Source organism: Duganella sp. OV510, assembly GCF_900100205.1.
Taxonomy (GTDB): domain Bacteria; phylum Pseudomonadota; class Gammaproteobacteria; order Burkholderiales; family Burkholderiaceae_D; genus Rugamonas.
The window spans coordinates 565,646-680,988 of the sequence record NZ_FNEQ01000001.1 but is presented as its reverse complement, the minus strand read 5'-3'; the positions used below and the strand labels follow the sequence as shown (position 1 = coordinate 680,988).

The 115,343-nt window shown below is 62.4% G+C and carries 95 protein-coding genes and 1 tRNA gene (2 of these 96 running past the window's edge); 57 read left to right on the top strand and 39 right to left on the bottom strand.

Annotated features, from left to right (window positions below; all coding sequences use genetic code 11):
* Positions 1–629, bottom strand: the 5' portion of a protein-coding gene (gene asd / locus BLS51_RS03115; RefSeq protein ID WP_090178435.1) for an archaetidylserine decarboxylase. 217 nt of this gene lie to the left of the window's left edge; 629 of the gene's 846 nt are visible here — the first part of the coding sequence; its start codon is at positions 627–629; the stop codon falls past the left edge of the window.
* A 118-nt stretch (positions 630–747) separates the two neighbouring features.
* Here asd and BLS51_RS03110 point away from each other — a divergent pair, with 118 nt between their 5' ends.
* The 3 genes from BLS51_RS03110 (at position 748) to BLS51_RS03100 (ending at position 2,872) form a co-directional block, all read left to right on the top strand.
* Entirely contained in the window at positions 748–1,662 is a 915-nt protein-coding gene (locus BLS51_RS03110; protein WP_090178438.1) for a LysR family transcriptional regulator, read from the top strand.
* A gap of 182 nt (positions 1,663–1,844) precedes the next feature.
* Positions 1,845–2,135, top strand: coding sequence for an H-NS histone family protein (locus tag BLS51_RS03105; RefSeq protein WP_090178441.1), 291 nt, complete (start codon positions 1,845–1,847; stop codon positions 2,133–2,135).
* A gap of 122 nt (positions 2,136–2,257) precedes the next feature.
* Entirely contained in the window at positions 2,258–2,872 is a 615-nt protein-coding gene (locus BLS51_RS03100) for an LON peptidase substrate-binding domain-containing protein (RefSeq protein ID WP_090178444.1), read from the top strand.
* On the opposite strand, the gene BLS51_RS03095 is transcribed toward BLS51_RS03100, so the two are convergent.
* From BLS51_RS03095 to trpS, 3 genes are all read right to left on the bottom strand, one after another.
* Positions 2,869–3,828 carry a DMT family transporter gene (locus tag BLS51_RS03095; protein ID WP_090178447.1) on the bottom strand — a complete coding sequence of 320 codons (960 nt, stop codon included), beginning with the start codon at positions 3,826–3,828 and terminating at the stop codon, positions 2,869–2,871. The genes BLS51_RS03100 and BLS51_RS03095 overlap by 4 nt on opposite strands.
* Before the next feature lie 106 nt (positions 3,829–3,934).
* Positions 3,935–4,225 carry a DUF1294 domain-containing protein gene (locus tag BLS51_RS03090; protein WP_090178449.1) on the bottom strand — a complete coding sequence of 97 codons (291 nt, stop codon included), beginning with the start codon at positions 4,223–4,225 and terminating at the stop codon, positions 3,935–3,937.
* A gap of 11 nt (positions 4,226–4,236) precedes the next feature.
* Positions 4,237–5,283, bottom strand: coding sequence for a tryptophan--tRNA ligase (gene trpS / locus BLS51_RS03085; RefSeq protein WP_090178452.1), 1,047 nt, complete (start codon positions 5,281–5,283; stop codon positions 4,237–4,239).
* Positions 5,284–5,638: 355 nt separating this feature from the next.
* On the opposite strand from trpS, the gene BLS51_RS03080 reads away from it, so the two are divergent.
* On the top strand, positions 5,639–7,543 hold the full coding sequence (locus BLS51_RS03080) for a CocE/NonD family hydrolase (RefSeq protein ID WP_090178456.1): 1,905 nt from the start codon (positions 5,639–5,641) through the stop codon (positions 7,541–7,543).
* On the opposite strand, the gene BLS51_RS03075 is transcribed toward BLS51_RS03080, so the two are convergent.
* Together BLS51_RS03075 and BLS51_RS03070 are read right to left on the bottom strand one after the other, a co-directional pair.
* Positions 7,544–7,786, bottom strand: a complete 243-nt coding sequence (locus BLS51_RS03075) for a helix-turn-helix domain-containing protein (RefSeq protein ID WP_090178460.1) — start codon at positions 7,784–7,786, stop codon at positions 7,544–7,546.
* A complete protein-coding gene (locus tag BLS51_RS03070) occupies positions 7,786–8,307 on the bottom strand; it encodes a DUF2975 domain-containing protein (protein ID WP_090178464.1) in 522 nt (173 codons plus the stop codon). Before BLS51_RS03070 ends, BLS51_RS03075 begins: the two co-directional genes overlap by 1 nt.
* A gap of 76 nt (positions 8,308–8,383) precedes the next feature.
* On the opposite strand from BLS51_RS03070, the gene BLS51_RS03065 reads away from it, so the two are divergent.
* Positions 8,384–9,223, top strand: coding sequence for an alpha/beta hydrolase (locus BLS51_RS03065; protein ID WP_090178467.1), 840 nt, complete (start codon positions 8,384–8,386; stop codon positions 9,221–9,223).
* 2 nt (positions 9,224–9,225) lie between these two features.
* Here BLS51_RS03065 and BLS51_RS03060 read toward each other — a convergent pair whose 3' ends face one another.
* From BLS51_RS03060 to BLS51_RS03050, 3 genes are read right to left on the bottom strand one after another with little or no spacing between them, the layout of a single operon-like run.
* Complete coding sequence (locus BLS51_RS03060; RefSeq protein ID WP_090178471.1) at positions 9,226–10,029, bottom strand: substrate-binding periplasmic protein; 804 nt, start codon at positions 10,027–10,029, stop codon at positions 9,226–9,228.
* Positions 10,026–11,255: a TCR/Tet family MFS transporter gene (locus tag BLS51_RS03055; RefSeq protein ID WP_090178474.1), complete on the bottom strand. Its 1,230-nt coding sequence runs from the start codon at positions 11,253–11,255 to the stop codon at positions 10,026–10,028. Before BLS51_RS03055 ends, BLS51_RS03060 begins: the two co-directional genes overlap by 4 nt.
* Positions 11,256–11,270: 15 nt before the next feature.
* Complete coding sequence (locus BLS51_RS03050) at positions 11,271–11,930, bottom strand: HD domain-containing protein (RefSeq protein ID WP_090178478.1); 660 nt, start codon at positions 11,928–11,930, stop codon at positions 11,271–11,273.
* Between the two features lie 199 nt (positions 11,931–12,129).
* Here BLS51_RS03050 and BLS51_RS03045 point away from each other — a divergent pair, with 199 nt between their 5' ends.
* Complete coding sequence (locus BLS51_RS03045) at positions 12,130–12,624, top strand: chemotaxis protein CheW (RefSeq protein WP_090178482.1); 495 nt, start codon at positions 12,130–12,132, stop codon at positions 12,622–12,624.
* Between the two features lie 90 nt (positions 12,625–12,714).
* Positions 12,715–14,313 carry a methyl-accepting chemotaxis protein gene (locus BLS51_RS03040; protein WP_373994312.1) on the top strand — a complete coding sequence of 533 codons (1,599 nt, stop codon included), beginning with the start codon at positions 12,715–12,717 and terminating at the stop codon, positions 14,311–14,313.
* On the opposite strand, the gene BLS51_RS03035 is transcribed toward BLS51_RS03040, so the two are convergent.
* The 3 genes from BLS51_RS03035 to BLS51_RS03020 all read right to left on the bottom strand — a co-directional run bounded on the left by BLS51_RS03035 (position 14,310) and on the right by BLS51_RS03020 (position 16,101).
* A complete protein-coding gene (locus BLS51_RS03035; RefSeq protein ID WP_090178490.1) occupies positions 14,310–14,972 on the bottom strand; it encodes a ribonuclease HI family protein in 663 nt (220 codons plus the stop codon). The two genes, BLS51_RS03040 and BLS51_RS03035, sit on opposite strands and share 4 nt — an antisense overlap.
* A complete protein-coding gene (locus tag BLS51_RS30555) occupies positions 14,972–15,721 on the bottom strand; it encodes a YXWGXW repeat-containing protein (protein ID WP_307188137.1) in 750 nt (249 codons plus the stop codon). The genes BLS51_RS03035 and BLS51_RS30555 overlap by 1 nt, the downstream gene beginning before the upstream one ends.
* A gap of 155 nt (positions 15,722–15,876) precedes the next feature.
* Positions 15,877–16,101, bottom strand: a complete 225-nt coding sequence (locus BLS51_RS03020) for a hypothetical protein (protein WP_090178493.1) — start codon at positions 16,099–16,101, stop codon at positions 15,877–15,879.
* 180 nt (positions 16,102–16,281) lie between these two features.
* Between BLS51_RS03020 and BLS51_RS03015 the strand changes: the two genes are divergently transcribed.
* From BLS51_RS03015 to BLS51_RS02975, 9 genes are all read left to right on the top strand, one after another.
* Positions 16,282–19,755: a penicillin-binding transpeptidase domain-containing protein gene (locus BLS51_RS03015; protein ID WP_090178495.1), complete on the top strand. Its 3,474-nt coding sequence runs from the start codon at positions 16,282–16,284 to the stop codon at positions 19,753–19,755.
* 81 nt (positions 19,756–19,836) lie between these two features.
* Complete coding sequence (locus tag BLS51_RS03010) at positions 19,837–21,147, top strand: hypothetical protein (protein WP_090178497.1); 1,311 nt, start codon at positions 19,837–19,839, stop codon at positions 21,145–21,147.
* Between the two features lie 11 nt (positions 21,148–21,158).
* Complete coding sequence (locus BLS51_RS03005; protein WP_307188136.1) at positions 21,159–21,737, top strand: hypothetical protein; 579 nt, start codon at positions 21,159–21,161, stop codon at positions 21,735–21,737.
* 3 nt (positions 21,738–21,740) lie between these two features.
* Positions 21,741–22,841: a hypothetical protein gene (locus BLS51_RS03000; RefSeq protein WP_090178503.1), complete on the top strand. Its 1,101-nt coding sequence runs from the start codon at positions 21,741–21,743 to the stop codon at positions 22,839–22,841.
* Positions 22,838–23,848, top strand: a complete 1,011-nt coding sequence (locus BLS51_RS02995; protein ID WP_090178506.1) for a hypothetical protein — start codon at positions 22,838–22,840, stop codon at positions 23,846–23,848. Before BLS51_RS03000 ends, BLS51_RS02995 begins: the two co-directional genes overlap by 4 nt.
* Positions 23,849–23,936: 88 nt before the next feature.
* The gene (locus BLS51_RS02990; protein ID WP_090178510.1) at positions 23,937–26,123 is read left to right on the top strand and encodes an SPFH domain-containing protein; all 2,187 of its coding nucleotides are present in this window, start codon (positions 23,937–23,939) and stop codon (positions 26,121–26,123) included.
* Between the two features lie 14 nt (positions 26,124–26,137).
* Positions 26,138–28,429: an SUMF1/EgtB/PvdO family nonheme iron enzyme gene (locus BLS51_RS02985; RefSeq protein ID WP_090178514.1), complete on the top strand. Its 2,292-nt coding sequence runs from the start codon at positions 26,138–26,140 to the stop codon at positions 28,427–28,429.
* A 36-nt stretch (positions 28,430–28,465) separates the two neighbouring features.
* Positions 28,466–28,810, top strand: a complete 345-nt coding sequence (locus BLS51_RS02980; protein WP_090178518.1) for a zinc ribbon domain-containing protein YjdM — start codon at positions 28,466–28,468, stop codon at positions 28,808–28,810.
* Positions 28,807–29,493: a YjjG family noncanonical pyrimidine nucleotidase gene (locus BLS51_RS02975; protein WP_090178521.1), complete on the top strand. Its 687-nt coding sequence runs from the start codon at positions 28,807–28,809 to the stop codon at positions 29,491–29,493. The genes BLS51_RS02980 and BLS51_RS02975 overlap by 4 nt, the downstream gene beginning before the upstream one ends.
* Here the strand turns inward: BLS51_RS02975 and BLS51_RS02970 are convergent.
* Positions 29,474–30,115: a GNAT family N-acetyltransferase gene (locus tag BLS51_RS02970; RefSeq protein WP_090178524.1), complete on the bottom strand. Its 642-nt coding sequence runs from the start codon at positions 30,113–30,115 to the stop codon at positions 29,474–29,476. The two genes, BLS51_RS02975 and BLS51_RS02970, sit on opposite strands and share 20 nt — an antisense overlap.
* 38 nt (positions 30,116–30,153) lie before the next feature.
* On the opposite strand from BLS51_RS02970, the gene BLS51_RS02965 reads away from it, so the two are divergent.
* The 4 genes from BLS51_RS02965 (at position 30,154) to BLS51_RS02950 (ending at position 33,104) form a co-directional block, all read left to right on the top strand.
* Entirely contained in the window at positions 30,154–31,014 is an 861-nt protein-coding gene (locus BLS51_RS02965; RefSeq protein ID WP_139168636.1) for a hypothetical protein, read from the top strand.
* Positions 31,015–31,731 (top strand): hypothetical protein, encoded by a 717-nt coding sequence (locus BLS51_RS02960; protein ID WP_139168635.1) that lies wholly within the window; start codon positions 31,015–31,017, stop codon positions 31,729–31,731.
* An 87-nt stretch (positions 31,732–31,818) separates the two neighbouring features.
* Positions 31,819–32,217, top strand: a complete 399-nt coding sequence (locus tag BLS51_RS02955; RefSeq protein WP_090178535.1) for an OsmC family protein — start codon at positions 31,819–31,821, stop codon at positions 32,215–32,217.
* 5 nt (positions 32,218–32,222) lie between these two features.
* A complete protein-coding gene (locus BLS51_RS02950) occupies positions 32,223–33,104 on the top strand; it encodes a pirin family protein (RefSeq protein ID WP_090178539.1) in 882 nt (293 codons plus the stop codon).
* 7 nt (positions 33,105–33,111) lie between these two features.
* On the opposite strand, the gene BLS51_RS02945 is transcribed toward BLS51_RS02950, so the two are convergent.
* From BLS51_RS02945 to BLS51_RS02910, 8 genes are all read right to left on the bottom strand, one after another.
* Positions 33,112–34,638, bottom strand: coding sequence for an FHA domain-containing protein (locus BLS51_RS02945; RefSeq protein ID WP_090178542.1), 1,527 nt, complete (start codon positions 34,636–34,638; stop codon positions 33,112–33,114).
* A 94-nt stretch (positions 34,639–34,732) separates the two neighbouring features.
* Entirely contained in the window at positions 34,733–35,812 is a 1,080-nt protein-coding gene (locus BLS51_RS02940) for a PP2C family protein-serine/threonine phosphatase (protein ID WP_307188135.1), read from the bottom strand.
* Entirely contained in the window at positions 35,809–36,288 is a 480-nt protein-coding gene (locus BLS51_RS02935) for an SH3 domain-containing protein (RefSeq protein WP_090178549.1), read from the bottom strand. The genes BLS51_RS02940 and BLS51_RS02935 overlap by 4 nt, the downstream gene beginning before the upstream one ends.
* Before the next feature lie 6 nt (positions 36,289–36,294).
* Positions 36,295–37,818: a hypothetical protein gene (locus BLS51_RS02930; protein WP_090178555.1), complete on the bottom strand. Its 1,524-nt coding sequence runs from the start codon at positions 37,816–37,818 to the stop codon at positions 36,295–36,297.
* Between the two features lie 3 nt (positions 37,819–37,821).
* A complete protein-coding gene (locus tag BLS51_RS02925; RefSeq protein ID WP_229207401.1) occupies positions 37,822–40,353 on the bottom strand; it encodes an FtsW/RodA/SpoVE family cell cycle protein in 2,532 nt (843 codons plus the stop codon).
* The gene (locus tag BLS51_RS02920) at positions 40,350–41,387 is read right to left on the bottom strand and encodes a serine/threonine-protein kinase (protein WP_090178560.1); all 1,038 of its coding nucleotides are present in this window, start codon (positions 41,385–41,387) and stop codon (positions 40,350–40,352) included. Before BLS51_RS02920 ends, BLS51_RS02925 begins: the two co-directional genes overlap by 4 nt.
* 98 nt (positions 41,388–41,485) lie before the next feature.
* Positions 41,486–41,908 carry a glycine zipper domain-containing protein gene (locus BLS51_RS02915; RefSeq protein ID WP_090178564.1) on the bottom strand — a complete coding sequence of 141 codons (423 nt, stop codon included), beginning with the start codon at positions 41,906–41,908 and terminating at the stop codon, positions 41,486–41,488.
* 146 nt (positions 41,909–42,054) lie between these two features.
* Positions 42,055–42,585 (bottom strand): GNAT family N-acetyltransferase, encoded by a 531-nt coding sequence (locus tag BLS51_RS02910; protein ID WP_090178568.1) that lies wholly within the window; start codon positions 42,583–42,585, stop codon positions 42,055–42,057.
* A 124-nt stretch (positions 42,586–42,709) separates the two neighbouring features.
* Here BLS51_RS02910 and BLS51_RS02905 point away from each other — a divergent pair, with 124 nt between their 5' ends.
* From BLS51_RS02905 to BLS51_RS02890, 4 genes are read left to right on the top strand one after another with little or no spacing between them, the layout of a single operon-like run.
* Positions 42,710–44,137, top strand: a complete 1,428-nt coding sequence (locus tag BLS51_RS02905) for a M20/M25/M40 family metallo-hydrolase (RefSeq protein ID WP_090178572.1) — start codon at positions 42,710–42,712, stop codon at positions 44,135–44,137.
* 46 nt (positions 44,138–44,183) lie between these two features.
* Positions 44,184–44,579 (top strand): hypothetical protein, encoded by a 396-nt coding sequence (locus tag BLS51_RS02900; RefSeq protein ID WP_090178576.1) that lies wholly within the window; start codon positions 44,184–44,186, stop codon positions 44,577–44,579.
* 57 nt (positions 44,580–44,636) lie between these two features.
* A complete protein-coding gene (locus BLS51_RS02895; RefSeq protein ID WP_090178581.1) occupies positions 44,637–46,019 on the top strand; it encodes a TolC family protein in 1,383 nt (460 codons plus the stop codon).
* Positions 46,016–47,386, top strand: coding sequence for a multicopper oxidase family protein (locus tag BLS51_RS02890; RefSeq protein WP_090178585.1), 1,371 nt, complete (start codon positions 46,016–46,018; stop codon positions 47,384–47,386). Before BLS51_RS02895 ends, BLS51_RS02890 begins: the two co-directional genes overlap by 4 nt.
* Here the strand turns inward: BLS51_RS02890 and BLS51_RS02885 are convergent.
* Positions 47,383–48,015 carry a hypothetical protein gene (locus BLS51_RS02885; protein ID WP_090178588.1) on the bottom strand — a complete coding sequence of 211 codons (633 nt, stop codon included), beginning with the start codon at positions 48,013–48,015 and terminating at the stop codon, positions 47,383–47,385. The two genes, BLS51_RS02890 and BLS51_RS02885, sit on opposite strands and share 4 nt — an antisense overlap.
* 44 nt (positions 48,016–48,059) lie before the next feature.
* Here BLS51_RS02885 and BLS51_RS02880 point away from each other — a divergent pair, with 44 nt between their 5' ends.
* A complete protein-coding gene (locus tag BLS51_RS02880) occupies positions 48,060–49,325 on the top strand; it encodes a voltage-gated chloride channel family protein (protein ID WP_217636406.1) in 1,266 nt (421 codons plus the stop codon).
* Here BLS51_RS02880 and BLS51_RS02875 read toward each other — a convergent pair.
* Positions 49,317–50,186, bottom strand: a complete 870-nt coding sequence (locus BLS51_RS02875; RefSeq protein ID WP_090178594.1) for a DUF72 domain-containing protein — start codon at positions 50,184–50,186, stop codon at positions 49,317–49,319. The two genes, BLS51_RS02880 and BLS51_RS02875, sit on opposite strands and share 9 nt — an antisense overlap.
* A 39-nt stretch (positions 50,187–50,225) precedes the next feature.
* Positions 50,226–51,866 (bottom strand): mechanosensitive ion channel family protein, encoded by a 1,641-nt coding sequence (locus tag BLS51_RS02870; RefSeq protein ID WP_090178598.1) that lies wholly within the window; start codon positions 51,864–51,866, stop codon positions 50,226–50,228.
* Positions 51,867–51,967: 101 nt separating this feature from the next.
* Between BLS51_RS02870 and BLS51_RS02865 the strand changes: the two genes are divergently transcribed.
* The 8 genes from BLS51_RS02865 to BLS51_RS29180 all read left to right on the top strand — a co-directional run bounded on the left by BLS51_RS02865 (position 51,968) and on the right by BLS51_RS29180 (position 60,738).
* Positions 51,968–52,052 (top strand) — tRNA-Leu (locus tag BLS51_RS02865).
* 149 nt (positions 52,053–52,201) lie between these two features.
* Entirely contained in the window at positions 52,202–53,005 is an 804-nt protein-coding gene (locus tag BLS51_RS02860; RefSeq protein WP_090178601.1) for a MipA/OmpV family protein, read from the top strand.
* A gap of 36 nt (positions 53,006–53,041) precedes the next feature.
* Positions 53,042–53,740: a response regulator transcription factor gene (locus BLS51_RS02855; protein ID WP_090180688.1), complete on the top strand. Its 699-nt coding sequence runs from the start codon at positions 53,042–53,044 to the stop codon at positions 53,738–53,740.
* The gene (locus BLS51_RS02850; RefSeq protein ID WP_090178604.1) at positions 53,733–55,028 is read left to right on the top strand and encodes a sensor histidine kinase; all 1,296 of its coding nucleotides are present in this window, start codon (positions 53,733–53,735) and stop codon (positions 55,026–55,028) included. Before BLS51_RS02855 ends, BLS51_RS02850 begins: the two co-directional genes overlap by 8 nt.
* 4 nt (positions 55,029–55,032) lie before the next feature.
* Complete coding sequence (locus BLS51_RS02845; protein WP_090178608.1) at positions 55,033–56,349, top strand: efflux transporter outer membrane subunit; 1,317 nt, start codon at positions 55,033–55,035, stop codon at positions 56,347–56,349.
* Entirely contained in the window at positions 56,346–57,446 is a 1,101-nt protein-coding gene (locus BLS51_RS02840; protein WP_090178611.1) for an efflux RND transporter periplasmic adaptor subunit, read from the top strand. Before BLS51_RS02845 ends, BLS51_RS02840 begins: the two co-directional genes overlap by 4 nt.
* A gap of 2 nt (positions 57,447–57,448) precedes the next feature.
* On the top strand, positions 57,449–60,562 hold the full coding sequence (locus BLS51_RS02835; RefSeq protein ID WP_175472501.1) for an efflux RND transporter permease subunit: 3,114 nt from the start codon (positions 57,449–57,451) through the stop codon (positions 60,560–60,562).
* On the top strand, positions 60,559–60,738 hold the full coding sequence (locus BLS51_RS29180; RefSeq protein WP_139168634.1) for a hypothetical protein: 180 nt from the start codon (positions 60,559–60,561) through the stop codon (positions 60,736–60,738). The genes BLS51_RS02835 and BLS51_RS29180 overlap by 4 nt, the downstream gene beginning before the upstream one ends.
* A 39-nt stretch (positions 60,739–60,777) precedes the next feature.
* On the opposite strand, the gene BLS51_RS02830 is transcribed toward BLS51_RS29180, so the two are convergent.
* Positions 60,778–61,791, bottom strand: a complete 1,014-nt coding sequence (locus BLS51_RS02830) for a helix-turn-helix transcriptional regulator (protein ID WP_175472500.1) — start codon at positions 61,789–61,791, stop codon at positions 60,778–60,780.
* A gap of 96 nt (positions 61,792–61,887) precedes the next feature.
* On the opposite strand from BLS51_RS02830, the gene BLS51_RS02825 reads away from it, so the two are divergent.
* Together BLS51_RS02825 and fes are read left to right on the top strand one after the other, a co-directional pair.
* The gene (locus BLS51_RS02825) at positions 61,888–63,891 is read left to right on the top strand and encodes a TonB-dependent receptor domain-containing protein (protein WP_229207402.1); all 2,004 of its coding nucleotides are present in this window, start codon (positions 61,888–61,890) and stop codon (positions 63,889–63,891) included.
* Positions 63,891–65,561 (top strand): enterochelin esterase, encoded by a 1,671-nt coding sequence (gene fes, locus BLS51_RS02820; RefSeq protein ID WP_229207403.1) that lies wholly within the window; start codon positions 63,891–63,893, stop codon positions 65,559–65,561. Before BLS51_RS02825 ends, fes begins: the two co-directional genes overlap by 1 nt.
* Here fes and BLS51_RS02815 read toward each other — a convergent pair.
* Positions 65,558–65,848, bottom strand: a complete 291-nt coding sequence (locus tag BLS51_RS02815) for a hypothetical protein (RefSeq protein WP_090178628.1) — start codon at positions 65,846–65,848, stop codon at positions 65,558–65,560. The two genes, fes and BLS51_RS02815, sit on opposite strands and share 4 nt — an antisense overlap.
* 65 nt (positions 65,849–65,913) lie before the next feature.
* On the bottom strand, positions 65,914–66,594 hold the full coding sequence (locus BLS51_RS30095; RefSeq protein WP_090178633.1) for a PEP-CTERM sorting domain-containing protein: 681 nt from the start codon (positions 66,592–66,594) through the stop codon (positions 65,914–65,916).
* A 302-nt stretch (positions 66,595–66,896) separates the two neighbouring features.
* Between BLS51_RS30095 and BLS51_RS02805 the strand changes: the two genes are divergently transcribed.
* Together BLS51_RS02805 and BLS51_RS02800 are read left to right on the top strand one after the other, a co-directional pair.
* Entirely contained in the window at positions 66,897–67,739 is an 843-nt protein-coding gene (locus BLS51_RS02805) for a hypothetical protein (protein WP_090178636.1), read from the top strand.
* Between the two features lie 15 nt (positions 67,740–67,754).
* Complete coding sequence (locus BLS51_RS02800; protein ID WP_090178642.1) at positions 67,755–69,971, top strand: acylase; 2,217 nt, start codon at positions 67,755–67,757, stop codon at positions 69,969–69,971.
* Positions 69,972–69,974: 3 nt separating this feature from the next.
* Here BLS51_RS02800 and BLS51_RS02795 read toward each other — a convergent pair whose 3' ends face one another.
* Complete coding sequence (locus BLS51_RS02795; protein WP_229207404.1) at positions 69,975–70,970, bottom strand: AraC family transcriptional regulator; 996 nt, start codon at positions 70,968–70,970, stop codon at positions 69,975–69,977.
* A gap of 143 nt (positions 70,971–71,113) precedes the next feature.
* On the opposite strand from BLS51_RS02795, the gene fabF reads away from it, so the two are divergent.
* Positions 71,114–72,355, top strand: a complete 1,242-nt coding sequence (fabF, locus tag BLS51_RS02790) for a beta-ketoacyl-ACP synthase II (RefSeq protein ID WP_090178653.1) — start codon at positions 71,114–71,116, stop codon at positions 72,353–72,355.
* On the opposite strand, the gene BLS51_RS02785 is transcribed toward fabF, so the two are convergent.
* Genes BLS51_RS02785 through BLS51_RS02775 form a run of 3 tightly spaced genes read right to left on the bottom strand, consistent with a single transcriptional unit; the run spans position 72,356 to position 75,296 of the window.
* Entirely contained in the window at positions 72,356–72,742 is a 387-nt protein-coding gene (locus BLS51_RS02785) for an HNH endonuclease family protein (RefSeq protein ID WP_217636408.1), read from the bottom strand. It lies immediately after the preceding gene.
* A gap of 17 nt (positions 72,743–72,759) precedes the next feature.
* The gene (locus BLS51_RS02780; protein WP_090180703.1) at positions 72,760–73,935 is read right to left on the bottom strand and encodes a trans-sulfuration enzyme family protein; all 1,176 of its coding nucleotides are present in this window, start codon (positions 73,933–73,935) and stop codon (positions 72,760–72,762) included.
* Positions 73,929–75,296, bottom strand: coding sequence for a pyridoxal-phosphate dependent enzyme (locus BLS51_RS02775; protein WP_090178656.1), 1,368 nt, complete (start codon positions 75,294–75,296; stop codon positions 73,929–73,931). Before BLS51_RS02775 ends, BLS51_RS02780 begins: the two co-directional genes overlap by 7 nt.
* A gap of 68 nt (positions 75,297–75,364) precedes the next feature.
* Between BLS51_RS02775 and BLS51_RS02770 the strand changes: the two genes are divergently transcribed.
* The 4 genes from BLS51_RS02770 to BLS51_RS02755 are packed head-to-tail and all read left to right on the top strand — an operon-like array spanning position 75,365 to position 78,562.
* The gene (locus BLS51_RS02770) at positions 75,365–75,925 is read left to right on the top strand and encodes a thymidine kinase (protein WP_090178659.1); all 561 of its coding nucleotides are present in this window, start codon (positions 75,365–75,367) and stop codon (positions 75,923–75,925) included.
* Between the two features lie 9 nt (positions 75,926–75,934).
* Positions 75,935–76,864, top strand: a complete 930-nt coding sequence (locus BLS51_RS02765; RefSeq protein ID WP_090178662.1) for an alpha/beta fold hydrolase — start codon at positions 75,935–75,937, stop codon at positions 76,862–76,864.
* Positions 76,865–76,901: 37 nt separating this feature from the next.
* Positions 76,902–78,071 carry a dienelactone hydrolase family protein gene (locus BLS51_RS02760; RefSeq protein WP_090178665.1) on the top strand — a complete coding sequence of 390 codons (1,170 nt, stop codon included), beginning with the start codon at positions 76,902–76,904 and terminating at the stop codon, positions 78,069–78,071.
* Between the two features lie 20 nt (positions 78,072–78,091).
* Positions 78,092–78,562 (top strand): DUF4844 domain-containing protein, encoded by a 471-nt coding sequence (locus tag BLS51_RS02755; RefSeq protein ID WP_217636409.1) that lies wholly within the window; start codon positions 78,092–78,094, stop codon positions 78,560–78,562.
* Here BLS51_RS02755 and BLS51_RS02750 read toward each other — a convergent pair.
* Both BLS51_RS02750 and BLS51_RS02745 read right to left on the bottom strand, forming a co-directional pair.
* Positions 78,559–80,712, bottom strand: coding sequence for a hybrid sensor histidine kinase/response regulator (locus BLS51_RS02750; RefSeq protein ID WP_229207405.1), 2,154 nt, complete (start codon positions 80,710–80,712; stop codon positions 78,559–78,561). The genes BLS51_RS02755 and BLS51_RS02750 overlap by 4 nt on opposite strands.
* A gap of 129 nt (positions 80,713–80,841) precedes the next feature.
* The gene (locus BLS51_RS02745; RefSeq protein ID WP_090178676.1) at positions 80,842–82,203 is read right to left on the bottom strand and encodes an MFS transporter; all 1,362 of its coding nucleotides are present in this window, start codon (positions 82,201–82,203) and stop codon (positions 80,842–80,844) included.
* Positions 82,204–82,459: 256 nt separating this feature from the next.
* Between BLS51_RS02745 and BLS51_RS02740 the strand changes: the two genes are divergently transcribed.
* Entirely contained in the window at positions 82,460–84,691 is a 2,232-nt protein-coding gene (locus tag BLS51_RS02740) for an NADP-dependent isocitrate dehydrogenase (RefSeq protein WP_090180708.1), read from the top strand.
* A gap of 55 nt (positions 84,692–84,746) precedes the next feature.
* Here BLS51_RS02740 and BLS51_RS02735 read toward each other — a convergent pair whose 3' ends face one another.
* Positions 84,747–85,367: a hydrolase gene (locus BLS51_RS02735; RefSeq protein ID WP_090178679.1), complete on the bottom strand. Its 621-nt coding sequence runs from the start codon at positions 85,365–85,367 to the stop codon at positions 84,747–84,749.
* A gap of 136 nt (positions 85,368–85,503) precedes the next feature.
* Between BLS51_RS02735 and BLS51_RS02730 the strand changes: the two genes are divergently transcribed.
* The gene (locus BLS51_RS02730; RefSeq protein WP_090178684.1) at positions 85,504–86,061 is read left to right on the top strand and encodes a hypothetical protein; all 558 of its coding nucleotides are present in this window, start codon (positions 85,504–85,506) and stop codon (positions 86,059–86,061) included.
* Here BLS51_RS02730 and BLS51_RS02725 read toward each other — a convergent pair.
* Positions 86,004–87,596: a DUF5605 domain-containing protein gene (locus tag BLS51_RS02725; RefSeq protein ID WP_217636410.1), complete on the bottom strand. Its 1,593-nt coding sequence runs from the start codon at positions 87,594–87,596 to the stop codon at positions 86,004–86,006. The two genes, BLS51_RS02730 and BLS51_RS02725, sit on opposite strands and share 58 nt — an antisense overlap.
* 62 nt (positions 87,597–87,658) lie before the next feature.
* On the opposite strand from BLS51_RS02725, the gene pelA reads away from it, so the two are divergent.
* The 3 genes from pelA to BLS51_RS02710 all read left to right on the top strand — a co-directional run bounded on the left by pelA (position 87,659) and on the right by BLS51_RS02710 (position 93,266).
* A complete protein-coding gene (pelA, locus tag BLS51_RS02720) occupies positions 87,659–88,891 on the top strand; it encodes a pectate lyase (RefSeq protein WP_217638341.1) in 1,233 nt (410 codons plus the stop codon).
* A gap of 18 nt (positions 88,892–88,909) precedes the next feature.
* A complete protein-coding gene (locus BLS51_RS02715) occupies positions 88,910–90,190 on the top strand; it encodes a DUF1593 domain-containing protein (RefSeq protein ID WP_090178687.1) in 1,281 nt (426 codons plus the stop codon).
* Between the two features lie 163 nt (positions 90,191–90,353).
* Positions 90,354–93,266, top strand: coding sequence for a TonB-dependent receptor domain-containing protein (locus BLS51_RS02710; protein ID WP_090178692.1), 2,913 nt, complete (start codon positions 90,354–90,356; stop codon positions 93,264–93,266).
* Between the two features lie 61 nt (positions 93,267–93,327).
* Here the strand turns inward: BLS51_RS02710 and BLS51_RS02705 are convergent, their stop codons facing one another.
* On the bottom strand, positions 93,328–94,194 hold the full coding sequence (locus BLS51_RS02705; RefSeq protein WP_090178697.1) for a DeoR/GlpR family DNA-binding transcription regulator: 867 nt from the start codon (positions 94,192–94,194) through the stop codon (positions 93,328–93,330).
* 249 nt (positions 94,195–94,443) lie between these two features.
* On the opposite strand from BLS51_RS02705, the gene BLS51_RS02700 reads away from it, so the two are divergent.
* Positions 94,444–96,543, top strand: coding sequence for a bifunctional rhamnulose-1-phosphate aldolase/short-chain dehydrogenase (locus tag BLS51_RS02700; RefSeq protein ID WP_090178701.1), 2,100 nt, complete (start codon positions 94,444–94,446; stop codon positions 96,541–96,543).
* A 21-nt stretch (positions 96,544–96,564) separates the two neighbouring features.
* Complete coding sequence (gene rhaI, locus BLS51_RS02695; RefSeq protein ID WP_090178705.1) at positions 96,565–97,860, top strand: L-rhamnose catabolism isomerase; 1,296 nt, start codon at positions 96,565–96,567, stop codon at positions 97,858–97,860.
* 42 nt (positions 97,861–97,902) lie between these two features.
* On the opposite strand, the gene BLS51_RS02690 is transcribed toward rhaI, so the two are convergent.
* Positions 97,903–99,201: a glycoside hydrolase family 28 protein gene (locus tag BLS51_RS02690; protein ID WP_090178708.1), complete on the bottom strand. Its 1,299-nt coding sequence runs from the start codon at positions 99,199–99,201 to the stop codon at positions 97,903–97,905.
* A 239-nt stretch (positions 99,202–99,440) separates the two neighbouring features.
* On the opposite strand from BLS51_RS02690, the gene BLS51_RS02685 reads away from it, so the two are divergent.
* Genes BLS51_RS02685 through BLS51_RS02675 form a run of 3 tightly spaced genes read left to right on the top strand, consistent with a single transcriptional unit; the run spans position 99,441 to position 104,817 of the window.
* Positions 99,441–102,203, top strand: coding sequence for a glycosyl hydrolase (locus BLS51_RS02685; protein WP_090178711.1), 2,763 nt, complete (start codon positions 99,441–99,443; stop codon positions 102,201–102,203).
* Positions 102,200–103,390 (top strand): glycoside hydrolase family 88/105 protein, encoded by a 1,191-nt coding sequence (locus tag BLS51_RS02680; protein ID WP_090178715.1) that lies wholly within the window; start codon positions 102,200–102,202, stop codon positions 103,388–103,390. The genes BLS51_RS02685 and BLS51_RS02680 overlap by 4 nt, the downstream gene beginning before the upstream one ends.
* A complete protein-coding gene (locus tag BLS51_RS02675) occupies positions 103,387–104,817 on the top strand; it encodes a glycoside hydrolase family 28 protein (protein WP_229207407.1) in 1,431 nt (476 codons plus the stop codon). The genes BLS51_RS02680 and BLS51_RS02675 overlap by 4 nt, the downstream gene beginning before the upstream one ends.
* Positions 104,818–104,864: 47 nt before the next feature.
* Here BLS51_RS02675 and BLS51_RS02670 read toward each other — a convergent pair whose 3' ends face one another.
* Positions 104,865–106,277 carry a glycoside hydrolase family 88/105 protein gene (locus BLS51_RS02670; protein ID WP_229207408.1) on the bottom strand — a complete coding sequence of 471 codons (1,413 nt, stop codon included), beginning with the start codon at positions 106,275–106,277 and terminating at the stop codon, positions 104,865–104,867.
* 241 nt (positions 106,278–106,518) lie between these two features.
* On the opposite strand from BLS51_RS02670, the gene BLS51_RS02665 reads away from it, so the two are divergent.
* The gene (locus BLS51_RS02665; RefSeq protein ID WP_090178720.1) at positions 106,519–109,509 is read left to right on the top strand and encodes a TonB-dependent receptor; all 2,991 of its coding nucleotides are present in this window, start codon (positions 106,519–106,521) and stop codon (positions 109,507–109,509) included.
* 57 nt (positions 109,510–109,566) lie between these two features.
* Entirely contained in the window at positions 109,567–110,535 is a 969-nt protein-coding gene (locus BLS51_RS02660; protein ID WP_090178724.1) for a DUF4351 domain-containing protein, read from the top strand.
* Here BLS51_RS02660 and BLS51_RS02655 read toward each other — a convergent pair.
* Positions 110,525–111,859 carry a TolB-like translocation protein gene (locus BLS51_RS02655; protein ID WP_090178728.1) on the bottom strand — a complete coding sequence of 445 codons (1,335 nt, stop codon included), beginning with the start codon at positions 111,857–111,859 and terminating at the stop codon, positions 110,525–110,527. The genes BLS51_RS02660 and BLS51_RS02655 overlap by 11 nt on opposite strands.
* Positions 111,860–112,047: 188 nt before the next feature.
* On the opposite strand from BLS51_RS02655, the gene BLS51_RS02650 reads away from it, so the two are divergent.
* The 3 genes from BLS51_RS02650 to BLS51_RS02640 all read left to right on the top strand — a co-directional run.
* Positions 112,048–112,635 (top strand): RNA polymerase sigma factor, encoded by a 588-nt coding sequence (locus BLS51_RS02650; protein ID WP_229207409.1) that lies wholly within the window; start codon positions 112,048–112,050, stop codon positions 112,633–112,635.
* A complete protein-coding gene (locus BLS51_RS02645; RefSeq protein WP_090178737.1) occupies positions 112,632–113,594 on the top strand; it encodes a FecR family protein in 963 nt (320 codons plus the stop codon). The genes BLS51_RS02650 and BLS51_RS02645 overlap by 4 nt, the downstream gene beginning before the upstream one ends.
* 77 nt (positions 113,595–113,671) lie before the next feature.
* Positions 113,672–115,343: the 5' portion of a TonB-dependent receptor gene (locus tag BLS51_RS02640; RefSeq protein WP_175472499.1), read on the top strand. Its footprint extends 695 nt past the window's final position; only the first 1,672 of its 2,367 coding nucleotides appear in the window; its start codon is at positions 113,672–113,674; the stop codon falls past the right edge of the window.

Sequence of the window (115,343 nt, the reverse complement as noted above, 5' to 3'; positions counted from 1 at the left end):
ACGGTGGCCATGCTGCCGACAATGGTGGCGCCCACCAGCGTCATGATGAACGGGCCGTGGGCGGTGTCGAACACGCAGACCACGCGCTCGTTACGGGCGAACAGGCCGGGGATGCCGCGCGCGGTGGTGGGATTCACCGAGAACAGCTCGCCCGGCACATAGATCATGCGGGTCAGTTTGCCGTCGATCGGCATATGAATGCGGTGGTAGTCGCGCGGGCTCAGGTAAAGATTGGCGAAGCTGCCGTGCTGGAATTGCGCTGCCAGCTGGGCGTCGCCGCCGACCAGCGCGGTGGTGCTGAATTTGTGGCCCTTGGCCTGGAAAATCTGATCGTCCTCAATATCGCCGAATTGGCTGATGCGGCCATCCACCGGGCAGATATACGCGGCATCGGCCAGCGGACGGGCGTCCGGGCGCAGCGCGCGGGTAAAGAATTCATTAAATGTCTTGTAATTGGCGATATTCGGATCGAGCGCTTCGTCCATATTGACGTTATACCTGCCGACAAACCAGCGGATCAGGCGAGTCGTGTACGCGCCACCCTTGGCGCCGGCGATGCGGCCGGCGAGATTGGTCAGCGCTCCCTTGGGAAGCAGATATTGCGGCAAAACAGCAAGGCGATCGGACACGATAGCTAATCCATGCGAATGAATGATCGCGCATTATAACGTTGCCGTGCGCACCTCGGCGCAGTTGATGGAGAGTGATATGATTTTCCCGTAAATTCTTTTCACTGGGGAATATCTTGTGAAGATACCGAAAAGCACATTGGAACAGTGGCAAGTCTTGCAGGCGATCGTCGAATGCGGCGGTTATGCGCAGGCGGCCGAGGCTTTGCATCGTAGCCAGTCTTCGGTCAGTTATATGGTGGCCAAGCTGCAGGAGCAATTGGGCGTGGAACTGCTGGAAATCGACGGCCGCCGTGCCCGGCTGACCAAAAATGGCCAGGCGCTGCTGAGCAAGGCGCGCGAATTGCTGGGCGATGCCTTCCAGCTGGAGCAACTGGCGGGCAGCCTGGCGGACGGCTGGGAGCCACAGGTCAGCATTGCGGTCGACAGCCTGTTCCCGGTCGAATTGCTGGTGCAGGTGCTGCGCGATTTCGAGCCGTGGGCGCGGCATACGCGACTCAATCTGGAGGAGACGGTGTTGTCCGGCTCGGAGGATGCGCTGTTGGAAAAGCGCGTGGATATTGCCATCGTCAGCCGCATACCCTCCGGTTTTCTCGGCGACGCGCTGATGGATATTGAATTCGTCGCGGTCGCCCATCCCTGTCATCCGCTGCATGCGCTGGGGCGCGAATTGGAGATCGACGATTTAAGCCGTCATCTGCATATCGTGGTGCGCGATTCCGGCACCTTGAATCCCCGCGATCATGGTTGGCTGAATAGCAATCAGCGCTGGAGCGTCACCAGCCCGCATACCCGGCTTGAAATGATTTGTAATGGAATCGGGTTTGGCTGGCTGGCCGAACACAAGATTCAAAAACAATTGGAACAGGGTTTGCTTCAGCCTTTGCCATTGCGTGTGGGCCAACGGCGCAAACTGTCCTTGTCGCTGGTGGTGGCTAATCCGGAATTAGCCGGCCCGGCCACCTGCCGCTTGGCCAATTTAATCCGCAAGGTCGTGAAGGAGGGGATACAACTGCGCACGCTTTGTGAATGAGGGTGCATATATATTCTCTTGCAAACAGTTGTGGAAAATCTCCATTTTTATCGCTATATTGGTATTTATCAGGATATATCTGGAATATCCCTGTGAAGTTATGGTAAATTGCGCCTATCAAATCTCACACATTGTCACTTGTGGTTTTTTAAAATCTGACCCATCGATAAGAAGGAAATAAGATGACGACTTACCAGGAATACAAAGCCAAGATCGCTGAGCTGGAAAATCTGGCGGAAACTGCCCGCAAAGATGAAATCGCACAGGCGAAAGAGAAAGTCGCCACCATCATGCGCGAATATGGCCTGACCGTTGCCGATCTGGGCGGCGCAGTCAAAGCCAAGACCTCCAAGCCACGCGCACCAGTACCAACCAAATACCGCGATGACGCCACCGGTCAAACCTGGACCGGCCGCGGCCGCGCACCAAAATGGCTGGAAGGCAAGAACAAAGATGATTATCTGATTAAGTAATCATCCGGTAATAATCTGGCGAGGCGGGTTTATATCGGATAAACCTGCTGCCGGTCTTGTTGATTCAAACGTTTTTCATTTGGTGCAAGCCAGAGCGCCACATTTCGTGAGATGATTGCGAAATGCCATCTATTCCCCTTTTTCCGCTGAAAACCATCCTGTTTCCTGACGGGCATTTGCCGTTACAGGTGTTTGAAGTGCGCTATCTGGATCTGGTCAAGCGCTGCATTGCCAAGGGTGAAGAATTCGGCGTCGTCTCGCTGCTTGATGGGAGCGAGTTGCGCGTGCCGGACCAGCATGAAACCCTGTCCGGCTGCGGCACCATGGCGCGGATCCTCGACTGGAGCGCTCCGCTGCCGGGCCTGCTGCAAATCTCCTGCATCGGCACCACGCGTTTCCAGGTCAAGTCGGCCGAGCAGCTGAAGCATGGCTTGTGGATGGCTGATGTGGACGAGGTGGCGGAAGACATGGTGGTGCCCATCCCGAGCGAACAGCAGGACGTGGCCAACGCCCTGGGCGCGCTGATCCGCTCGCTGCAGAAGAAACAGATTTCCACCGCCAATATGTCGCTGGCGCCGCCATATCGATTGGACGAAGCCGGCTGGGTGGCCAACCGCTGGTGCGAGTTGCTGCGGCTGGACCTGGAAGAAAAGCAGCGCCTGCTGCTGCAGGAAAATCCCGTGCTGCGCCTGGAACTGGTGCAGGACGTCCTCAGCGAGAACGGCCTGCTCGATTAATCGGCGTGCGCCTTGCCGGGATCTTCCAGCGCGTGGATGCGCACCGACCACATCACGCCTGCCACCAGCAGCACCATCGCGGCAATTTCCAGCGTGCGCGGCAACTGCTGCTTGTAGATAAAGCCGTACAGCAGCGCGAACAGCGTTTCAAACAGGATCAACTGGCCGGCCAAGGTCAGCGGCACCTTGCGGCTGGCCACATTCCACAAATGATTGCCGATGGCCGAAGCGCCCAGTGCAATCACGCCGTTGACGATCCAGAACAAGGTCCAGTCGCGGCCGCTGGCGACCGCCGCCGCACCGGTGACGTCGCCATGGAAGACGGCCAGGGCGACCACCGAAATCACCAGGGCGATCAGGCCGCTCGACACGCCGTACAGTGCCGACCATTCGCCGCTGCTGAAATGCGGATTGCGCTTCAGGTAGCGGGTGTTGTCGACCGAGTACCAGGTCCAGCACGCCAGCGCGCCGGCCGCGCACAGCACGCCGAACAGCTTGGCGTTCAGCGGCATGCCATTGCCGACATCATGCGTGAAGACATCGATATTGATGCAGGCGATGCCGGCGGCGACCAGCAGCAGCGGCAGCGTCAGTTGCCGCAGCGGTATCGAGCCGTGATCCTTCTGTCCCATCAGCGTGACCGAAATCGGCAGCACGCCGATAATCAGCGAGGTGGCTGCGACGCCGGCAAACTTGACGCCCAGCGCGAGCAGCATGTAGTAGACGATGTTGCCTGCCAGCGCGTGCTTGACCATGGCAATAATGTCGCTGCGGTCGAGCCGGCGCAGCAGCGGCGGCAGGCGGGTGGACATCAGCGCGGCGGCGATCAGGCCGTAGGCGACGTAACGGCCACAGGCCATTTCAAGCGGCGTGAACGCACGCAGGAATTCCGGCACAATAAACACCATGCCCCACAGGGCTCCCGCCAGCAAACCGCACAACACGCCATTCCACATCGCACACTCTTTCCAAAGCACAAAACAAATAAACCCTAGCGTGTTGCATATCTGCGTGAAGACAGCAGCAGCGCCGTCAAGCCGCTGGAGCTGTCGTCACACTGGGTCATGGAGGATTTGCCAGAGACGTATCCATCTGGCTTATAGCGCCGACCAGCAGCGCCACATTCACCAGCACGGTGAGCCAGAACTTCAGCAGGAAGCTGGTCTTGCTGGACTTGTGGCGCAGCATGCGCTGCGCCAGCAGCGCGCCCGGCCAGCCGCAGAACAATCCCAGCAACAGCAGCGTGCGTTCTGAAATGCGCTGGCGACGCTCGATGGCGGCGGACTTGTCGAGCGCGTAGGCGATGAAACAGGCCACGCTGGCGACGCCGTAGAACGACGCCAGCCATAGCAAGGTCAGCGCGATCAGAAGTAGCTCAGGCCGAGGGCGGCCTTGACTTCATCGGCGGTTTTGGCTGCCACCTCGCGCGCCTGCATCGTGCCTTCCTTCAGCAGCTGCATGATGTAGCCTTTGTCTTTTTCCAGCTCCTCGCGGCGCGCGCGGATCGGCGCCAGCAGTTCCTGCAACACCACTTCCAGGCGTTTCTTGACGATGGAGTCGCCCAGGCCGCCGCGCACGTAGTGGGCTTTCATTTCTTCCAGCTTGTCCTTTTCAGGATCGAAGGCGTCCAGGTAGATGAAGGCGACGTTGCCTTCCAGGTGGCCAGGATCTTCGACGCGCAGGTGCAGCGGGTCGGTGTAGACTTTTTTGACGGCGGCGGTGATTTCAGCGGCGCTGGCGCCCAGGTTGATGGTGTTGCCCAGCGATTTGCTCATCTTGGCCTTGCCATCGATGCCCGGCAGGCGGCCGATGTCCGGCACCAGGGCCTTGCACTCGACCAGGATGTCCTGGTTGACGATGCGGTTGAAGCGGCGCACGATTTCGTTGGTCTGCTCGATCATCGGAATCTGGTCTTCGCCGACCGGCACCAGCGTGGCCTTGAAGGCCGAGATGTCGGCCGCCTGCGAGGCCGGGTAGGTCAGGAAACCGGCCGGGATGTCGCGCTCGAAGCCGCGCAGGGCGATCTCGGTCTTCACGGTCGGATTGCGCTCCAGGCGGGCAACGGTGACCATGTTCAGGTAGTAGAAGGTCAGCTCGGCCAGTTCAGGAATCTGCGACTGGATCAGGATGGTCGACTTGGCCGGGTCGATGCCGACCGCCAGGTAGTCCAGCGCCACTTCGACCACGTTGCGGTGCACCTTGTTGGTGTCGTCCATATTGTCGGTCAGGGCCTGGGAGTCGGCCAGCATGATGAACTGCTTGAACTGGTGCTGGTAATCCACGCGGTTGCGCAGGCTGCCGACGTAGTGGCCCAGGTGCAGTGGACCGGTCGGACGGTCGCCGGTCAGAATGATTTGCGGGCCTTTCGGTGCGGTGGAGACGGCTTCGGTGCTTGGTTCAGGCAGACTCATCAGGGTTCCTTTACGTTGCCCGAGTCTGGCGCGTGGATGTAAAAACGCCACCAGACTAGGGCGGCGTTGATAAAAATATCACATCACTATGGGTGTACAGTGGCCGCGCTCGCTAGGAGCGGCGCCAATACGTGCGGGTGTGAAGCGGGGCATAAAAAATCATGGCCGTATGGTTGCAGGTCATGGCCTGTCTGTCAAGGCTGCTGCGCAGCCGCAAAGCGTTGGCGCGGTGGTGGAACTATGCTTGAGGCCCGGTAGGCTTGCTGGTCGCGCAATCCGGCCTCATTGCCGTACTCTTTAAGCTGCTGCATTAGTGGTATATTGCTTCATTGGAAATCTTTCTTCTGGAGCCGTCATGCGTTTTACCGCTGTTGCAGCGCTGCTTGCCTTGTCTTTCCCTGTCTTTGCGCAAACGCCAGCGATGGCGCCGGACATTCCCGCCAAATTCGACACCATCATTCCCAACGCAGACTACGTCAAACGCGAAGTCATGATACCGATGCGTGACGGCGTCAAGCTGCTCACGGTGATCCTGATCCCGCAAGGCGCCAACAAAGCGCCGATCGTCCTGACCCGCACGCCGTACAACGCCAGCGGCCGCGCCAGCCGCAACATCAGCCCGAGTGTGCTGGCCACCGCCGGCCAGGGCGACGAAACCATGCTGGGCGAGGGCTATATCCGCGTCTTCCAGGATGTGCGCGGCAAATACGGCTCCGAAGGCGACTACGTGATGACCCGCCCACTGATCGGCCCACTGAACAACACCCGCAACGACCACGCCACAGACGCCTGGGATACCATCGACTGGCTGGTTAAAAATATCCCGGAAACCAACGGCAAGGTCGGCATGATAGGCTCGTCCTACGAAGGCTTCACCGTGCTGATGGCGCTGACCAATCCGCATCCGGCGCTGAAGGCCGCCGTGCCTATGAGCCCGATGGTCGACGGCTGGCGCGGCGACGACTGGTTCCACAACGGCGCTTTCCGCATGCCCAACCTGAGCTACATCGCCAGCCAGACCGCCGCCAAAGGCAGCGGCAAACAGCTGGCCACCGGCGTCTACGACGATTACGAGGGCGTGCTGCGCGCCGGCTCGGCCGGCAGCTACGCCGCCCAGTTCGGCCTGGATAAACTCAACTTCACCAGGAAGCTGTTCGAGCATCCCGCCTACGACAGCTACTGGCAGCACCAGGCGCTGGACAAGATCCTCGCCAGGCGCGAACTGAAAGTGCCGACCATGACCGTGGTGGGTTACTGGGACCAGGAAGACATCTACGGTGCCTATGCCGTCTACAAGGCGCTGGAGCCGAAGGACAAGGACAACAACAAAAACTACCTGGTGGTGGGCCCATGGCGCCACAGTGGCGTCAACTACGAAGGCTCGACGCTGGGCGCGCTCAAATTCACCGGCGACACCGCGCTGGAATTCCGCCGCGACTTCATGCAGCCTTTCCTCGATCAATACCTGAAGGATGGCGCGCCAGCTGCCGACACGCCGCCAGTGCTGTTCTACCAGACCGGCGTCAATCGCTGGCAGAAGCTGCCGCAATGGCCGCTGGCCTGCGCCGACGACTGCGCCACGCCACTCAAGCCGATCTACTTGCAGGACGGCTTCAAGCTGGGCTTCGAGGCGCCGAAGGACGGTGCCGCTTACGACGAATACGTTTCCGATCCAGCCAAGCCGGTGCCGTTCGTGCCGCGTCCCGTGCGCATGGGCGACCGCACTGTATGGCAACCATGGCTGGTGTCCGACCAGCGCCGCGTTTCCGACCGCACCGACGTGCTAACCTATGTGACCGAGCCGCTGAAAGCGCGCGTGCAGATCGCCGGCGCGCCGATGGTCAACCTGTTCGCCTCCACCACCGGCACCGACGCCGACTGGGTGGTCAAGCTGATCGACGTCTATCCGGACGAAGTGCCATCGCAGCCGGAAATGGGCGGTTATCAGCTGGGCATTTCGATGGATATTTTCCGTGGCCGCTACCGCAACAGCCTGGAAACGCCGTCGCCGATCCCGGCCAACACGGTGGAGCGCTACCGCTTCGCGCTGCCGAACACCAACCACGTATTCCTGCCCGGCCACCGCATCATGGTGCAAGTGCAATCGAGCTGGTTCCCGCTGTACGACCGCAATCCGCAGACCTATGTGCCAAACATCTTCTACGCCCAGCCTTCGGATTATCAGAAGGCTACGCTGAAGGTCTACCACGCTGGCGAACAGCGCAGCGCGATCGAACTGCCGGTGGTCGAAGCGAAGTAACTACAGCGTCGCTTCCGCCTCGCCGCCATCGACATCCTGGTCCGCTGTGCGCTCCAGGATGTCGCCAGGCTGGCATTCGAGGCGTTCGCAGATTTTCTCCAGCGTGGCAAAGCGTATGCCCTTGACCTTGCCGGATTTGAGCAGCGACAGGTTCTGCTCGGTGATGCCCACATACGCAGCCAGCTCGCGCGATTTGACCTTGCGCTTGGCCAGCATCAGGTCGAGATTGATAACGATGGCCATCAGATGAAGGCCTCGTTCTCGGCTGCCAGCCGGCTGCCTTCCTGCATCAGGCGCGTGACCAGGTAAAACAGGCTGCACACCAGCAGCAGTATCAACTGCTCCGAACGGACCCCGGCCGACATATGGCGCTCGCCGCCGGCCAGCAGCCAGAAGGCAAGGGCACGCAGCGGCGGCTCGGCGATCGTCAGCAACGTCGAAGCCAGCGTGGCGCCGGCAAACGCGCGCAGATGGCCGATGGACTGCGGCGTGAACAAATCACGGCGACGGAAGTTCAACAACAACCGGTCCAGCCGCCACAAACCATATGCCAACACCAGCAAGGGCACGGCGGCCAGTGTCGCGCCGATTGCGCGCTGCTGGGCGGACATTGCCAATCTGGCCGCGCTGCTGACACCTTCGCCGGTAATTTCAATACTCACGATGCCGATATCCGGCGTGAAGCTGGTCCAGGCAAAAAAGAAAAAGGTCGCCTGGACGACAACGCATAGCCACAGAAAGATGCGGATCAGAGAAATTTTCATGCTTATGAATTTATCGTTTTACAGTAAGTTTTTGCTGTTGTATATTGAATTGTACATTTAAAAACGGGAGCTGGGCATGAAAAGCATGTGGTTTGCGGTAGCTGTGGTGCTGTGTTTGTCGGGCTGTGCAGTGCAGGTGGGGGAGCGCAATGTGCTGCGCGCAGACCGGGCGGAAGATCCGCCGCGCACCCGGCATCTCGACCAGGCCAGTGCACCGGCCTGGAAACTGGATGTGCAGGCATTGCCGGTGAATGGTGCGGAATTGCGTGGTGTCGTCGCCAGCCGCCCTGGCAATGCGCTGACTGTGCTTTACTTTGGCGGTAATGCCTTTCATCTCGACGAACATGGCGCCAAGGTGCTGGACGCTGTTGCGCCGTGCGGCGCCGATGTCACCATCTTTGATTATCGCGGTTATGGCCGCAGCAAAGGGGAGCCGAGCATCGCCGCGCTGAAGCAGGACGCGCTGCGGATATTCGACGACGTCAACGCCAGGCGTCCAGGAAGGGTGGTCTTGCATGGCCAGTCGCTTGGCAGCTTTGTGGCGGCTTACGTGGCGCAGCAGCGCCCCGCCGCACGTGGCCTGATCCTCGAATCGACCACCACCAACGCGCGCGACTGGGCCAACGCCATGCTGCCGTGGTATGCATGGCCGTTCGTACGCTTGCAGGTCAGTCCCGAATTGCAGGACATCGACAATGTGGCTGCGGTGTCGGCGTATGCCGGGCCGGCGCTGGTGCTGGAAGGCGAGGAGGATGGCGTGACGCCGCCGCGTCTGGCGCGCCAGGTGTACGCGGCGCTGCCGTCCACCGCCAAGCAGATGGTGCTGGCGCCAGGCGCCGGCCACAACGATGTGCTGTCGTCTACGGTCGTGCAGCCGGCATATTGCCGGTTCATCGGCCAGTTGGCGGCACTTTAGCGCTAAGGGCGCGGGCGTACGCTGTCGGTCAGCACGTCCGCGCGGAAATAGCGCAGGTAGCCTTCCATGATCTGGTTGGATTTGCCGGCCTTTTCCAGCGCCTCGCGCAGGATGGCCTGGTCTTCCGGCTTGAGTGCATTGGACAGGTAGGCGCCGCTCTGTATCCACGGCAGTTCCGGAATCGCCTCGGCCTTCAGCTTTTCCTGCAAGCCGTGCACGCGCGACTCGCGGCGGATCGCGCCGGCCATCAGCGTCGGTCCCATGATGGTGACGTCGGCCGAGCCGGCGTGCAGCAGGCGCGCGACCGCAAGCACGTCGACTTCGACGAACAGGCGGCCCTGCTTTTGCAGTTCGGTGGTCAGCGTGGTGTAATGCTCGCCGTAGTCGAAGCCGCGCACCACAGCCACGCGCAACTCCTTGCGGGACAGCAGGTCCTGCGCGCTGGTGATGGGCGCGCGGCCATTGTTCACTGAAATCAGCATCGCGCGATGATTAATCATCGGGATAAAGGTGCCTGACTGGTCGCGACCCGGCGTGCGCGACGCCGGCGCCAGCACGTCCGCTTTGCCGGTGTTGAACAGCGCCACCTGGCGCGCGCGCGGCACCACCGAGAAGACGATGTTGCAGCCGGTTTTGGCGCCTATGCTGCGCAGGACGTCCGGATAAATCCCTTTTACCTGCTCGCCATCGATCATCACGCTGGCGCCGTTGGACGACACCGGCGCCGCGATATCGCGCGAGCAGGTGGCGCCGGCATGTGCTGCGACGACGGCAAGACAGGCCGCCATCAGCACGCGCGGCGTCATGCCGGCACCTCATGCTTGCGGAAGTAGTTGCGCGCGACGAGGATGGCCACCGCCTGCATGATGGCGCACAGGTAGAAGGTGCTGCCCACGCGCCAGTCGTCGGATGCCAGGTGGCTGACTTCACCCAGAATCGCGGAGCCCAGCAGCGGCATGATGATCACGCCCACGCTGCTGATCGATTGCAGGGAGCCCATCAACTCGCCCTGTTCATTGGACGGCGTGCTCTTGGAGACGATGCTTTGCAACGCCGGTCCGATGGCAAACGACAGCACATTGCAGACAATTAGCACATACATCATCCAGCCTTGCGTCGCCAGGCCATACAGCAGGTAGGTGATGGCGCCCGAGACCAAACCCAGCACCGATAGCCGCACCTCGCCGAAGCGCTTGATCAATATGCCGAGCAGGCCGGCCTGCACCACGGCCGCCGTCAGGCCGACGCAGAACAGCGCAGCGCCATTCTGGCCGGGCGTCCAGTTGAAGCGGAAGGTGGTGTACAACACCCAGGTGGTTTGCAGCATCATCGCTGCCAGCGTCACCAGCGTGTAGGTGACGATCAGGCCACGGATGTCGGTACGGCGCGCCAGCTTGCCGATTGCCGCCAATGGATTCAGTTTGGATAATGTGAACGGCGCGCGGCGCGATGCCGGCAGCGACTCCGGCACGACGAAATAGCCGTAGACGAAATTGGCGGCCGACAGCGCACCGGCGACATAGAACGGCAGGTGCAGGTCGACGGTGCCCAGCAAGCCACCCAGCATCGGCCCGCAGATGAAGCCCAGGCCAAAGGCGGCGCCGATCTTGCCAAAGCTTTTGGCGCGGTTCTCCGGCGTCGAGATATCCGACGCATAGGCCGACGCCACCGACATGCTGGCCGACGACATGCCGCCGATCACCCGGCCGAGGAACAGCCAGGCCAGGTTGGGCGCCCATGCGGTGGTGAGGAAGTTGATGCACATGCCGGCCATGGAGTACAGCAGCACCGGGCGGCGGCCGATACGGTCGCTGATCGCGCCCAGCATCGGCATGAACAGGAATTGCATCAGGCCGAAGACAGCGCCCATCATGCCGTACCAATAGGCCTGGCCTTCACGCGTGCCGGTGAACTCGCCCACCAGCACCGGCAGCACCGGCACAATCAGGCCAATGCCCAGCATGTCGATGAAAACGCTGATCAGTACAAAATTCAGATTGCCCTGCGGTGCTGCAGAATCAGTTGTGCTCATGGGTGCTCGGGAAGGTTACGGCGTGGCCGGGCTGGCGGCCCATTCGGCGATGAAGTTGTCGCGGAAGGCGATCAGCTCCTGCATGCGGGCTTCGCCCAGCCGGCGGCCGGCGGCGGTCTGCATCTTGCCGGGCAGGGTGGCCAGCTTGGTGTCGATGTGGTCCAGCGCATAGGCCTTGTCATTCAGGTCGCGGTGCAGCGCCATCGGATCGTCCGGGTGCGCCAGCGCCGAATCCATGCGGCCGGCGGTATAGAACAGGCGCGCCAGGCCGACCGCGCCCAGCGCGTCGAGGCGGTCGGCGTCCTGCACGATCTTGGCTTCGATGGTCTCCGGGCGAATGCCGGCGGAAAAACTGTGGCTTTCGATGGCGTGGGCGACGGCCGCCAGCTTGTTCGGCGGGAAGTCCAGTTCGGCCAGCTGGCGGCTGGCCAGCAGCGCCGCCTTGCGCGAGGCCAAATGGCGTTCGGGATCGTTCTTGGACAGGTTGACCAGGTCGTGCAGGTAGCAACCGGCCAGCACCACCAGCGCGTCGGCCTCGGGATAGTCGTCCAGCAGCAGGCTGGCGTTGCGCCAGACGCGGTGCAAATGGTTGGTGTCATGGGCGCCATCCGTGCCCTGCGCAGCGGCGGCAAGGGCGACCAGGCGCGGGTGCCAGCCAGTAAGCAAGCTATTCATCTGTCTCCCTGAAAATCGGCGGTTTGTGGCAAATCATACATGCTAGTAGTGGCCTTGTGCAGAGGCAAAAGGATGATTTAATGGTCAATCTGGTAATTGCAATAAGTTTATTTTGTTGCCCGAGCGCATTTAACTGGTGCTATGCATCTTGACTTGAGGTAACATTACGGTCAGTCACTTTAGCAATGAAGGAAAACCTATGTCCAACGTAAGCGAACTCAACGCCTCGGCAAATACCGCTGGCGAGTACCTGGCCTTTACCCTGGGTCAGGAAGAGTATGGCATCGACATCCAGAAAGTCAGCGAGATCCGCAGCTACGAAACGCCGACGCGCATCGCCAACGCCCCGGGATTCGTCAAGGGCGTGGTCAACCTGCGCGGCATCATCGTGCCGATCGTCGACATGCGCATCAAGTTCAACCTGGGCGCGCCAACCTATGACCAGTTCACCGTCGTCATCATCCTGAACATCGGCCACCGCGTGGTCGGCATGGTGGTGGACCGCGTGTCGGACGTGACCACGCTGGCGCCGGAGCAGATCAAGCCAGCACCGGAAATCGGCTCGGCGCTGAACACCGACCACATTGTCGGCCTGGGCACGATTGAAGAGCGCATGCTGATCCTGGTCGACATCGACAAGCTGATGTCCAGCGCCGATATGGGGCTGATCGAGAGCACGGCGCTGGCGGCATAAGCGCCAGCCACCATCACAACGGGCAAGACCCGATGCTGATGCCGTAGTTTTGTTTTTGGTTTACTCTGAGAGGTAGGTGCAAGAATGAATATGTTGGCGAATATCAGTATCGGAAAACGCCTGGCGTTGGGCTTCACAATCATCCTGGCGTTTGCGATGCTGATTACCGGCATCGGCGTATGGCGTCTGCAAGGCGTGGCCTCGGCCACCAGCGAAATGATGCAGGTGCCACTGGCCAAGGAGCGCATGATCTCCGACTGGTCGGGCAAGATCGATAGCGGCATCCGCCGCACCACCGCGATCGCACGCAGCAGCGATCCGTCGCTCGGCACCTACTTCGCCGAAGAGTCCAAGGCCTCGTCGGCCGCTTCCTCGGAACTGCAGAAGAAAATCGAAGGCCTGATCACCGACGCCGACGAGAAGGAACTGTTCACCCGCATCGGCGCGCAGCGTAAAGTGTACCTGTCTTCGCGCGACCAGATCAACAAGCTGAAGACCGCCGGCGAACTGGATGAAGCCACGAAGATTTTTGAAACCGTTTTCCGGCCTGGCACCGCCAAGTATCAGGAACTGATCGTCGAACTGCTGAAAATGCAGCGTGCGAAGATCGACGCCAGCGCCGCCCACATCGACGATGTCGCCACCAGCAGCCGTCACCTGCTGTTCGTGCTGGCCGCGCTGGTGCTGGTGTTCGGCCTGACCAGCGCCTGGCTGCTGACCACCGGCATCGTCCGTCCGCTGCAGCAAGCGGTGACGGCCGCGCGCCGCGTCGCCAGCGGCGACCTGACCGGCCATATCGACGACAGCGCCAAGGACGAAACCGGCCAGCTGCTGTCGGCGCTGAAGGAAATGAACGCCAGCCTGCTGAACATCGTTACCGAAGTACGTGTCGGCACTGATCACATTACCACCTCGTCGACCGAAATCGCCCAGGGTAATCAGGATCTGTCGCGCCGCACCGAGCAACAGGCGGGCGCGCTGGAGGAAACCGCGTCGTCGATGGAAGAACTGACGTCCACCGTCAAGCACAATGCCGACAACGCCCGCCAGGCCAACCAGCTGGCCGCATCGGCGGCGCAGGTTGCTGTCAAGGGCGGCGCCGTGGTGGCGGAAGTGGTGGGCACGATGGATTCGATCAACCAGTCGTCCAGCAAGATTGTCGACATCATTTCGGTGATTGACGGTATCGCCTTCCAGACCAACATCCTGGCGCTGAATGCCGCCGTTGAAGCGGCGCGCGCCGGTGAGCAAGGCCGTGGCTTCGCGGTGGTGGCGTCGGAAGTGCGCAACCTGGCGCAGCGTTCCGCCTCGGCTGCCAAGGAAATCAAGGCGCTGATCGGCGACTCGGTCGAGAAGGTCAACCAGGGCAGCAAGCTGGTGGCCGATGCCGGCACCACGATGGACGAAATCGTCGCCAGCGTGCACAAAGTCAGCGACATGATTTCGGAAATCACCGCCGCCAGCAGCGAGCAAAGCGCCGGCATCAACGAAGTCAATCACGCGATCGGTTCGATGGACGCGGTGACGCAGCAGAACGCCGCGCTGGTCGAACAGGCTGCAGCCGCTGCGGAATCGATGCAGCAGCAGGCCGCCGCGCTGGCACAGGCGGTGAGTGTCTTCAAGGTGGATGGCACGCCGCGCCTGCAACACGCACGCACCACGCGCTCGCCGCTGCAGATCGCCCGTTAATCCGGCTGGCCGATCGCCTGTTGCGACAGGCGGTCGGCGTCGCCATTGCGGTGACGCGGCACCCAGCGCAGGTTCACGGCGCCCAGTGCCGCCATCAGCGCCATCACGCGCGCACGATGTTCTTCCAGTCCCTTGGCGCCACGCGCCGCGTACAGATTCACATCATTGATGACTACCTGGCTGTCGCCATGCACGGCCAGTTCGGTTGCGCCCATTTCCCGTGCTGCTTCCAGTAGCGCCGTCAGGGCCAGGTATTCCGCTTCGCTGCTGTTGCCATGCCCGGCGCGGCGGCTGATTTCCACGCGCTGGCCATCCGGCCCGCAGAGCAGCGCGCCGATGCCGATCCGGCCGGGATTCGGGTGGGCCGAACCATCGAACCAGCCACGCCAAGCGGCCGTTGCTTGCATGCCGGCCTTGCGCTGCGCCAGCTTGTGCGCGGCGTCGGCTTGCCGGCCGGCGCGGCGCTCTTCGTCGCGCTGGCGCAGCGCCTGGCGTTCGGCCAGCAGTTGCGCCAGTCCCAGCGCGCCAGCCGCCAGGGACAGTACCTGCAACAGCGCCTGTGCTTCGCTGACTTGCGTGCGTGCCGCCAACCGGCGCGCGGCCACGCGCTCGCCCTTGAAGGCGGCCGTGGCCAGCATTTCAAACTCGGAGTTGTCCATTAATCGCGGCGGCGGTTGTCAGGATGGTGGTCGTAGCGGTTCGGGACGCCGTCGCCATCGCGGTCGCGGTCATAGCGGTTGGGGACACCGTCGTGGTCGCGGTCTCCGCGTCCACGGTTGTCGCCGCGATGGTCGCCACGGTTGTCGTGACGGTCGTAGCGGTTCGGGATGCCGTCATGATCGCGGTCGCCGTTCGGGCCACGGTTCCAGCGTGCTTCCTGGCGATACCAGTGACCGTCACGCTGCTCCCAGCGCGGCTGCTGGTAGACATAGCCTGGACGCGACGCGATCCAGTTGCCGCCTACCCATTCGTGACGATTGCCGCGCCAGTCCCAATAGCCGGGCGACCAGACATAGCCTGAACGTGGCGCGGGAATGCGTTCATAACGCGGTGCTGGCGGAGCAACGGTAATGTAGTCCACCCGGGTCGGGCCGCCGCTGACGATCCAGCCGCCAGGGGCAAAGCGCCAACTGCCGCCGTCACGTACCCATTCCGCCTGGCGCCAGTAATTGCCTGGCCGTTCGCGTTCCCAGTGGCCGCCAGCCCAGTTGTGGCGGTGGCCATCCCAGTTCCAGTAGCCTGGTGCCCAGACGTAGCCACGGCGCGGTGCAGGGATGCTTTCAAAGCGTGGAGGTGGCGGTGCGTTGCCGATCACGATGCTGACGCCGACCTGCGCGGACGCAGTGGCGGGTACAAAAGCTGCCGCGCTCAGTGCGAGCAGGGCGGTGGCGAAAATTGGCTTGATCACGATGGAATCCTCCGTTCTTTTATGTGCGCTTGCTGCTGTCTTGGCACTGCGCATGAACGAACTATATCAAGCGATTTTCGTCGTGGTGCTGAATGATGCAACTTTTTACATATGACACAAAGCTGTTCAAATCCAATGTGCGCCGGCGCACGGATTCAGATTTTGTTGGCTTTGTCCGCTTCAGCGGCCATGACGATGGCGCGTTCTTCCAGTACCGATTGCAGCTTCTGTTCAGGCGTCAGACGCTTGGCGCTGACCACCACCGTTTGCATGGCTGGATCTTGCGTGATCGCGGTGTGGCTGGTCAGGGCGTAGGCGGCGCCGCAGGTCAGGGCTGCGCTGATGACGAACAGGGCTTCAAAGTTTTTCAGGACGTTCATTTTGTGCTCCTTTGCTTGGTGATTGAGTTTCGATGTAGTCACTGTAACCAAAGGCGACGCAAGCTGCGCGGGGATTGCGACGGGATGCGTTTTCTGCGGACCGAAATGCATTCTGGCGCGATGGGAGGGCGGTTTTCCCCGTCCCCCGGCTAAAGAGTGCAAACCAATAGCGAGGGGTATATGCCGCACTTCATCCGCACCATATTGCAAGCCTGGGCCGAGCGGCGCCGCACCCGCCGTCGCCGCGCCAACCTGCACGCCGGACAGCGCGGTCCCGCTGTCAGGCTGGTGTCCTCGCGCCGCGAACCCGCTGGCACAACCACCGCCACCGCCACCGCCACCGCCGCCACCGCCACCGCCACCGCCACCGCCGCCACCGCCACCGCCACCGCCACCGCCGCCCCAGACAATGCCGCCGGCCCAGCCGCCAGAGGCGGCACGCTCCGCTCGCGCGATGAACATGCCCGGCAAGATGGCCGTTCCGCTGGCGCGGTCGGTCCGCGCACGTCGCGCGTCGCCTGGATCACGGCGGTAGGCGTAGTCCTGGCGGCGGGCGGCGGCGCGCTGATCGCCGGCCACGCGCGCCATTTGGCCGCCACCACCGCCAGTACGCCACAGTCGGCTGCCAACATCCGCGCCGCCAACGCCTACCAATCCGTGCTGCCGGGTATCAGCTTCCGCGTGCCAGCCGAAACCGGCATCAGCGCCAGCCTGCATCCGGGCGGCGTCTTGCTGATCGCTTCCGGCCTGCAAGCCGCACCGCCAGTCCGTGTGGATCTGTGCAGCCAGCTGCGCAGCCCTACCGACACGCGCCTGCTGCCGCTGCGTATCGGCTACCGCTTCGACGACGTCAAGCGCTGGGTGAAGCGCAACGAAGAAGCCAACGTGCAGATTTCTCTGCGCAACGTCCTGCTGGTAGCAGACCGCAACAACGGCGCCGACGCCATGCCCGAAGTACAGATTGAAGGCATGGCCAGGGGCGATTTCAGCGATCCGCTGAGCGAACCGCTGCAACTCAGCTGGCACGCACGCCAGGGCGATGCCCGCTGGCTCAGCGATGCCAGCTTCGGCCAGATCGAGCAGGGCAGTAGCGGCCAGGTCGCTTTGCGCCAGCAAGGCTGGCTGCTGTGGGGCGCGAACGCCGCATTGCGCATCGAACGCCGCAGCAACGCCATGTGCCCGCAGGCTGGTGAGCTGGTCGTACAGATTTACCGCCCCGCCGCGCCGTCGGCCACGCGTGCGCCGGCCGGCCAGGTCGCCGCACTGGTCACCGCGTTCCCGGCACGCGGCCGCGCAGTCAACGCCTATCTCGCTGCTGGCGACTACCAGGTTCCCGCAGGCGCAGCTGGCGCACTGGAAGACCAGGCCCTGTTCGAACAACTGCAAGCACAAGGACTGATGCGCCTCAACCCTAGCGGCGCCATCGACATCGCTCCGCGCGATCTGCCGCAGTGGCAAGCTGCACATGCCAGCGAGCGCGCTGCGGAACTGGGAAACTGGAAGCAGGTCCAGCCAGGTCCCGCCACGCAGAAACTCTTCAAGCGCCTGTATTACCAGGCCGACGGTGCTTATGTTCGCCAGCAGATCGACATCTACAACAGCGAGCGTCGCCTGCTGGCATGGCGCATCAAAGGTCCAGCCGACCTGCCGCTGGACTGGAGCGCCACCACCGCCGACAACGCAGGCAACGGCAACGCGCCAGTGATCATCGCCACTACCAGCCAGATGCCGGTAGCCGCATCGCGCCTGTTTGCATCGCTGCCACAAGGCTGGCAGCCTTGGACACGTATCGCCCGCTGGCCGCAGGCCACAGAGATCATGGGAGGTCGCCCCAACGTGCGCCTGACGCTCAACCTGCCGCGCGCAGCCAACGGCGGCGAAATACTGCACATGCTGGTCGCAGGGAGGGTGGCAGCGGCCGGCATCAATGGCGCCAGCGCCCAGCTGACGCCCGCATGTACCGGCCGCGCCTGCGCCAATAGCAGCGACGTTCAGCAAATTACGCTGACGCTGCAAGCCGGCGTTCGCACTATCCGCCTGGATTTGCAGCCACTGGACTTCAACACGCCGGAAGACCAGAAATACCGCCACCTGCGCGTCGTCGGCGGCCACCTGATCTGGCAGCCGCTCGCGCAAAGCGACAACGTCAGCGCGCGCCGCAACATGCCATCGGCAGTCCAGCTGCAAGACCGCAATGGCACCACCCTGTGGACGGACGGCGCACCTAGCGAATCCGCTACGGAAGCCGGCCTTGCACCGCTGCTGGGCATCAGCAGCGAACACGCCAACAGCGTCACCGGCATGCTGGCCCGTTTGCCCGCCCCCGCCGGCACAGTCAACGCCGTGCTGACGCTCGACCTGCCACTGCAAGCACTGAGCCAACGGGTGCTGGACTGCGTCGCCATGCACCGTGGCCGCTGGCAGGACGGTCGCTGCACCGGCAGCCAGCCCGCACCTGAAGGCCGTCACGCTGGCATGGTCATTCTTGACACCGAAACCGGCGACATCCTCGCAGCGACAGGCGCCGGCGCGGGCGACGTCAACGCCGCCAACTGGGCCGAGGTGCGCGATTTCGACCGCACCAGCCCCGCGCGCAGCCCACTGCGCCTGCCGGCCTTGCAACACGATGGCGGCGCGCACCAGAGCCCCGGCTCGACCTTTAAAGTCATCAGCGCGCTGGGCCTCGAACTGGCGGCGCAAAATGATCAGCAGATCGATGCGCTGCTAAGCGGGATGCCACTCCCCGCCATCAATCGCCTGGCGGCGCAGCGTGGTTACGGCTTCCAGACCGACGCCGCCAGCTACCCGATGAATCCGCGCCTGGCGCATATCACCAACTACCGCGAACAAAGCCTGGATCGCCGCGCGCAGGAGGGGCGTCTCGGACTGGCGCAAGCGCTGACCTACAGCCTGAATACCTGGTTTGCCTGGTCCAGCGAACTGAGTGACCGTAGCCTGTTCGGCCGTCCTGATGGCGGCGCACCGGATGTGCAGGCGCTGGACGCCGATGCGCTGGATAGCGTGCGGCCCATTGTCGCTGCCGCACGCCGATTGGGCTTCGAGCAAACACTGCGCCTTGACGGCGGATTGCTGCCGGCTGACTTCAACTGGCGCACCTGGGACGCGCTGCAAGCCACGCCTGCGCGCATCGATCCTATCCACACCCGCCACGAACTGCGCCAGATGGCGATCGGCCTGCGTATGCAGGTGACGCCGCTGCAAATGGCGCTGGCGTCGGCGGCGGTTGGCCAGGGCAGGGTGGTGGCGCCACGCATGCTGCTGTCGCTGGACGGCGCCAGCGCCGGCGTGCCGACCGCGCCACCGCTGGGCATCCGCCTGGACCGGATCAAGGCCGGCATGAAAGGCGTGGTCGATGTCGGCACCGGTGCGGGCGCTTTTCGTGGCGCCTCGCTGGCTGCTGTGCGTGCGGGCCTGTACGGCAAAACAGGCACTGCGCCCAGTGGCGAGGACACCGCGACCGTCTGGTTCACCGGATGGCTGGAACCGGGCAGCTTGCCCGGCCAGCGTCACCGGCTGGCGATGGCGGCCTTTGTCAGCCACTCCGACGCCACTGGCGGCGAGCATGCGGCGCCGGTGATTGCCGCGATTCTGTCCACGCTGGCCGCGCAGAACGGTGAACAGAAGGGGAAATAGCCTTGTAAACGGGATAATGCGAACCTGTTTTTTGTGGCATGCTTGAAAAGCCTTTTGACTTCATTTTTTATACAGGACTTTATGCGCTTGCCAGGAACCCGGTATCAGGAGCACGGCTGGGAACAAGTGCGCAAGCTGCTGGGGCTTTGCTCGTTGCAGGCATTCCGGCAGATTGATATGCACCAGGTGCTCGAACCCGAGCGGCATGCGGCCCTGCTCGACGCTTATACCGATGCGGTAGCCGCCGCCTTGCGCGCCAATGCCCGCAGCGCGCGCGGTGAGGCCGAGGGCAACAGCTATGGCGAAAGCGTGTACGAGTTGTCGCTAGGGCTGCTGTATGAGCTGCAGGCGCAAACCGCCTACTGGACGGCGTTTGTCGCCGCCATGGCCAGCGAACATGCGCGCAGCGGGGATTTCTGGCGCGATCCTGCCGCCGAGGGCGTGCTGCGCAAAAAAGTCAATGATATGTATGCGACCTTGCGCGACAAGGTTGACGCGGACAACTACATCATCGCCTCCGGGCGCGATTGCTCACCCAATAAAATCTACACCTACCGCATGCTGGACACCGCCTATCGGGAAATCTCCGGCCTGTTTGTGGCTTGGGAGCAGAACGCCGCGCAGGTCGGCGCGATCCTCGGAAGGCCGCTGGCCGGCACGCCAATCGAGGTGCGGCAAATGAAATCCATCAGTGCCTGCAAGGCGGAGTGGATTATCCGCTGGAGCGAGTCACTGGAGCAATTTGCCGGTTCGCCCGGGCCATTGCACACCCGGTCCAAGCGCTTCGCCAGCCTGAAAAATAGTCCGGACAAGATCGCGGCGCTGCTGGCGGAGATTGGCGATTACGAGGAACTGTCGGCCAATATGGATAGTACCGAAGAGTGGCAATCGGATGCTGGCGAGGCCGCGTTGTGGCTGGAGGACTACTGGCGCGTGCTGGGCGAGTCGGAGCAGGCGGAGGCCAGCGGCCAGGCGCCGGACGATGACTGCATTCTGTCCGCGCCGGAGGCGGACGAAGCGGCCGACGTCGCCGACGATGACATTGAGGAGACCGGCCCGTTTGCCAGTGACGAGCAACTGGCCGCCGAACAAGTCCGCGCCGAAGACCTTTCCCTGCCCCTCCGCTATCTGGAAATGGCGCGGTCCGCGCAGGAAGCCGGCAGCTGGACGGTGCGCATGTTGCACGACGAATCGCTGCCGATCCGCCTGGCCGTGTACCAAAAACTGCTGGGCGCTGCGGATGATACTTATCCCGACGCCTGGCTGGACCCGGCCACCGGCGAGCTGCCAACGCTACAGCAACTGGCGGCGCTGGACCAGATTTCGATGCCGACGCTGCGCAAGCGCCGTAATGAAGCGATCGCCAGGCTGCAAGCAGCCGGCACGCGATGAAGGAGAATAATTTGAACTTGCCACATGATGATCTGGATGCACGGCTGCGCGAGCGCCTGTTGCTGTCGCGTCCCGTACCGGGAGACCGCCTGATGCTGGCCGACGCCACGCTGTCGGCAGCGCTGGACGGCACGCGCGCGCTGACGCCAAACGAGCGCCAGGCCTTGTCGGCATCGCCGCTGACGTTGCGTCGCTTCCGGCAGCTCTCATTGGAGCGCCACGCGGCCGCTCAGCCACGGGCCGCCAACGATCCGGTATGGACGGGCAGCAGCGGTATGCTGCGCGCCGCCTCCACCGCCGAGGCGCTGGAGGCCCTGGTCACTGATGATGGTTATTGGACGCTGAACTTCCTGCCGCAGGATGGCGGTTGGCAGGTGATTCTCAGCCTGTCCACCGAAGCGCCGTTTGCCGAGCGCGTACTGCGCGAACAGCCGCAGTTGCGCGTGATCGACGGCGGCGGCGCCATTGTGCTGCAAGGCCGGCTGGACGCGGACGGCGAATGCGAGCGTGTTTGGCCGTTCGCCACCGCGCCCGGATCGCATTTTCAACTGTATGGAGCCGGCTTTGCCGTCGAGCCGGTGGCGCCGTAGACGATGAGATTATTCAGCCGCCGCCGCAAACAAGCCACTGACACCAACGGCTTGGGCGCCACCCTGATCGCGCTGCGGCTCGATGATGGCGACCTTGCGCCCGCGCAGAGTGCGGTGGTGATATTCAACGCGGCAGGCCATGCGCGGCGCGCGGCGGTGGGCAAAGTCTCGTGCGAGCAGGGCGAGATGGCGTTCTGTTTTCATCCAGGTCCTTACACGGTGGACCTGGTGCCGTTTGCGGCGGCGCCAGAATGGGGCCTGCGGCTGCGGTTTGTCGTGGACGCGGCAAATCCGCGCGTGTCGCAACAACGGTTTGATTTATATCTCTACAGCGAAACGGCGGGAAGGCTGGAGCTGCCAGACTTTGCGGTGGCGGCCCAGATGGCGCTGCAAGCGGAACTGGCCCAGGGCGCACTTGATCTGCCGCCGTGCACGTCGCTCGACGAATGGCATGCCTTCCGCGCCGGCCTGAATCAGCTGATGTACATGCGCTATGGCGTGACGGTAGACGATTGCGTGCCAGTGGACTTGGGCGATGAAATCGACTACGCCACAGTCCTCCAGGCCCGAGCCGCTCAAGCCGCCGAAGCCGAACGCGCGGCCATCCCGGCCGACACCGCCGGCACTGCAGCGAGTCCCGTCGCCACGCCGACCGGCCTCGCCACCTGCCTGCCTGTGGGGCAGATGAGCGTGGCCGAGCAGGATGCGCGCGCCTTACGCCGCCTGTTCCTCGAACTGCCGGCCTTGAGCCGCGAACTACGCCTGCTTGCGCTGCCTGAAGGCCTGGACATTTTCCAGCAACAGCAGTCCGTGCTGCTGCGCCTCGGCATGGCGGCACTGAACGTCAATACCATGCCATCTCTGGCCTGGGCCGCGCCAGACCAGCCACTGCCAGCAGCTGACCAAACCCTGCGCAGCGCGCAAACGCAAATCGCCCAAACCGCGCTTGACGAAGCCTGGCCGCTGCTTGCCCGCCTTCAACTGGCAAGCCCGGAACAGTGGCTGTTGCTGCTGGAAGAAGCGGACCGCATCTGCACCAACCTGGAAACCGGCTTGTCATTGCGCCGCACCACCTACGTCCCGCGCACGGAGCCATCGCTATGACCACCATCTCAGTCAGCGCCGTGCCAGCCAACGCCGAATGCCGCAGCGTGCTGGCCGATGGCCGCATACTCACCATCACCGCCAGCCGGCGTCCACGCGCCAATCGCGCCGACGTCAAATGCACGGCGCCAAACGCTCCATCGATTGCCGAACGCATGCAGCAAGTCGTCCGCCTCGCGCGCCACACCGAAGCGCGGTTCGACAGCCGTGACCAGGTGATGCTAAGCATGGACATCGCCCCAGCCGCCGATGAACGCGACTGGGAACTGGCCGCCGTACTGGCGGACCGCATGGTGCGCGGCCTTCAGCCAATCCAGCCAACCATCGCACAAGGCAGTTCCGACGCCTGGCATCTTGGCCGCGTCGACGGCACCGTGCAGGTAGGCGAGGGCGCAGCACCAGTTGATGCGGTGCGCATCACGCATCTTGGCGCGCTGATCGGCCACGCCGACATGTCGGCCGCTGTCTCCACGGTGCGCACCTGGTTCCCGCTGCACAGCGGTGGCATCAACGATACCCTAGGCTGGCTCGAAGTCAGCGTCTTTCCGCTTGAAGCGGCAGCGCGCAGCGAGGAAGACAGCATCACCGCGCCTGGCCTGGAACTGACCGCACAGCAGGAAGTCAAACAGACGTTGAACGCCGCGCGCCACTTCGATGGCAAGGCCCTGGGGCGCTGGCGCACTGTGGTCCGCTTCGGCCAGCCACGCTTTCAGGGTGGCTCCTACCAGCTGGCACTGGTGATGGCCGATCGCCTGGCGCGGGGGCGGGAATTCGTACCGCGCGGCCGTATCATCGCCACCGGCTGCTCCAGCGCATGGCATGCTGGCCGGGTCGACACCGTGGATGGCCGCGAATCGAAGCTGGAATTGATATTCAATCAAGTAAATCATGGCGATCGCGTGCTGCTGCCAAAGGACTGGCAGGACTGCCTGCCGCCCGGATTCGCGGCCGGATTGCGCCAAAAAGGCGCGACGCTGGCCTGTATCGACAAGATTGGCATGATTTAAACTGTGCGCAAGAAGAAATCGGGCTTGCCCTGCTAAAATCGGCAGATCGAAGGGCGGCGCGGAAGATGAATCGTAGAAGGAGTCTGACATGTTCCAAATGTTTGGTTTTGGCGGCGTCAAATGCCCGCGGTGCGAGCACAAAAACGGCGACCAGTCGGGCTATTGCAAGCACTGCGGCCTGACGCTGGGCGCGCCGCGCAGCGAACCGGTATTGCGCGACAACCGCTGGATCCCCGGCGATAATGAGCTGGCCGTTTACTTCGGCGTCAGCACGCTGTCCGGCATCTTCACCAAGACCTTGCGCGTGCCGGCAACCACGCGCGCCTACATCCTGCAAGCCGACAAGGCCACTGAAGTGCCGCAGGGTGAATACGAAATCGAAGGATTCTTCACCCGTCTGAATCACCTGCTGCGTAACCAGAACGCCGAAATCCTCATCACCCGCACCTTGCCGCTGCCGGTGGAATTCGCGTTCGACGACCTGCACACGGCGGAGCATCTGAAAGTTTCGGCCAGCTTCACGGTTGCCATCCGTATCGAAAGCGTACCGGCTTTTGCGCAGCACTTCATGACGGTGCCGGGTGTGGTCAACACCGCGCATCTGCACGAACTGCTGCAACCATCGGTGCGCCAGTTGGTCGCCGAATTTGTCGGCAGCCGCTCGATCCGCGAAATGGCTGGCAATGGCGATCTGCGGCTGCAACTGAACGAACGCCTGCAAGCAGCCCTCAAGCTGCGCCTGGCCACCTACGGGCTGGCGGTTGACGGTGTGGACACCGTCGCGCTGCGCCACGATAAATTTGACCATAACCGCGCGCGCATCGGCTCCTTGTGGCTGGTGGCCGATGAGCGCCACGTGCAGCTGGAACATACCAAACAGCTGGACCAGATTTATAGCGACGAGGAATGGCAGGCCATCGCCCGCGACGAGCAGAAGATGCATTCGGACTTCCGCCGCGCGGAGCTGCGCCAGGACGCCAGTGTCAACAAGGCCGAGCTGACGCTGAAAGAAGCTGAGCGTGTGCAAGCCTTGCGCGCGCGCGAAGTGGAGCTGTACAGCCGCGTGATGGATTCCAAGACTCGCAAGGTCGCCATCGACAAAGGTGCTGGCACCGTGCTGGCAGACCTGGAACACGAGCTTTCGAAGAATAAATCGCACCGCCAGGGCGAGCAGGCCGATTGGGATCATGTGCGCCAATTGGCCCAGATCCGCATGCGCACAGAGCTGGAAGTGCTACAGCAGACCGCCGCCGAGCAGCGCCAGATCGCACAGCAACGCCTGTCGCATCAGCTGCGCCAGCAGGCGATCGAAAACCAGATCGCGCAGGCCTTGTTGATCGAAGACGAATCGCACAAGCGCGCCGAACTGGCTGCGCTGCGCCAGCGCGAGAAGGACGAAAAGGCGCGCGAGTTGCAAATCGAGTCGGAAGCCCACGCCGCCCGCATCCAGGGCATGACGATAGCGAATGCTGCGCGCCGCCGTGAAGCTGAGCGTGTGCAGGAGTGGGAAGATCAGCTGGCACTGGCCCGGCAGCGCGAACTGCTGCGCGGCGATGCGGTCAAGGACGCCACGAACGCGGTGCAGGTGGCGGAGATCAATCAGAAGATTGAGGATCTCAAGCGCACCGGCGCGCAAGCCGATGCGGTAGCACAGTATGAAAAGCTGCTGCGCACCATCGAGGCGGATGGCATGCACGCGCGCCAGACTCAGGCCAACGCCAAGCAGGCCATGCTGGACCAATTGGCGATCGACGAACAGCGCCTGGTGCTGAAACAGCGCGAGCAGGAAGCCGCATGGCAGCACGAGCTGCGAAAATTCGAACAGGAACGCGCGGCCGCTTTCACCAACCAGCAGTCGCAGCAGGATCACGAAATCCGCCGCATGGAAACCATGAACCGCATGAGTGACATGGCGATTGCTGCCGTGGCCGCGCCGTCCAATGTGGAAGCGGTGGCGCAGATCATGAAGCTGCAAATCCAGGGGGGCATGACTGCTGAACAGATACAGGCATTGTCGCAGGTGGTGGCGGCCGAGCAGGGCGTCACGCCGGTGGAGGCCGCACGCATGGCGTATGAGCGCGTGCTCGAAGAGCGTGCGCACCGCGATGCGGAGCTGGATAAAGACAGGCGCCATCAGGTTGACCTGATTAACGTGGCCAAGGCGGCAGCGCCGGCGACAGTGGTGGTGCAGCATCGCTGCGCCAACGGCCACCCGGTGCCGCCAGGTCGGGAGCATGACAAGTTTTGTGCCGAATGCGGCGCACCGCTGCAGTAACTTATCGGGTAAAGATGCAAACAGCAAGAGACAAGATCCGCGAACTGCGGGCCTTACATGATGACGGTTTGTTGAGTCTCCAAGAGTTCGACCGTCGCAAGAACGCCATCCTGGATGCGGAGTACGCGCCACCAGGAGGCCTGGCCGCACCTGCGCAACTGCCGCAGCGGCAGGGCACGGAGCTGGGCCTGATGACCGGCCAGGAAATCGGCCCGCAAAACCGCCGTTACCGGCTGGAGCGCCTGATTGGCATGGGCGGCATGGGACAGGTGTGGCTGGCGACCGACCTGGCCACGCACGCGGAGCTGGGGCACAGCGAACTGGTGGCACTGAAAATCCTGCCGCCGCAGCTGACGCAAAGCGCCACCCATGCCAAGCTGCTGATCGAAGAAGCCACGCAGGCGCGCAAACTGGCGCATGAACATATCGTCCGCGTCTATGAGTGGGCGCAGGACCCGGCCACCTCCAGCTACTTCATCATCATGGAGTATCTGGAAGGGCAGGATTTGGATGCCTATCTTGCGGAGCAGGGCACGCTGTCGCTGGAATCGGTGTACAAGCTGCTGTCGCCGATCGGCGAAGCGCTGCAGTACGCATGGGACAAGCACAAGCTGGTACACCGCGACATCAAGCCCGGCAATGTATTTCTGACCCAGCGCGGCGAAGTGAAGCTGCTGGACTTCGGCATCGCTTCGCGTGCGCGCAGTGCCGGCAGCAGCCTTGGCCTGCAAACGCCGAATGCTGGCACCGCCGGCTACCGCGCGCCGGAAGCAGGCACCCATCAACGTCAGCCCGCGCCAAAGCTGGACGTGTATGCGGTGGCGGTCATGATCTATCAATTGCTGGAAGGCCGCATGCCTTTCGACGATATGCGGCCGGCCGATTTTCATCCGTCGCCACCGCGCGGCCTGAATGAACGGCAGTGGAAGGTACTGCAAGAAGGTTTCGCTTATTTGCAGGAGCGTCGTCCGGCATCGGTCAATGAGCTGCTGGCGGAGTTGCGCCGTGCTGCCGGTCCGAGCGAAGCGGAACTGGCAGCGCAGGCCGAGCAGGCAGCGCGCGAACAGGCGGAGCGCGAGCAGCAGCGCAGGAACGAGCAGGCGGCGCAAGCGGAGCAGGCACGCCAGACGGAAGAAAAGCGCAAGGCGATGGTGGCTGAACTGGCAGCGCGCCGGCAGGCCGAGATGCAGGCGGCGGCCGTCGACAAGCAAAAGCAGGAGCAGCAGCGGCGCGCGCTTGAAGCGAAGCAGCGCGCCGAAGCGGAGGCTGCCGCGCAAGCCCGCAAGCAAGTGCTGCGCGAGCAGTTGCAGGCGCGCCGCGACGCCGATGCCAAGCAGGCGCGCGACGAGCGTGAAGAGCAGCAGCGCAAGGCGGCGCAGCTGAAGGCGGAAGCTGCCTATCGCCAGGAGCAGGAGCGGCATCGCAAGCAGCAGGCGGAACGTCATGCGGCGGAATTGGCAGCATTGACGGCCAACACGCCGGTGGCCGACGCCAATGGTGTGCTGCGCGACCGCTTCCTTGATGGCAGCGGCGCTGGCCCTGACCTGGTGCTGATACCGACCGGACGCTTCCAGATGGGCTCCCAGGAGCATGAACAGGCCTTGGCCATCAAGGCGGGCGCGCAAAAGAACTGGCTGGACCGCGAGCAGCCGCCGCATTGGGTCGGCATCGAGTACTCCTTTGCCATGGGCCGTTTTCCGGTAACCGTGGGCCAGTGGCGGCGCTTTGTCAAAGATACCGGCTGGGAGTCGCAGTCCGACACCGACTGGCGCGCGCCTGGCTACGCGCAGACGGACGAGCATCCGGTGGTCGGCGTCAGCTGGATGGACGCGCAGCAGTATCTGCGCTGGCTGTCCGACAGGACCGGACAGCTATATCGCCTGCCGACTGAAGCGGAATGGGAGTATGCCTGCCGCGCCGGCACCAAGACCGCTTTCAGTTTCGGCGATACGATCAGCACCGAGCAGGCCAACTACGATGGCCATTACACCTACAACGGCGGCCCGCGTGGCGCCTATCTGCAAGGCACCAGCAAGGTTGGCGCTTTTCAGCCGAATCCCTGGGGCTTGTTCGATATGCACGGCAACGTGTGGGAATGGACGCAGGACGTGGTGCACGATAATTATACCGGCGCACCGGCGGATGGCAGCGCGTGGGAGCAGGGTGGCGATCCGGTACGGCGGGTGTTGCGCGGCGGCTCGTGGCTGTACAACCCGCGCTACCTGCGATCGGCTGTAAGGAACGGCTTTTCCGCCGTGCTGGCCAACGACATCGTCGGCTTTAGAGTCGCTCGCAAGCTCGCATGAGGTATACTGCCGAGCTTTGGAAGTCAGGATTTAATTATGAGCGCTTTGCCACCATGCCCTAAATGCAGTTCCGAATATACGTACGAAGATGGCGCCCAGCTGGTGTGCCCGGAGTGCGCGCACGAGTGGAGCGCCGGCGCCGCAGCGGAAGCGGATGAGGGCGCGCGCGTCTACCGCGACTCGGTCGGTAATGTGCTGCAGGATGGCGATACAGTCACCGTTATCAAAGACCTGAAATTGAAAGGTGGCGGCGGCACCGTCAAAGTCGGCACCAAGGTGAAAAACATTCGCCTGGTCGATGCCGATCACGATATCGATTGCAAGATCGACGGCTTCGGCGCCATGAGCCTGAAGACTGAATTCGTCAAGAAAGTCGTATGAAGCACAAGCTGTTTTTGTTTGACCTGGACGATACGCTGCTGGACTTCAAGGCTTCCGAGCAGTTGTCGTTTGCCCGCACCTTGCAGGCACTGGGCCTGACCGGCGACATGGCCGCGCTGTTCCTGCAATACCAGGCGATCAATATCGCGCTGTGGCGGGCCTTTGAAACCGGCTCCGTATCCAAGGACTTCCTCAAGGTGGAGCGCTTCCGCAAGACCTTCATGGAGAACGGCCTTGAGCTGGACCCGGAAGCGGCCAGCCAGCTGTATCTGGAATCGCTGTCGGATACGGTAGTGTTGATCGACGGTGCGGTGCAGCTGTGCGAAACGCTGGCTGGCATTGGTGAGGTGGGCATCATCACCAACGGTGTGGAAGCGATCCAGAACCAGCGCATCCTCAAGTCCGGACTGCGTGACTCGATCTCCTTCGTCGCGACATCCGAAGCCAGCGGCTATGCCAAGCCGGATGTGCGCTTCTTTGAATACGCGGCGCAGATGGCGCGGCCGTTTGTCAAGGAAGAGGCGATCATCATCGGCGATCGCCTGGATGCGGACATCCTCGGCGCCAACCGGTACGGCATCGAGAGCTGCTGGTTCAATCCTGAGCGCCTTGTCAATGCGTCGGAGGCAGTGCCTACTTATCAGGTCAGCAGCCTGCACGATATTATGCGGGCGGTGGCGTAAGCGCTACCGTCGAATACGGCGAGAGGACGCGCCAGCCAAGCGTCGCATACAAGGCGCGGCCCATTTCGGTGGCCACCAGCACGCGCTGGGCAGCCTGCGATTGCTGGGCTGTGCCCAAAGCCGCCATCAGCGCGGCACCAAGACCCTGTTGACGGTGCACGACATCGACCGAGATGCGGTCGAATATAAATACCCCCTCATGTTCCACCGCGTAGCCGCTGGCGACCAGTACATCAGCCTCGGTGAAAATGCGGGCCGTGGTTACTTGCGACTCGGTTTTTTGCTGCATCCAGTAGCCGGGCGGCAGCGAGGGCACAGGGTTGATGCCTGGTGGCTTGGTCATCAGGTAGGCACCGGCCTGCAAGTGCCAGCGCGGTGTGACGCGCGACAGCAATTGCTCGCGTGGACCGCACATCTTGATGAATACATTGGTCTCGTTGATTTCCCGCGCCAGTTCGCTGATTCCTTGATCAGGTCCGGCAAACACATAGCGCCGCAATTCGGCCGGCAAGCCGGTGTCCACACGCAGCCCGCCATGATCCAGTATCGGCGCCGGCAAGCCACGCGCAATCGAGCGTGCCGCCAGCCAGTTTTCCAATAGTTGCGGGTTTACGTTATCCATGAGTTGCAAAAAAGTTAAATAGCGAATAGCATCCGCTCATGCGTTTGACTTTATATTTACTAGCTATATTTCTTTCGGCGGACGCGCACGCTGAATGGCGTTCGTTCAACTGGGAGTATGCACAGATTACTCCGGATCGCCCCAAGGAGCGCGTCGCGCTGACGTTGCCTGCGCAGTTTGATGGACATTCGTGCTCGGTGCAACTGGATACCGGCATGAACGGCGCCTTTCAATGGCATGGCGAGGCCAAAGGCGAAACGACACAAGTGCGGTTCGAGGTGGCCGGTGTTGTGCAGCAGTTAGCCATCGATCAGCAGCATCTGGAGCAAATCCGGCAAGGCCAATGTCAGTTGGTCGCCTCGGTTGGCAATGCCTTCTTTGAAAACGGCAGCCTGACGCTGGATTTGCGTAATGCGCGCTATCAATTCGAACAGGCGGCGGTCCTGGCCGGCGCAGCAAAGGCACAGCCGCTTGTCTACGCGCAGTGGTATGACATCGGCGGGCACTTGCTGGTGGAGGTCAAGCTGCCATCCGGCGCCAACAAGTACGCCATGCTGGATACCGGCGCCGCAAGCTTTGGTTTAAGCCCGCTCTCGGCCAGCGCGTGGGCTGACCTGGTCGACCTGCCACCGGTCGCGGGGCCGGGCGTCACCGAATATAAAGTCAACAGCTGGGGCAAGCAAATCAGCTGCTTCGAGACCAGCAGGCGTGGGCCGCTGGTCATCGCCGGGCTGCGCACGCTGGACACTTTTCGCGTCTCCTACTGTCAGCATCCCGATTTCAGCACTAGGCAAAAAGTTGTGGGCCTGCTTGGCCTGCGGGATCTGATGGACAGTGTCATTACGCTCGATTACCGTTCCCTGCGCTGGTCAATAGAGCGCCCTACCGAGGATATTTGAATGCGTTACCCTGGATTTGGATTTGTCGCCCTCCTGATGTTGTCGCATGCATCTGCGCTGGCGCAGCAGGATGAGCCTGTGCAGTCTGTGGCAGTCGCCGGCACCAAAGATCCCGACTGGAAGCCGTATCGCAACATGGTGGATGGGCTGGATGCCTTCGATAAGTATCACAACCTGGCGCCGGGCGCCGCGCTGAGATTTGTGCTGCAGCCGCAAAAGTCCAATCTATCGCTTGCGGATCTCAAGTTGCGTATCGCTGGCGACAACTCCAACATCGATGTGCCGATTGCCGCTGACGCCACGTTCTCGCTGCCGCGTGATGCTGCGGCATTCAAGGACGACGCGGACCTGCAACTCAACATCAGGAAGGGACTGTATCGCTGGCGTCCGGATATCCACACGCCCGGCATTCCGCCGGACCAGCGGCGCCTCGGCGACCTGCGCCTCGAATGCGAGGTGCGCTGGGCGGTCGACAAATTCGATACGTCGTTCCTTGCCAGGACTTACTTGAGTACCCTGGGCGGCGCCTGTCATTCGTCCAGGAGCAGGGTGTTCTCCACCGCATCGAAGCCAGTGCGGAGCGTCACCCTGATCGATGGCGAACGGCGCGAGCAACTGAAACCGGAGCGTCTGGACGCAAAGGACCCGGTGCGTTACGCGCCGCCCATCCATGACGAAAGCTGGTCCGACGACACCATCGTCAAGTTTGAATTCTGAAGCGGGTGATGACCTTTTAGTAGAAGCGCGGCTCAGCCATTCGGTGTACATTGTCGGTTCTGATTCAACGCCATCAAGGAACACAGAATGACTATCAAAGCCCTGCGTGATCAATCACTTCCAATGCGACACATTGTCCATGTGCGCAATCACATTATCTCCACCGACGGCTCGGTGGAAGAGGGTGGCAACGATGCCGGCCCGTCGCCGCATGACTTGTATGACGCCGCGCTGAGCGCCTGCAAGGCATTGACCGTGGTGTGGTACGCCAAGCGCAAGAACATCCCGCTGGAGCATGTGGAAGTCAGTATGGAACGCGATGCCAGCGAAGAGCGCCAGGGCACTTATCGCTTGGCGGCCACGCTGCACCTGACCGGCGACCTGACCGAAACCCAGCGCGCGGAACTGCTGTCGGCCGCGCAGAAATGTCCGATCCATAAATTGATGACTTCCGTGACCACCGAAGTCACCACCGTTCTGGGCTGAATACCATGAGCATCTCGAATCTGCTGAAGGGCCACGAGAAAGACCTGGGCGGCGGCCTGATGGTGCGCCGCTACCTGCCGTCCGCCGTCAAGCAAGCGGTTGGTCCATTCATTTTCTTCGACCATTTCGGTCCGGTCGATGTGCCGCTGGACGCTGACCACGATGTGCGCGCCCACCCGCATATCGGCCTGGCCACCGTGACTTATCTGTTTGAAGGTGCGATGGATCATCGCGACAGCCTGGGCACCTTCCAGCGCATCGAACCTGGCGCCGTCAACTGGATGACGGCAGGCAGCGGTATCGTACACTCCGAGCGCACGCCGAAAGACCTGGTCGGCAAGCCACACCGCACCCATGGCCTGCAGCTGTGGGCCGCGCTGCCGGTGACGCATGAGGAGGAAGCGCCGGGCTTCTGCCACACGCCGGCCGATGCGATTCCTGAGCTGAACATCGACGGCGCCAAGGTGCGCGTGCTGATCGGCTCAGCCTTCGGCCAGACCTCGCCGGTGCAGACCTACAGCCAGACCTTGTACCTGGACGTGGTGCTGCAAGCGGGCCATGAACTGGTGCTGGCCAAGCTGCCGGCCGAAGCGGCAATCTACCCGATCAGCGGCGAGCTGGAAATCGACGCCGCGCCGCTGGCGCTGCATACCATGGCGCTGCTGGATACCAGTGGCCAGCAACGCGTCAAAGCCAATACCGAAGCGCGCTTCGTGGTCATCGGTGGCGAGCCGCTGGATGGCCATCGCTTCATGTACTGGAATTTCGTTTCGTCGCGCAAGGAGCGCATCGCGCAGGCGGCGGACGACTGGGAAGCGCAGCGCTTCGCCAAGGTGCCGGGGGAGACGGACTGGATACCGCTGCCGGCCAAGAAGCCGTCAGCGTAAGCGGGAATCAGGCGGTGGACATGGCGTTCGCCGCCACCGTGCTGTACATGTCGTTGCCGTTGGTGCGGATGATCCAGTGTTCCGGATACGGATCGCTGGCGAAGCGGGTGTGACGCGGCACGCGGCTCAGTTTATCCAGCGAGGCGGATGGCGCCAGGGCGGTTTCCTTGCCGGTCAGCTGGTCCAGGTGCCAGAAGCCGCCATCGCGGTGGAACATCAGCGGTAGCGCGGCCGCATGCGGTGCGGCGGCAAACGATTTGACCGGATAACCCGGATGCGTTTCCGGCGCCAGCAGGTAGAAACATTCGGCATTGGCGCCGTGGTCGATGCGATGCAGGATCACGCCGTGCGGCATGATGGCCGACACCGACAAGGTGACGATGCCCTTGATGCTGGCGCTGAATTCAATCCGCATGCCAAGGCGCAGCGCGGTCGGCTTGTGTTTGCCCGGCCAGACGCCATCCAGCAGGATGCCGTAGCGCGATACATCTTCAATTTCAAATCCCAGGCCGGAACGGCGGATGATGGCGTGTCTGCCCGACAGGCGGCGCGTCAGGCCATTGGTATCCTGGCCGTCCGCCGTGTAGTGGGTCAGCATCACGTCCGATTCCGGATCGATCAGTTCAAAGCGGCCGATCACGCAGTCTTCTATCGCAAACAGCCGGATCTGGCGCTGTGCGCCGGCTTCCGGCGCCGCGTTGACCAGCGACGCGGCACGGCTGGCGTGCGGGTGTAAGGCTGCCGCTTGCGGCATGTCGATTTCGATCAGGTCCTCGTCCCAGGCGATGGTCGAGAAGCCCAGGTCCACTTTGCCAGCTGGCGCGTTCAGGTCCAGGTGGGCGATGCCGGCGTTGCGTGCGGTGACATCGATATCCAGGCTGTCGCCGCCTTGCGCGCTGACGCGGGCGATGGAAGCGTCATCCGCCATCACGCGCACGTTTTTGTGCGTGCTGAGGAAGATGCGGTGGATTTCGGTCAGCGTGGCGTCCAGGCGCGGCACCAGGATGACGAAGGTGCACACCCACTTGCGCGCCGCCATGCCGGGATGCTGGCTAAGCAGCTCGATGCTGATCTGGTACTGGCCATGCTCCTTGCCGCGCGAGGAAAACTCGACGAACACCGGGCGCCACTCGCCGCTGACCGCACGCACGAAGTGCTGGCGCGCGGCGCTGTTGGGGATCAGGTCCGATTGCAGTTGCAGCGTCAGTTGCGGTGCGCAGGCGTCCGGCATGCCGCGCAGTTCCATCTTCAGCGTCTGGCGGCCGCCGGCTGCGCGCGGATCAAAGCCGCTGATGTGCAGTTGCGGGCGCGCTGTCTGGGCGCGCTGGTGAGGACGAGCGTAATTCTGGGAAGGTTCGGTGGCAGGTACGGCATCCAGCACCGTGGCCGGCGAGGCGGCACGGGTTGTGCGCAATGCGTTCAGCAGGTCGAAGCTGGAGGGCTCTGCTTGGGCGTGGCCGCCTTCGCAAGTTTGCGCTCCGGACAAGACCCAGAAGGTGCAATGCGGGTGCTGGGCATTACTGCATTTATTCATGACAAACCGACCGATGGGATACCTGTCAGTTTATGCGGTTTTCACGCTGTTTGGCAAACTTTGCAACCGATTTTTGACGGAGTCTGTGCGGGTATCAAAAATGCGACGGAATTGGTGCTGTCGGTAGTGCTGTTTCGTCAACATTGCCACTGTTTTGGGCTGGTTCAAAGCGGAGGACGATGGCGCTCAGATTGTCGATGTGCAGCTGCGGCGGCGGGTTCTCCGCGTAGTCCCTGAACAGCGCATCCAGCGCCTGGCCTGCCGACGGCTGCGCCAACAGCGCTGGCCAGCGGCTGATCCACGGCTGCGGGCGGGCGCAGGACCAAAAACCGTCGGTGGCCAGCAGATAGCTGGCGCCTGGGCGCAGGGTCAGCGTGCGACGGTCGGCCAGCTGGTGCAGGAAGGGTGGCAGGTTACCGGCGTCCAGCGGCAGCAGACCATCGTCCAGCATTTGCGGATTGGCGAAGGCGTTGCCAAGGATGTAGGCCTGGGAGATTTGCGCGCGATGTTCGCCGTGCACCTGCTGCCGCCACTCATCTTCGCCGAGCAGGCCATGCATGGCGAACGCGGTGGCGGGGACGTGATCGACGGTCAGCGGCGTGGCGGCTTGCGGTGTGATCTCGTACAGGCGCGAGTCGCCAACGTGGTACAGCATCGGCGCGCGGCCGGGGGCGATCTCCAGCAAGGTGAGCGTGGTGCCGGGACGGCGGAAGGTGTCGTGATCGTCGGGACGGCTGAAGCGGGCCTGTAGTTTCTGGTGCAACTGGTCGAGGTGCGTGCTGAGTTCTTCCAGCGAGTGGCAGGCCGGAATGTGTAGCAGGCCGGTGGCGACGGCTTCGGCGGCCTGGCGTCCGTGACCATGGCCGCCCATGCCGTCCAGTACCGCCAGGCGGACGTGGCCCGATGGCCAGCCTGGCACTTTGGTGGTTTGCGGGGTTTGCTCGTGCAGCAGAATCGCGCTGCCGTCAGCGTCAATGATCAGCAGGTTGTCCTGATTTTCCGGCACCTGCAGCTTGCTGATGCTGGCGGCGCTGCGGGCGGCGATGTCCAGCGTGGGGCCGAAGTGGAGTTGGTCGGTGATGCGTGTCATCGGTGCGGGCGCCGCAGCGCGGGATGCGAAAGGCCACAGCTTAGCTGAAAAACTGGCGGCGGCGGTGGGCGGTGTGTGGGTCATTCGCCACTCCGGCGCAGCCACAGGCTGCTGACCCAGCCGGTGCTGGCGCTGCCGTCAACGGCAGCTTTGATTTGCCACCAGTCGCCATCGCGCGCGCCGGTCGGCGTCACTTCGGCGCCGGCGGGCACCACGCCGATGCGGGCGGCGTCCACGCCGGGGGATGAGCGCAGGTTCAAATCGCGGTGCACGCGGAAAGGTTTGCCCGCGATGGGCGTGACATCGGCGGTTGCCGGTACGGCGGCTAGCGCCCGTGGTGGCGCCTCCGCGTGCTGCGGTTCGGCCGCCACCGCACTGGCGCCGTGCGTGGCGTACAGTATCAGGCTGCCGAAGCCCCATGCGCCGGCCACCATGATGAATAGCGCGCGCATGTTCGGACGTCGCCACCAGTGGCGCGGCGTCAGATAGGCGGCCAGGAACAGCGTGACGATCAGGCCCGCCGCGAAGGCGGCAACGGCATGGAGTTTGACGGCGTCCATGGTGACTCAGGCCTCGAAACGCAGCACGTAGTGGCCCGCCACCAGGTGATGGCCGTGAGGCAGCAGGTAAGGCGCATCGCCGATAGCGGCGACGAATTGCAGCTTGTCGTCCAGGTGGTACAGCGCCTGCGTAGGACTCTGCCGGGCGATGGTATAGCCCTTGCTGACTGCTTCAAAGCTGAAGGCGGTGCGCGACAGGCCTATGCGGTCGGCGCTGGCGCTGATGGCGCCGTCGGTGCGCTTGATGAAGCGAGGGGAATCCAGCAGGCGCAGTGCCGCCAGCATCGGCGAGTTGCGTCCGAAGGTGAAGCGCACACCGCAGGCCACGCCGGCGCTGATTGGCTGGGCGAGACAGATCATGGCACGGTAGCGATCCGCCATTTCCGGCGCGGCTGCCAGCAGGCGCAAGGTTCGTGCGTCAACCGGTGCAAAGGTGGCGGGCGCTTCGATGGGTTGGCGGCCTTCGGGCGTGCAGGCGTACAGGTTGTCGGCGCTGTCGACAGCCAGCGTGAGCGCTGGTTGCGCGGCGGCAGACAGCGACAGCGTGCTATCAAACGACAGTTCCAGCGCCTGTGCGCCAGTGTCGCGGTAGCGGCTCAGGCGCGGCAAGGCCAGGGCAACCAGCGACACGCGCTGTTGCGATACCGGTGCATAGGTGGCGTCGCTTTCGCCGGCGCGGTTGACCGGCTTGTGGCTGGCGGCGGCGGGAACGGCGGTCAGGTCGATCGGTGCGGCCCCGGTGCGGCTTTGCCAGACGGCTGGCTTGCTGGACGGCGCTGTTGGTGCTGACGCGCGCGCCGGAAGTGCGGAGGCGCGGGCGATCTTGACCAGCAGTCGCTGGCCGCCTTGCGGTTCACGCAGTGACTTGACGGTGTAATAGCCGCTGCGCGGATCGTAGCGGCAGTCGAAGGCATCCTTGGGACGCATCTGCACCACTGGCGGCGCATCGGGACCATCGTTGAGGATCAGCAGCGCGGCGTCCGGGCCGAATGGCCAGCCCTGCGCAACCGCGCTGGCTTCGCCGCCTTCACCGCCGATCAGCGCCAGGCGCTGGTTGGGATAGATGGCGCATACCGGATGCCAGATGGCGCTGTCGCGCGACACGTTCACGTTGTACAGGATTTTTTCGTCTGGCGCCGGCAAGTAAACGGCGTGGCCGAACTTGACTTCGATCTCGCCCGGCGCCAGCGCCTCCGTCCCCATCACGTCATAGCGCACCTGGTCGCTGCCGAGCAGATCGCCGAAATCCTTTTGATGCAAAGCCGTCAGCGTTTGCGCCAGGTCGCGTGCGCGGGCGCCACGGGTCAGGTGGTAGTCGTCATCGACTTCTTCCTGCGGCAGCATCAGCGTCACGTGCGAGAAGCAGCGGGTGGCGGCGCGGCCCTTGTGTTCGCGCGGGCTGCGCTCCAGCAGGTCGCGCAGCAGCGGGCGGCGCGAGAAAAGCGACAGGCCAGGCGCCTGCCAGATCGCCTCGGCGTTGAATACGTCCGGAATGCGTCCCAGGACGGCGTGTTGAACATAGGTCGGCATGATTCAGACTCCTTCAGTAGATATCGCAACGAAGGTAAGCAGGGGGCAGAGGAAAAACAGCAGATGGCTGCCGCCAGCCGAGAGAAAACTCATCGGCTGGCCCATGATGGGGAAGATCGCCAGATTGGTGCCCCAGGACAGCAGGAAGTGGGCGAATACAAAGGCGGCGCCGCCACTTAACGCGAAGTAGCGGAAGCGTCCCAGCCAGGCGTGACGGAAATTGCGGGCTTGCGTACCCGCGCGGTAGGCGTGCAGGGCCGCCAGCACGATCCCGGTGAGGAAGGCTGCTTGCACGGTCCAGAGCAGCAGGCCGCCCAGCAGGCCGTGACGGTTGAGGAAGAATGAGGCGGCAAAGTCGTCCTGCACAGCGGGGATGTTGACCACGTTACCGGCGGCTTGGCCGAGCGTGCGCAGGCCAAGCCAGTGATCGGTGCCGAACCAGCCGCCTTCACCGACAGCGCGCGCGCCCAGCAGCAGTTGCTGGCCGGTGTGCGGGTGTTCGGCTGGATTCAGCCAGACCAGGAAGCGGTCGGCGTAAAAGCCCCAGCGGATCAGGTCATCGGTGCCGGCCAGGCGCAGGTAGGCGATGGTGGCGACCGCTAGCAGCGCGGAAGCGGCAATCAGCACGGCCAGCATGCGGTTGCCGGCGGCGAGGGCGTACGCCAGCCCTATGCCGGTGCTCCACACCAGCAGCAGGATCAGGGGCGAGAAGTCGTCCACCTGTACCAGGGCGAGGCCGAGCAGTGCCAGGAACAGCAGCGCGGGAGCGATCAATTGCAGCCAGCGGGCGCTGTGGTCAGCCAGGCGTTGCGGGCCGTTGTGCCAGTTGAAGCGCAGTGCCAGGCAATGGGCGGTGAGGGCGGTCAGCGCGAGTTTGGCCAATTCGACAGGCTGCAGGTCGAAGACGCCGGTTTCGTCGCCCCATAGCACCTGGGCTGCCAGTGCTGCCAGGGCGATGGCTGCGAACAGCGCCAGTATCCACTCAATGTTGCGTTGTGCCAGATGGGTGCCGCGTGCAGCCTGGTGTTGTGCCCACAAGCGCAGCAGGCCGCCAAGGCCGGCGCCGATCGCCAGCATCGCTGCGCTCTTCTGGTAGAAGCGCAGCCAGGACGATTCCGGCGCGGCGAGGCCGAGTTCCAGTTGTGCCAACAGGCCGGCGGCGAGCAGGATGGCGCCGGCGGCGGTGGCCAGCGTCAGCCGGCCGGGCAGGGCGAGCCACATCAGCAATGCGCTGGCGCCTAGTAGCAGCGAGCATGCAGCACTCGGCGGGTCGCCAGCGCGCTGCGAGATCAGCGCAACCAGGCCGACCAGCAGCATGCTGACAGTCGCCAGCAGCGCGCAGGCCCAGGCGGTGCGGCCACCCGACCGATCGGCTTGCGTCGAGGTGGCGCGGCGTGCAAGAGCGTCGCTGCGTCGCCCTGCGGTTCCGGCGCTGGCTCTGGCGATAGCGCTAATGGTCATGGCGGCCGCGCAGATGGCGAGACCTATCCAGATGGCGTCCGCGTGGGCACCGCTCCACAGCGAGCGTTGTTGCCATTGCCAGCTGACCTGCGATGGCAGCTTGAGTTCCGGTTCGCTGAACAGCTTGACGTGACGGCTGGGCTGCAATACCAGTTGATCCTCGCTGGCGTTCAGATGGAAACGTGTGCGGCCAACCGCGATGGCAGTCACGCCGGCGAGCGAGGCTTCTTGCGTGCGCAAGTCCTGCTGTCCCGCGTGGCTGGATACCAGCACGGCGGCGCGATCACCATCCGGATTGCCGCCTGAAAGCTGAAGGCTGCCATTCACACGCGCGATCTGCGCCGCGCCAGGCGCCACCTGCGCCAGGCCAAGCCGATTGTCACAATACAGGTTGCCGCCAAAGCTCAAGGGACGGGCGATGGTCAGCGGCAGCGGCATGATGCGGTTCCAGACCGCAAGCACTCTGGTTGACAGCCGCGATTCCGGACAGCCCGGCTGCTGGCGGCCATTGCGGTATAGCACGGCGCCGTCGTAGCGCCACTCTTGGCCGTCACGCGTAAAGCTGACTTCCCGATCGCTGGCGGCGTGTACATCGAACACCGCGCCGTCGATCTGGAAGCGCTGAAGTCCTTGCAGGGCCGCGCTTCCCAGGCGCTGGTCGCCCGACTCGCGAATCAACACTACTTGTCCGGACGCGCTGAGATTGCGCAGCAGCCAGCTGCCGTTGGCATCGCGGCGTAACGACAGATGATGGCGATCCGTTTGCGGCGCAGCGAGTTCACGCTGGCCCAGTATGATACTGTTGCCTGCGGCTAGATCAATGGTAATGGCGGAAGGAAGCCAGGCCGCAGGCGCGCGCAGCAAGGCCAGTCCCTGCAATCCGCACAGGGCCGCCAGTGAGGCCAGCGTCAGTGCCAGCGGCAGATTGCGCCGGGCGGCGTGAAGGACGGCGCCAAGGCAACGCGTCGCGCCGACGGCCAGCAGGCCAGCCAGGCGTTCGACGATCGATGGACGCAGCACCAGGCGATGCGGCGCATTGCGCGAGGCCGCGCGCGAGCTGGTGGCGGCCATCATGCCGCCCGCATGGTTTGCCAGCCATTGATGGCGGAAGGCCGATGCATACCCAGTACAGGATCCACCGCATCAAATTCGCCACGCGCCGGCTTCACACCTTGTATCGCGTTCAGCATGCGGCTGATCTGGATCGCATGGCGTGGCCGCTGCGCTGGATCGATATGCAGCAGCGCGCGCAGCAGATCCAATGCGGCATCGCGCTTGTCCTGTGCAATGGCGGCCGCAAAACGCTCCTCCTCATCCAGTTGCAGGGCTGAAGGGATCTCGCCGCCGTTCCTGCTGCGCAGAAGGTCGGCGCCAGCCACGTGATGTTCGCGATACGCCAGCCCGCAGTCCGCGCAGAAGCGCAGCGGCATGCCGCCGGTGACCAGGAAATACAGCATGGCGCCCAGCGAGAAGTAATCGCTGCGCGCACTGGTGGCGTAGCCGCCCAGGTTGGTGGGAAAGAACTGTTCCGGCGCCTGCCAGTTGGCGGTGCCGGCATACGAGTGTGCCTGCAAGCTGCCCAGTTCGCGGTTGGTGCCGAAATCGGCCAGCTTGACGGTGTGCAGATGCGGATCGAGCAGCACATTCGCGGGTTTCAGATCCAGGTAACGCCAGCCATATTGATGCACCTTGGCGAGTGCCTGATTGATCTGCGCGATCCAGTTCAGCGCCCGCGTCAGTGGCAGGCTTTCGCCGCGACCCTTGAGGGCGATCATGTGCTTGCCCAGGTCGGAGCCCATCAGCTCCAGCGCCAGTACGGGCAGGCCATCGTGCCAGCCGCTGTCCATCAGCCGCACGATGTGCCGTTCATCCCAGGGTTCCAGCGATTGCAGAAAAGCGATCTCGTTGTGTGCACTGCTAGTCCAGCGCTCACGCTGCGCGGGCAGGGCGCGGTCCATCTGCTCCTGGTTGATCAACTTGACGGCCACGTCACGCGTGGCCTGTGGCCCGCTAGCGCGCCAGATGATGCCGTAGGCCGAACCACCGATCTGCTCGCGCAGCCGGTAGTGGCCCAGTTCCAAAGCGATGATTGCGTCTGCTGTCGTCATGATTTCCCCCGTCGCAGAACGCTAGCGGAGGGACCATGAAAAAAGCCCCGAAGATTCGGGGCTTTGTGGCTTTTACCTTAACGCTTTTACCTTAACTATTAACGATCCCAGCGATCGCGATGACGGTGCTCATGGCGATACTCGCGGTAGTAAGGGCGTGGCGGCTCAACATACACCACGCGTGGAGGCGGCTGGTAGTAGCGTGGAGGCGGCGCATAGTACACCGGCGCAGGGCGCTCGTAATAAACTGGCGCCGGCTGCGTATACACACGGGTCTCTACGTAGTCGCGGCGGCCATGGTCACGGTAATAGCGGTCGTCCGAGGAGCGGATGCTGTTACCGACTGCCGCACCCACCAGGCCACCGACGATGGCGCCATCGCGGCCGCCGGCGCTATTGCCGATGGCGGCGCCAACCACAGCACCGGCGACCGTGTTGAAATCACGGTCGCTGGCGAAGACCGACGACGATACTGCTGCAGTGGCCAGTAACGCTACACCCAATAATTTTTTACTCAACATGGTAATCCCCTTGCTGTGGCGCCGGATCGGAATGATCCGTTAGCCAGTGACTCCACTATAAATCCTGGACAGGGAAACGCCATGTCTTATACAGATGCTTACAAACCAGCCTTGCCGGTAATGGCTTGTAACAATTTGAGATACATTCAAAGACGCCGGATTTCCCACTCTGGGCGTAGCAGGCTGAATACCGTCACATCCTGGTAACGGCCGTTGATAAAGAATGACTGGCGCAAGGTGCCTTCGGCCTGGAAGCCGCATTTTTGCGCGATCCGCACCGAGGCGACGTTCTCCGGCGCCGTCAATAATTCAAGCCGGTGGTACTGGTGGACGCCGAACAGATAGTCGACCAGCAGCCTGCACGCCTCGGTTACATATCCTCGGCCCGCCAGTTTTTCGTCGAACAGGCGATAGCCGATTTCGCGCGACACCGGCGTGCGGCTTTTGAAGTGGGTAATGACGCCAACGATGTGATGCAGCGCGTCCTCGATGATAAACAGTTCACTATCTTCCGTGACGAAGCTGTTCTGCATGAACTCCCTGCGCAAGGTCTCTGGCGATTTGAAGTGGGTCGAGAAATAATCGCCGCGCGATGGCAGGTCGTTAGCCAGTGCGATGAAGGTATTCAGATCGGCGGTCAGCAGGTGACGGACGGTGCAGAGTTGACCCTTGAGCATAGGCGCTTTCTTTGGGAAGGTGAGCTTGTATCGTAGTGTAACCGGGATGGCAAATCAACATGATGACAATTGCGTCATGTTGGGTTATCGTTTAAGACTGACTTCTTTCCAACACAGGAACCGCATGAAATCCGTCATCAAGAAATCCCTGTCGCTGACCGTCCTGGCCAGCAGCCTGCTGAGCATCGGCGCCTTCGCCGCGCCTAACGATTCCGCCACGCTGGACAAGATCCGCGACAGCGCGATGAACAGTGACTGGGCATACGAGCGCCTTGCGGACCTGACCGACCTGGTAGGTCCGCGCCTGTCCGGCTCCCGTGGTGCGGAAGCGGCGGTGGAACAAGTGGCGGAGGCCATGCGCAAGCTGGGCGCCAAGGTGACGCTGGAACCGGTCAAAGTGCCGCATTGGGTGCGTGGCGAAGAGAAGGCAGAGCTGATCGACTACGCCGGCCGTCCCGCCGGCATCACGCAAAAAGTCGTCCTGACCGCGCTGGGCGGCTCCGGCGCCACGCCAGTCGCCGGCCTGACCGCGCCGCTGATCGTGGTGCGCAGCTTCGATGAGCTGAAAGCCAAGGCAGCACAGGTGAAAGGCTCCATCGTGCTGTTCGACGTCGCGTTCGACCAGGAGATGGCGGATCGCGGCCATGCGGGCCCGGCCTATGGCGCTGGTTCACGTTACCGCACGCAAGGCCCTAAAGCGGCTGCTGAACTGGGCGCCGTGGCCGCGCTGGTACGCTCGGTTGGCGGCGCCAATTACCGCATCCCGCACACTGGCGTCACGCTGCTGGCGGACGGCGCGCGCATTCCCGCTGCCGCTGTCACCGCCGAGGACTCCATGCTGATCGACCGTCTGTCGGCGCGCGGCCCGCTGAAGATGCACCTGACCCTGACGCCGCAAACCCTGCCAGACGCCGACAGCTACAACGTCATCGCCGACCTGCCAGGCACCGACAAGGCCGACGAGGTGGTGATCGTCTCCGGTCACCTGGATTCGTGGGACCTGTCGACCGGCGCACACGATGATGGCACCGGCGTGGCCGGCGCCATGGCGGTCATTGATACGCTGAATAAGCTGAAGCTCAAGCCACGCCGCACCATCCGCGTGATCGCCTGGATGAACGAGGAAAACGGCACACAGGGCGGCAAGGCCTATTTTGAAAACAACAAGGCCAAGCTGGAAAAACACTTCGCCGCGATTGAATCCGATAGCGGCGGTGGCCGTCCGTTCGGCTTCATTGGCAGCGTGACGCCGCCGATGGTCAAGTACTTCGCGCCGCTGAAAACCGCGCTGCAGCCTATCGGTGCAGGCATTTTCGAGCGTCGCGACTTCGCCGGCGCGGCCGATACCGGCCCGCTGGAGCGTGCCGGCGTGCCGGTGTTCATGCCGCTGGTCGACGCCAGTTCCTACTTCAGCTACCACCACACGCCGGCCGATACGCTGGACAAGGTTAGCCCGCTGGAGTTGAAGCGCCATGTCGCTGTCATGACCTCGCTGACCTGGTATCTGGCCAATATGGAGGAAAACATCGGCCGCGTGCCGAAGCAGGATTAAGCCTGGTCTCAGAATGGACAGCTGCCGCCTGTGATAACATTGCGGCATGACTGTCCTGTTCCGATCCATCGTTGTCTGGCTGGTGCTGCTGGCGCTCCCTTATCAGGGATACGCTGCGGCACAGATGATGCTGTGCGCCGCGCCGGTGCCGGCCCCCGCCAGCCATGCGGCGATGGTCATGCCATCCGGCCCGCACGACCATGCGGCCATGATGGCCTCCATGGCGCAGGCCGAGTCGAAGGCTGACGATGGTGCATCCTCCCACACCAGCATGAAGTGCAGCGGTTCCGCGTGCTGCGCTGCCGCCGCGCCGGTCCTGACGCTGGACATCTCCAATCCCGCGCTGCCGGTTGCATCGCGGCTTGTTCCTTTTTATTCCGGTTTCCTGCCGGCGGTCGACCTGGCCAATCCTGAACGTCCCCCTCAAGGCCGCTACGCCTGATCACACGACAGCTCCGTCCGCGAGCTGGGTTTTCCATTGATTTTTGAGGTAGAGGACATGACTTCTCTGTATAAATTCGCCAGTGGCGCCAGTCTGGTGCTGCTGCTCAGCGGCTGTGCGTCGCTGTCCGGGGACGCCGGCTTCAGCGCCGCCGCCGGCATCAGCGAGCAGCGCACCGGCGCCCGCGCCAGCGTCGAAGGACGCCTGCCGCGCAATGAAGACGATGCGCGCGCACTGGCCGACGTCATCAACAAGAAACTGGCGCAGCCGCTGGCCGCCGACGATGCGGTGCAAGTGGCGCTGCTGAACAATCGCGGCCTGCAAGCGAGCTACTGGTCGCTCGGCGTGGCCGAGGCGGACCTGGTGCAGGCAGGCCGCCTGCAAAATCCGGTATTCGATTTCAAACGCAGCCACGGCGGCGGTGAGGTCGGCTACGAGCGCACGCTGACTTTCAATCTGGTCGGGCTGATTACCGCGCCGATGGCCAGCCGTATCGAGGGCCGTCGCTTTGAACAGACCAAGCTGCTGGTGGCGAACGAGGCGCTGAAAGTCGCCGCCGACACGCGCCGCGCATGGGTGGATGCGGTTGCGGCGACGCAGATCGCCAATTACGCCATGCAGGTTGAGGCGTCGGCGCAGGCCAGCGCGGAGTTGGCGGAGCGCATGCGCAAGGCTGGCAACTGGAGTTCTCTGGACCAGGCGCGAGAGCAGGCTTACCACGCGCAGACGGTGGCGGAAGTCACGCACGCGAAGAAGACCGCAGTCGCCACGCGTGAGAAGCTGACACGCTTGTTGGGCCTGAGCGGCGAGCAGACGGCGAAGTATCGCTTGCCGGATCATTTGCCAGACCTGCCGGCCGCGCCGCGCGAGCTGGTGGATATCGAGCAGGTCGCCGTCACTGAACGCCTGGACATCCAAGCGGCGAAGGTGGATGCCGAACAGACGGCATCGACGCTGGGGCTGACGCGTACCACGCGCTTTATCAATGTGCTGGATCTCGGCGCGGTACGCAATACGGAAGGTGGCACGGCCACGCGCGGTTATGAAATCTCGCTGGAGATTCCGTTGTTCGACTGGGGCTCGGCGCGCATGGCGCGTGCGGAAGCGACCTATATGCAGTCAGTGAACCAGCTGGCGCAAGCAGCTGTCGTTGCACGCAGCGAGGCGCGCGAGAGTTATGCGGACTACCGCTCATCCTACGATCTGGCGCGCCACTATCGCGACAATGTGGTCCCGCTGCGCAAGCAGATTTCTGATCAAACGCTGCTACGCTATAACGGCATGCTGATGAGCGTCTTCGAGTTGCTGGCTGATGCGCGCGAGCAGGCAACTGCTGTCAGCGGCTACATCGGCGCGCTGAAAGACTACTGGACTGCGGAAGCCAACCTGGAGGCGGCGCTGGGCGGCCGCCTGTCAACCAACAAAGGAGTACAACCATGAGCAACCGCAGATCCTTTTTGAGCGGCGCGGCGCTGATCGGCGCCGGCATGGTGAGCAAGGTAGCGGCGGCTTCGCTGCCTGAAGCACATGTGCATTCGTCAGCGGCAACCGTGCCGCCGGTGGCACCGCCGAACGGCCGTCCGTATAACCCGGTCGTCACGCTGAATGGCTGGACGCTGCCGTGGCGGATGAAAGATGACGTCAAGGAGTTTCATCTGGTGGCAGAGCCTGTGGTGCGCGAGATCGCGCCGGGCATGACGGCCAATCTATGGGGCTATAACGGCCAGAGTCCCGGCCCGACTATCGAAGTGGTGGAGGGTGACCGGGTGCGCATCTTCGTCACCAACAAGCTGCCGGAGCACACCAGCGTGCATTGGCACGGTCAGCGTCTGCCGAACGGCATGGATGGCGTGACCGGGCTGACGCAGCCGGGCATCCCGCCGGGGAAGACGTTTGTGTATGAATTCGTCGCGAAGAATGCGGGGACATTCATGTATCACCCGCACGCCGACGAGATGGCGCAGATGGCGATGGGGATGATGGGCTTCTGGGTGACGCATCCGCGTGATCCGAAGCTGCATGCGGTGGACCGTGATTTTGTGTTCCTGTTGAATGCTTACGATATTGATCCGGGCAGCTACACGCCGAAGATCAATACGATGACGGACTTTAATCTGTGGACGTTTAACAGCCGCGCTTTCCCTGGCATTGATCCAATGGTGGTGCGCAAGAATGACCGCGTACGCATCCGCGTCGGCAACCTGACGATGACCAATCATCCGGTTCACCTGCATGGGCATACGTTTGAGGTGACTGGCACGGATGGCGGCTGGGTGCGTCCGGCGGCACGTTGGCCGGAGGTTACTACCGATATCGCGGTCGGGCAGATGCGGGCGATCGAGTTTATCGCCGATGAGCCGGGGGATTGGGCTTTCCACTGTCATAAATCGCATCACACGATGAACGCGATGGGGCATGATGTGCCAACCATGATCGGTGTTGACCATAGCGGCGTGGCGCAGAAGATCAATAATCTGGTGCCGGGCTATATGGTCATGGGCGACAAGGGTGGTGCGATGGGCGATATGCAGATGCCGCTACCGGAGAATACGCTGCCGATGATGACCGGAACCGGGCCGTTTGGTGGCCTGGATATGGGCGGCATGTTCACGGTGGTGAAGGTGAGGGAAGTGCTGGCGCGGAATGACTATAAAGATCCGGGCTGGTACAATCATCCGCAAGGCACGGTGGCGCGCGAATGGACCGGTGATCTTCCCGCCGCACCGCGCGCTCCCGGCGCACCGCCATCCAAGCCGTCAACGCCGGTGGAGGTGAAGCGGGATGGGGATATGCACCACCATCATTAACCCAGGTAAGCCTTGGCAAGAAGTGCCGCCACGCCGAGTACCACGGTGGCGTGAATGCCAAGGCTCCATCGCATGAAAATGTGGAGTTCCTTGCGCAAATCAGCAACGGAGGACTCCACCCGTCCAAGACGCTCATCGACCCGCTCAAAGCGCTTATCGACGTACTCAAAGTGTCGTTCCTGCATGCTGCGTAACATTTCGATACGGACTTCAAAGTCGCGTCGCATGTCAGTAAAGCGTCTTTCGTTTTCATCACGGCTGATGGTCGTGGTGAAGTCGATATGTGCGCGGAGTTCAACAGAGCGCCGCTCGATATCTTCCTTGACTTCGCCAAAGCACCGGTGAATATCTTCCTTGATTTCGCTAAAGCAGCGGTTCATTTCGCGTTGCAGATTGGTCAGCCTGTAAACAGTCGATTCATTGTCGGCTTTATTCTGGCGTAACTCGCTGAGTTCGTCTTCAATGCGGTTGAATCGGTCGTTCATATCGTTCTCCATCGCAGCGATCGCCGTAGCGTGGCTGTTGGATGTGGCTTCCAGTTTTGTTATGCGCTCTTCCATGATGAAATCGTCCTCCTGATGGCCGGTTGCCGCAATGGCGGGTAGATAAGGTGTTAGACCTATCTGCACGAGATTTGATCCATCTCAGCAGATTTGCTAGTATGGAAAGCTCTATGACCAAACCATCCCGCTATCCGGAACAAGTCCTGCTGCTGCCGTACATCGGCAAATGGCTCCTGTTGGCCGGCCTGATTGCCGTGCTCGGCGGCACCGCATCGGCATTCTTCCTGTTCGCACTCGACTACGCGACCAATTGGCGGGAAACGCATGCCTGGATCATCTGGCTGCTGCCATTGGCCGGTTTCGTGGTCGGCTGGATCTACATGAAAGTGGGCAGCAGCGTCGAAGCAGGCAACAACCTGTTGATCGACGAAATCCACGATCCGCAAAAAGTCGTTCCCTTGCGTATGGCGCCACTGGTGTTATTCGGCACCGTGGTGTCGCACTGGTTCGGCGCCTCGGTCGGGCGCGAAGGTACGGCGGTGCAGATGGGCGGCACGCTGGCAGACCAACTGTCGCCGCTGTTCAGGCTTCGTCATAGCGAGCGCCGCATCGTCCTGATGGCTGGCATCAGCGCCGGTTTCGCTTCGGTTTTCGGCACGCCGTTGGCCGGCGCCATCTTCGGCCTCGAAGTGCTGGCGATCGGACGCTTGCGCTACGACGCCATTTTCCCCTGCATGGTTGCCGCCATTGTCGCCGATCAGGTGGGCATGGCCTGGGGCGTGCATCACACACACTACGCGATGAGCGCCATCGTGCCGATCACCTTCTGGAGCGTCGCAGCGGTGCTGGTGGCGGGTATCCTGTTTGGCCTGGTAGGCATGGCTTTCGCCAAATCCACACACGCCGCATCGGCGTTTATGAAGCGTCATATTCGCTATGCGCCGTTGCGGCCGATGATCGGCGGCGCGGTGGTGGCACTGGCGGTGTGGTGGCTCGGCACGCGCTACATCGGACTGGGAATCCCGGTGATTGTGGAAGCGTTCCAGCAACCGGTGGCGCCGTGGGATTTCCTTGGCAAGTTTGCCTTCACCGTCGCATCGCTGGGCAGCGGCTTCAAGGGCGGCGAAGTGACGCCGCTGTTCTACATTGGCGCGACGCTGGGCAATGCACTGGCGCCGTTGTTGCACCTGCCGTTTGCGCTGCTGGCGGGATTAGGCTTTGTGGCGGTTTTCGCTGGCGCCGCCAACACGCCGCTGGCGTCGACCATCATGGCGATCGAATTGTTCGGTCCACAAATCGGACCCTACGCCGCGCTGGCCTGCGTGGTGGCGTATCTGTTTTCCGGCCATTGCGGCATTTACCGTGCGCAGCGGATAGGCTTGCTCAAGCACCGGTTACCGCCTGTGGCGAGCGACCGCAAGCCACCTTCAACCTAAGCGGGCGATCAGATGCTGCGCATCGAAAGGCGCCCGCACCTTGATGTCGTTATCGAAGTAGCAGTAGACATCGCGGTTGGCGCGACGCGGTGGTGGTTTGTCTGAAATCAGCTTGGCGTCGGATGGCTGACTGCCACTTGCCCACGCGCGTATGCGCGCCGCCCAGTGATCCAGCGCCGCATCGTCATAGCCGCTGGCGTACAACTCTTCCGCGCCGTGCAGACGGATGTACATAAAATCCGCTGTCACGTCCTCGTAGTCCGGCCACTTGCCGGCAGTGTCGGCCACCACCAGCGCCACTTTGTATTTGCGCAGCAGCGCCACGAAAGCTGGATCGTTAAAACCCTCATGACGGATTTCCAGCGCGTGGCGCAGCTTGTGATTGGTATCGATGTCCAGCGCCACGCGGCCATTCATGCGCGGCTCGTGTTGTCGCGCCAGTGCCTGTGCCTCTTGCATGTCGCGTGGTAGCAGCCGGAAAAAACGCTCCAGCCGCTCGGCGTCAAAACGGAAATTTGGCGGTAGCTGCCACAGGAATGGCCCGAGTTTCTCGCCCAGTGCGAGCACGCCGGAAGCCATCACGTTCGCCATTGCCGGCTCGATGCCGTCGCCTAGCCGCAGAATGTGCGTCAGGTAGCGGTTGCCCTTGTGGCTGAAGATAAAACCGGGCGGCGTGGCCTCGTACCATGCGGTGTAGCTCGACGGCCGCTGTAATGAATAAAACGAGCCATTGAGCTCGATGGTTGGCAGTTGGCGCGACGCAAACTCCAGTTCACGCGACTGCGTCAATCCCTCGGGATAGAACACGCCGCGCCAAGGCCGGTAACGCCAGCCGGATATGCCGATGTAGATTTTGCCCATGCCGCGACTATAGCCAAATTCCACACCGGCTGCGGCACGTTACGGTTGGTCATCTGGCGCAACCGCTGGCGCGGCGTACCATTTTTCCCTGGGGATCACATGCGAGGTGGCTGGCTCCTGAATGTAGTGGGGCGAGGTAATCTGTACGCCGTATTCGTGGAAGACATCGATGATATTCTGGTGCAGCTTGTTCAGCACCTCGGCGCGCTGGCGCGGCGCTTCGGCGGCGGCATACGCCACCAGCCGATACTCGGTGTAGAAGTCCGATAACGCCACCTGCACCACATACGGTTTGGGCGTGTCGGCGACATCGTCGGTGCGGCGAGCGGCCAGTTCCAGCATGGCGTGCACCTGGCGCCATGGCGTGTCGTAGCCGATGGTGACGGTGGCGTCGAGTACAAAGCCAGTGCCAGGATAGGCGCGTGAGAAATTCTTGCTGGTGTTGGACAGTACCCACGCATTCGGCATGGTGATTTCCTCACCCAGGCCGGTGCGCAGGCGCGTTTCAAACATGCCCAGTTCGATCACCGTTCCTTCGACTTCGCCAATGCGCACATACTCGCCTTTGCGCAGCGAACGCGCGTACATCAGTATCAAGCCTGCGGCGCCCTGGCCGACAATGCTCGACGCACCCAGCGACACCATCAGGCCAACCAGCACCGACAGTCCCTGAAACGCCGCCGTCTGCGCGCCCGGCAGGTAAGGGTAGGCCATCGCCAGCGCAAACAGCCAGATCACCACATTGGCGATGCGGCGCGTCGGTACGGCGGTATCCTGGTCCAGCCAGCCGACTTGCAGCTCGCCGCTTCCAACGCGCTTGAACACGGAGCCCAGCGTCAACATCACCAGCCGCGCGATGGCGACGATCACCGCCACCAGCACCAGCCCTGGCAATGCGTTGACGATGCTGCCGGCGACGCCGCCAATCACATCGAGCAGATAATCCTGCAGCCGCTCGCCCCAGCTGCGCGTGTAGGGCACTTTGCCCAGCACGAACGCCAGCCAAAGATAAGTGGCGATCAGCCGCAGCGCCCAGATCAGCAGGTTGACCAGATGCTGCATGAAGCGCACATAGTTGTCGGCATCCAGCACGCGTACATTATTGACCTTGACGCGGCCGAGGTGTCGGCTCAAGGCCAGCGTCGAACGCCGTCCGACCCAGCGATGCAGCAGGAACAGGCCGCGCAGCACCACGCCATACGCCAGCGTGACCGCTGCGCACAGTGCCACAGCGATCGCCAGGTAGCGCGGGCTGACCTGCTCGCGGCGCTCGGCCAGCGCCTTGGTCAGCTGTTCGGCGCTTTCGGTGGCGACGCTGTCGGTGGTGTCGCCGGCAAGTGGGTTGATGTCGGTGGGCGTGACCAGGAACAGCAGCGTCCCGTCCAGCATCACCTGCGTGCCTTCGTTGATCGGATGGATGCCGGCGTGCTGCGCGCCATTCCTGGACAGGACCGCATCCAGCCGTTTGCGCGCGCCCTCGGCACGGTCCTCCGGTGTGAAGCCGGCCATCGCGGTACGGAAGATGAAAATGGTGCGATTGGCCACCACCAGCCTGGCCGTCGGCGTGGCCGGTGTGGCGGCCTGCGCGGGCAGCGGCAGGGCAGGCGGATCGGCGGCGATGGCAGCGCTGCCGCACAAGGTCAGGATCAAGACGCACAACAGGCGGCACAGGACAGTCATAGGCATCCTCAGGCGGGTATTCAACATTCCGCCATCTTAACGGATTCAATAGTTGTCTGGCAGTTATGGCTGGTTCATGGCATAATATTGGCCTTGTGTGGGCTCCGATGGTGAAATTGGTAGACACTGCAGACTTAAAATCTGCCGCCGCAAGGCGTGCCGGTTCGATTCCGGCTCGGAGCACCACCCACCACATAGTAAAACGCTATTCTCGCGGCCGCAGACGCGCCCACTCTCCCCAAGTCATTCGATCTAAGCTTATCGCGACATTTTCGCGACATCGCTACGGCATAGTCCGGGCTTCATACTCCTCTTCACTCCAACAAGGAATATCAATGAAGCTCTTTACTCTCGTTTCGCTCACCCTGCTGGCTGGCCATGGCGCCGCCTTCGCCGCCGATGACAAGGCGCCGCCGGCCGGCCCACAAGGTCCACGTCCTGGCTGGGGGCTGGGTGTCGGCGTGGTGGTGTCGTCGGCAGAATATGCCGGCGAAGACCGCCGCGTGATCCCGGTGCCACTGGTGACCTATGAAAGCGAGCGGTTTTTCTGGCGCGGTATCAGCGGCGGTGTGCATCTGTTTCGTCAGCAGGGATTCACCGTGGACGCCACGCTGTCCGCACGCTTCTCCGGCATCGATAAAAAAGACTTCGGCGTGCGCGAGCTGGCCGAGCGTGGCATCAACCGTGATCTGCTGGAAGACCGCAAAGATAGCGTGGATATCGGTCTGGCCGCAGGCTGGAACGGCGACTGGGGCAAGCTGGATGTCGGCCTGAAGGCAGATGCGGGCAGTGCCAGCAAGGGTTTCGAAGGTTCGGTGAAATACGGCTACCCCATCAAATTGCAAGGCACGCGCATTACGCCACATGCCGGCGTGTCTGTGATGTCGAAGAAAATGGCCAATTATTACTACGGCACGCTGGGGGCGGAAGTCGCGCGCGGCGTGGTCGATTACAAACCTGGCAGCGCAGTCATTCCAGTGGTCGGCATCGATGTCATGCACCCGTTGAACAGGGAATGGATGGTGATCGGCGGGCTGTCCTACCGCGCCTTGCCGGGCAAGCTGAAAGATAGCCCGCTGGTGGAGAAAGACACCAAAGGCAGCGCGTCGCTGATGTTTGCCGTCTCGCGCAGTTTTTGAGCTAATCTGTCGTTATCTCAAGAGACGGAGTTGACCGTGATCGATCAGCCACTAAGCATATTGATCGTCGAGGATAACGCGGCCCTGGCCGCGAATATCTACGACTTCCTGGAGGCCTGCGGGCACACGCCGGATGCCGCGCCGGATGGTGAATCGGCGTTGGCCCTGCTGGCGATCCAGCGTTACGACGCCATTGTGCTCGACTGGATGATGCCGCGCATGGACGGCATGACGATGCTGGCGCGTTTGCGCGGGGAGCACAAGTCGTCCATTCCGGTGGTGATGCTGACCGCCAGGGATCAACTGGAAAACAAGATCGAAGGTTTCCAGACCGGCGCCGACGACTATATGGTCAAGCCGATTGCCCTGGCCGAGCTGGAGATCCGCCTGCGGGTGGTGGTCAGCCGTGCCCGCACGTCGCACGCGCAATCACGCGTGTTGCAGGTGGCCGATCTGCAGTTCGACCTGAATACCCAGATCGTCAGCCGTGCGGGTTACCCGCTGGCGCTGTCGCCGATTCGTCGCCAGTTGCTGGAGATGCTGATGCGACGCTCGCCGCATGTGGTGCCGCGCGAGGATCTGGAGCACCTGATCTGGCGCAACGAGGTGCCTGATGCCGACATCTTGCGCTCCCACATGCATATGTTGCGTAAAGCCGTTGACGGCGACACCGTGTCAAAACTGATCCAGACCGTCACCGGCACTGGCTATTGCATCCGTCCGGCCCATGATTAATTCCGCCACCGCGCCAGCCATGCGCCGCAGCAGCCTGCAATGGAAAATCACGTTGCCGTTTCTGTTGTTTGGCATCGTGATGACGGTCGGGATCAGCTTCCAGGCATGGCTTAGCCAGGGGCTGATCGTACATCCGATATGGGAACAGCTGCTGTCGTCCAGCACCGAGCAGTATCTGGCGCTGGCGCGGCGGCAGGGGGACGCGCCATTGCCTTCGCTTGGTCCCTTGCGCGGCTGGCGCTTGTCTGGCGGGCCGCTGCCGGCCGACATGCCGGCCTATTTCGCGCAGTTGGCGCCGGGTTTCTATGACGAAGAGCAGACCGACGAAGAGGATTTCGATCACGCCGTGCTGGTAACGGCGGTCGGTGCGGAGCGCATCGTCATGGCGGTGGACATCACCGCGCTGGAAGGGCTGCAGAATCGCAATGCCGTATTAAGTACGGTGTTCTGGGTAATGGGCATGATCATGGTGACGTTCAGCGTGTTGCGGATCTATCGCAGCCTGAGGCTACAACTTCAGGAACTGGCGCGGGCGATGAATGCACTCAATCCGGAGCGGCCGTCCATGCGGCTGCAAGTCGATTTTCAGTTGGCCGAGTTGCACGATATCGCGGTGCTGGTGAATGGCCACCTGGAACGGGTCGAACGCTTTGTCGAGCGTGAGCGCAGCTTGCTGGACCAGGCCAGCCATGAGTTCCGCACGCCGATTGCTGTCGTCGCCGGCGCGGTGGATGTGTTGATGCAGCAGCCCTTGCCGCCGACCGCGATGTCGCCGCTGCAGCGCATCCGTGCCACCACCGACAACCTGACCGAGATCATGGCGGCTTTGCTGTACCTGTCGCGCGAACCGGACGGAAAGGCGCTCAACGAATCCACCAGGGTGGATGCATTGCTGGAGGTACTGGTGGCGGATCATCGGCACCTGTTGCAAGGTAAGCTGGTCGACTATGTGCTGGATGATATTCAGCCAACGTGGGTGAAGGCGCCTGAGGCGATGGTCCGCATCGTCATCGGCAACCTGCTGCGTAACGCGGCGGAAAACAGCTATGAAGGCGCGATCATCGTGGCGCTGCAAGGCGATTGCCTGACTGTGCGTGATTGCGGCGTCGGTTTCGATATTGCGGCAGCGGCGCGTTCGTATTCCATGTCATTGCGTAATTCAGCCAAGCTGGGTGGCGGACAAGGACTGGGACTGTTCCTGATCCGACGCATATGCGAGCGCTTTGGCTGGTCATTGTCCATCAACTCAACCGTTTCAAAAGGGACGCTGGCTCAGCTGCGTTTCTAACTCCATGACAAACTCCATCAAGCTAGCGATCAGTGTTGTACTGATCGCGACGGCCCCCGCTCGCGCGCAGGGCCCGCATTTCGACGACCCGCAGCTGCTACGCCTTATTCAGGCGGCGGTCAGCGTCAGCGCAACGCTGGCCGAGGCGGATGCACGGATTGCCGATGCACGTGCTGCCAGCGTTGCCAGTGACGGCGCATTGCTGCCCACGCTGGGCTTGAATGCCAGCGCGGAGCGCGGAATATCCACTCCAGGCACGCCGGTCGCAGGCAACGTCTCGATTGGTCTGCAGGCCAGTTGGGAGGTGGATCTGTTCGGCGCCTTGCGTGCCGGCGCCAGCGCCGCGCAAGCCAGGCTGGCGGCCAGCGAAGCCGCGCTGCATGGGGTGCGGGTCGCGGTTGCCGCCGAAGTGGCCAGCAGCTATGTCGACTTGCGGGCCTGTGAGGCGCAACTGGCCTATGCAGTATTTGATGCCGAGTCGCGCGCTGAAACTGCGCGCCTGACAGCGCTGGCAGCAGATGGCGGCATGCGTGCGCCGGCGTCGGCCGACCTGGCGGATGCCAGTGCGGCGCAGGGCAGGGCGGTGCTGAGCCAGCAGGGGGAACAATGCGGGCTCGCGCTCAAGTCGCTTGCGGCGCTGACCGCCATCAGCGAAACGGCTTTGCGCAATGAGCTGGCCGGTGCGACAGCCCATGTGCCGCAAGCCAGCGTTGCGGATGTGGACACGGTGCCTGCCGGGGCGTTGTCACAGCGTCCGGATCTGCTGGTGGCCGCGCAAGCGCTGATTGCGGCCAGCGCGGATTATCAGCAGGCCCAGGGTCAGCAATGGCCGCGCATTACCCTCAACGGCAACATCAGTGCGGCGCGTGCTTCCAGTGCGGGACTTGGCACGAACGGACCGATATGGACTGTCGGCCCGGTGTCTTTCACTTTGCCGCTGTTTGATGCCGGTGTGCGCCGCGCCAACATGCAAGCCGCGCTGGCGCGCTACCAGGCGGCGGGCGTGAGCTATGCCGAGCGCTTGCGCAACGCCGTGCGCGACACCGAGTCCGCGCTGCTGTCTTTAAAAAAGGCGTCCGGCCGCCGGGCAGACACCGACAACGCCGTCAACGGATTTGAACGTTCATATCGGGCTGCCGATGCGCTCTACCGTGGTGGCCTGGCCAGCCTGTTTGAATTGGAGGATGCACGCCGCAGCATGCTGGCCGCGCATACCTCGCTGGTCGACCAGCAGCGTGACAGCGCGATCGCCTGGATTTCCCTTTACCGCGCTACCGGTGGCTGGACGCCGGCACACCCTCAAAAACAGGATACACAATGACGACATTGAAAAAAGCGCTGCTGGTCGCTGTAGTTGCGTTGATGCTGGCCGGGATAATCGCGGCGCAGGAAGGGCGCGGCATGCCGCCGGCTGCCGCTGCCACGGCCAGGCCGGCATTGACGGTAACGGTTACGCAAGCAAAAATCGCCAGTCTGCCGCAACGCGTGCAGGCCAACGGCAATATCGCAGCCTGGCAGGAGGCCAGCATTGGTGCGGAGGCCGACGGGCTGCGGCTCACCGACGTCAAGGTCAACGTCGGTGATCGCGTGAGGCGCGGACAAGTGCTGGCGACATTTGCCTCGGCGACGGTTGGCGCCGACCTTGCACACAGCCGCGCCACCTATGCCGAGGCCGAGGCGGCGCTGGCGGAGGCTGCGGCCAATGCGCAACGGGCGCGTGGCCTGCAGGCCAGCGGCGCCCTGTCCGCGCAGCAGATCAACCAGTACCTCACGACAGAACGCACAGCGCAAGCCCGGCTGGATGCGGCCGGGGCGCTGTCGCAAGTGCAGCAACTGCGGCTGGCGCAAGCCAGCGTACTGGCGCCGGATGACGGCGTGGTGTCGGCGCGCAGCGCGACGGTCGGTGCGGTTGTACCGGCCGGGCAGGAGCTGTTCCGCCTCATACGGCGCGGGCGGCTGGAATGGCGTGCGGAAGTCGCAGCGCCCGAGCTGGCGCGCCTGAATCCGGGGTTGGTAGTGTGGGTGACGCCGGCTGGCGGCGCACCGATGCAAGGCAAGGTACGCATGACCGCGCCGACAGTGGACCCGCAAACGCGTAACGGCGTGGTGTATGTCGATCTGCCGGCGGCCAGCACGGCGCGCGCTGGCATGTTTGCGCGCGGCGAGATTGAACTTGGCGAGGCGCGGCGCGGGTGGGCGCTGCCGCAGGCTACGGTATTGCAGCGTGATGGCTACAGCTATGTGATGCGGCTGACGGCCGATCAACGGGTCGAGCAGGTCAAGGTTACACCGGGCCAGCGAATTGGTGGCATGGTGGAAATCGTGGCCGGACTCGATGGCGTCAGCAAGGTCGTCGCCGACGGTGGCGCTTTTCTGGACGATGGCGACCTGGTACGCGTGGTGGCGACGGGGCCTTGAACATGAACCTGAATATCTCCTCCTGGTCGATCCGCAATCCGGTGCCCGGCATCCTGCTGTTCATTCTATTGACGCTGGCCGGCCTGCTAGGCTTCCGCGCGATGAAAGTCCAGAACTTTCCCGATATGGACTTGCCGCTGGTGACCATCATGGCCGCCTTGCCCGGCGCCTCGCCGACGCAGCTGGAGAATGACGTCGCGCGCAAGATCGAGAACTCGCTGGCCACGGTGCAGGGCCTGCGTCACATCAACACCATGCTGACCGACGGCGTCGCCAATATCTCGGTTGAATTCCAGCTGGAGAAGCCGGTGCAGGAAGCGGTTGACGATGTGCGCGACGCGGTGGCGCGCGTGCGCGCCGATCTGCCGGCCGACCTGCGTGATCCGGTGATCAAGAAAACCACCTTCGCCGGTTCGCCGATCCTGACCTACACGGTGGCCGCACCGCGCATGGACGATGAAGCCCTGTCGTGGTTCGTCGATAATGAAGTCAGCAAGACGCTGCTTGGCGTGCCGGGTGTTGGCCTGGTGGGGCGCGTGGGAGGCGTTACGCGCGAAGTGAGAGTGGAGCTGGACCCCGCGCAGCTGCTTGCATTGAACCTGACCGCCGCCGACGTATCGCGCCAGTTGCGCCAGGTGCAGCTGGATGCCGCTGGCGGTCGTTCGGACATCGGCGGAATCGAGCAATCAGTGCGCACCATCGCCACGGTACAGACGGCCGCACAGGTGGGGCAGATCGAAATTGCACTGCCGGACGGTCGCCGCCTTCGTCTCAGCCAGGTGGCGAAGGTCAGCGATACGGTGGCCGAGCCACGTTCCGCCGCGCTGCTTGGCGACCGGCCGGTGGTCGGCTTCGAGATCACGCGCGCCCGTGGCGCCGGCGATCTGGACGTGCAGGCCGGCGTGCGCGCGGCGCTGGACCAGCTCAAAGCCGGGCATCCGGGCATCAGCATCACCGAAACCATCAACTTCGTCGATCAGGTGGAGGAAAACTACGACGGTTCGATACGCCTGTTGTGGGAAGGCGCGGCACTGGCGGTATTGGTGGTGTTCCTGTTCCTGCGCGACTGGCGCGCGACGCTGGTGGTGGCGGTGGCCTTGCCATTGTCGATCATCCCGACCTTCGCCGTCATGCAGCTGATGGGCTTCACGCTGAATGTCATCACGCTGCTATCGCTGTCGCTGGTGGTCGGTATCCTGGTGGACGACGCCATCGTCGAGATAGAGAACATCGCCCGCCACCTGCGCATGGGGAAGACACCGTATCAGGCGGCGATGGAGGCCGCCGATGAAATTGGCCTCGCCGTCATCGCCACCACCTTCACGCTGATTGCCGTGTTCCTGCCGACCGCCTTCATGAGCGGCGTGGTGGGCAAGTTCTTCGTGCAGTTTGGCTGGACAGCCGCAGTGGCGGTATTTTGCTCGCTGATCGTGGCGCGGGTGCTGACGCCAATGATGGCGGCCTACATGCTCAAGCCGCACACAACGGAGGGCGCGGTCGAACCCTGGTGGATGGCTCGCTATCTCGGCTCGGCGCAATGGTGTTTGCGGCATCGCGCCAGAACCATGCTGGTGGCGCTGGGCTTCATGCTGGTTGGGCTGTTGATGGCATCGCGGCTGCCGGAAGCCTTCATCCCGCCTGACGATGTGGCGCAAACCCAGGTGCGATTGACGCTGCCGCCGGGCGCTACGCTGGCCGATACGCTGTCGGCGGCGCACCGGGCGCGCAGTTTGATACGAGATAACCGCCAGCTGAAAATGATGTACACCGCCGTGGGCGCCGGTAGCGTGGGTGGTGATGATCCGGATGAGATGCCCGGCGCGGCCGATGTGCGCAACGCAGTCCTGACGCTGACACTGGCGCACCGCAGCGAGCGACCCGGCATCAGCCGCCAGCAGGTCGAGCAGCAACTGCGTGATGCGCTGGCGCTGCTGCCGGGAGTGCGCGTCGGCGTGGGTTCCGGCGGTTCGAGTGAAAACTATGTGGTGGCCTTGTCCGGCGAGGATGGCGAGCTGCTGGCGCGGCATGCCGCTCAGGTGGCGCGTGAATTGCGGACCATTCCTGGCATCGGTGGTGTGACCTCCAGTGCTGGACTGGTGCAGCCGGAACTGCTGGTGCATCCAGATTTTGCCCGCGCGGCCGACCTGGGCGTCACATCCGCCGCCATCGCCGATGCATTGCGGGTGGCGACCAGCGGCGATTATGAACAGGATCTGGCCCGGCTGAATTTCAGCGCGCGCCAGGTGCCGGTGGTGGTGCGCTTGCCAGCGTCGGCGCGCAGCGACCTCGATACGCTGAAACGCCTGCCGGTGGCCGGCACGCGTGGGCCGGTGGCGCTGGAAAATGTCGCCACCCTGGAGTTGGGCAGCGGACCGGCCCAGATCGCGCGCTATGACCGGGTGCGCAACATCAATTTGCAGGTCGAGTTGAATGAGCTGCCGCTTGGTGTCGTCGAGCAGGCGGCGCTGGCCTTGCCCAGCCTGCGCGCCTTGCCGCCGGGCGTGCAGCGCAGCGCGATGGGTGACGCCGAACAAATGGCGGAACTGGCATCCGGCTTCGGCATCGCCATGTTGACCGGCGTGCTATGCATCTATGCGGTGCTGGTGCTGCTGTTGAAGGATTTTGCGCAGCCTGTCACCATACTGGCAGCGCTGGTGTTGTCGATACCGGGTGCGTTCCTGGCGCTGTATGTCAGCGGATCGGCGCTGTCGATGCCGTCGATGATCGGACTGATTATGCTGATGGGTATCGCGACAAAAAATGCCATCCTGCTGGTCGATTACATCGCCATCGCGCGTGCGCAGGGCATGACCCGCTGGGCGGCAACCGTCGATGCCTGCCACAAGCGCGTGCGCCCCATTGTGATGACCACCATCGCCATGGGCGCGGGCATGCTGCCGGTGGCGCTGGGATGGGGCAGCGATCCAAGCTTCCGCGCGCCAATGGCCGTGGTGGTGATCGGCGGCTTGTTGTCGTCTACTTTCCTTAGCCTGCTGGTGATTCCGGTGGTGTTCAGCTATATCGACGATGGGGTGCAATGGCTGACGCGCCGTCGCATGCTAACATGGCGCTCTTTTGCTGATCGAGTTGAGAAATGGCGTCTGAAAAAGTTGTGAAGTTGGGATTGGCTGCGGCGATGGTTGCTATTGTGCTGGGCGTGGCTGGTTATGTGCTGGTGTTCTGGCATAGCTACCAGGGTTGCCAGCAGTTGGAGGCAGAAGCTGCGAAGAATGGCAAGCCAATGTCCTGCGCCGACATCAAGGCTGCGGCCAAGGAAGCCAGCCGCAGGTAACTATCCCAAGTAACTACCGCAACTAACTACCGCAACTAACTAAGCAGCGCCGCGTGCCGCGCGTGGCGTCGCGCCGTAGCGGCGCCGATAAGCGGTGGCGAAGTTGGTGGCCGCAGAGTAGCCTGCCGCTTCTGCGGCCTGCATCACGCTGGCGCCTGCCAGCAGCATTTCATGCGCGCGCTCCATGCGGATCTGGCGCAGCCGTTCAAATACCGTCACGCCCCACGCGCGCTTGGTCAGCGCTTGCAGCGACACCGGGTTGCTGCCGACTTCACGCGCGATATCGGCCATCGACAGATAGGCGCAAGTCGCGCCACGTAATAATTCTTCCAGCTTCATCAGGCGTTGCCGGTCGACGCGGCGCAAGCCGTCGGACACGGCATCCGCTTCGCCAATGGCGGTCAGCGCTTCCGCCGCCAGTTCGATACAGCGCGCTTCCAGGCGCAGGCGCTGCAAGCCTGGCAGGTAGGCTGCCGGTTCCAGTATTTCCCTCGCCAGCTGGCGCGCGCGCGCCGACACTGTCCATGGCTGGCGCGCCAGATGCTCATGTGCGAATTTTTCCAGCGCGCCGTGCGCCGCGTGTTCCTGCAAACCGCCTTCGTGCAGCCATTCCGGCATCAACGTCAGGCTGACTTTGCGTTCGCTGCGGCCAGCTTGCCAGCGGCGCGAAAACAGGTCTTCCTCCGCCAGGTTGACCAGCGCGCCGCCATGCCGATGCTGCGGATTGGCCGACGCCGGGCCCAGATGAAAGCGGTGGTGGCCGAACGAGAGGTCGGTGGCGCCGTCGACCAGCAGCACGATCTTGATGCCGGGATTGAGGCTGTTACTGGTGTTCATGGTGCGCAGGTCGCGCACATTGGCGGCGTGCAGAATTAGGCCGGGACGCAGCTTCAGTGTGTCGAACTGGCCGTGCAGCACTTGCTCTTCGCCCGGCGCGCTGTTATTGAATGTGTAGCCGGCGCCCAACAGCCCGGCGCTGCGGACCAGGTCCGAGCGCGTGACAAACCGTGTGCTGCCGCACGCCGGTGGGCTGTTTTGTGCTGATTCATACATTTTATTTTTTCCTGCAAATATCTCTTCGATAAGAGTATGACACACTTCGCTTGTTTTGATAATGCGAATCATTCTTATTCTTATATGGAGAGTCCCATGAAGTCCCCAGTTTTACGCCGTTTGCCGCTTGCCGCCATGATCGGCGTTGCCTTTTCGCTGCCTGCGCTGGCACAAACGTCCGCCGAGGAGCTGAAAACCGTGGTGGTGACTGCGTCCGCGCAGGAGCACAGCCTGCAGGATGCGCCGGCCAGCATTTCGGTGATTACCCGCGCCGACATCGAAAAGCGTCCGGTGCTGGAAATCGCCGAGCTGCTGGGGACGGTGGAGGGCGTGTCGCTGTCGCGCTCGGGCAATCTGGTGCCGGGCGTGCAATTGCGTGGGCTGGGGCAGGCGTACACACTGTTCCTGGTGGATGGCAAGCGCGTCAACTCCACCAGCGTCAGTTTCCGCGGCAATGACTATGACACCGGTTGGGTGCCGACCAGCGAGATCGAGCGCATCGAGATCGTACGCGGGCCGATGTCGTCGCTGTATGGCTCGGATGCGATCGGTGGCGTGGTCAACATCATCACCCGCAAGGTGGGCCAGAAATGGCGCGGCTCGCTGAAGCTGGACACGGTGCAGCCGAATGATAACGAAGCGGGCGATACGCGCTCGGCCAGCGTCAGCGTCAGCGGTCCGCTGGTGGCGGATGTGCTGGGCCTGCGCGTCTCGGCCGGCTATGACAAGCGTGACGGCGATGGCAAGGTCAATGCGCCGGTCAACGGTGTTACGCAGACCGGCTTTCCGCTGATCGCCAACCGCCAGCTGGGCGCGATGCTGTCGTGGATACCGGCGGCCGGCCAGGATGTGAAGCTGGGCTACGATACCAGTCGCCGCGACCATGGCGGTTTCGTGCTGGAGCGCGAGGCGACCTCGTTGAGCCATAACGGCAGCTATGATTTCGGTCGCTCGTCGGTGACGCTGAATCTGGACGAGACGCGCAACCTGATTGGTACGGTGACCGGCCAGACCAATCCGAACAAGGCCAATACCAGCAGCCTGGATGGCAAGCTGGTACTGCCGTGGGAATCCGCGCGGCAGGTGGTGACGGTGGGCGGCGAGGTGCGGCGCGAGAAGCTGCATGATCCGGCCAATATCACCGGCTTGCCGGGCACGCCGGACTATCGCAGCAATCCGAATATTTCGGTGAACCAGTATGCGCTGTTCCTGGAGGATGAAATCACGCTGCTGGATGATTTGAAGCTCACCGTCGGCAACCGCTACGACCATCACAAGAATTTCGGCGGCCATAACAGCCCGCGTGCCTATCTGGTTTATCACGTCGATCAGCACATCACGCTGAAGGGCGGCCTGGCGCGCGCCTTCCGTGCGCCGACACTGCTGCAGGGCAGCCAGAACTGGGGCTCGGTATCGTGCGGTAGCGCGACGGTCGGTTGCTACATCGTCGGCAGCGCCGCGCTGAAGCCGGAAACCAGCACCAGCAAGGAGCTGGGTGCGCAGTTCGACTACGGCAAGGTTGGTGGCGGCGTGACCGTGTTCCACAATAATCTGAAGGACATGATCGACATCACCAGCCGCACGGCGGACCGCGTGCTGGCGCCAACCTACAGTAACTTCGTTGGCTTCCTGCCGGATGGCCGGCCGATTTTCGCTTACCAGAATATCGCCAAGGTGCGCACCAAGGGCCTGGAGAGCAGTGTGCGGGCGGAGTTGTCGTCGCAGCTGTCGGTGCGCGCCAACTACACATACACGGATGCGAAAAACACCAGCGGCGTCAAGGAGCTGCCGATGATTTACCGGCCCAGGCATACGGCCAACGTGGCGCTGGATTGGCGTCCGACCGATAGCTGGAGCGCCACGGCGACCGCGCGCTATATCGGCGAGCAGTATCTGAGCGTGCCGTCCAATGGTTTGAACCTGGTGAAGAAATCCGCCTACACGGTAACGGACCTGAGTGGTGCGTACAACTGGGGCAAGACCTTGACGGTCAGCGCCGGCGTACTGAATGTTGGTGACAAAGGCGACCAGCGCACTTCATCGTCCGACTTCAATGAGGAAGGCCGCCGCGTATTCCTGTCCTTGCTGACCAAGTTCTGATGATGGGCGGCTTACGCAAGTTAATTGTCGCCGCCTTGTGCTGGCTGGGCGTGGTGGCACAGGCGCAGGTGTTCAGCGGCGCGCTGGAGGCGCAGACGCATCGCGAGCACCCGGTGCGGTTGGCCGAGGGCGATTTTGTTCAAGGGCGTTTGGCCGGTAAGGCGATGCGGCTGGTGCTGCTGGACCGCGATGGCAAGCGTGCGCAGATCCTGGCCAAGGGACGGCGCGATGTGCAGGAGTTTATGTTTGTCGCCGGTGATCGTGGGCCGTATGTGCTGGATGTGCGTGCGCCGGAAGCGGGCAGCTATGAATTGAGCGTGTTGCAGCAGGTGCCGCTGGCGGCGCAGGTGGCGCCAGCGCCAGTCATCGAAAGCCCGCGCCTGCGGGCTTTGCAGCAAAGCCTTGAACAAAGTGTGGCCGCCGCCAATCTGGCTGCCTCCGCTGGCCGGGCCGCCGTCACCTCCGTCGGCGATCCGGCTGCCACCGGTTCGACCGCCAGCACGTTCGGTTCCGGCGTTGCTGTCCTTGACGCATTCTGGCGCGAGGTGGCGGCGCAAGGCGGGCCGCTGGTGGAGCGCGTGGCCGGTTTGCCGAAGGACCAGCTGTTGCTGACGTTCTTGTGGCGCGGCGCTACTCGCAACGTGCGTATTCTCGGCGCGCCGTCGGCCGATCATGACGAGATGTCGCGCCTGGGGAATAGCGATGTCTGGTATCGCAGCTACCGCGTGCCCGCCAGTACGCGCCTGAGCTATCGTCTGGCGCCGGATGTGCCGGAGCTGAACGCGCCGGCCAGCCAGCGCCGCCGCGCCATTTTGGCGACGGTGCAGCGCGATCCGCTCAATCCGCGCAGCTTCCCTGAGAAGACGCTCGATAAATACGATGGCGCCTCGGTGCTGGAACTGCCGGCGGCGCCGTCGCAAGACTGGGTGCAGCCACGCGAAGGCGTGCCAGCCGGCCAACTGGAGAGACTGCGCCTGGCCAGCAAAGCGCTGGGCAACGAGCGTGACATCTATCTGTACCGGTCGCATGGCTACCGGCCCGGCGCCAAGGGCAATGCGCTGGTGGTGCTGTTCGACGCCGAGAACTACACCACCGATGTGCCCACGCCGGCGATCCTCGACAAGCTGGTCGCCGCCGGCAAACTGCCGCCCACCGCCGCCATCCTGATCGCTAATCCCAGCGCGGAAACGCGCGGCGCCGAGCTGCCGCCGAATCCGGCCTTCGCCCGCTTCCTGGCGGAAGAGCTGATGCCTTGGGCGAAAGCGCGTGGCGTGCATGCCGGCGCGGCCAACACCGTGGTGGCTGGCGCCAGCTACGGCGGTCTCGCATCTGCCTGGGCGGGACTCAAACACCCGGAATGGTTCGGCAATGTGTACAGCCAGTCCGGCTCATTCTGGTGGGCGCCGCCGGAGCAGGAGGCAGAATGGCTGACGCGCGAATATGCCGCCGCGCCGCCGCGCAAGGTACGCTTCCTGCTGGAGGCAGGCTTGTTTGAAGTAGGGCGCAACGGCAGCTTTGGCATCCTGGAAACCAGCCGTCATCTGCGTGACGTGCTGCGCGCCAAAGGCTATCAGGTGGAGCAAAGGGAGTTTGCCGCCGGCCACGATTACTATCACTGGCGCGGCAGCCTGGGAGAGGGATTGATACGCCTGATCGGCAAAGCGCCTTAAGCGGCGTCTACCAGACGGAAGCCGCTCCACGCCAGCGTGGTCACTTCCACCACCAGCACCGAAGGCTCCGGCTGCACGGTGGCAGCCAGGCGGTGGATGGCATCGCGTACTTCGTTGATCGGCTCGTTGCCGCTGTAGCAGTATTCACCCTGCGGCAGAAAATAACCTTTGCCGTCGTCGGCCTTGATGGCGCCGGCGACATTGTATTTCGCCAGCTCGGCATTCAATTGATCGTAAGTGCCGGGCTGCGCTTCGGCGTAAGCGACACGGATGATGTAGTTAATCATGTCAAATCCCTAATGATGGAACTGCATCATGGCATAAAAAAACGCGCCGTAGCGCGTTTTTATGGTCAGCCCTGGCTGCGCCGACGGCGCACGGTCCAGCCCATCAGGCCGAGTCCTGTCAGCAGCATCGCGTAGGTTTCCGGTTCCGGCACTGCCGCCGCCGAAATGCTGGTGGTGGTGAACGTGGTGTAGTTGCCGTACTGGTTGGTGACAAATTGCTGACCTGGCGGCGGCGCCTGGTTGCCGTAGTAGCTGGAAATGCCAACCGTGTTGGTGCCCAGCGCTACATTGCCCAGCGTGATGCTGAAATTGGCGGTGCTGCCTTGCTGGTACACCGACCCCGTGTACTGCCCCCAGAAAGTGAAGGCTTGATAGCCGGGCGATGCGACCATATTTTGCGAAAGGTCGCCATTACCCAGTGACAGATCAAGTCCCGGCGCGGCGCCGCTGGTCCAGTAGCCCTGGCCAGCAAGAAACGACGATGGTACGCTGACGTTAAGTATGGTGGCGCTGTTGGGAATGTAAATCGTGAAGCCATCCAGCCCGGTTTGCGAACCTGCATAGCCCTGGCCTACATTGGTCACGGCATAATTAAACACATACTCATTCGCATGGCCGACCACTGCGGTGGCGCTGCCAGTCAGGCTGTACTGGCCAGTAAGGTCGGTAACCACGGCGCCGGCGATGTTGCTGCAAGCGGCAGCCACTGCGAAGGCGGCGACTTTAAGAGACATTTTTGCAATCATGTTATTTCTCCAAGGAACGATTAATTGCTATCAATGCATGTAACTTAACATGAAAGTATTTTATTGTCGTTGTCAGAGTGGAATGTCTGTTGTTAAAGCGCAAAAGACAAAGCCCCGAGCAGGCGGGGAACCTGTCGGGGCTTTGCGTCAATTGGCGGAGAAAGCACGTTTGACTGGAATGAATGGTAAAGCAGCTTTCTTAAAATTGCCTTAGTAGCCATCTTGCAAGTTGATGCTTTTGGCGGGCGGCCGGATGGTGTAGCATGCTGGACGGCGTTCGCGCCGGTAATCCAAGGATAGATATGCAAATCAAAATTAATGACGTGTTGCGTGCTTATATCGAGCCGCTGACTGAAAGCGAATATCAGGCGCTGGAGCGCAGCATTCTGACGGAAGGCTGCCGCGATGCGCTGGTGCTGTGGGAAGACGTGCTGGTGGACGGCCACAACCGCTACCAGATCTGCCAGGAGCACGGCGTTCCATTCAAGGCGATTGAAAACACCAGCTTCCGCAGCCTGGAAGATGTCAAGCTGTGGATGATCGATAACAACCTGGGCCGCCGCAGCATTTCCGACTACCAGCGTGGCGTGCTGGCGCTGCGCAAGAAAGAGATCATGAGCGCGCGCGCTTTGGAGCTGGCTGCCGAAGCCGCCGCCGAAGACGCCAAGATCGCGCCGCCGGAAGAGGGCGAAGCGCCGGCCAGGAAGCCGGCCGCCATGCCGCTGGCCTCGCGTGAGGACATCGCCCGCGCCGCGCGCCTGAGCAGTGCCACCATCGGCCAGATCGAAAAGATCCAGAAAACGGCGACGCCGGAACTGGTGGAAGCTGTCCGCGCCGGCACCATCTCGATCAACGCCGCCGCCACTGTGGCGTCGCTGCCGGAAGAGGCGCAACTGGCGGCGGTTGCCGGCGGCAAGAAGGAATTGCAGAAGGCCGCCAAGGAAGTGCGCGACCTGCGTGCCGCTTCGCGTCCGGCCAGGGAAGCGAAAGAGCCGAAGACCGCATCGGCAGCCGACTATGGCGACATTCCAATGGACGTGCAGGAACTGCGCGCCGAAAACATCGCGCTGCGTGATAAGAACGCCGCTTTGCTGGAAGAGATCACCGTCCTGCAACGCCGCATCTCGGAACTGGTCAACGCCTGATTTACTGGAGTCCTTATGCAGCAACTGCAAGCGCCGTTAGCCTTGATCTGTGTGGTGTCAATGGGCGCGGCGGTTGCAGCGCCCGCAGTCCCCAGGACTGCGGTGAGCGAGGAGGCGCGCCTGACGGCCGCCGCCAAGCGCGTCACCATCCTGCGCGATAAATGGGGCATCCCGCACATCTACGGCAAGACCGACGCCGATGCGGTGTTCGGCCTGGTCTACGCCCAGGCAGAGGATGACTTTCACAGGGTCGAGCTGAACTTCATCAACGCCATGGGCCGCCTGGCGGAAGTGGAGGGCGAGGCGGAGCTGTATAAAGATCTGCGCATGAAACTGTTCATCAATCCGGATGAACTGAAGCGGCAGTACGCCATCGCACCAGTCTGGCTGAAAAAGCTGATGCATGCCTGGGCCGATGGACTGAACTTCTATCTGCAAGTGCATCCCGACGTCAAACCTGCGCTGCTGACGCATTTCGAGCCATGGATGGCGCTCAGCTTCAGCGAAGGCAGCATCGGCGGCGATATCGAAACCATCGACATCAAGCAGTTGCAAGCGCTGTACGAAGGCGGCGCCAGGCTGCCGCTGATGCCGCCGGTGCTGATGTCGTCCGTCGACGGCGTGGATCTGGACAAGGAGCCGGGCGGCTCCAACGGCTTCGCCATCGCCCCTGCGCTGACGAAGAACAAGCGCGCGCTGTTGATGATTAATCCGCATACTTCGTTCTACTTCCGGCCCGAAGTGCAGGTGCAAAGCCAGGAAGGGCTGAATGCGTATGGCGCCGTGACCTGGGGCCAGTTCTTTGTCTACCAGGGTTTCAATGACCGCATCGGCTGGATGCACACGTCCGGCGGCGGCGACGTGATTGACGAATACCTTGAAACCATTTCGGAGAAGGACGGCCAGTTCTTCTATCAGTATGGCGACGAGCAACGGCCACTGAAGCCTGTCGACATCACCCTGCCATACAAAGCCGCCAACGGCATGGCCAGCAAGACGGTACGCGTCTATTACAGCCACCACGGCCCGATTGTTCGCGCCAGGGATGGCAAGTGGGTAGCCGTGCGCCTGATGAACGAGCCGCTGAAGGCATTGACGCAGTCTTTCATCCGTACCAAGGCGCGCAACTACAAGCAGTTCTACAAGTCGATGGAACTGCGCACCAACTCGTCCAACAACACGGTGTATGCGGATGCCGACGGCAATATCGCTTACTTCCACGGGAACTTCATCCCGCGCCGCGATCCACAGTTTGACTGGAAGCATCCGGTTGACGGCAGCAATCCGGCCACCGAGTGGCACGGCCTGCACGAGGTGAAGGAAACCATCACGCTGTTCAATCCGAAGAACGGCTGGATACAGAACACCAACAACTGGCCCTATACGGCGGCCGGTGCGTACAGCCCGAAAGTGAAAGACTATCCGGCCTATATGTCGGTGTTTCCGGAAAATCCGCGCGGCATCCACGCCGTGCGTGTGCTGGAAAACAAAAAGGACTTCACCATCGATAGCCTGATTGCCGCATCCTACGACACGCAACTGCCAGCGTTTGAGTCGCTGCTGCCGCAGCTGTTCGCCGCTTACGATGCGCTGCCGTCCGAGGATGGGCGCAAGGCCGCGCTGGCGCCGCAGATCAAGGCGCTGCGCGCGTGGGACATGCGCTACTCGCTGGAATCAACCAGCACTTCGCTGGCCGTCTTCTGGGCGCAGGATTTATTGAACACTTACCAGCCGGCCGCCAAGGTCAAGGAAGTGCCGGTACTCGATTACATCCAGGCCGCCTTGACGCCGCAACAGCGTATCGATGCGCTGGAACGCGCGGTGGCGAAACTGACGGCCGATTTCGGCAACTGGCAAACGCCATGGGGCGAGATCAATCGTTTCCAGCGCCTGACTGGCGATATCGTGCAGCCGTTTGATGACAGCAAGCCTAGCTTGCCGGTGGCTTTTGCGTCGGCCAACTGGGGCTCGCTGGCGGCCTACGGCATGACTTCCAAGCAGAAGACAAAGCGGATCTACGGTGAGCGCGGCAACAGCTTTGTGGCGGCGGTGGAGTTCGGGCCGCGCATCAAGGCGCGCAGCATCCTGGCCGGCGGGCAGAGCGGCGATCCGGCGTCGCCGCACTTCAACGACCAGGCGGCGATGTATGCGCGTGGCGAATTCAAGGATGTGCTGTTCTATAAAGCGGACGTCGAGAAGCATCTCGAACGCCGCTATCATCCGGGCGAATAAGCCTTACTCGATGTCACGCGCGCCCTTGCGGTAATCGGTGGGACTGCTGCCGGTCCATTGCTTGAAGGCGCGGCAGAAGACTGCGGAATTGGAAAAGCCAAGATCCAGCGCCAGCGTCGCCACGCTGACGTTGGAATGCGTCAGCTTGTGCACGGCGATGTCGCGCCGCAGTTCATCCTTCACCCGCTGGAAAGCGGTGCCTTCGTCGGCAAACTTGCGTGTCAGGCTGCGCACCGAGACATGCAGCGCGTCGGCCAGTTCCTGAATGGTGACTGGATCAATGATGCGCGGCTCCAGGAACATGCGCGTCTTCGCCGCAAGCGAGGTGCGGTTCACCGCCGCGAATGTCCAGTCCTCGGGCGCGCGCTTGAGAAAGCCCCACAGCTGGTGCTTCTCGCGTTTGAAGGCCGAGGCGCAATCCTTCTCGTCGAGGCAGATGGTTGTGTCGGCCGCATCGAAACTTACGCCACCCGGAAACAGAAAAACATAGTCCTGTACATAGCGCGGCCGCGCGAAGCAGAACGCCACCTTGTGCACCGCGATTTCCCTGCCCAGCAGCCACGAAGCGACGCCATGGACGAGTTTCATCATCAGTCCGTGGCCTAGCGGATTGACCTTGGCGCCGGGCGCGCGTGCGATCAATGACAGCCGGATCACGCCGTCCTTGCGGCCCATGTGCAAACGGTAGTCATCCAGCAGCAGATTCCAGAAACGCACAAAGCGGTTGAGCGCGACCATGATGGTGGGCGTGTCGAGCAGGCTAAGCATCAGGTATTTCAAGGTGCCGCTGCGGATAGGCCGCGACCACAGGCCCAGCATCTCATCGTCCAGCTGCGCTGCGATCGCCTTGTACAGCGCGACATACTGGCGGCGGGTGATCCGGGCCTCCGGCTGCGCCAGCAGCGAGGCCGGGATGCCGGCGTCAGCCAGGGTCTCGGCCACCGCCTGCTGGCCTTGGCCGGCACGCATAAACGCCAGCATCTCTTGCGTAAAATGCACGGAAACAGTTTCTGAGATTGGCGTGTTTTGCATATATATTGGCCTGAACGGTGAGGTATTCGACACAAGCCACGACTATACTGCGTGCCGTTATGGCGTGTTTTGCCTATTTTTGCATGGCTAATCTGGATGGAGCAAGTGTGATGAGCAAACGTATAGTCGTTACCGGCATGGGCATGGTGTCGCCGCTGGGCATGGGCAGCGAAACGGTTTGGCAGCGGCTGCTGGCTGGCCAGTCCGGCATCACCCGCCTGGGCGACGAGTTCACGGCGGACCTGGCCTGCAAAGTGGGTGGCATGGTGCCGGACTTCGATCCATCTGTGGCGGCGGAGCCGAAAGACCAGAAAAAGATGGACCGCTTCGCGCTGTTCGCGCTGGCGGCCGCGCAGGAAGCGCTGAACCAGGCAGGATGGCATCCCGCCACCGAGGATGAACGGCTGCGCACCGCTACCATCGTGGCTTCCGGTATCGGCGGCTTTGGCGCGGTAGTGGAAGCAGTGCGGACCACCGATGGACGCGGCCCGCGCAGGCTGTCGCCGTTCACGGTGCCGGGCTTCCTGGCCAATATGGCCGCCAGCCAGATCTCGATCCGCCACGGTTTGCGCGGACCGCTGGGCGCACCCATTACCGCCTGCGCCGCCGGTGCACAAGCCATCGGCGACGCCGCACGCCTGATCCGCTCCGGCGAAGCGGAGATCGCCGTGTGCGGCGGCGCCGAGGCTTGCGTCGACCGCGTCAGCCTGGGCTCATTCGCAGCGATGCGTGCGCTGTCGTCCGGTTTTAACGATGCGCCCAGCACCGCATCGCGGCCATTCGATCAAGGCCACGACGGCTTCGTCATGGGCGAGGGCGCCGGCATACTGGTGATTGAAGAACTGGGGCATGCGCTGCGTCGCGGCGCGGTGCCGATCGCTGAGTTGGTGGGCTATGGCACCACCGCCGATGCCTACCACCTGACCGCGCCGCTGGATGACGGCGCCGGCGGCCGCCGCGCGATGGAACTGGCGATACGCCAGGCAGGCGTGCCTGTCACGGCGATTGGCCATCTGAACGCACACGCTACTTCAACGCCAGTGGGTGATGCCTGCGAACTGGCCGCCATCCGCGCGCTGTTTGGCGAACAAAGTCCTGCCATCTCTGCCACCAAATCGGCGACGGGGCATTTGCTGGGCGCGGCGGGCGGCGTGGAGGCCATCTTCACGATACAAGCCTTGCGCGATCAGCTGGCGCCGCCGACGCTGAATCTGGTCGAACCCGTGGCCGAAGCGGCTGGTCTGGATATCGTCGCCGGCGCGCCGCGTCCTTTGCAGACCGAGTATGCGCTGTCGAACGGGTTTGGATTTGGCGGTGTCAATGCAAGCCTGTTATTCCGCCGCTGGCAGTAATCAGGGCTGGGGATAGACCAGCGGCTCGGGATGTTCCACTTCGCTGAGCCGCACCCATTGCAGGTTCTCGACCCTGTTGTTGCGTACATTGCCGTCGCGGTGGCGCACGGCCGGCAGCTTGTTCGGGTTCGGCAGGAACACCTCGGCCACCAGATCGTGCACGTAGAATTCGCCCTCGCGCTTGCCGCCGCGCAGCTTGACCTTCAAGCCTTCCGGGTACAGCGTCGGTTTCAGCACGCTGACCTTGGAGCCGGCCGACAGCATCACCCGGCCATCCTTCGAGACTTTGTAATAGTCGCTGCCGACCACCGGCTTGGCGCTGGCGACCAGAATGGAATAGGCGAAGCCGAGGGCCAGCACCACGGCAATGATAATTAAATAGATCATGCCCCGGATATTAGCAGCTAAATAGCATCCAGCGAACGGCGAATATCGGCCTTTAGATCCTCTATATCTTCAATTCCGACCGACAGCCGTATCAGGCCATCGCCGATGCCCAGCGCCGCCCGCTGAGCCGCCGGGATGGAGGCGTGGGTCATCAGCGCCGGATGTTCGATCAGGCTTTCGACGCCGCCCAGGCTCTCGGCCAGCGCGAACACCTGGCAGGCTTCGAGGAAGCGGCGCGCGCCCGCCAGGTCGGACTCCAGATCGATCGAGATGATGCCGCCGAAGCCCTGCATCTGCCGTTTTGCCAAGGCGTGTTGCGGGTGCGACGCCAGCCCGGGATAGAACACCTTGCGCACTTCCTTTTGCTGTTCCAGCCATTGCGCCAGCACCAGCGCACTGGCGCAATGACGCTCCATGCGGAGCGCCAGCGTCTTCACGCCGCGCAGCGCCAGGAAGCTGTCGAACGGGCCGGCGATGGCGCCGACGGAATTCTGCAGGAAGGCCAGTTGTTCGCGCCATTCCTTCTGCCGCTCCTCGCCGCCCACCACCGCGATGCCGCCGATGATGTCGGAGTGGCCGTTCAGATACTTGGTGGCGGAATGCACGACGATGTCGAAGCCGTGCTCCAGCGGCCGCTGGACGATGGGGCTGGCGAAGGTATTGTCGGCCACGGCGATGATGCCGCGCTCGCGGCAGATACTGGCGATCGCCTGCAAATCGGCCAGCTTCAGCATCGGGTTGGTCGGCGTTTCGACCCACACCATTTTGGTTTCCGGCCTGATCGCGGCCAGCAGATTCTCCGGATTCGTCAGGTCGACATAGGTGAAATCATGGCCGGCGCTGCGGCGGCGCACGCGCTCGAACAGGCGGTAGGTGCCGCCATACATATCGTCGCCGGCGATGATGTGCGAGCCGGCGTCGGCCAGCTCCAGCACCGTCGATATCGCCGCCAGTCCCGAGGCAAAGGCGAAACCTTGGACGCCGCTTTCCAGGTCGGCCACGCAGCGTTCCAGCGCCCAGCGGGTGGGATTGTGCGAGCGGCCGTAATCCAGCCCCTTGTGCACGCCGGGACTCTCCTGCACGAAGGTGGAGGTGGCGTAAATCGGCGGCATGATGGCGCCGGTCGATGGATCGGGCGATTGGCCGGCGTGGATCACGCGCGTGGCCAGTGCGGCTTTTTTGCTGTTCAAGATAGCGTCCTTCGCAGATGGTTGAGCAGGTCGTAACGGGTAATCAGGCCGTAGAAGGTATCGTGTTCGGCCACCACGGCGGTCAGTCCGCGATCCAGGATGTCGCGCAATGCCGCCATGTCGGCCGATGGCGGCAGCATCTCCAGCCGCCGGGTCATCGCGGTGCTGACCGGATGGTTGAAGCGTTCCGGCTCGGCGCCCACTGTCAGCAGCAGGTCGGATTCGTCGATGATGCCGGCCAGCTGGCCTTGTTGCAGCACCGGCAGTTGCGCCACATCGGCGGCGCGCATGCGGTTGAAGGCGATCATCAGCGTGTCTTCCGGCGTGACGCTGATGACTTCCCCGGCGTCGAAGCGGCGGCCGATCAGGTCGCGCAAATCGTTGTGCTTGCGGCGCTCCAGCAGGCCCTGGTCGCGCATCCATCCATCGTTATAGACTTTGGACAGGTAGCGGGTGCCGGTATCGCACACCAGGCTGACCACGCGCTTCGGCGTGGTTTGCTCGCGGCAGTAGCGCAGCGCGGCGGCCAGCAGCGTGCCGGTCGAGGAGCCGCCCGGTATGCCTTCTTCCTTCAGCAGGGCGCGTGCGGTAGCGAAGCTTTCGATGTCGTCGATGGTGTAGGCTTTCGTCACGCCGGTCATGTCGGCGATGGCAGGGATGAAGTCTTCGCCGATGCCTTCCACTGCCCACGAGCCGCTGGTTTCCGACACCTTGCCCGTCTCGATGTACTCGGCCAGGATGGAGCCGGCCGGATCGGCAAGGATGAATTCCACCTGTGGCGCGACCTTGCGGAAGTAGCGCGTCAGGCCGGTCAGCGTGCCGGAGGATCCGACGCCGACCACGATGGCGTCGACGTCATGGCCCATCTGCTCCCAGATCTCCGGGCCGGTGGTGGTTTCGTGCGCCAGCGGATTGGCGGGATTGTTGAACTGGTCCGAGAACCAGGCGCCCGGCATTTCGGCGGCCAGGCGGGCGGCAAAGTCCTGGTAATACTCGGGATGGCCCTTGCCGACGTCTGAACGGGTGGTGCGCACTTCGGCGCCCAGCGCCTTCAGGTGCAGCACTTTTTCGGTCGACATCTTGTCCGGCACCACCAGGAGCACGCGGTAGCCTTTCAGCCTTCCGACCAGGGCCAGTCCGAGGCCGGTGTTGCCGGCGGTGGCCTCGATGATGGTGCCGCCGGGCTTCAGCAGGCCCTGGACCTCGGCCGCTTCGATCATCGCCAGGCCGATGCGGTCCTTGATCGAGCCGCCTGGGTTTTGCGATTCCAGTTTGAGGAACAATTGGCAGGGGCCGGTATCGAGGCGGGTAACCTCGGCCAAAGGCGTATTGCCAATCAGGGTGAACAGGGCGGGTTTGCGCATACGTTCTCCTTCGTGCATTTCGGGCAAGTATGCGCTTTTTTCAGAAGACGCGGTTTATAATCCGCGCCATGGCAAAACTCTACTTCCGATACTCTGCGATGAACGCAGGCAAGTCCACCGCCATGCTGCAGGTGGCCCACAACTACGAAGAGCAGGGGCAGGCTGTGCGCCTGTTCACGGCGGCCATCGACCATCGTTACGGCGTCGGCAAGGTCACGTCGCGCCTGGGGCCGCAGCGCGAAACCGAGGTGTTCGACAAGGACACCAACTTCCTGCAAACCATCGACAAGAAAATTGCCTGCCTGCTGGTGGATGAGGCGCAGTTCCTCAGCAAGGACCAGGTCAAACAGCTGCACCAGCTGGCGCAGGTGCGCGGCGTGCCGGTAATTACCTACGGACTGCGCTCGGACTTCCTGGGTGAGCCGTTTCCCGGCTCGGCTTATCTGCTGGCGCTGGCCGACGATATCGAGGAAATCAAGAACATCTGCAGCTGCGGCAAGAAGGCGACGATGAATATCCGCGTCGACGAGAACGGCAAGCGTATCAAGGAAGGTGAGCAGATCAGCATCGGCGGCAATGAAAGCTATCGCCAGGCTTGCGGCCGCTGCTTTTACAGCGAAATCCATTAAACTGGCGGAATGCCACCCTCCATTACCGACCTTCCTGCGCTGGACAACCGGCGCGTCAAAACCAGCACGGAAGATGTGCTGATCGACCGCGTTGTTGCTGGCGATTTGCTGGTGATTGCCTTTGGCTTTGTCTCATGGGAGGCGCGACCGGACTTCGACTTCTATGGCCGCCTGAAAAAGCTGGAGCAGGCCAGCGGGCGGCACATCAACAAGATACTGGTGCGCGATTCCGGCAATAGCTGGTATCACCGTCGCCTCGATGAACTGGGCGAGCATCCCGAAGAGACAGCGGCCAGCCTGCGGGCGCTGATCGACGAGATCCGGCCCTCCAGAGTGGTGACGATCGGCCAGTCGATGGGGGCGTATGCGGCGCTGATGTATGGCTTGCTGCTCGAAGTGCAGCAGGTGATTGCTTTCGGGCCGCTGTCCTTCCTCGATCCACGCCAGGCCTTGTTGTACCACGAGCGCCGCTGGTTGCCGGTGATGCGCGACCTGGCAGCGCGGCCGCCGGCATCCGGCTACTACGACCTGCAAGCGCTGGGCCGCGCCAAGGCTGGCAAGCTGCCCGACATGCATATCCTGTTCGGCACCAAGCCGGACAAGGATGGCACCACGGAGTCCGTCAATCTCGACGCCATGCATGCGCACCGTCTGGCGGCTATGGGCAATTGCACGCTGTATCCCTTCCCGTATTCGGGCCACCCGGTGGTCCAGCACCTGATCGACACCAGGCGTATCAACGCCTTGCTGGCGCAGATCATCATGGGCCTGGCGCTGCCGGAAGAGATGAGGGAAGTGACGCCCGACTGGCATGGCTGGATCGCTGAAAACCTGCGCAATGGCAGCCCGCCGGAAGAATTGGTCGAGATCCTCAAGCATCATGGTTTTTCCGATGCCAGCAGCAAGGCCGCCATCGCCAACCTGAGTGATGGTAAATAAATTAAAATAGCTTTTTATGTAACCATAAAAGGCAACGATGCGTTTTATTTCCATGGTTTTGCTGTATTGCGCCAGCCTGTCGGCGCATGCAGCGCCGCATTACGCGTATTTGAATCCGCCGGGGAAATACCTTGTCGGCTTCCAGTTGGTCAAGCAGTACGACTATAGCCGCTCGTCGCAAGGTGCATCGGCGCGTGCCATGCAGACCCTGGTGTGGTATCCGGCCAAGCATGGTGGCAAGCGCATGACTTATGCTGATTATCTCGGCACCGCTTTCACGCGCAGGGACTTTTCCGTCAGCGATGCACAGGTGGCGCAGAAGACGGCGCAGCTCATCAATCAACCCGGCAAGGCGTTGACGCCGGCGCAGCGGCAGGCGGAGGCGGATAGCCCGGTCTGGGCGAGCCGCGACGCCAAGCCTGCCACCGGCAAGTTCCCGCTGCTGATCTACGCACCCGGTGCGAACGGACCCGCGCATGAAAACGCCGAGTTGTGTGAATACCTGGCCAGCCAGGGCTACGTTGTTATCGCCAGTCCCAGCGTCGATGGACAGGGGCGCGTGATGAATACCAATCTGGACGGCGCGGAGGCGCAGGCGGCCGATATCGCATATCTGATCGGCTATGCGCATAGTCTGCCGCAGGTGGACGTTGGACACATCGCCGTCGCCGGCTTCAGCTGGGGCGGGCTGGCGAATGTGCTGGCGGCAGCCAAGGACCAGCGCATCCGCGCGCTGGTATCGCTGGACGGCTCGATGCGTGGTTTTCCTGAATATATCAATGGCGGCAAGGACGCCGCCAAATACGTCACGCCGGAACGTGTGAATGTGCCGCTGCTGTATCTGTCCGCGAGGCCCAGGACCATCGAGCAGCTGGAAGGCAGCTATGACGTGTCATTCAGCTTTATCAACGCGATGAAGTATTCGGACGTGTATTACTACATCCTGCACCCGATGGCGCATACCAATTTCAGCACGTCGCAAATCCGCTTCAGCGGGGATGACGATTTCGAAGAATACTCACGCGAAGAGATCGTGCAGGCGCACAACTGGGCCTCCCGCTATGTGCTGGAGTTCCTGAACGCCTATCTCAAAGACGATAGCAAGAGCAGGGAATTTCTCGCCGCGCGCCCCGTCCGCAACGGCGTGCCGCCACACATGATCACCGCCGATATCCGCATGAAGTCCGCAGCCACGCCCGCCCAATAACCTTCAACCTGGAAATCACATTGTTTATCAAAATTTTTAACTACACCATCCTTGCTTTTGTCGCAGTGATTATTGCCGGCGTGTCCGGCCTGAGTTTTTATATCTGGCCAACCGGTCTGAATGACCACCAGCTGTCGATAACGCCGGAAGTCGTGCAGCGCTTGCGCAGCCTGCAGGCGGAGCGCAAATTTGGGCCGGATGTTGCGACGTTCTATCCGGGCGCCGCCAATGAAGAGCAGCGGCGCGCGGCCCAGGCGGTGGTGGATGCCACGCTTCAGGAACTGATTGCGGAGCTGCCGGCGCGGCCGCAGCGCTCGACTGTGCTCGGGACAATGAAGCGCGCCCTGGCAGACTTCGATCACTCGGAATCCGAAGAGCGCGATCAGTTGCTGGCGTACTTCAGCAAAGTGCTGGATATTTGCGGCGTGCAGACCTCCGGCGAACTATTCAATGTCTGGCGCTACGGCTTTCCGTATGGCTGGCTGATTTAGCTGAGCGGTGCAGTGGCGCGTTGCAGGTCGGCGACGCTGGCCGGCTTGGTCAGATGCAGGTCGAATTGCGCCTCGTAGGCGCGGGCGACGTCTTCTTTCTGGCCATAGCCGGTGAGCGCCACCAGCCGCACGGCGTCGCCGCCGGCTTCCTTGCGGATCGCGGTCGCCAGTTCGTAGCCGTTCATGTCCGGCAGGCCGATGTCGAGGATGGCGACCTGCGGCATCTGCTGCCGCACCGCATCCAGAGCCTCGGCTGCGCTGTGGGCGATGCGCACTTCATGCCCCAGCAACTGCAACAGCGCCGCGCCGGACAGGGCGGCGTCGATATTGTCGTCCACCAGCAGCAGTTGCAGGCCGGCGGTGGATGTCGTGCCGCCCAGCGTCAGCGATGTTGCGGGTGGCGTGCACAAGGGCAGCACGACCTCAAACTGGCTACCCATGCCGCCGCCGGCACTGTGCGCGCTGACTTCACCGCCATGCAGTTCAACGATCTTGCGCACGATGGCCAGGCCCAGCCCGAGGCCGCCGCTGCGCCGCGCCAGCGATTGCGGCGCCTGGTGGAATGGCTCGAACACGCGCGCGATCAGTTCCTCGCTCATGCCGATGCCGTTGTCGCTGACCTCCAGCCGCGCGTGCGTGGCGTCGGCGCTGAGCGTGACTTTGGTGGCGCTGCTGCCGAAGCGGGCGGCGTTGGACAGCAGGTTGTTGAGCACTTGCGTCAGGCGGCTGTCGTCGCCGTTCACCCAGGCTGACACCGGCGCCGACAGGCTGATTTGCTGGCCCGGCGCGGCGGCTACCGCGTGCCGCACCACGTCGGCGAGGTTGAGCGGATGCGTGTCCAGTTGCAGCTTGCCCGAGGTGATGCGTGACAGGTCAAGCAAGTCGTCCACCAGCCGGCGCAGGTGATTGACCTGGCGGCGCATGACGGCGCGTTCCTTGCGGCTGCCCGGCTCGTCGCGCATGTCCAGCAGATCCAGCGAGGTAACGATGGGGCTGAGCGGATTGCGCAGCTCATGGCCCAGCACGGCCAGGAATTCATCCTTGGCGCGGCCGGCTTCGCGCGCGTCGGCCAGTGCTGTCTGATGGCTGGCCAGCGCGCGGTTGAGCGAATCGAGCAACTGCGCGCGCTCGCGTTCCTGGTCGTTGCGCTGTTGCTCGGCTTGTTCCAGCGCCTGGCCGATCAGCGCAATTTCGGTGATCGAGGAGGGCGCCAGCGTCAGCGGCGCGCCGGAGCCGAGCGCTGCGGCGTTCTGTTGCAGTGCCTTGATGGTGCTGAGCACGCGGTTGGACAGTCGCGACGCAAACAGGAAACAGCCCAGCAGCGACAGCAGTATCCCGGCGCCGTAGACGCCCATGCGCTCGAAGGCGGCGGCGCGCAAGCCCTCGATCGGGCGGCTGACGATCACCGCCCAGCCATAGCGCGAGCGGGTGGTGTAGGCGGTAGCAACATGCTGGCCTTCGCTGGTGGTTGCGCCGCCGAAGCCTTCCGGGCCGCCAGTGCGCATCAGCTGCGCCAGCGAGGGACTGGGCGGATCGCCGACCTTGCCTTGCTGGTCGCGCGAGCGCGCCACCACTGCGCGGTTGCCGTCGCGCACGGCGATGACGGCGTCGGCCGGCACTTGCTGGCGCTGGATCAGGCGCACCATGCGGTCCGGCTGTATCACTGCGGTCAGCGTGTAGAGTTTGCCCTTGTCACCGGCAATCATCACCCGCACCGGGAAAGCGGGGCGGCTGCGTGGGCCGCGCGCGATGTGGCCGGCCACCGCCTGCTGGGTTGACAGCAGCTGCTGCATGCTGGCCGGATCGGCCAATGGCGGTGGCGGGGCGCCGTAGGTGTCCATGGTACGCAGCAGGATTTTGCCGCTGTCGTCGGTCAGGATCACGCCCAGCCAGTCTGGCTGCTTGCGTGTCAGCGCGTTGGCGGCGGCGTAAAAGCCGGGCAGGTCGCCGTTTTGCAGTGGCGAGGAATTGCCAAGCGAAGTCAAGGTGGCGACCGCGCTGTCGAGTTCGGCATCGACCGCGCTCGACAGTGCACGGGCCAGGTCCAGCATCCAGCGTTCCTGCTCGCGCTCCTTGTAGTCGCCGGCAGCATGGATGCTCCAGGCGCCAAGCACAGCCAGAGGCAACAGCCCGATCACGGTCAGCATCATCAGCAAATACCGCAGGGAAAACGCAAACCGGGGCCGTGCAGGCATAGAAGTTCTGGAACTAAATATTGGAATCCGACAATTTACACGAAAAAAAAGCCCGCAGAGCGGGCTTTTATGTATCGTGCACGCTTATGCGGCGCCTGAGGCGGTTTCCAGCTTGCGCAGTACCGGCGTTTTGAACTCAAAACGCTTGATCTCGCCCACCATGAACAGGTAGCAGGCAATGGTCACCACCGCATTGGCGCCAACGAACACCAGCGCGCCGGCAAACGAACCGGTGGCCTGCAGGATGTAGCCGATGACGATCGGCGTGGTGATGCCGGCGGTGTTGCCAAAGGTGTTGAACAGCGCGCCGCTCATGCCGCCGGCTTCTTTCGGCGAGGTGTCGGCCACTACCGCCCAGCCCAGCGCACCGATGCCTTTGCCGAAGAAGGCAATCGACATCACCATGATGACCAGCCAGTCGGCTTCGACGTAGTTACACACAATCATCGAGGTCGACAGCAGCATGCCGCAGACGATCGGCGTCTTGCGCGCCACCGACAGCGATTTGCCGGACTTGATCAAACGGTCAGAGATCACGCCGCCCAGCACGCCGCCGAGGAAGCCCGCCACCGCCGGCAGCGCGGCGACGAAGCCGGCCTTCAGGATGGTCATATGACGTTCCTGCACCAGGTACACCGGGAACCAGGTCAGGAAGAAGTAGGTCAGCGTGTTGATGCAATACTGGCCAATGTAGACGCCCAGCAGCATGCGGTTGCCCAGCAGCTGCTTGATGCACGACCAGGTATCGATCTTGGCGGCGGTGGCTGCGCGGTCCTTGCTTTCCAGGTCGACCAGCGCGCCGCCCGCCTCGATGTAGGCGATTTCCGCCGCGTTGGCTTTTGGATGCTCTTTCGGGCCATACACGGTTTTCAGCCAGATGAAGGCCATGACAATGCCGAGGCCGCCCATGACGAAGAACACGCTTTCCCAGCCGAACGAGTGCACCAGCCAGCCCATGATCGGCGCAAACAGCACGGTGGCGAAATATTGCGCCGAGTTGAAGATGGCTGCGGCAGTGCCGCGTTCGCTGGTCGGGAACCAGGCCGAGGCGATGCGCGAGTTGCCAGGGAAGGACGGTGCTTCCGCCGCGCCGATCAGCAGGCGCAACGTGAACAGCGCCGTCACGGCAGCCGCGCCGGTGAAGAAGCCGACTGTGCCCATCAACATGGTGAACAGCGACCACAGGAAGATGCTGAAGAAGTAGGTGATTTTCGAACCGAAGCGGTCCAGCAGCCAGCCGCCCGGAAGTTGTGCCAACACGTAGGACCAGGCAAACGCGGAGAACACGAAGCCCATCTCGACAGGACTCAGTCCCAGCAGCCTTTTCAGCTCGGGCCCGGCGATCGCGATGGTGGCGCGGTCGGCATAGTTAATAGTGGTTACTGCGAACAGGATTGCCAGAATCATCCACCGTACGCGGGTGGCTTGCGGTTGTTGCGTGGTCATGCGGTCTCCTTACTTTGGTGCGACGATCATAGCTCAGATATCAGACATCATACAACCAAATAACTGCTATCAAGTTGCTAGTAAACGTTTAACTTGTTGATTTTTATATACATGCACCATGGCGGTGCGCATGGAGGTTGTACGATGACAAGTATCTCTATGACCAGAGTGGCATCATTTGCACAAACCGCGGTGTGAGGGATTACAATAACGGGCGTAATTACTCCGAGCACCAATCGTTTACGAGGGAATGAACATGGCAACACAAAATCCAAAAATCATCTACACGCTGACTGACGAAGCCCCACTGCTGGCAACGTATTCCCTGCTGCCAATTATCAAGAAGTTCACTGCACCGGCTGGCGTCGACGTGGTGTCGAGCGACATCTCGGTCGCCGCGCGTGTGCTGGCTGAGTTCCCTGAATTCCTGACTGACGAACAAAAAGTACCAAACAACCTGGCTGAACTGGGCGCGCTGACGCTGAAGCCGGAAGCCAACATCATCAAGCTGCCAAACATTTCGGCGTCCGTCGCCCAGCTGCAAGCGGCCATCCGCGAACTGCAAGGCAAGGGCTACAAGCTGCCGGACTTCCCTGAAGATCCGAAAACCGACGAAGAAAAAGCGCTGAAAGTGCGCTACAGCAAATGCACCGGCTCGGCTGTGAACCCGGTGCTGCGCGAAGGTAACTCGGACCGCCGCGCGCCGAAAGCGGTCAAAGAATACGCCCGCAAGCACCCGCATTCGATGGGCGAGTGGAGCCAGGCATCGCGTACCCACGTGTCGCATATGCACGCCGGCGACTTCTACCACGGCGAAAAGTCGCTGACGCTGGAAAAAGCACGCGACGTGAAAATGGAGCTGATCACCGCCTCCGGCAAAACCATCGTGCTGAAACCGAAGGTCTCGCTGCAAGCTGGCGAAATCATCGACTCCATGTTCATGAGCAAGAAAGCGCTGCTGGAGTTCTACGAGAAAGAAATCGACGACGCCTACAAAACCGGCGTGATGTTCTCGCTGCACGTCAAAGCCACCATGATGAAGGTGTCGCACCCGATCGTGTTCGGTCACTGCGTGCGTATCTTCTACAAGGAAGCGTTCGAGAAACACGCCAAGCTGTTCGATGAACTGGGCGTGAACGTCAACAACGGCATGGTCAACCTGTACGACAAAATCGAGAAGCTGCCAGCGTCGCAGAAGGACGAGATCCTCAAAGACCTGCACGCCTGCCTGGAACACCGTCCGAAGCTGGCCATGGTCGATTCGGCCAAGGGCATCACCAACTTCCACTCGCCGAACGACGTGATCGTTGACGCGTCGATGCCGGCGATGATCCGTATCGGCGGCAAAATGTGGGGCGCCGATGGCCGCACCGCTGACGTGAAAGCCGTCATGCCGGAATCGACCTTCGCCCGTATCTATCAGGAGATGATCAACTTCTGCAAATGGCACGGCAACTTCGACCCGACCACCATGGGCACCGTGCCAAACGTCGGCCTGATGGCGCAGCAAGCCGAAGAATACGGCTCGCACGACAAGACCTTTGAAGTGGCGGAAGGCGGCATCGCCAACATCACCGACCTGGCCACCGGCGAAGTGCTGCTGACCCAGACCGTGGAAGCCGGCGACATCTGGCGCATGTGCCAGGTCAAGGACGCACCGATCCGTGACTGGGTGAAGCTGGCCGTGACCCGCGCCCGCCAGTCCGGCATGCCGGCCGTGTTCTGGCTGGATACCTATCGTCCGCACGAAGCTGAAGTTATCAAGAAAGTCCAGGTTTACCTGAAGGATCACGATACCAAGGGCCTGGACATCCACATCATGTCGCAGACGCGCGCCATGCGTTACACGCTGGAGCGCGTCTCGCGCGGCCTGGACACCATCTCGGTCACCGGCAACATCCTGCGCGATTACCTGACCGACCTGTTCCCGATCCTGGAACTGGGCACCTCGGCCAAGATGCTGTCGATCGTACCGCTGATGGCGGGCGGCGGCATGTACGAAACCGGTGCTGGTGGTTCGGCGCCTAAACACGTCAAGCAACTGGTCGAAGAAAACCACCTGCGTTGGGATTCGCTGGGCGAGTTCCTGGCGCTGGCGGTGTCGCTGGAAGAGCTGGGCATCAAGGAAGGTAATGCCAAGGCCAAGATTCTGGCCAAGGCGCTGGATGACGCAACTGGCAAACTGCTGGACAACAGCAAGTCGCCATCGTCGCGCACCGGTGAGCTGGACAACCGTGGCAGCCACTTCTACCTGTCGCTGTACTGGGCGCAAGCGCTGGCGGCGCAGACCGAAGACGCGGAACTGGCGGCCAAGTTTGCGCCGCTGGCCAAACAGCTGTCGGAAAACGAGACCAAGATCGTTGACGAACTGAACAGCGTGCAAGGCTCGGCCAAGGATATCGGCGGTTACTACCAGCCGGATCCGGTCAAGACTGCTGCGGTGATGCGTCCAAGCGCCACCTTCAACGCTGCGATCGACGCAGCGTAAAACAAAAGGGCAGCGCAAGCTGCCCTTTTTTTCGCCTCGTGAACTGCTGGACCGCTTACTGCGGTGTCAGCATCTGGCGCGCGTAGCGCAGGCCGACGCCGTAGCCGCCGCCGTTCTTTTCGACGACGGCGCGGGCGGCGTCATACGTTTCGCGGCGGGTCCAGTCGCGTTGCAGCTCCAGCAGCACTTGCAGCCAGCTGGTCATCTGCGCGCCTTTGCCGGCCATGCGCTGCAAGGCGAGGTCGTGGCCAGCCACGGTCAGGCCGCCGCAGGCATCGCCCGCCACATAGCATTCATAGCCGGCTTCCAGCGCGCTCAACACGGCGAAGCTGATGCACGCCTCGGTCAGCATGCCGGAGAAGATCAGCTTCCTGCGGCCGGTGGCTTCAATGGCGGCGCGCACGGCGTCGTCTTCCCACGCGTTCATGTTGCGGCGTTCCAGTACCGGATGTTCGGGCGCCAGCGCGTGCAGATCCGGCAGCAGCGGACCGCTGTAGACTTTGCTGGCCGAGGTGCTGATCACCATCGGCAGCGAAAACGCCAGCGCCGCTTCCATCAGCGCGACGGAATTGTTCAGCAGCGTCTGGCGCTCCATCGATTGCACGCCGAATTGCAGGCCGGCTTGCTGGTCCAGCAGGATCAGCGCGCAGTTTTGGGGAGTCAGTAAGTCTTGCATGGTTCTCTCACAATAAGGGGATGATGGTGGATTGTAGGCGCGCCACGCCCGCCGCAAATCCCTTGAAGTGGCAGGCGCGGCATCCCTCATAGGTGACAGAATTGACGCCGCCTGACGCCCGTGCGACGATGCGCCCATGCCTATTCTCCCTTCCGGCCTGACGGCCAACGCCATCGCATCCGCCGTGCTGGTTGTGGGCTGGCTGTGCGTGTTGCGCTGGGCGCGGCATTGGGGCTGGGGAATCGCCTTGCTGACGCTGATCGGCACGATCGCTCACGAACTTTTGCACGCGGTGGTGGGCTGGGCTGTGTTTGCCAGGCCGACCTCGTTTTCCATCATTCCCCGGCGGCAGAAGGACTGCTGGGTGCTGGGTTCGGTCGGTTTCAGGAATTTGAATATCTGGAACGCGGCGCCGGCCGCGTTTGCGCCTGTCCTGCTGGCCTGGGGCGCCTGGCTGGTGTTCGGACACTGGATGCAGCCGGCGTTTCAGCACGGCCATTATCTTAGCTGGACAGGCGCCGGATATGTGACGGCTGTGGCTCTGTTCTCGTCCGTGCCGTCGCACATCGATATCCGGATGGGCGCCGCCTCGGCGCTGATGTATGGCTGCATCGGCGGCTTGATTGTGCTGGCAATTTACAGTTCGTCTTCCACCTTCGCCTTGGGCTTGTTGAGCGCGTCACCAACGCGCTGAATGCGCAATGCCATGAACGGTTTCCCCGGCAGCTTCACGACGCGCTTGTTTTTGTCTGCGGCCGTGTAGCGGGTAAGGGCGCCCAGTTCGAAGGTTTCAGGCACACGCGTGATCGTCATATTCCAGGTGTCGATGACGTCAACCTGGAAGCGCATGCCTTTGCTGAGTTCACGCACCGGCAGCACGAAGGGCCATTCCTTCGGCCGCTCGTCGCCCAAATAATATAAATAGTATTCGCCTTTCTTGCCGGCCGCATTCATCACGAAGGCCTGGTCGATCGGCGTCAGCCCTTCGGCCGGCCCGGCTTCAACGATTTGTCGCAGGAAGGCGATGCGCTGCGGGCTGCTGCCTTCCAGCGTGCCGCCACCGCCGATCCAGCCGTTGTCGATGATTTCACCGTGGGTGGCGTAGGCGCCGCCGGTCAGCGCGATCCAGAAGCGCCGCGTCAGCTCTTCACCACTGAGCTGACCCCAGCGGCTTTCCGAGTTGCCTTCGTAGTTGATCTCGTCATGCACGATCGGCTTCTTGTAGATATCGCGCAGCAGCGGCGACACGCCGAATACCTTGACCGCGTTGTAGTACTGCAGGCTGACGTGCGTGACCCATGGCTTGTTGTAGTCGTACAGGCGGTCGGCATTGTGGATGGAACGCAGGTGGCCGTAAGGATCGTGCTGCTGCACCAGCTGGAAGTAGCGGTCGAAGTCTTCGTCGCTCAGGTGCTTGATGTAGCTGTTCTCGTTGGCCAGGCTCCACCAGATATTCTGGAACGCCGCGAAGCGCGCCACCATGTACTTGACGAAGCGGCGGTTGATTTCATCGCTGGTGGTGTCGAAGCCCCATTGTCCCTTGTCGTAAGGGCGGAACAGGATCAGGTCGACCTGGATGCCCAGGTCGCTCAGACGCTGCACATCGCGCTCCAGGCTCTGGAAATAGGCAGGATTGAAGCGGGAGAAATCGAAGTTATCCTTGGCCGTGCCGACGAAGGGGAAGCTGGTCAGCTTGTTCGGGCCTTGCACGTAGTACGGCTTGTACGGCGGCACCGCCAGCATGCGCGCCTTGTTGAACGGCGCGCCTTTCAGCGTCGCCAGCGTTTGCAGCTTGCGCGCTTCGGGCTGGAACGCCCATTCATAAATCGTCGTGCCAAAAGGGTAGAAGCGGGTTCCATCGGCATACGCAAAATGATAGGTGTCGGCGACGCGTACCGGGCCGTGATTCTTGCTTTCGACGCAGAGCAGGGTGCCGGTCTTGTTGTTCAGTTCCGCATAGTTGCTGTGGGTGGTGTAGGTCCACGCGCCTTCGTGGTCCGGCATGAAGCGGATCTTGTAGACACCGTCGCCATCGTAAAAACCTTCAGGACGATAGATCTTGTCCCCTTGCCTGAAGGTCGCGCTCAGCTCCAGATTGGCAAATGGATTGCCGGCGGACGGGCCGGGCAGGCTGATTTCATACACGCCGTACCGGGGCACGCTTTGCTGCGCCCAGCCCATGCTGTGCAGGCCGCACAACAACAGAAAGGCAAAGAAGATTTTCCTCATCGCTTGTCCTCAGCTCAAAAAGAATGCAGGATGTGATTATGACAAACATCTCAAAACAGTCCATGAATATGGTTAAACAAGTCTTGATGGCCGCGATGGCGGCGTTGGTGCTGCCTGCGTCGGCAGCGGTAATTGGCCATGTCGTGCCGGCGGCGCCGCTGACCGAGGTACAGGTGGCCAACCGCCCGGAGTGGCAAGCCTACCTGGCACGCTCACGTGCACTGATGGCGGCCGACAAGGCGGCCTTCAAGGCCGAGCGGCCATCGGGCACGGTGCCTGCATTGGTGGCGTCGTCCAGCGGCATCAAAACCATGCCTTTGAATCGTTCCGCCGACTGGTATGCCTCGGTCGAGGCGCGCCATGTGGCCGACGTGATCGTCAGTTTCCAGACCCCGGCCGGCGGCTGGAGCAAGAACACGGCGCGGGACGGCGCCTTACGCCAGCAGGGCCAGTTCTATGTCGCAGGCCACGCCGTCGCCGCGCCGGACGATGTGTCATGGGGCTGGGTGGGCACTTTCGACAACGATGCCACCACCACCGAGCTGCACTTCCTGGCGCGCGTGGTGCAGGCCGCGCCCGAGCCGGCGCAAGCCTATCGCGCCAGCTTCGAGCGCGGCCTGCAGTACATCCTCGATGCCCAGTATCCGAATGGCGGCTGGCCCCAGGTGTATCCGCTACAGGGCGGTTATCACGATGCGATCACCTATAACGATGATGCCATGGTGGACATTGTCAAGCTGCTGTCGGCCGTCGCCGACTTTTCCTTTGTGCCGGCTGAACTGCGGAGCAGGGCTGCCGAGGCGCGGCAGCGCGCCATTGGCTGCATCCTCGCTTCACAGGTCCGTATCGATGGCCGCCTGACAGCGTGGGCGCAGCAATACGATCCGGTGTCGCTGCGCCCGGTCGGCGCCCGCAACTTCGAGCCGGATGCCTTGTCGAGCGCCGAGAGCAGCGGCCTGCTGATGTTCCTGATGCAGATCGAGCAGCCGGCGCCGCAGGTCGCCGCTGCCATTGAGGCCGGCGTCGCCTGGCTGCGGGCCACCGCCTTGCGCGACCTGGTATGGCAGCACTCGCCGCAGGGTAGCGCGCTGATCAGGCAGCCGGGCGCGCCGCTGCTGTGGTCGCGATACACCAGCCTGGAGAGCGGCAAGCCGGTGTTTGGCGACCGTGACCGCACCCTGCACGACGATGTTCAGGAAATCTCGGCAGAGCGCCGCGACGGCTACGCCTGGTACGTTACCAGCGGCCAGAAAGTGCTGAGCGCCTACAATCGCTGGAAACAACGCCAACCATAAGCACAACGGAGACAATCCATGTATCGACGCCATTTTCTTGCGCTTGCCTTGTCCTTGCCGTTCGCCAGCCTCGCCGCTGCACCTGCCACGCTGCCGCGCGTTATTGTCTCCACCGACATCGGCGGCACCGATTTCGACGACTTCCAATCGCTGGTGCACCTGCTGGTGTATGCCGACGTCATCGATCTCGAAGGGCTGATCGCCTCGCCATGGGGAGAGGGCCGCGACCGCAAGCGCCACCTGTTGACGATCATCGATGCCTACGAAAAGGACTATCCGAACCTGCGCACCTGGTCGGCCCATTACCCGACGCCCGAGCGTCTGCGCAGCATTTCCAAGCAGGGTGGCCTGGACCTGGCCGTGCCGCCAGGCTGGGGCCAGCCGACCGAGGGTTCGAACTGGATCATTTCCTGCGCGCGCCGTAATGATCCGCGTCCCTTGTGGGTGCTGCTGTGGGGTGGATTCGAGGATCTGGCGCAGGCCTTGCACGACGCGCCCGATATCAAATCCAGGCTGCGGGTCTACATGATCGGCGGCCCGAACAAGAAGTGGTCGATCGCCGCCTACGACTACCTCGCGCGCGAACATCCGGACCTGTGGATCATCGAGAACAACGCCACCTACCGTGGCTGGTTCAGCGGTGGCCGCCAGGATGGCGACCTTGGCAACGAGCGCTTTGTCAGGCAGCACGTGAAAGGCGTCGGCGCGCTGGGCGATTACTTCGCCAGCATCGATCCGCGCATCAAGATGGGCGACACGCCATCACTGACCTATGTGCTTGGCGCGCACCCGGAAGACCCCGGCCACGGCGGCTGGGGAGGGCAGTTCGTGCGCGCTTGGGACAGGCCGCGTATGACGTTCACCACGCCGCCATCGGCCAGCGATGAAGTCGAAACGTTTGGCATGATCGAGTTGGTGTATCGTCCGGCCGGAACTGCGCCGGCGCAGCCGCGCGCCACGCTGGTGGTGGACAAGCAGGAGTTCACCGGCACGCTGCAACAGGATGGCGCCTGGCATTTCCTGTTCTCGCCCAAGGAGAGCAAGAAGTGGTCTTACCAGATCCGCAGCAATCATCCCGGCCTGGACGGCCAGAGCGGCGGCTTCACCTCGCGCCTGCCGACGCTGGAGCAGACAGCACGCGTCTCTGGCAACTACCCTAACTGGTGGACCGACAACCCGGCGCCGGAGCTGATGGAGGGGCGTGAGCCGGGCGCGAAGACCATCAGCCGCTGGCGCGAAGCCTATCTGCGCGACTTTGCCGCGCGCCTGCGCCGTACGCAAGTCCCAGCCAAGCAGTAACTATCATGAAGATACTATCTATGGTTTTTTAGCAACATGCTGCGATTTTTTGTAGCAAAAGTGGCCTGACCACATTACTGTACTGGTAGTGCCACATCGCATCTGGTACTACCACTTAAAAAAAGATCGAAACATCGATCACATAAAACGACAGGAGATAGTAATGAGAACAGCACGTCCAACGCGTGTGCAGCGGCTCGCCCTTGCGAGCGCAGTAGCCAGCGCCATGCTGCAACTGGCGGCCGAAGCCCAGGCCCAGACACCAGCCGCAGCGGAAGCGGAACCCGTCACCTCCATCGTCGTCACCGGCTCGCTGATCCGCCGTGTGGCTGACGAAGGCGCCACGCCGCTCAGCATCACCAAGTCGACCGACCTGGAATCGCGCGGCAATACCGAACTGAAGGACTTCGTCCTGGAACAGCCACAGTCGCTGTCGCTGGGCACCAACTCCGGCGCCGCCGGTCCGGTGACCAACTTGCGCGGCCTGGGACCGATGCGTACGCTGACGCTGCTGAACGGCCGCCGCCTGGCGAATGAGCCGCTGCAGGACCAGTACGTCTCCGTCAACGTGATTCCGCGCATGGCGCTGGACCGCGTTGAAACGCTGAGCGGCGGCGCCGCATCGATCTACGGCGCGGACGCCATCGGCGGCGTGCAGAACTACCTGACCAAGCGTAACTACCGTGGCGCCTCGGTCAAGGCCGAATATGCCACACCGGAAATGAGCGGCGGCGGCGAGAGCAAAAGCGTCGGCCTGATCGCCGGCTGGGGCAACCTGAATTCCGACGGCTGGAACATCTACGTCGCCGCCGACCACCAGGAGAAGGGCGCACTGTTCCAGGGCGACCGTCCTGGCCAGCACGATCCTGAAGTGCTGCGCCAGCTTGGCCTCGGCATCACGCCGGATGCGCGCAATGCTTCGCCGATCGCCAACTTCGGCTTTACCCGCGCGGCGAACACCAACTACAACCCGGCCTTTGGCACGGGTTGCGGCTCGCCATACGCCTTGCCGACGCTGGGCAACAACAGTACCGCCGCATCGCCGGTCTATGCGCCGGGCTGCGCCCGCAATCCGCTGTTCTGGAATCAGATCACCGACGGCAGCCGCATCACCACCATGTCCAGCCGCGCCAGCCTGAACCTGGACGGCGGCCACCGCCTCGACCTCGACCTGCTGCACTCGGAATTCACCGTGCAGAAGTATCGCGGCATGCAGGTGCCAGGCGCGAACAACCCGTTCACCACTTATTCGCTGGCGTCGAGCAGCCGCTTCTATCCGGGCAACGGCATCACGCCGGCCGTGCAGGTAGTCGGCAGCAATACCGGCGCCAACACGCCGACCATGTATATCGACCCGGCCAAGACGCCGGGCGCGGTCAGCACGCTGAACATGAACGGCCGCAGCATCTACTTCCAGTGGGGACCTGCTGAACTGGGCCCTGCGTATCGTAACGATCGCCAGACCAATGACCGCCTGGTGCTGTCGGCGGAAGGCACGGTATTGGGCTGGGATTACCGCGCGGGCGTCAACTATGGCCGTTCCGAGCGTGATACCGCAGCAGGCGCCGGCTACGTGCTGTACTCGAAAATCCAGGAGGGCTTCAACAAGGGCATCCTGAATCCGTTTGGCCTGCAGGATGCGGCTGGCGCGGAATACTTGCGCAACGCACAAGCGCTGGATTACACCTACCGCCTGAACAAAGCCTACAACCAGAGCGTTGATCTGACGCTGTCGAAAGGCATCTGGGCGCTGGGGGGCGGCGACCTGACGATCGCGGTGTCGGGCGAGCTGCGCAAGGATTCGGCCAAGGTGGGCGGCGCGCCGCTCGACTACGTGCTGAAGAAAGCTGACGGCAGCTACAACATCGACGCTTCCGGCAACGTGGTGCAGACCGATCTGGTTGGCGAAACCCCGGTTGGCGTGGCCAAGAAACTGGAACGCAAGATCTCGTCGCTGACGCTGGAAGTCGATGCGCCGCTGACCGACAAGTTCCTGCTGAACGCTGCGGTGCGTGCCGACCGCTACGACGACCTGAAGACCACCACCATCAATCCCAAGCTGGCGGCACGCTGGCAGCCGGCGCAGCCGCTGGTGCTGCGCGCTTCGGTGTCCACCGGCTTCCGCGCGCCGTCGATCATGGACATCCAGAATCCGACGCCGGAAGTACGTACGCAGATGATGGACGATCCGGTCCTGTGCCCAAGCTCGCAGCCGACCGTGGCCGGCACCGGCACGCCGAGGCCAGGCTACACCTTTGACCAGGTATGTAACGTCAACACCGCATACTGGACCAAGTCGCCAAACAACAGCTTCCTGAAACCGGAAAAATCGCGCGGCTTCTCGTACGGCTTCGCGCTGGAACCGTTCAAGGACTTCACGCTGACCATCGACTACTGGGGCCTGCGCCTGAACGACGTGCTGGGCGCCACCTCGATCGCCGAGATCCAGCAGAATGCAGCCAAGTACGAGTCCTTCATTCTGCGTAATCCGGACGGCACGATTAACCACATCGTCGCCAGCCAGTCTAACCGCGGCAAGGCGCGCATCCGTGGCGCCGACCTGACGGCATCGTATCGCTTCCCACGCGCCAGCTTCGGCAATTTCGACGTCAAGCTGGATGGCACCTGGTATCAGAAGAACGAGTTCCAGAGCGAGAAAGATGGCGTGTGGCTGCAGAACGTCGGCGTCATCACCAACGATGGCCGCTACGGCAGCGCCGGTCCGAATGCCGGCCTGGCAGGCATGCCGCAGATTAACCCGCGCTGGAAGCATACGGCGTCGGTCAACTACAGCTTCGGCGACTGGCGCGCGACCCTGTCGCAGCGCTTCAACAGCGGCCTGACCGACCTGACGCCACGCGCCGGTTCGACCATGACCAAGGTGGATTCGTACAGCCAGTACAACCTGAACATGCGCTACCTGGGCATCAGGAACACCACCATCTCGCTGGGTGTGAACAACATCACGCAAGAATGGCCGCCGGTGACTGCCAACACCATCTACAACGGCTATATCACCAGTATGGCCGACATGATGGGCCGTACCTATCGCCTGTCGGTGGAGTACAAGTTCTGATCGGCTGAATAGCCGAAATGAGCAAGGCGGCCACTGCAAGGCCGCCTTTTTTTACGTCGTTTTAGTGCGAAATCTCTGGCTGGTACAGGTCTTCCAGGTGCACGTCAAACACATTGCCGAAGGCAGTGGGCGCGGGGACGGGCGGCAGGGCTTCCGGTTCGACCGTGACCACGCGTACGCCGTTCTGTTCCAGTTGCTGCACGGCGGCGTCGGAGGCGCAGGTGTCGGTAATCACGATGGACACGCGCTGCAGGCCGCACAGGATCAGGCCGGCCTTGCTGGAAAATTTGCTGCTGTCGGCCAGCACGATCAGTTGTTCGGCCTGATTTATCAGGCGCTGCTCCGCCTGGATCAGCAGCGGGTCCGCCTCCAGCAAGCCCAGCAGCGATACGCCATACACGCCCATGAAGATTTTGGCGGCGTAATGGTGCTGCGTGATGTCGTTGTCGAACGGGCTGAGAATGACGTTTTGTTCGCGGTACACCTTGCCGCCGGGGACGATGATTTCGTTCGCGCTGGTGGTCAGCAGCCGTTCCGCCATCAGGAAGGAATTGGTCAGTATCTTGAGCTGATGGTCGACCAGGAATTCTGCCATCATGAAGGTGGTGGTGCCGCCATTGATGATGATGGTTTCGCCGTCGCTGCACAAGCTGGCCGCATGGCGTGCAATGCCGCGCTTGCGTTCGGCATGGCATTGCATATTGTTCTGGAAGGTTTCGCTGGCATGCGCCAGGCCGCGCACTTTTTGTTGCAGGTTGGCGGCGCCGCCGCGTGTGCGCGTCAGCAGGTTGCGTTCGGCCAGCCAGCCGATGTCGCGCCGCACAGTGGCCGGCGATGAGCTCAGCCATGTCACCAGCTGCGGCACGGTGACGCTCTGGTGTTCAGCCAGCAGTTTCAGCAAACGCTTGCGGCGCTTGTGTTTAATCATCGTCGTCTCCTGTTCTTGTGCAATCAGGCTAATCGATTTCAAAATCTGGCGTCAATCACGCGGCGATCAATTCAATGATTGTTTTCCCGGCATGTTCGCGGCTATATGATTCTCCAATCAGCATTGTGATTATTTGCCGCTTAATCATGATCTTGATCGTTCGTCGATTGACACCCCGAGGGCTGCTGATTTCTACTGACTGCTATCGCCACCACGGCACGACGCACACATCAACAACGGAGATCAGCAATGAACGAAGCGAAGCAGAACGAACCAATCCGCTCTTTATGGGACGACAGCAGGGCCGCTCAAATGAGCGAGCCTGAACTGCTGCTATACCGTTCCAACCTGCTCGGTTCGGACCTGCGCATCACCAATTTCGGCGGCGGCAATACCTCGGCCAAAGTCATGATGGCCGATCCGCTCAACGGCGAACAAGTCGAGGTGCTGTGGGTGAAAGGCTCGGGTGGGGACCTCGGCAGCATCAAGCTCGATGGTTTCTCGACGCTGTACATGGACAAGCTGAACGCGCTGAAGAACCGCTATCGCGGCCTGGAGCATGAGGACGAGATGGTCGCTTACCTGCCGCATTGCACCTTCAACCTGAATCCGCGCGCCGCCAGTATCGATACGCCGCTGCACGCCTACATCGCCCGCAAACACGTCGACCACATGCACCCGGACTCGGTGATCGCGATTGCTGCCTGCGCCAACAGCAAGGAACTGACGCAAAAGATTTTCGAAGGTGAGCTGGGCTGGCTGCCATGGCAGCGTCCGGGCTATGACCTGGGCCTGAAGCTGGAAGAAGTCTCGAAGAACAACCCGCAACTGAAGGGCATCATCCTCGAAGGACACGGCCTGTTCACCTGGGGCGATACCGCCAAGTCCTGCTACGAAACCACGCTGGCCATCATCAAGCGCGCCGGCGACTGGCTGGACGCCAATGTCGCACAGCCGTCGTTCGGCGGCGCCATCGTCCAGCCGCTGCCTGCCGGCCAGCGCGCCGACTTCGCCGCGCGCCTGATGCCTATCCTGCGCGGCAAGATCAGCAAGGGCGAATTCAAGCTTGGCCACTTTGACGATCAGGACGCGGTGCTGGAATTCGTTTGCAGCCGCGACCTGGCGCCGCTGGCCGCGCTGGGCACCTCCTGCCCGGACCACTTCCTGCGCACCAAAATCCGTCCCTTCGTGGTCGACTTCGATCCGGCCAAGCCGGACTTCGACAAGCTGGTGGAAGGCCTGGACGACGCACTGGAAGCTTATCGCGCTGACTACAAGGCTTATTACGACCGCTGCAAGCGCAGCAACAGCCCGGCTGTGCGCGACGCCAATCCGATCATTTACCTGATCCCCGGCGTTGGCATGCTGTCGTTCGCCAAGGACAAGGCCACCGCGCGTATCGCCGGCGAGTTCTATGTCAACGCGGTCAACGTCATGCGCTGCGCCAACGGCGTCGATAAATATGTCGGACTGCCTGAACAGGAAGCCTTCGACATCGAATACTGGCTACTGGAAGAAGCCAAGCTACAACGCATGCCGAAGCCGAAATCGCTGGCCGGGCGCATCGCGCTGGTGACGGGCGGCGCCGGCGGCATCGGCCAGGCGGTGGCTCGCCAGCTGTTGCAAGAGGGCGCTTGCGTGCTGCTGACCGATATCGACAGCGAAGCACTGGCGGAAGCACACAAGGCGCTGGCCAAGGTGGCTGGCAAAGACAGTGTCGCCAGCGTGGTTGCCAACATCACCGGCGAAGAGGCGGTGGACGAGATTCTGAAAGCGTCGTCGCTGAACTTCGGTGGCGTTGACCTGCTGATCTCCAACGCCGGCATTGCCTCGTCGGCGCCGCTGGAAGACACCACGCTGGACGTGTGGAACCGCAATCAGGACATTCTGGTCAAGGGCTACTTCCTGGTCAGCCGCGCAGCCTTCCGCATCATGAAGCTGCAAAAGCTGGGTGGCTCGATGGTCTTTGTCGCCAGCAAGAACGGTCTGGTGGCATCGGCCGGCGCTTCGGCCTATTGCACCGCCAAGGCAGCTGAGATCCACCTGGCGCGCTGCATTGCGCTTGAAGGCGCTGCGCATGGCGTGCGTGTCAACGTGGTCAATCCGGACGCAGTCATCCGTGGCTCGCGCATCTGGGATGGCAAGTGGAAGGAAGAGCGCGCGCAGTCCAACAAGATCGAAGCCGATGACGTGGAAGACTTCTACCGTCAGCGCAGCATGCTGAAACTGAGCGTACTGCCGGAGGATATCGCGGAAGCCGTGTACTTCCTGGCCTCCGACAAGGCGGGCAAGAGTACCGGTAACATCATCAATGTGGACGCTGGCAACGCCGCCGCCTTCACCCGATAAAAATAATAGAGGAGACACAATATGGGTACGCTCATCAATCAAACCCTGGTGGAAGAACATAACGCCAGCCTGCAAGCCAATCTGCATGCCGATTACGACGCACTGGGAGGCATGCTGTCGCGTCGTGGCGTCGATATCGAAACGCTGACCGCGCTGGCGCAGCAATTTGCGGTGGCCCTGCCCAGCTGGGGTGCGGGCACCGGCGGCACGCGTTTCGCGCGTTTTCCCGGCAAGGGCGAGCCGCGCAATGTCTTCGAAAAGCTGGATGACTGCGCGGTCATCCATCAACTGACGCAGGCCACGCCTGGCGTGTCGCTGCACTTCCCATGGGATAAGATCAGCGATACCGCCGAATTACGGGAAAAAGCTCATGGCTACAATCTGTATTTCGACCTGGTCAACTCGAACACCTTCCAGGATCAGGCGGGGCAGGCACATACCTACAAGTACGGCAGCCTGACCGCGCAGAACGCCGCCGCGCGCGAGCAGGCGGTGGCGCACAATGTCGAATGTATCGAGCTGGGTCGCGCGCTCGGTTCGAAGGGATTGACCGTGTGGATAGGCGATGGCGCCAACTTCCCCGGCCAGAATAATCTGCGCGGCTCGCTGGAGCGCTACCTGGACAGCATGCGCTCGATTTATGCGGCGCTGCCGGACGACTGGAACGTCTACATCGAACACAAGCTGTTTGAACCGGCGTTCTATGCCACCACCATCGCCGACTGGGGCACCAGTTTCGCCTGTGCGCAGGAACTTGGGCCAAAGGCCAAATGCCTGGTCGACCTGGGCCACCACGCGCCCAACACCAATATCGAGATGATCGTCGCGCGGCTGGCGCAGTTTGGCAAGCTGGGTGGTTTCCACTTCAACGACAGCAAGTACGGTGACGACGATCTGGATTCCGGTTCGATCAATCCCTTCCAGCTGTTCCTGGTGTTTAATGAGCTGGCTGATGCCGCACAGCGCGAAGGCGCGTCGTTCAAGACCGCCAATATGCTGGACCAGTCGCACAATGTCACCGATCCGATCGAAAGCCTGATGAACAGCGCGGTGGAAGTGCAGCGAGCATTCGTCCAGGCGGCGCTGGTGGACCGTGTGGCGCTGCGCGGTTTCCAGGAGGGGAATGATGTGCTGCAGGCGGCGCAGACGCTCAAACATGCATTCCGCACCGATGTCAGTCCTATCCTGGCGATGGCGCGCCAGCGCTCCGGTGGCGCGGTTGATCCAGTGGCCGCCTATCGCCGCGCGGGCTATCGTGAGAAGGTGGCTGTTGATCGCCCGGTCAAGCCCGGTGCCAGCAGCAGCGGCATCGTCTGATTACCGCCGGCCGACGCGCGCACCCGCGCCGGCCCGGTCGTATCAGGACGTGACCGCAGTGTAAGGCTTGCCGTTGACGATCACGTTGTCGAGCTTAAGATTGTTCACACCGGCGGCACGCAGCTGTCCATCGCGCAGGCTGACGTTGAAGTCTTTCAGCTGAATGTCACTCATCGTCGTCTGGCCCGGATTGGGCGCGATATTCCCCAGCGTGCCCGCACTGCCGCTGAAAGCAGTGAACGTGATATTGCGGACAGTGGACTGTGGCGGCTTCTGGCCTTGCAGGTTCTTGTACTGCGACCATGGAATGATGTCCAGGATGGACACGCTGGAACCGGTCAGCTTGATATTGCGGTAATGGATATCCTCATAGTGCTGCGGCGTGTCCGACCGCAACTTCAAATGCGCCACACGCACATCGCCCACCTCGCAATCCTCGATCACCACATCACGCACGATGGTTGCCTCACTGCCCAACGTCAGCACACTGTGGCCACGTTTGAACACGCAGTTGCGCACGCGGATATGCTCGACCGGTGGGCTGCTGCGATCTTCCAGTGCAAGCGGTCCTTTCGAACCCTTGGCAGCGATGCAGTCATCGGTCACGGAGAAATAGCAGCCATCGATCGTCACACGCTGGCAGCTGTCCAGATCTATGCCATCGGTGCTTGGCGCCTGCTTGTAATCATCGGGGACGACAAAGCGCGCCTTGCGCACAGTGACTTCCTGGCAGTTATAGATATGCAGGTTCCAGAATTGCGAATCCTTGAAAGTCACACCTTCCACCAGCACATCGCGTGAACTGTCGATCAGTGCCAGGCGCGCACGCGGCAAGCCCAGGTTAGGAAAGTTGTGCGGGTCCTTGGCTGCATTACGCAGCTTCCAGAACAAATCCCAGATTGGCCGGCCGGCACCATCCAGCGTGCCTTCGCCGGTGATGCGCAGCCCGTTGCAACCGCTGGCATTGATAAGGGCCGGCGTGAACTTGTCCTCGAAGTGCCCCTCGATGCGGGTGCGGCGCGGCGGGAAGTTCGCCATGTCGGTCGAACATTCCAGCACCGCTCCTTGTTCGAGGTGCAGGTGCACCTGCGGCTTGAGGAACAGCGCACCGCTGACAAACCGGCCCGCTGGCACGACCACCGTGCCGCCACCTTGTACAGCCAATTGATCGATCGCAGCCTGAATGGCCCTGGTATTAACCGTCTTGCCATCGGCGACCGCGCCGAATTCGGTAATAGGCTTGCGATTGGCGCTTTGTGCGCCAGACTGGCTGGCAGCGACGGCAAGCGTGGAGGCCAGCAAGGTCTTGGTGAAGCGGCGGCGGGTATATTGAGCAGTCATGTACTTTCCTGTGCAAGAGTCAGCGGAAATAATGCTGCCAGTCCGTCCAGCAATGCAAGTGCTAGCCGATCAACTGTGTGAGCAATTGGCTTGGGCCTGGTCCGAGCGACGATGCCGCAGCTGCCGGCCGCATGGGCGATCATGATACGTCGATCAGGGCGGTGATTATTCGCTTATTGCTCATGATGTTGATTGTTACGTGATTGACATGCGGTAGCTCGCTGATTTCTACTGGCTGGATGAAAAAACGTATTCTGTGCCTGTTGATTTGCGCGGTGGCGCGCGCCCAAGCCGAGCCGCCCGGCGATGCCGGCGATTCTCATCGTTTCTCCACCGTGGCAGACGTGCAGCGTCACTTGGCGGCTCCGCCGGCCGATGCGCGGCCGATGGTGCGCTGGTGGTGGTTTGGCCCGGCGGTGGTCAAGCCGCAGCTGGAGCGCGAAATGCTTGCCATGAAGCAGGGCGGCTTTGGCGGTTTCGAGATCCAGCCTGTGTATCCGATGGAACTCGACGATCCGGCGCGCGGCATCCGCAATCTACCTTATCTGTCGGCGGATTTTCTGGATGCGGTCAGCTTCGTCAACCAGAAAGCGCACGAGAACAATCTGCGCGTCGACATGACGCTGGCCAGCGGCTGGCCCTACGGCGGGCCGCATGTGCCGGTGACGGAGGCTGCATCGCGCCTGCGTGTGGCCCCCGTGACGCTGCCTGCGGGAGCCGATTCGGTCGCTGTGCCGTCGATTGGCAGCGGTGAGAAGCTGGTGGCTGCCTTTGTTGGTGCGGGCAACGACAAGCAGTTCGATGCGACGCGGTTGGTGCTCATCGAGCCGACACTGGCGAATGGTCGTGCGCAGGTCGCAACCGCCGATGGCGAGCGTGTGCTGGTGTTCTATATCGCCAGCCGCACGGCGCAGCAGGTCAAGCGCGCCGCGCTTGGCGCGGAAGGTTTTGTGCTGGACCATTTGAGCCGCACGGCGATTGATCACCACTTGCAGCAGGTGGCCGAGCCTTTATTGCAAGCCTTCGGCGACAAGCCGCCATATGCGGTGTTTTCCGATAGCCTGGAGGTGTATAACACTGACTGGACCGACGATTTTCTGTCCGAATTCCAGCGCCGTCGTGGCTACGACCTGAAGCCGCACCTGCCGGTGGTCTACAGCGGTCAGGGACCGGATGCCGGCGCGCTACGGCGTGATTGGGCGTTGACGCAGACGGAGCTGGTCAACGAACGCTATCTGACGCCGGTGGATGACTGGGCGAAGCGCCACCATACCCGCTTCCGTTCGCAGACCTACGGCGAGCCGGCGGTATCCTTGTCCAGCAACCGGCTGGTGGCCCTGCCGGAAGGCGAGGGGCCGCAGTTCCGCGAGTTTTCGTTCACCCGCCTGGCGACATCGGCAGGCCATCTGTATGGCCGCAATGTGATCTCGGCTGAAACCTGGACCTGGCTGAATTCTCCCGCCTTCAGTGCGACGCCGCTGGACATGAAGGTGGAGGCGGACCGCATGCTGCTGCAAGGCGTGAACCTGTTCGTCGGCCACGGCTGGCCGTACACACCGCCTGGCGTACAGGAGCCAGGATATTCATTCTATGCAGCGTCGGTGTTCAACAACCACCAGCCGTGGTGGAACGTGATGCCCGACGTGAACGCGTATTTGCAACGCACCAGCTATCTGCTGCGCCAGGGCGAGCCGGCCAACGATGTAGCATTGCTGCTGCCAAATGATGATGTGTATGCGGAGTCCGAACCGGCCAAGGTATCGTTGTCAGCCGAGATGCACAAGCATGTGACACCGGTGGTGATGGAGCAGATTCTCGATGCCGGCCACAATGTCGATTTTCTCGATGATGAGGCGCTGCGCGACAGTAGCAAGCGCTATCCGCTGATCGTGCTGCCGCATGCCAAGCGCATGTCGGTTGATACACTGGAGCGGCTGATCAAGCACGTCAAGGCTGGTGGCAAGCTGATTGCGGTCGGCAGCAAGCCATCGCTGGCTCCCGGCTACCGCGATGCGGCGGCGCAGACCAGGCGCGTGCGCCAGTTGAGCGAGCAGTTGTTTGCGCTGCCGGGCGTGCAAATGGTGGCGGCGGAGGCGGCGCTGGGCGCAGCGGTCGGCAAGGCGATCGCAGCGGATTTCCACGTCGCGTCGCAGGCCGAGGCAGTTGGCTTCATACGGCGCAAGCTGACGGATGGCGACATCTACTTCATCGCCAACACCAGCAATCACGAAGTACGCACGACAGCTACGCTGGCTGCCAAGCGTGCCCACGCCGCGTGGTGGAATCCGCACGACGGATCGGTAACACCAGCCACGGTAAGGCCGTCGCTGGAACTGACACTGGCGCCATACGAATCACGTGTACTGGTGCTATCGGACAGCGGCGTTCCCGCCGCCCAGCAGCCGGGCGCCGAAGCGGGGCGCACTGCCGCAGCGCCGGCCACCACCCTCATGGACCTGGGCGCCGACTGGCAGCTCAGTTTTCCCGGCGCCGGCGGCGCATTAGCCCAGCCGCGCACGCTGGCCCATCTGACTTCCTGGGCTGACGACCCGGCCACACGCTATTACTCCGGCGTCGGCATCTACTCGAAGACCATCACACTGGACGCCAGGCAGTTGCAAGCCTCGCGCATCAAACTGGATTTCGGCCAGGGGACGCCACTGGACAGTACGCCCAAAGTCCCTGCCGGCATGCGCGCCATGCTGGAAAGCCCGATCCGCGAGGCCGCCGTGGTCTACATCAACGGCCAACGCGCCGGCGCTGTCTGGCATCCGCCATATCAGCTAGATGTCAGCACGCTGCTCAAGCCCGGCGACAACCGCATTGAAGTACAAGTCGCCAATTTGTCGATCAATCTGCTGGCTGGCCAGGAGCGTCCAGACTACCGCCTGCTATCGGCCCGCTACGGCCAACGTTTCGTACCACAAGATACGCACCTGATCAGTCCACGCCCATCGGGCATGCTGGGACAAGTGCGCTTGCTTTCGGAGACCAAGCAATGAAAAAGAAAACCATCTACCTTGCCCTGATGCTGGCTTGCGCCACCCAGGCCCACGCGCAGCAGAACTATCCGCAGCCAACGCCGGAGATGCAAGCCATCATCGACAAGGATACCAGCCGCTTTTTCGGTGACGCTCCAGCCGATGGCGGGTCGCGTGCAACTGGCTTGTCGCCGGAACTGATCCCGGCGGCGATTGACAAGGCGATGCGCAAGGTCGCTGACTGGCAGCTGGAGCGCACCATGCGTCACCTGGACAAGATATGGACCTCGGCGGTGCTGTTCAGCGGCTTCATGGCCGTCTCCGAATCCACCGGCGACCCGAAATACCGCGACGCCATGCTGGCCATGGCCAATGGCTTTGAATGGAAACTGCGCACGCCGTATCCGAACGCCGACGATATCGCCATCGCCCAGACCTATCTTGAACTGTACTTCCAGCAGCCGTCGCCCGAACGCATCGCGCCCACGCGTGAGCAGCTCGACACACTGATCAGCCTGAAAACCCTGCGTCCCGGCGATGAGCGCCAGCCTTGGTGGTGGTGCGACGCGCTGTTCATGGCGCCGCCGGTGTGGGTCAAGATGTACAAGGCCACCGGCGAACGCAAATACCTGGACTACGTGCACACCCAATGGCGCCAGACCTACGATCTGCTCTACGACAAGGAAGAGCACCTGTACGCACGCGACGCCAGCTACAAGAGCAAGCGCGAAGCGAACGGCAAGAAGATTTTCTGGTCGCGCGGCGAAGGCTGGGTGATGGGTGGGCTGGCGCGCACGCTGGACTACATTCCTGCGGACGATCCGCAACGGCCGTTCTACATCGAGCAACTGCAACAGATGGCTGCCCGTATCGCCCAGATCCAGGGACCGGACGGCCAATGGCACGCCGGCTTGCTTGACCCTGCTACCTATCCATTGCCGGAAACCTCCGGCGCCGCGCTGTTCGTGTATGGCATGGCGTATGGCGTCAACAAGGGCTATCTGGACGCCAAGGTGTATCGTCCGGTGATCGAGCGGGCCTGGGCCGGACTGCTGACGAATATCTACGCGGACGGGCGTCTGGGCGGCATCCAGCAAACCGGCGCCGAACCCGCGTTCTATCGTCCGACATCGAGTTTTAACTACGGCGTGGGCGGCTTCCTGCTGGCGGCATCGGAGTTGAAGAAGATGGCAAAGCCGCAGTCATGATGAGCCGCCCGCTGAACAAACAGCGCCGCACGCTGCTGCGCGCCGCTACTCTGCTGCCAGCATTGCCGTTGTATGCCAAGGCGGCCGTGCCGGAGTCACGTCTCGCCCTCGAAACCATCCGGGTGAGCGCGCCGTTTGACATGCCACCTGTCCGCGTTCCCAATTTTTCGGAGGCGCCGCGCTTCAGCATCACCAGCTACGGTGCGGTCGCCGGCGACAAGGCTGCGACGACGAAGGCCATCGCTGTGGCGATCAGCGCCGCCAACGCTGCGGGCGGCGGTCGGGTGCTGGTCCCTCGCGGTACTTGGCTTACCGGGGCGGTCCACCTTAAGAGTAACGTTGACCTGCATGTTGAGGAAGGCGCCGTGCTGCTGTTCTCCGGGCAGCCGGAAGACTACCTGCCAGCGGTGCCGACGTCTTGGGAGGGCATCGAATGCTATAACTACTCGCCGCTGCTATATGCCTACGACTGCGACAACGTGGCGCTGAGCGGCAAAGGCACGCTGCAGGCTACACTCGATGTCTGGCGCCTCTGGTACGCACGCCCCAAGCCGCATATGGATGCGCTGGTGACGCTGTACCAGTACGCCGTACGCAATGTGCCGGTCAGCGAGCGCCAGATGGCGCAAGGCGAAGCACACTTGCGTCCACACTTCGTGCAGTTCAACCGCTGCCGCAATGTGCTGGTCGAAGATATCAGCATACGTGACAGTCCGTTCTGGACCGTCCATCCATATATGTGCCAGGATGTTGTGATACGCCGCGTCGACATTCGCGCGCATGGACATAACAATGACGGCGTCGATCCGGAAATGAGCCAGAACGTTCTGATCGAAGACTGTGTTTTCGATCAGGGCGACGATGCGATCTCCGTCAAGTCGGGCCGGGAGTTCGACGGCTGGCGGTTGGCTTCACCGGCAAAGAATATCGTGATCCGCAACTGCCGTATCAAGAACGGCCATCAGTTGCTGGCGATCGGCAGCGAGCTGTCGGGTGGCGTGGAAAATATCCTGGTCGATAATTGTCACTTCGATCGCGGCGATGCCGATGGCCCGGTCAAGGGTACAACGCTGGTCGAGATCAACAACATCCTGTACGTGAAGACCAACGAGCGGCGCGGCGGTTATGTGCGCAACATCCACATGCGCAATGTCACCGCCACGAAGATCGCTGGTGGGCCGCTGTGCGTGGAGACGGATGTGCTGTACCAGTGGCGCAATCTTGTGCCGACTTACGAGCGCAGGCTGACGCCGATCGAAGGCCTGCATGTCAGTAATGTGCGGGTTGGCGAGGCGCGGTTTGTCTGCCGCATTCAGGGAGATCCCGGTATGCCGGTCAGGGATGTGGCGTTGAGTGGAGTGCGGGTGCAGTCCGTGCGGGAGAAAGCCATCAGCACCAGCAATGTTGAGGGATTTTCCAACAGCTAGCAAAAACAGCCACGGGACGGCGCCTCGCCTTCCCGTGGCAACCTGGCTTAGCGCGGGCCTTGATACATCAAGCCGCTATCGTTCAAGCCGAATTTGTACTTCTTGTTCATCTCGATAATCTCGGCGCCGGCCAGCAGCACCGGACCGTAACCGTGGGCGGCCTTGGTGCTGACCGGGCGGTAGTAGTAGAACGCCGGATCGAACGCCATGCCGGTGCCGACGCAGACACCTTCCACTTCGCCCTTGGCGTTAACCTTGCCGGCCACCGCGTTCCAGGCCAGATTGGCCATCGGGCCGAACATCTCCTTGTCCAGATAGCCGCGGTTGACGCCGCGCGCAATTGCATAGGTGTAGATGGCGGTGGCCGAGGTTTCCAGATAAGAATCCGGACGATCAATCAACTGGTGCCACAAGCCGTCCTTGTGCTGGTATTTGGCCAGGCCGTTGGCGTGCGCGCGGAACTGGGCTTCAACAGCCTTGTACTGCTTATGGTTCTTCGGCAGTACCTCCAGCACCTCCACCATCGCCATCAACGCCCAGCCGTTGGCGCGCGCCCAATGCATTTCCGGATGGTCGCGCATGCCTTCGACATAGCCGTGCATATAAATGCCCAACTGCGGATTGAACATGCGCCTGGAGAATTGCAGCACCTGGCGGGCGGCGTCGTCATAATATTTGGCGCTGCCGCTTTGCTTGCCCATCAGCGCGATGGTCGGCACGCCCATGAACATATCGTCCAGCCACAGTGTATCCGGCAGCGGGCGCATCTTCGGCTTGCCGTCGGCGCCTGGACCGCCGCGCGCCAGCGTGCCATCCTTCAGTCGATATTCTTTTTCGGTGACGAAGGTGCTACAGATCGGCACCAGCTGGCTGTAGTCCACCTTGACGCCGGACTGCTGCGCTTTCAGAAAGCTCATGCACAGCGCGCCGGCATCGTCCAGTGCGTGCGGATTCAGGAAGCTCTTGATAGGGGCTTGAGCATTGGCCTTGTCGGCCTGCACGGTTGGCAGGTAGAGGCGGGTCAGGTCGGCCATCAGCTGGTGGCGCTTGATGGTGTAGTCGGTATAGCGCTTGTCGCCGGTGGCGCTGCCGGCGGCCAGCATGCCGGCGTAGGTCACGCCCCATTCATAGCTGGTCAGGCGGAAGTCGCCCGGCTTGAGCACGGCGTCGGGATCGGCCTTGTCAAGTTTGGCGATCGGCGCGTGGCTGGTCTTGTTAATGAGTTCCGCCGGCGTCACCGCGTCCAGGTAGCCGAACACCCGGTCCAGTACTGCCTTGACCTCGGCTGCTTCCATGGCGCGGTAGGGATTGGGATAAGTGACGTCCAGCGCATGCAGCATGGCGTCCGCTGTGTTGGGGCCTTTTTCCTGCGGCGGCGGCGCGTGCTGGGCCAGGGCCGGGCCAGACAAGGGCAGGGCGGCGGCGATGATGGCGGCCATCAGCAGATGTTTGGTTTTCACTTGTTTGCTGTCTCCAGAATAGGTATTAAACACGTCACACTAACCGATATAGCCAAGGATTTGCACCGGAAGTGATTGAATAATCTTATTGTTGATTGAAGCCGCGCAGCGCCGTGATCAACTCGTTGAGTATTTCTTAAAAGCGAGGCATGGCCGCCACAATGCCAGTCTTCCTCCAGGTATTTGCTACGTAAGATGGCCAGTGAGCGCAAAGCTCTGATAAAAATAACTGGAGACTCGTATGCAAACAAGCAAAAAGAACGGGATACAGCCGACATTGATCCACATCGCGGTGGTGGCCATGCTCGCGTCACTGCAGGCACATGCGCAGGAGGCGGCGCCGGCTAACGCCACTCCTGCAGCGCAGGACAATGAAACGGTCGTGGTGGTGACTGGCTTTCGCGCCAGCTTGAACAGCGCGCTGAACACCAAGAAGAATTCCGACGGCATCGTCGACGTCATCAAGGCCGAGGACATCGCCAAATTCCCCGACGCTAACCTGGCCGAATCCTTGCAGCGCGTGCCTGGCGTGGCGCTGGCGCGCGGCGATGGCGGCGAGGGCAAGCAGATCACGGTGCGCGGCCTGAACGCCGGCTTCACGCGCGTGCGCATCAACGGCATCGAAGGTGTGGCGGCGACGGGCGCTTCCGACATCAACGGCAGTACCAATCGTGGCCGTGGCTTCGACTTCTCGGTGTTTGCCTCCGAGCTGTTTAACAGCCTGGAAGTGCGCAAAACCTCTGAAGCCTCGGTGGAAGAAGGCTCGCTGGGCGCCACCGTCGACCTGCGCACCGCGCGGCCGTTCGACTTCAAGGACCGCACCATCAGCCTGGGCGTGCAGGAGTTCCACAATACGCTGACCGAGAAAACCCAGCCGCGCGTAACCGGCCTGTTGTCCGATCGCTGGAATACCGACTACGGTAAATTCGGCGCGCTGATTTCCGGCGCCTTCGCCAAGCGCCGCGCCACCGAGGAAGGCTATGAGGCGGTGGAGCTGCTGAGCGCCAGTGCCGATGGCGGCTTTTGCTCGCCGGTCGGTGCGGCGGTGCAGAATCCGGCCAACAGTGCGGTCAAGGGCATTACTGCCGCCAATTGCGGCTTCAATCTGCCGCGTACTTCGGTCAGCAGCGCGTACAACGATGTGATGAATCGTCTCGATAACTACGGCGGCACGGTGGCCAGCCCGGCGGCCGGTTCCGGCGCCTTTGCGCCGCGCATCCCGCGCTATCGCCGCTCGCAGACCGACTACGAGCGCACCGGCATCACCAACTCCTACCAATGGCGTCCGAATAACGAGACGGAGTTCAACCTGGACTTCATGTACGGCAAGTTCGCCAACACGCGCCATGACAACTACATCTCGGCCATCTCGTTCGGCCGCACGCTGGGCGCCGCCAACGGCAAGCCGCAGACCTCCATCGTGGACGCGCACTTCAACGACAACGGCAGCTGGGACTACGGCAAGTTCAATGGCGTCGACGTCCGTACCGAAGGCCTGGTGGACGTGTACACCACCAAGTTCCGCCAGCACGTGCTGTCTGGTAGCCACAAGTTCAGCGACACGCTCAAAGTCGACTTCATGACGGGTAGCTCCAATAGCAACCTGAATGAACCGATGCGTGCAACCGTGCAGTTCGACTCGCCGAACGCCAACGGCTTCTCGTGGGATTTCCGTAACAACCGCAACGTGCCGACGCTGAACTTCGGCATCGACATCACGGATCCGAACAGCTTCAGCTTCGCGCCGCAGGATGCCGACGGTACGGTGCACGGGCAGTTCGTTGGCCGCTACCTGGACACCACCAACAAGCTGCAAACCCATGCCGCCAATCTGAGCTGGGAGATCAACGATCATCTGACCTCGCGCTTTGGTCTGTCGAAGCGCAAAAACACCTGGAGCAATTACGAAGTCGGCTCCGGTGCGAATGGCCTGACGCTGCCGGCCGGCGTGACCATGGCCAGCATCTCGCGCCAGATCACCGGCTTCGGCAGCGGCCTGGGTGGCAGCGGCATTCCATCGTCATGGTCTGCGGTCGACCTGGATAAATTCCTCGCCGTGTACAACATCGAGTGCCATTGCTCGGCGGTGCCGGGTTCGGAGTACAACATTCTGGGACAGACCAATCGCCGTGTGGAAGAGAAGATCGATGCTGTGTACGGCATGGTCGACTTCAACTATGATGCGCTGGGCATCGGCTGGCGCGGCAATGTTGGTGTGCGCGGCGCGGACACCACCGCCACTTCCACTGCGCTGATCAACGTCAACGGTGCGTTGCAGCCTAACGTCGGATCGAAAAAGTACCGTGACTGGTTGCCGGCGCTGAACCTGACTGCGCAGCTGCCGAAAGATGTCTTCGTGCGCTTCTCGGCGGGCAAGACGCTGTCGCGGCCGGAGTATGTGGACCTGGCGCCATCGGCGACCGTGTCGCAGATTTCGCAGTCGGTCTCGATCGGCAATCCGCAGCTGGACCCTATCCGCGCCAAGACCTATGACTTGCAGGCGGAGTGGTACTACGCGAAGAACGCCATGGTGTCGCTGGGCTACTTCCACAAGGACATCGGCTCCTTCATCCAGAGCGTCAACGAGCGCGTGCCGTACAACACGCTGGGCTTGCCGAACGATCTGCTGGTCTTCAACGGCTGCTCGATCAGCGGTGCCACGCCGATTTGTCCGACGTTGCCGACCACCGAGGTGGTGGTGAGCCGCAAGGTCAACACGGCTGGCGGTCCGTTGAATGGCCTGGAATTCAATCTGCAGGCGCCGTTCAGCTTCCTGCCTGCGCCGTGGAACAACTTCGGTGTGCTGGCCAATGCCACGCACGTCAGGTCGAAGATCACCTATATCACGCGAGTGGACAATCCGACCACGCCAGCCAACGAGCAGTTGACGCAGGTGGCCAACTTCACCGGCCTGTCGCCGAATACGCGCAACCTGACGCTTTACTATGAAGATCAGAAGTTCAGCGCACGCGTGTCGGCGGCTTACCGTTCGTCCTACATCCTGGCGGTGCTGGGCGATGTGAACGGCGCCGACTACACCGTCGTCGATGCGTCGACCAACGTGGATATGAGCCTGTCGTACAACCTCACGCCGCAGTTGCGTATCAGCCTGGAAGGGCAAAACCTGCGTGACACGCCACTGCGCTACGGCCGCGACACCCAGCGCAACGACACGCTGCTGTACGTCCACTCCGGCCGCACCTTCGTGCTGGGGCTGAACTACAAGTTCTGAAATCGCGCCTTGTAGTAGCTCAATACGGCCTGGGCAATCCAGGCCGAGACTGGGCGGATGCCGAATCCCACGCCATCCGCCCGTTATGACACTCCCTGGAAAGCAGCGATAACCTTTGCTTTCCGGGCATTCATTACTTTTTTCTTCCCTGACCTCTGCATCCAGATCGACTGGTCAAAACGGCCGCGCTTCCGCGACAAGGAACTTGCAGGTATCAGTTTCAGCGGCACACCGGGCGGCCTGATCGCAGACAAACTGGTCGAAGTCTGCCTGCTTAACAGCAGCAGGCAGTGGATACTCGTTCACATCGAAGTGCAGGCGCAGCGCGATGCCCACTTTGCGCGACGCGTATACGACTATAACTATCGGATACACAAGGAGCACGCGCGGCCGGTGGTCAGCCTGGCATTGCTGGCAGACGATGATCCGAACTGGCGTCCTGACGCCTGGCATAGCCAGGTGCAGGGCACGGCAACCACGTTTTACTTTACCGCCGCCAAGTTGCTGGATTTTGCCGGCCAGACTGACGAGTTGCAGGCGTCGCATAATCCTTTTGCCTGGATCACATTGGTCCACTTGCGCACGCAGCAGGCCCGTCATGATGTGAATCAACTCTATGCGTCCAAGTGGCAGCTTACCAAGCTACTGTATCAACACGGTTGGAGTAAGGCGCGCATAATTATGCTCTTCAAGATAATCAATTGGATGATGGTCTTGCCGGAAGCACATCAGCAACGCTACTGGCGGGCTATCCTGAAATGGGAGAAGGAGCAAAAAATGGAATGGATCAGCCCATTGGAGCAGTCATTTATGGATAAGGGATGGGAGAAAGGCCGGGAGGAGGGCATCAGGGAGGGCATCAGGGAGGGCGTGGCGTCGGTGCTGGAGCGGCAGTTGACGCGGCGTTTCGGGCCGCTGTCGAAGGCTGCGCGCGCCAAACTGGCGAAGGCCAGCCTGGCGCAGCTGGAGGCCTGGAGTGATGTGCTGCCGGAAGCGCAGTCGTTGAAGGCGTTTTTCAGCGCTTGAGCCACGCTTCCGGTACCGGCACGATGCAGATGTTCATCGTGCGGCCATCTTCCGACAGCATCGCCGACTGGATCTGGATGCGCGTGCCATCGGCGTTGAAGGTCGGATGCGGATGATCGGCCGCCGTGGTGCGGTGGCCGGTGGTCAACATCATCATTTCGCGCGTGCGGCGGTCGATCAGGTACACCGAGCGGCTGAAATCGTCGCCCACGGCCCATCGGCCATCGGACGACCCATGCACATGCCACAAGCCGCTGCCAGACGGCGTCTGTCCGGCAATCGTCATTTCGCGTGTGCGCAGGTTGACGATGGCCAGGCCGGTCGGCTTTTCGCGCGTGCCGGCATTGCCCCATTCCGCATCCTGTCCCGGATTGGCGCCGCCGACATCCGTGCCCGGTGCACCGCTGGCACCAGGCACAGGACGATGACCCATGATGGCCATCGCCACTTCATCCTTGCTGATGACCGCCTCATGCGTCACCCATTCATACGACGCTTCCGGATACAACGGACGCAAGCCGCTGCCATCGGCCTTCACGGTCCAGGTGCGTTGCGGCGACTTGCCGCCAGTCTCCCAGCAAAATACGATTTCGCCTGGATTGAACAGATTGGCCTGGATATGGCCGATCTGGAACGGCACCGACACCACATGACGGAACTCGCCAGTACGCAGGTTCATGCGCGCGATGCCGTTCGGCCCTGCGCCCATCTTGCGCGGACCGAAAGCCGGTTCGATTTTCGTGCCCGGCGCCAGATGGCGCGCCGCCTCACCAGGACCGACGCGGAAATAAACCCATTCCTCATCCGCGTCCAGCGCCATGTCGCCGCCGGCTTCCAGCTCGACCGGCGTGGTGCCCGCCACACGCTGATACGCGTCGGCAGGCTTCAGCGTGCCGGCGGCGCTGTCGGCAAACACGCGCGCCAGATCGACTTCAACAATCTGCAAGCGCTTGGCGGCGCCGCCGTCATTGCGCATGAAGTACAGCTTCATCGACTTGCGCGCCAGGTTCAGCATACCGGTGTAACCGCCTTCGCTGACCTGCACGATATCGCCGCTCTGTTCATTGACCGCCACCGCCTCCTTGCCGGCGATGTTCGAGCGGAATACCAGCCATTTGCCATCCGAAGTCCATTGCGGATGGGTGGGATAGATCTTGGAATCGCCATGCGGCTTGCTGGTCAGGAAGGTCAGCATGGTGCCGGTGACCGGGTCCTTGACCACCTTGCGTTCGGAAGGGAAGCGCTTGCCGATTTCGGCCTGCGCGGTGGCACAAGCCAGGAAGGCTGCACACAGCACAGCATAGCGTTGGAATGTCGTTTTCATTGGTTGCCGATGGCCCGGTAATGGAAGAGAATAGATATATACATTTTTCGTCAAACCGGCTCAATAGGGATTCGAGTCAGAAATATGAGTGATTGCACGGTCAGGGAGACTGGTCTGAAAAAAAGTTGAGCCACCCATACCGGATTTGTCCCGCTGCTTCGTCTTAGTCCGTATGCCCACCATTTTCAATGACGATGCCCACCGATCTGGATGACTGGTTTGTTCGCGAAGTGCTGCCACTGGAGGCGTCGCTTGCGCGTTTCCTGCGCCGTCACCGCCAGCCGTCGGATGATGCCGCCGATCTGTTGCAAGAAGTATATGTGCGGATCTATGAATCCGCCGCGCGCCGCCGCCCGGAGCTGGTGCAGCCCTTCGTCTTCGCCGCCGCGCGTAACCTGCTGATCGACCAGGCGCGCCGCGCCCAGATCGTCTCGATTGAAGCCTACGCCGACCTGGAAACGCTGGATGTGCACAGCGACGACCTGACACCAGAGCGTCACGCCAGCGGCATGCAGGAATTACGTTTATTGCAATCGGCGCTGGAGCAGTTGCCGCTGCGTTGCGGCGAAGTGGTACGCATGCGCAAGATCGATGGCATGTCGCAGCGCGAGGTCGCGCAGCACCTCGGCATTACCGAAGATACGGTGGAAAAGCAGATTGCCAAAGGCATGCGGGCACTGGCCGATGCCTTGTTGTTGAAGGGAGTTGTCGTCAGCATGTCAAAAATGGTGACTAAAATACGTGGCAAGAATGAGCAGCAAGGTGGCCCGGCATGATGCGCGCCGCCGATATCGAAGCCCAGGCAGCCGAGTGGCTGGCGCGCCGTGACGGCGACGGCTGGACCGCGCAGCATCAGCAGGAGCTGGATGCATGGATCAACGCCGCCACTGCGCACCGCATCGCGTGGCTGCGGCTGGAAAGCGTCTGGCGCCGCGCCGACCGGCTGGGGAGTTTGCATAATCCCGAACGCAAGGCGGTGCCGGCAGCGTCGATGTTCCAGGCGATGAACACGCGGTCGTGGCGCATTGCCGCCGGCGTGGTGGTGCTGGTTGGTGCGGCCTGGCTAGGCTCGTTCGGATTACGCGCACAGCCGGAGCGCTATCAGACGGCGCTCGGCCAAAGCACCTCACTGGCGCTGGACGATGGCACGCGCGTGACGCTGAATACCAATACCAGGATGCGCGCCAGCCTGGCGGCGTCGAAGCGTACCGTGTGGCTGGACAAGGGCGAAGCCTATTTCGAGGTGATGCACGACGCCAGGCGGCCGTTCGTGGTGGAGGCGGGCACGCGCCGCGTGACCGTGCTGGGTACGCGCTTCTCGGTGCGCCGCGACGACAACGGCCAGGTGCAGGTGAATGTGGTCGATGGCCGCGTGCAGGTCAGCCCGGCCGGTGCAGTGTCGGCCGGCGCACCGGCCATCATCACCCGCAACGACAGCCTGATCGCCGCAGGGGACGCGGTACTGGTCAGCCATCAGACCGACCAGCAGACCGCCAGTCGCCTCAGCTGGCGCCAGGGAAGGCTGGTGCTGGACCAGATGACGCTGGCGCAGGCGGCGCAGGAATTCAACCGCTATAACAAACGACAGCTGGTGATCGCCGATCCGGTGGCGGCGCAATTGCGCATCGGCGGCAGCTTCAACGTCGATAACATCGACGGCTTCGCGCGCCTGCTGCAACAAGGCATGGGGCTGAAAGTCGAGCGGCAGGGCGACACCATAAAAATTTATCGCTGATGCATACCGGATCGCATCGCGCGACTCGTCTTAGTAAGTGAGCAGTATCCAATCACTTCTAAAATTAGGGAATGAACATGGTTCGTCATACACTGGCTATCGCCGCCCTGGCATTATGCGCGGCAGCGCAGGCGCAAACGCGCGACATCAACATCGGCGCCGGCGATCTGAAGGCTGCGCTGGATGCATGGAGCGACCAGTCTGGCGTGCAGGTGCTGTATAGCAGCGCCGATATCGAGGGCGTGCAGACCAGGGGCGTGCTTGGCCCGCTGTCGGCGGACGATGCGCTGAAACAGCTGCTCGGCAATAGCGGCCTGCAAGTGCGCCATGACGGCGCCAGCGCGGTGGTGATCTTTCGCCGCCCACCCGCCGCCGCAAGCGCAGCAGCGGCACCAGTCGCCGCAGAGCCAGCCGAAGGTCTCGCCTCCATCACCGTCACCGCTCAAAAACGCAGCCAGGCCGCCCAGAGCGTTCCCATTTCGATGACCACGCTGTCGGCGCGCACGCTGGAGGCGAACCGCGTGCAGAACCTGCAGGATGTCAGCCGCCTGACGCCGGGCTTGCTGGTGTCGTCGTTCAGCCAGGCCAATCCGACCATCGCCATTCGCGGCATCAGCAATACCTTCTCGCAGATCGGTGTCAGCAAGCCGGTGGCGGTGGTGGTGGATGACGTCTTCATTCCGCGTAACAGCGCTGCCAGCTTTGAACTGTTTGATCTAGACAGCATCAATGTGCTGAAAGGGCCGCAGGGCACGCTGTTCGGCCGTAATGTCACCGGCGGCGCGATCGTCATCACCACGCGTCAGCCAGCGCTGGACGAGCGCGCCGCCGAAGCGCAAGTCAGCTTCGGCAATATGGGTGAGCGGCTGTTCAATGGCTTGGTCAGCACGCCACTGAGCGAGACAGCTGCCATCAAATTCTCGACCTCGGTGCGCGAGCGCGATGGTTATGGGCGCGACCGCCTGACCGGTCAGGAGCTGGATGATCTGAACAGCCGCAACTATCGCGCGCAACTGCTGCTTAAGCCGGACAGCGACATCGAGGCCACGCTCAGCGCCGATTACAGCGAAGACTGGAATGGCGGCCGCACGCTGTCGTCCAATACGCTGGGCGATGACGGCAATCCGCGCACCGCCGAACTGGGCGTGCAGCAGGGCTTCAAGCGCTACATCTCAGGCATGTCGGCCAGGTTGAACTGGAAGCTGGCCGCCGGTGACCTGACCGCCATCAGCGCCTACCGCAGCTCGCGCGCCAGTGAAGATTATTCCGGCGTTGGCGCGCATTACAGCCTGCTGGCCACCGGCAGCCAGAGCATCCCGCGTGACGCCGACAACATCGACACCTGGTCGCACGAACTGCGCTACGCCAGCCCGAAATGGGCTGCAGGTGATTTCGTCACCGGCCTGTATTACATGAGCGAGGAAGGTGCACGCCAGTTGTGGACACGCGGCCTGGCTGCACGCACCGGCGCACTGGCCAGTTCAACACTGGCCGACCAGCAGGTCGACACCCAAAGCCTCGGCGTGTTTGCTGACGGCGTGCTGCACCTGCCCGCAACCTTCGACCTGACCGCCGGCGTGCGCTACACGCATGACGAGAAAACCGCCAGCCTGACCCGCACCGATTATCTGCGGCCGGCCGCCACGTTCAGCAGCAACGGCAACAAGGCCAGCTGGAGCGAGCTGACGCCGCGCGTGGTGCTGAGCTGGCAGCCACAGGCCAATCTGATGTGGTACGCCAGCGCCACAC

What these genes read in the sequence shown, in the direction of transcription:
- BLS51_RS02700 (WP_090178701.1), top strand. Translation starts at nt 94,444, where the DNA reads ATGAACGAAGCGAAGCAGAACGAACCAATCCGCTCTTTATGGGACGAC.
- BLS51_RS02770 (WP_090178659.1), top strand. Translation starts at nt 75,365, where the DNA reads ATGGCAAAACTCTACTTCCGATACTCTGCGATGAACGCAGGCAAGTCC.
- BLS51_RS02785 (WP_217636408.1), bottom strand. Translation starts at nt 72,742, where the DNA reads ATGATCTATTTAATTATCATTGCCGTGGTGCTGGCCCTCGGCTTCGCC.
- BLS51_RS02740 (WP_090180708.1), top strand. Translation starts at nt 82,460, where the DNA reads ATGGCAACACAAAATCCAAAAATCATCTACACGCTGACTGACGAAGCC.
- BLS51_RS03040 (WP_373994312.1), top strand. Translation starts at nt 12,715, where the DNA reads ATGTTGGCGAATATCAGTATCGGAAAACGCCTGGCGTTGGGCTTCACA.
- BLS51_RS02850 (WP_090178604.1), top strand. Translation starts at nt 53,733, where the DNA reads ATGATTAATTCCGCCACCGCGCCAGCCATGCGCCGCAGCAGCCTGCAA.
- BLS51_RS02845 (WP_090178608.1), top strand. Translation starts at nt 55,033, where the DNA reads ATGACAAACTCCATCAAGCTAGCGATCAGTGTTGTACTGATCGCGACG.
- BLS51_RS02925 (WP_229207401.1), bottom strand. Translation starts at nt 40,353, where the DNA reads ATGATGGCCGCCACCAGCTCGCGCGCGGCCTCGCGCAATGCGCCGCAT.
- BLS51_RS02685 (WP_090178711.1), top strand. Translation starts at nt 99,441, where the DNA reads ATGAAAAAACGTATTCTGTGCCTGTTGATTTGCGCGGTGGCGCGCGCC.
- BLS51_RS02840 (WP_090178611.1), top strand. Translation starts at nt 56,346, where the DNA reads ATGACGACATTGAAAAAAGCGCTGCTGGTCGCTGTAGTTGCGTTGATG.
- BLS51_RS02975 (WP_090178521.1), top strand. Translation starts at nt 28,807, where the DNA reads ATGAAGCACAAGCTGTTTTTGTTTGACCTGGACGATACGCTGCTGGAC.
- BLS51_RS02920 (WP_090178560.1), bottom strand. Translation starts at nt 41,387, where the DNA reads ATGACGACAGCAGACGCAATCATCGCTTTGGAACTGGGCCACTACCGG.
- BLS51_RS02910 (WP_090178568.1), bottom strand. Translation starts at nt 42,585, where the DNA reads ATGCTCAAGGGTCAACTCTGCACCGTCCGTCACCTGCTGACCGCCGAT.
- BLS51_RS02765 (WP_090178662.1), top strand. Translation starts at nt 75,935, where the DNA reads ATGCCACCCTCCATTACCGACCTTCCTGCGCTGGACAACCGGCGCGTC.
- BLS51_RS02955 (WP_090178535.1), top strand. Translation starts at nt 31,819, where the DNA reads ATGACTATCAAAGCCCTGCGTGATCAATCACTTCCAATGCGACACATT.
- BLS51_RS30095 (WP_090178633.1), bottom strand. Translation starts at nt 66,594, where the DNA reads ATGATTGCAAAAATGTCTCTTAAAGTCGCCGCCTTCGCAGTGGCTGCC.
- BLS51_RS02710 (WP_090178692.1), top strand. Translation starts at nt 90,354, where the DNA reads ATGAGAACAGCACGTCCAACGCGTGTGCAGCGGCTCGCCCTTGCGAGC.
- BLS51_RS02825 (WP_229207402.1), top strand. Translation starts at nt 61,888, where the DNA reads ATGAAGTCCCCAGTTTTACGCCGTTTGCCGCTTGCCGCCATGATCGGC.
- BLS51_RS02995 (WP_090178506.1), top strand. Translation starts at nt 22,838, where the DNA reads ATGACCACCATCTCAGTCAGCGCCGTGCCAGCCAACGCCGAATGCCGC.
- pelA (WP_217638341.1), top strand. Translation starts at nt 87,659, where the DNA reads ATGAATATGGTTAAACAAGTCTTGATGGCCGCGATGGCGGCGTTGGTG.
- BLS51_RS02935 (WP_090178549.1), bottom strand. Translation starts at nt 36,288, where the DNA reads ATGGACGCCGTCAAACTCCATGCCGTTGCCGCCTTCGCGGCGGGCCTG.
- BLS51_RS02870 (WP_090178598.1), bottom strand. Translation starts at nt 51,866, where the DNA reads ATGACTGTCCTGTGCCGCCTGTTGTGCGTCTTGATCCTGACCTTGTGC.
- BLS51_RS02680 (WP_090178715.1), top strand. Translation starts at nt 102,200, where the DNA reads ATGAAAAAGAAAACCATCTACCTTGCCCTGATGCTGGCTTGCGCCACC.
- BLS51_RS02890 (WP_090178585.1), top strand. Translation starts at nt 46,016, where the DNA reads ATGAGCAACCGCAGATCCTTTTTGAGCGGCGCGGCGCTGATCGGCGCC.
- BLS51_RS03015 (WP_090178495.1), top strand. Translation starts at nt 16,282, where the DNA reads ATGCCGCACTTCATCCGCACCATATTGCAAGCCTGGGCCGAGCGGCGC.
- BLS51_RS02725 (WP_217636410.1), bottom strand. Translation starts at nt 87,596, where the DNA reads ATGAGGAAAATCTTCTTTGCCTTTCTGTTGTTGTGCGGCCTGCACAGC.
- BLS51_RS03105 (WP_090178441.1), top strand. Translation starts at nt 1,845, where the DNA reads ATGACGACTTACCAGGAATACAAAGCCAAGATCGCTGAGCTGGAAAAT.
- BLS51_RS02900 (WP_090178576.1), top strand. Translation starts at nt 44,184, where the DNA reads ATGACTGTCCTGTTCCGATCCATCGTTGTCTGGCTGGTGCTGCTGGCG.
- BLS51_RS03035 (WP_090178490.1), bottom strand. Translation starts at nt 14,972, where the DNA reads ATGGACAACTCCGAGTTTGAAATGCTGGCCACGGCCGCCTTCAAGGGC.
- BLS51_RS02705 (WP_090178697.1), bottom strand. Translation starts at nt 94,194, where the DNA reads ATGATTAAACACAAGCGCCGCAAGCGTTTGCTGAAACTGCTGGCTGAA.
- BLS51_RS02665 (WP_090178720.1), top strand. Translation starts at nt 106,519, where the DNA reads ATGCAAACAAGCAAAAAGAACGGGATACAGCCGACATTGATCCACATC.
- BLS51_RS02750 (WP_229207405.1), bottom strand. Translation starts at nt 80,712, where the DNA reads ATGATGCTGACCGTGATCGGGCTGTTGCCTCTGGCTGTGCTTGGCGCC.
- BLS51_RS03020 (WP_090178493.1), bottom strand. Translation starts at nt 16,101, where the DNA reads ATGAACGTCCTGAAAAACTTTGAAGCCCTGTTCGTCATCAGCGCAGCC.
- BLS51_RS03075 (WP_090178460.1), bottom strand. Translation starts at nt 7,786, where the DNA reads ATGGCCATCGTTATCAATCTCGACCTGATGCTGGCCAAGCGCAAGGTC.
- trpS (WP_090178452.1), bottom strand. Translation starts at nt 5,283, where the DNA reads ATGAGTCTGCCTGAACCAAGCACCGAAGCCGTCTCCACCGCACCGAAA.
- BLS51_RS02645 (WP_090178737.1), top strand. Translation starts at nt 112,632, where the DNA reads ATGATGCGCGCCGCCGATATCGAAGCCCAGGCAGCCGAGTGGCTGGCG.
- BLS51_RS02950 (WP_090178539.1), top strand. Translation starts at nt 32,223, where the DNA reads ATGAGCATCTCGAATCTGCTGAAGGGCCACGAGAAAGACCTGGGCGGC.
- BLS51_RS02775 (WP_090178656.1), bottom strand. Translation starts at nt 75,296, where the DNA reads ATGCGCAAACCCGCCCTGTTCACCCTGATTGGCAATACGCCTTTGGCC.
- BLS51_RS02675 (WP_229207407.1), top strand. Translation starts at nt 103,387, where the DNA reads ATGATGAGCCGCCCGCTGAACAAACAGCGCCGCACGCTGCTGCGCGCC.
- BLS51_RS02660 (WP_090178724.1), top strand. Translation starts at nt 109,567, where the DNA reads ATGCCGAATCCCACGCCATCCGCCCGTTATGACACTCCCTGGAAAGCA.
- BLS51_RS02985 (WP_090178514.1), top strand. Translation starts at nt 26,138, where the DNA reads ATGCAAACAGCAAGAGACAAGATCCGCGAACTGCGGGCCTTACATGAT.
- fes (WP_229207403.1), top strand. Translation starts at nt 63,891, where the DNA reads ATGATGGGCGGCTTACGCAAGTTAATTGTCGCCGCCTTGTGCTGGCTG.
- fabF (WP_090178653.1), top strand. Translation starts at nt 71,114, where the DNA reads ATGAGCAAACGTATAGTCGTTACCGGCATGGGCATGGTGTCGCCGCTG.
- BLS51_RS02815 (WP_090178628.1), bottom strand. Translation starts at nt 65,848, where the DNA reads ATGATTAACTACATCATCCGTGTCGCTTACGCCGAAGCGCAGCCCGGC.
- BLS51_RS02990 (WP_090178510.1), top strand. Translation starts at nt 23,937, where the DNA reads ATGTTCCAAATGTTTGGTTTTGGCGGCGTCAAATGCCCGCGGTGCGAG.
- BLS51_RS02730 (WP_090178684.1), top strand. Translation starts at nt 85,504, where the DNA reads ATGCCTATTCTCCCTTCCGGCCTGACGGCCAACGCCATCGCATCCGCC.
- BLS51_RS02830 (WP_175472500.1), bottom strand. Translation starts at nt 61,791, where the DNA reads ATGTATGAATCAGCACAAAACAGCCCACCGGCGTGCGGCAGCACACGG.
- BLS51_RS02655 (WP_090178728.1), bottom strand. Translation starts at nt 111,859, where the DNA reads ATGAAAACGACATTCCAACGCTATGCTGTGCTGTGTGCAGCCTTCCTG.
- BLS51_RS03080 (WP_090178456.1), top strand. Translation starts at nt 5,639, where the DNA reads ATGCGTTTTACCGCTGTTGCAGCGCTGCTTGCCTTGTCTTTCCCTGTC.
- BLS51_RS02860 (WP_090178601.1), top strand. Translation starts at nt 52,202, where the DNA reads ATGAAGCTCTTTACTCTCGTTTCGCTCACCCTGCTGGCTGGCCATGGC.
- BLS51_RS02970 (WP_090178524.1), bottom strand. Translation starts at nt 30,115, where the DNA reads ATGGATAACGTAAACCCGCAACTATTGGAAAACTGGCTGGCGGCACGC.
- BLS51_RS03050 (WP_090178478.1), bottom strand. Translation starts at nt 11,930, where the DNA reads ATGAATAGCTTGCTTACTGGCTGGCACCCGCGCCTGGTCGCCCTTGCC.
- BLS51_RS02930 (WP_090178555.1), bottom strand. Translation starts at nt 37,818, where the DNA reads ATGCCGACCTATGTTCAACACGCCGTCCTGGGACGCATTCCGGACGTA.
- BLS51_RS03065 (WP_090178467.1), top strand. Translation starts at nt 8,384, where the DNA reads ATGAAAAGCATGTGGTTTGCGGTAGCTGTGGTGCTGTGTTTGTCGGGC.
- BLS51_RS02895 (WP_090178581.1), top strand. Translation starts at nt 44,637, where the DNA reads ATGACTTCTCTGTATAAATTCGCCAGTGGCGCCAGTCTGGTGCTGCTG.
- BLS51_RS02880 (WP_217636406.1), top strand. Translation starts at nt 48,060, where the DNA reads ATGACCAAACCATCCCGCTATCCGGAACAAGTCCTGCTGCTGCCGTAC.
- BLS51_RS03060 (WP_090178471.1), bottom strand. Translation starts at nt 10,029, where the DNA reads ATGACGCCGCGCGTGCTGATGGCGGCCTGTCTTGCCGTCGTCGCAGCA.
- BLS51_RS02650 (WP_229207409.1), top strand. Translation starts at nt 112,048, where the DNA reads ATGACGATGCCCACCGATCTGGATGACTGGTTTGTTCGCGAAGTGCTG.
- BLS51_RS02760 (WP_090178665.1), top strand. Translation starts at nt 76,902, where the DNA reads ATGCGTTTTATTTCCATGGTTTTGCTGTATTGCGCCAGCCTGTCGGCG.
- BLS51_RS03070 (WP_090178464.1), bottom strand. Translation starts at nt 8,307, where the DNA reads ATGAAAATTTCTCTGATCCGCATCTTTCTGTGGCTATGCGTTGTCGTC.
- BLS51_RS03095 (WP_090178447.1), bottom strand. Translation starts at nt 3,828, where the DNA reads ATGTGGAATGGCGTGTTGTGCGGTTTGCTGGCGGGAGCCCTGTGGGGC.
- BLS51_RS03010 (WP_090178497.1), top strand. Translation starts at nt 19,837, where the DNA reads ATGCGCTTGCCAGGAACCCGGTATCAGGAGCACGGCTGGGAACAAGTG.
- rhaI (WP_090178705.1), top strand. Translation starts at nt 96,565, where the DNA reads ATGGGTACGCTCATCAATCAAACCCTGGTGGAAGAACATAACGCCAGC.
- BLS51_RS03000 (WP_090178503.1), top strand. Translation starts at nt 21,741, where the DNA reads ATGAGATTATTCAGCCGCCGCCGCAAACAAGCCACTGACACCAACGGC.
- BLS51_RS03100 (WP_090178444.1), top strand. Translation starts at nt 2,258, where the DNA reads ATGCCATCTATTCCCCTTTTTCCGCTGAAAACCATCCTGTTTCCTGAC.
- BLS51_RS02715 (WP_090178687.1), top strand. Translation starts at nt 88,910, where the DNA reads ATGTATCGACGCCATTTTCTTGCGCTTGCCTTGTCCTTGCCGTTCGCC.
- BLS51_RS02800 (WP_090178642.1), top strand. Translation starts at nt 67,755, where the DNA reads ATGCAGCAACTGCAAGCGCCGTTAGCCTTGATCTGTGTGGTGTCAATG.
- BLS51_RS02960 (WP_139168635.1), top strand. Translation starts at nt 31,015, where the DNA reads ATGCGTTACCCTGGATTTGGATTTGTCGCCCTCCTGATGTTGTCGCAT.
- BLS51_RS02915 (WP_090178564.1), bottom strand. Translation starts at nt 41,908, where the DNA reads ATGTTGAGTAAAAAATTATTGGGTGTAGCGTTACTGGCCACTGCAGCA.
- BLS51_RS02805 (WP_090178636.1), top strand. Translation starts at nt 66,897, where the DNA reads ATGCAAATCAAAATTAATGACGTGTTGCGTGCTTATATCGAGCCGCTG.
- BLS51_RS02965 (WP_139168636.1), top strand. Translation starts at nt 30,154, where the DNA reads ATGCGTTTGACTTTATATTTACTAGCTATATTTCTTTCGGCGGACGCG.
- BLS51_RS02875 (WP_090178594.1), bottom strand. Translation starts at nt 50,186, where the DNA reads ATGGGCAAAATCTACATCGGCATATCCGGCTGGCGTTACCGGCCTTGG.
- BLS51_RS02835 (WP_175472501.1), top strand. Translation starts at nt 57,449, where the DNA reads ATGAACCTGAATATCTCCTCCTGGTCGATCCGCAATCCGGTGCCCGGC.
- BLS51_RS03045 (WP_090178482.1), top strand. Translation starts at nt 12,130, where the DNA reads ATGTCCAACGTAAGCGAACTCAACGCCTCGGCAAATACCGCTGGCGAG.
- BLS51_RS02980 (WP_090178518.1), top strand. Translation starts at nt 28,466, where the DNA reads ATGAGCGCTTTGCCACCATGCCCTAAATGCAGTTCCGAATATACGTAC.
- BLS51_RS02945 (WP_090178542.1), bottom strand. Translation starts at nt 34,638, where the DNA reads ATGAATAAATGCAGTAATGCCCAGCACCCGCATTGCACCTTCTGGGTC.
- BLS51_RS02745 (WP_090178676.1), bottom strand. Translation starts at nt 82,203, where the DNA reads ATGACCACGCAACAACCGCAAGCCACCCGCGTACGGTGGATGATTCTG.
- BLS51_RS02690 (WP_090178708.1), bottom strand. Translation starts at nt 99,201, where the DNA reads ATGACTGCTCAATATACCCGCCGCCGCTTCACCAAGACCTTGCTGGCC.
- BLS51_RS03055 (WP_090178474.1), bottom strand. Translation starts at nt 11,255, where the DNA reads ATGAGCACAACTGATTCTGCAGCACCGCAGGGCAATCTGAATTTTGTA.
- BLS51_RS02940 (WP_307188135.1), bottom strand. Translation starts at nt 35,812, where the DNA reads ATGACCCACACACCGCCCACCGCCGCCGCCAGTTTTTCAGCTAAGCTG.
- BLS51_RS02735 (WP_090178679.1), bottom strand. Translation starts at nt 85,367, where the DNA reads ATGCAAGACTTACTGACTCCCCAAAACTGCGCGCTGATCCTGCTGGAC.
- BLS51_RS02905 (WP_090178572.1), top strand. Translation starts at nt 42,710, where the DNA reads ATGAAATCCGTCATCAAGAAATCCCTGTCGCTGACCGTCCTGGCCAGC.